Below are 115,343 nucleotides of genomic sequence, written 5' to 3'. Positions count from 1 at the left end.
CAAGGCCACCAGTAATCCTGACAGGTGACCTCGGAACGAACGGAAACTCGGCAATGGATGATTGATAAGAGGGGTTTATTGGTCCTAAAGCTTGCTTGGGCGCAGTAAGTCATCGACATGGGACTGGTTAATAATTTTTCCCAAAGCACTGCCCATAACCACACTCAATGCGACCACGGCGAGGCCGCTACTAATGTCGTTGATAATGAACAAAAATGCCGCGTTGCCCAGTGTGCTGATCAGAGCGGCAACAAGTGCCCCCATGCCTAGCTTCCCAGAAACAAATTGAGACATAACCCGTACCAAACCACCACAACCAGGGATTGCAGCCATCACGGAAGCGCAGACTATTTGATTGGAGCGACATTGATGTGCCAGTACGTGCTCGTCATCGGCGCAGAGAGTTAGCCATTGGTAACCGACTAAGCTCAATACAATATAGAGCACAGCAGCAAAAATGGAGTCTGTTACAGTCGTGACCGTTAGATCCAGTATCGTTGCAATCACAATCAAAGTAGCGAGCGAAAAAGCAAGAAACATTCGCTTGCTAAATAGGGGTGATGGTATTGATTTCGAAGTGTGATGATCTGGTGCGAATTGGACTCTTCGATTCATAACGATGTACCCAGTAACTAAGGACTTTGATATAACTATATACGAATGAGAGTGATTATCAATTGTATTTTTGGGTTTTCTTCCATCCTCCTATAGGTAAATAGTCTAACAGGCAGCAACGAAGCGATGATCATTGTCAAAAAATAGGGTAAAGTAGGCGAAATAAAGAGATGCTCTGTAGGTAGAGCTGTAATTTTAGTGTAATAGGAAGAAACATGATTTTAGTTGTTGGTCACAAAAACCCTGATAGTGACAGTATTTGTAGCGCGCTAGTTGCAACTGAGCTTCTGAAAGCTCGTGGCGAAGAAGCGACACCAATTCGCCAAGGCGAGATCAACCGCGAAACTCAACACATTCTAGAAGTTGCTGGCGCAGATATGCCAGAGCTTCGTACTTCTGTTGCTGGCGAAAAAATTTGGCTAGTAGACTACTCAGATCTAGCTCAAGCACCTGATGACGTAGCTGACGCAGAAATCCTAGGTATTGTCGATCACCACCGTCTAGGCGATGTGATGACAGTAAACCCAATGGAAGCGTGGATCTGGCCTGTTGGTTGTACAAACACTGTACTATTCAACATGTTCAAGATTGAAGGTCACGAAATCACACCACAAATCGCTAAGCTAATGATGTCTGCTATCCTGTCAGACACGGTAGGTTTTGCATCTCCGACTTGTACTCAAAAAGACAAAGACGCGGTTGCTGAGCTAGCAGAGATCGCGGGTGTAACTGACGTAGACGCGTTCATCAAAGCACTGTTAATCGCGAAAACAAACATCGAAGGTCTATCTGCTGCTGAGCTAGTAGAAAAAGATCTTAAAGGTTACCCGTTCAACGGTCGCGACGTAGTTGTTGGCCAAGTTGAGCTAGCGACTCTTGAGCAAGTTGATGGCATGATTGAAGCTCTTGAAGCTGACCTAGAAGCTCGTTGCGAGAAAGACGGCCTAGCATTCGCTGCAGTAATGTTAACTGATATCACAACAGCTCAAACTCGTCTTCTTTACAAAGGTGAGTGGGCTGAGAAGCTAGTTAAGCACGAGCAAGATGGTGTATTGATGATGGAAAATACACTAAGCCGCAAGAAGCAAGGTTGGCCTTGGCTTCAAGGTGAGCTTGCTTAATCAAGCTGCTGACGAATTAAACGCCTGCTTTTTAGCAGGCGTTTTTCTTTGGCATTAAATTGTACCTTATTAGACTATTTCTTTGAATAGAACTATTTGCAGTTCAAAAAGCTCGGCATACACTGTATGAGAGCGAACGCACTGACAAAAGTAGGAAACAACAATGACTACACCACTAGACGAGCAAAAAATCGCAGAAGTTAACAAGTACACAGGTGAACAACGCTTTAAATACTGTGTAAAGGAGATCGTAGCTAATCGTGAAGTATGGATCCTAACTGACGAGCACGGATGTGTGATGTTAAATACTGAAGATGAAGACTGTGTTCCGGTTTGGCCAAACAAAGAGTTCGCAGAGTCATGGGCAACCGGTGAGTGGGCTGAGTGTAAAGCTGAAGCGATCTCATTGAATAAGTGGCACAGTCGTTGGACTATGGGTTTAGAAGACGATGAGCTTGCTGTTGTGGTTTTCCCCAATGAGCAGGAAGAGGGTGTCGTTCTGTTCCCAGATGAGTTTGACTTCGAACTAAAGAAGCAAGCGGCTAAGCGCTAACTCTTCTCTAACGAAACAGTTCATATAAGGGAGCCTGCCTGGCTTCCTTTGTAGCACCTTTCAGCATCCCTTCTTTCTGATATTCCCTCAATAACCGTTTTACAACAGGTTTCACTTCTGAGAGCGTCATCCCTGCTTTTAAATCCGGTTCATAGAGAAGCTTTAATAAAACCACGTCTAGAGGCGCTAGAAGCTCTTCTGGTGTGTGATCATTAAAGATAGAAGGATAGGCATGCTCCGAATCATTGGGCAGCCCTAACGCTTGTGTGATCTCTTCTACGACGCATGCTAACAACTTGCCTCGACTTCTTGCTAGATCGACAGGTATCACGATAGCAGCAGAGACGATATGACCAGTGGTGTCGGTCTTGTAACCCGCCGTACATATTGCATTGTTTAAATACTGGGTTGATTTCAGATTAAGTGCCGATTTTGCGTCTTTAATCCAACGCGATTCACGTGTGTAAATCCAATGCACATTGGCTTGAGATTGTTTACTCACAAATTCGATAGATAAGCCGGTGATTTGCATTAAGTGTTGGACATGCAATTCTGCAAGCTCTTGATGGAGTACTTCATCACCAACGCGATGGTCCAACCAAATTCGTATTGGTTGGTTCCATTTCACCAGTGGGTGGTTGCCGGTCGTGTACTCTTGTTCGAGAGCTACGCTATAGAAAGCACGCTCCACGAAGCTTGGGTCAAGCCAAGTAAAACCGGTCGCTTTGGCATGGCCTGAAAATAGAGCGAGAGAAAGGGAATAAATGTAAAGTGAATACCGTTTCATTTAATCCCTCTTATTTCAAAACAAACCAGTTTCAATGGTTAATGGTGACTCGTGATTTTAATGACTAATAGTTTGGCGCTTTAAAGAAGTGACTCTCTACCAAGCGTTGAGTAATTTGGTGAGAGGGGTTAGCGAGTACCTCAAGGGTTTCACCTGCTTCGACCACATCCCCTTCATGCATCACGATGATCTTATCTGTGATGTGCTTAATGATGCCAATGTGTTGTGAAACGTAGACAAACGATACGCCCATCTCTTCTTGCAGCTCCAGGAACAGATTGATGATTTGAGAGCGCATCGCCATGTCCAAACCATTCAGTGCTTCGTCGGCGACAATGATCGACGGTTGAAGTATTAAGGCGCGAGCCAGACAAACCCTCTGCTTTTGTCCTGCCGCCAGCATCTGAGGGTAGAAGTAAGCATGTTCTGGAAGTAAACCAACTCGAAGCAGCGTGTCTTTCACACGCTTCATACGTGCTTCAGGCGGCATATTCGTGTTTCGCTTAAGTGGTCCTTCGAGAATACGACCAATCTGGATACGAGGGTTTAACGAAGTGTTCGGATCTTGGAAGATCATGCGAATTAACTTACAACGTGTCGAGTAATCTTTGTGTTCAAGCTTTTCACCATTAACCCGAATCTCACCAGAAGTTGGTTCAACCATACCTGCTAACATACGAGCCAGTGTGGACTTACCAGAACCATTTTGCCCAATAAATCCAATAGTTTGCCCCGCCTCTAGAGTGAAGCTCACCGGTTTCACCGCTTGATGAATCTTCTTACGAAAAAGCCCAGAGCGAGTTGTAAAATCTTTGGAAAGCCCACTGACTTCTAATAATGCACTCATGATTTCTTTTTCTTCTCCATGTTCAGCGGGAAGTGACAGTTAAATTTATGATTTTTTACACGTCTGGTGTGAGGTATCTCAACACACTGCCTTTGTGCATACGGGCATCTAGGTCCCAAACGACAGCCAATGGGTAAATGCTGCAAAGGGGGAATCGATCCGGGTAGTGATTGCAGCTTCTCTTTGTGTGGTATCCAATCGTTAAAGTCTGGCATCGCTTTCAGTAGCGCGACGGTATACGGGTGCTTAGGTGCATCCAAGAGTTTAGCGGTGTCGGCAGACTCAACCGATTGGCCGCAATACATAACCGTAATTCGTGTTGCCCATTGAGTAATCGTGGTTAAATCATGGCCAATCAAAATAATGGTGGTGTTGTGCAATTGATTCATGCGACTTAATAGACGCAAAATCTGAGACTGAGTGATTGGGTCCAAGTCATTGGTTGGCTCATCAGCAATCAGTACTTTTGGCTTGGCGGCAATGGCCATTGCGATCATCACTTTTTGACACTCACCATCAGTCAGCTCGTATGAGTAACTATCCATCAGACGTGAGTGGTCTTTGATCCCGACTTTATGAAGTAGGGCAATCGCCTGTTTCTTTCGCCACTTAAAACGTTGCCACCATTTGCCTTCAAAGGCGTGAGATGGAATGGCTTCGATCAGCTGGTGTCCCACTTTTTCCGATGGGTCTAGACAGGTGGAAGGCTCTTGGAAGATCATCGCAATATCACGGGCAATGACTCGGCGGCGCTCTTTGGGTGTCAGTTGAAGCAAATCAATGTTACCCAGACGCATCCGGTCCGCAGAAACTTTCCAGTTTTCTTTACATACACCAACGATCGCTTTGGCTACCAAGCTTTTACCGGAACCAGACTCTCCCACTAAGCCGCGGATTTCCCCTTCGTTAAGGGTAATGCTCATGCGGTCTACGGCTTTCACTAAGCCCTGAGGTGTTTCGATCTCAATGGTCAGATGTCGAATATCAAGTAACGGCATTATTCGATCCCTGCGTTAAGTGCTTGGCGTACGCCTTCGCCGACTAAGTTAATGACGATAACGGTAAACATTATGGCAAGGCCGGGTAGGGTTACTGTCCAAGGCGCTAAGTAGATAAGCTCTACAGAGTCACCTAGGATTGACCCCCATTCCGTACTTGGAGCTTGAGCGCCTAAGCCTAGGAATCCCAGTGCGGTAATATCGAGAATCGCAACAGAGAGTGCTAACGTTATTTCAAGGGCAATGACGGTCAGAATATTAGGTACTATAGAGTTCCAAAGCAGGTAGAAATCGTTAGCACCGTCCAAGCGCGATGCCATAATGTAATCTTTCTCTACCTCTGCGTGCACCGCGATATAAACGGAGCGAATAAAGCGCGGAATCAGCGCAAGACAGATCGCCAGCAAGATGTTGAACTCTCCAAAGCCTAGGAAAGCAACAAAAATAATGGCGAGTAACAGAGATGGGATAGACATGACCGTATCAAGCAGGTGGTTTAAGGTACTTGATAGTAGGCCACGAGTCATACCCGCTAATACGCCGATCAAACAGCCAATGACAGCAGCAATGAAAGTGATCACCACCGCCGCTCCAAAAGTGAGCTGAGAACCAATAATCAGTCGAGACAGGATATCGCGACCTAGATCGTCGGTTCCTAGAAAGTACTCTACTGTACCCGCTGGATCCCATGATGGCGGCGTTAACAAATGACCGGTTTGCTCTTGGGCATCATGAGGAGCTAGCCAAGGGGCAGTAATGGTGACGAAGATAATCAGAACCAAACACCACAAGCCAAACATCGCAAGATTGTTATTGCGGAAGCTACGCCAAAAACGCTCAAATTGAGTCGGGATGTGCTCTTCTTGATAGACGTTACTTGTTAGCATACCACTCTTTCCTTACTAGAGGATTGATCATCGCGCCGATCAGATCCGATAGGATATTCGCTGTTAAAACCAGCGTTGCCACCACGATTACTCCAGCTTGAATTGATACGTAATCTTGGTTAGATAACGCATCAAGCAGCCAGCGACCGATACCCGGCCAGTTAAAAATAGACTCGGTAATAATGGCGAGCGTCAACATACTTGAAAGCTGCACGCCGACTTTGGGAACGATCGGTGGGATCGCATTACGCAGCACATGTTGCGTGACGATCTCACGGGTTGACAGACCTTTAATTCGTGCAGCACGAATGTAGTTTTGTGTCATCACTTCAGCCACTGATGCTCGCATTAGACGAATAACCTGCGTGGTTGGTGCCAAAGCCAGCACCAAACAAGGCAGTGCCATATGCTCAATCACGCTCTGTAGTGCATGTGCTTTGTAGCGACCTTCAGCAAAAAATGCATCAATGATCGCAAAGCCAGTGACGTGTTCAATCTCGTAAAGTAAATCGTAGCGGCCGCCAACCGGGAACATCTCAAAATGCAGAGAGAAGACCATGATCATCAGCAGAGCTACCCAGAATATTGGGGCTGAGTAACCTGCCATCGAGGTGAACGATATCGTGGTATCGATGAACTTACCTTGGCGCATCCCTGCAATGGTTCCAAATGGGATACCGATAAGGAGTGCAAGTACGAATGCAAAGAAACATAACTCTAGCGTTGCTGGGAAGACCACGGCTAATTCGTCATAGATCAGCGTACCATGTTTACTGATACCGAAGTTCAGAGTTGATAACTCACTGATGTAGGTTAACCAACCTGGCCAAAATTCTTGAATTGCCCAAGGTGACGTCTGGTCTAAGCGAAGCAAAGAGAAGCCAACGATAGTCAAAATCGCAAGTGTTATAACGAATAGATTGACGCGCCTTAACGTATACCAAAACATTAGTGGTGCACCTCTCTTGTCACTTGGTCGAAAGGTTGGGCATTAAATGGACTTTGCTTAAAGCCTGTTAAAGACCGATCGTGTACGCGGAATTGCACGCCATGAGCCAGTGGGATCACAGGGAACTCTTCGTTAAGAATATTCTGTGCTTGGTGATATAAATTCACACGGTGTCTCTGTTGATTGATCTCCAGCGCGAGATCAAGAAGAAAATCAAAGTCGGAATTGCACCACATCGACACGTTCAAGCCAGCGCGTTCTGACTGACAAGAGAGCAGTGGACGTAAGAAGTTGTCTGGATCTCCTGTGTGTCCAATCCAGCCCGTAAGCAACAGATCTGTCGAAGCGATGGAAGAGAGTTGAGTACGATCGAAGCGGTCGTCAGTATAGAGCTTTAAGCTAATACCAATATCAGCAAGATTGGCTTGAATAAGCTCCGCAGTCTTTTGCGGGCTTGGGTTGTAGGCTCTAGGTTCCAGAGGTACCCACATAGAGAGCTCTAAACCGGGCTCTACACCTGCATCTTTGAGCAGAGCAACGGCATAGTTACGGTCGTAACGAACTTGAACCTGGTCTTTTTGATAAGCCCAAGAAGTGGGTGGCAATAAGGTATACGCCTTGCTCCCTGTTCCGTAATAAACCGAGTCCAGAATATTCTGGCGGTTGATAGCAAGGTTTAACGCTTTACGTACACGTGCGTCGCGTAGAGCAGGGTGTTCTGTGTTTAGGGCGATGAACGAGACGTTTACAGCAGGTGTTGCTGTAATCTTAAGCTCTTCTTGAGCTTGAATAATTGGAATCTGGCTTGAGATAGGTGAATTGAGTACATCACATTCATCACGGAGTAGCTTCGCGAGTGTCCCCGTACCACGTTGTGACGTATCAAACACCACTTGGTCCATTTTCACTTTGCTTTTCCAGTAGTGCTTGTGTTTTTTTAAACGAACAAGGTCGTTGATTTGAAAGTCATCAAGATAGAATGGACCTGTGCCAACTGGGTGTGAGTCTAAGCGGTTTTTCTCATCCAACTGAATAAGCTGACTGGCGTACTCCTTAGAGTGAATCACTGCATAGCTGGTAGCAATGTTGGTCAAAAAGGAGTTGTCAGGGCGTGTTAACCTAAACCTGACTGTCAAATCGTCTACTGCTTCAATACTGTCAATTAGATTCGAGAAATCGATACCCGCAAACCAAGGGTAAAGGCCGCCGCCAACATAGTGAAAGGGGTGGCTGCTGTCCGTGATGCGTTCGAAGCTAAAAACAACATCTTGTGCGTTTAAAGCACGAGTCGGTGTGAACCAATCGGTAGTCTGGAACTGCACATTTGGGCGCAATTTAAAGGTATATTCAGTACCTGCCTTGTTCACTGTCCATTCGGAGGCGATGTTAGGCTGGGGACGATATGTTTTAGGATCGAGTTGCAGCAGAGTATCGAAGATCTGAGGGCTTAGTGACTCCGCCGTGATGCCACTATCCACCAACTGTGGATTAAAGGTGTTCGGGTTACCTTGGCCGCAATAAACAAAGCCTTTTTGTCGGATCTGATCGTGATCGACGCTCTCTCCACATCCGGCTAAAACGCCAAGTGTGAAGAAACCTAGTGACAGTCTTAATAGTGCTTTCATAAAAAGAAATACTTTTCGAAACGAGGCAAAAGAGAAGCCTCAAGATCCGGATAATTTAACATTTTATTTATTGCGCTCCAAATAATAATCCTGTGCTAGCAGCTATTTATCACTGTTTTGTCCGACTATCGAATATTTCCTCACCATGCCTCTCAATTGGTTGTAGGTAAGACCAAGCAGCTGTGCCGCTTGCTTCTGATTATATTTACTTGTTTTCAAAGCTTGATTGAGGAGGGCGATGTCTTGCTCCTCTTGCCACGCTTTGTAGTCGAGTGGTAGAGAAAAGCTGCGCTCAATAGAAGTATGGTCGCTTGGTGCGGAATTGTCAGTTTCGGCCTGAGTATCACTCCATGCAGGTTCAAACGGATTAAATACAAGAGACTCAATCGGTTCTGGGTTACGGCCATGCTGATAAATAGCTCGTTCAATCACGTTTTTCAGTTCACGAACGTTGCCCGGCCACGGGTAATCGATCAATGACTGCTTTGCTTCAGGTGAGAAGCCGACAAATAGATCCAGCTCGAGCTCACGGCACATCTTAATCGCGTAATATTCGGCAAGAAGTATGATGTCCTCTTTTCGTTCTCGTAGTGGCGGTAGTGTGATCACATCGAACGCTAAGCGATCCAATAGATCTGCTCTAAATTCCCCATTACTTGCCATATCGGGCAGATCGGCATTGGTTGCACAAATTAATCGTACATTGGCGCTAAGTGCTTTTTGACCACCAACACGTTCGTATTGCCCGTATTCGATAACACGAAGTAGTTTTTCTTGAACCGCTAGGGGAGTGGTTGCGAGTTCATCAAGAAACAAAGTACCGCCTTCAGCACGCTCAAATCGACCTTGATGACGCCCCTTTGAGCCAGTAAAGGAGCCTGATTCGTGACCGAAAAGTTCAGAGTCAATCAAGCCTTCACTTAATGTGGAACAGTTCAGTGAAATAAGCGGTTGGTCCCAACGCTTGGAAAGATAATGAAGACGTTGTGCAATCAACTCTTTACCTGTGCCGCGTTCACCAATGATGAGGACTGGTCTTTCAATTGGTGCCAATTGAGAGACTTTATCTAGAACAGTAAGAAAACTTTGGGACTCGCCGATTAAATTTTGCTGCATTAGGTAGCCTTGTCAGTGCGATTGTGTGACGCTGGTGGTGAAAAATACCAACACTTGGTTAATCTCATCATAGCATCTGTTGTTATAATCACCACCTAATATTAAGTTATTGATTTTTAATGAGTATAAAATTGGCACGCAATTTGGATTACTAAGAATAAGTTTATCCGCGAGTGATAACACCATTCGCACAGTATCAATGGTTTAACCATTGGCTAAGTTGATTATTTAAGGAGTTCCTTATGGGTATTTTTTCTCGCTTTGCAGACATCGTAAATTCAAACATCAGCGCATTACTCGATAAGGCTGAAGATCCTGAAAAAATGATTCGTCTTATCATCCAAGAGATGGAAGACACACTGGTAGAAGTTCGCACCAATTCAGCCAAAGCCATTGCTGACAAAAAAGAGCTGGCTCGTAAGGTGGAGTCTATCGAAGACCAAATTGCAGATTGGCAACAAAAAGCAACGCTGGCATTAACCAAACAGCGTGAAGATTTAGCGAGAGCTGCTCTGATTGAGAAGCAAAAGCTAGAAGACATCATCAAGAGTCTTCACACCGAACAAACTCTAGTTGAAGAGACAATTGAAAAGCTAACCAGCGAAATTGGCAAGCTTGAAACCAAGATCGCTGAGACGCGCGCAAAGCAACAAGCGCTAGCGATTCGTAACAATGCTGCCAGCAATCGTCGTGATGTTCAAAAACATCTTCACTCAAGCAAAACAGATGAGGCGATGGCGAAATTTCAGCAAATGTCACGTAAAGTAGACGAACTTGAGGCAGAAGCCGATCTGTATGCTAAAACAGGTAACGCTAAATCCCTTGATCAAGAATTTGCTGAACTGCAAGCTCAAGATGAAATTGAAAAAGAGCTGGCGAAACTGAAGCAGCAAGTCGAAAACCGCGATAAATAACCTAGGAGTTATCTATGTCATCATTTCTAATAGCTGGTCCACTGATTGTCTTTCTGATTTTTGTTGCTCCGCTATGGTTATTTTTGCACTACCGCAGTAAAAAGAAGTCGAGCAACGGTTTGTCTGAGACGGATCTTCAAAGGTTGCACCACCTTTCGCAACAAGCGGAGTCGATGCAAGATCGTGTTAAAACCTTAGAAAAGATCTTAGATGCGGAGTCCCCTAACTGGAGACGAAACTATGAGTAGAGAACTGTATCGCGACCCTATTAACGGCAAGTTATCAGGTGTTTGTGCCGGCCTAGCGAATTACTTTGGCTTAGAAGTATGGTTAGTACGCATTATGGTTATCTCTGCTGCATTACTGGGCGGCAGCTTCTTAGTGATTCTCGCTTATCTGGCTATGACGTTCATGATTGAAAAGCAGCCAAGACGCTATGTCGATGAACTGAAGTCAAAACAGGAGCACACGTTAAAGCAAAAGCCATGGGAGCAAGGTCAAACACCAGAGTTCCTGCTCAACACTTTAGAGAGTGATTTCGAAAAGATAGAACGTGACGTGCGCAATATTGAAGCGTATGTGACATCAGATACTTTCAAAGTGAATCGCGAGTTTAAAAACATGTAGCACGTTAACTTATTAACTTCCTATAACGGCTTGGGTGATTATCGTCCAAGCCGTTATTTTTTTTGAATATTTTCTCAAAATAATTCCGCACATTAACTGGTAAGTTAGATGTGAATAATCTATGTTAATAAAATATTTATAGATATGGATGATCTAAAATGTACAAAGCCTCCCTTGTCCTTATGACAGCGTTAGCAGGGCTGTCTGGGTGTGGTAAGGAGCTTCCTCCTGTCCCCGAGCCTGAATCTCGACCTGCCAAACTCTTCACCGTTTCTGTCGGCAACAACACTTTTAAACGCGACTTTCCAGCCACAACAGAAGCCGGTGATAAAGCTGTCCTCGCATTTCGTGTTCCAGGACTCTTGCAAAATATTGAGGTCACTGCTGGGCAGATGGTCACTAAAGGTGACACGCTCGCTGTTCTTAACCCCGATGAGTATCAACTACTAGAAAAGCAAGCGAGAGCCAACTATCTCTTGGCGGATGTTCAGTTCGAGCGCGCCAAAAAGCTGCGCAAAGACCGTGTTGTTTCAGAGCAAGACTACGATCAAGCCAAAGCTAACCACAATTCGGCAAGAGCGGTATTAGACCAAGCTAAAGCCAACCTACGTTATACCAAGCTCGTTGCTCCTTATGACGGCACCATCTCCATCATTCCTGCAGAGAATCATGAGTATGTGGCTGCCAAAGAGGGCATTATGAACATTCAAACCAACCAAATCATGAAGGTTGTGTTCCTGCTTCCGGATCAGTTAATCACACGCTACTCTGCCGGTTTTGAAACAGAAGCGAATATGGTGTTTGATGCCTTTCCGGACTATTCTTATCCGTTGACATTCCAAGAAGTCGACACCGAAGCGGACCCCAAAACCGGCTCTTACAAAGTAACTATGATAATGGAACGTCCAACGGACATCGGTATCCTGCCGGGCATGTCTGGCAACGTATTCCTCTCATCAAATCGCGGGGCTGCAACTAAGATCCCAACCGCAGCGATGATTACAGAAAACGACGATACCTATGTATGGCGCGTCAACAACGACGGTATTGTTGAGAAAGTTGCGATAGTGACGGATGAAAAGCGCCACATTGTTTCTGGCTTGAATGATGGTGATCGCATCGTGACATCAGGCGTTAATGAGCTGAAACCCGGCGAAAAAGTTCGTGAATGGATTAAAGAGAGAGGGCTCTAATATGAAGAGTATGAAAAGCGCGATTGGGCTCTCTTGTTTAGCTTTACTTGTCGGTTGTGAACGACCGGAAGTGACGTCTGAAATCAATGTCCCTCTGGTTCGAACAATGGAAGTTCAGGTTCTCGATTTCCATGACAAGCTCTACTTCCCTGCGATTGCCAACGCAGCTGAAAAGGCGCACTTAAGCTTCCGCGTAGCGGGTGAAATTAACCGATTAACAGTCAAAGAAGGTGAGCGAGTTAAAGAGGGTGACTTGATTGCTGAACTCGATCCAACTGATTATCAATTGGAGGTTGATAACGCGCAGGCTCGATATACGGTGGTGAATAGCCAGTACAAACGTTCGAGTCCACTGGTTAAGAAAGGTCTATTGGCTAAATCTCAATTTGATGAAATTGCAGCGCAACGTCAAATTGCTTATGCCGAATTGGAGCTGGCAAAACTGCGTCTCTCATTTACTAAATTGCGTGCCCCTGTAGATGGCATCATTTCTCGCGTAAGTGTTGACCAATTCGAGAACATTCAGGTTGGCCAACAAATCGTTAATATCCACAGTGTCGAAGACGTTGAAGTGGTGATTCAGTTGCCTGATCGTATTTATGTGAATCAACCTACGGAGACACTGGTCTCTGATATTCGAGCTTTGGTTCGTGTCCCTAGCGGTAATGAATATGAGTCTCGAATTAAGGAGTTCACCACAGAGCCGGACCCGAACACTGGTACTTTTACCGTGACTCTCGCACTACCAATGCCAAAAGATGATCTGATCCTTGATGGTATGGCTGTGGAGGTGACTTCATATGGTCGCGATATCGGCTTAGAGCTAAAAGCAGGTGTGCTTATCCCTATTGAAGCGGTGTTTAACGCAGACGGTGACCCATTAGACAACAAAGAGTCTTATGTTTGGGTGGTGAATGATGACAAGACAGTGACCAAACAACAGATCGTTTTAGGCAAAGCCAATCAAAAAACTCTACAAGTGATTAAAGGTTTAGAGATTGGTCAAACCATAGTGACAGCAGGTGTGTCGAAGCTAAGAGATGGGATGACAGTGGAAGTATTGTCTCAGGAGGCGAACAATGAGTGAACTGAATAACAAGCCTCAAAGCGATGATGAAGTAACAGGAGTTGCGGCTTACTTCATTCGTAATAAGGTGATCAGTTGGATGCTATCACTTATTTTCTTGATTGGGGGTGTTGCAGCATTCTTTGGCCTTGGTCGATTAGAAGACCCAGCGTTTACTATCAAAGACGCGATGGTTGTTACTTCCTATCCGGGAGCGACACCGCAACAGGTTGAGGAAGAGGTGACATACCCGCTTGAAAAAGCGATACAACAACTTACCTATGTAGATGAAGTTAACTCGATATCCAGTCGAGGACTCTCTCAGGTCACCGTGACCATGAAAAACAACTACGGCCCTGATGACCTTCCACAGATCTGGGATGAATTGCGCCGTAAAGTGAACGACCTCAAAGGGCAGCTTCCTCCGGGGGTGAATGATCCGCAAGTGATCGATGACTTTGGTGATGTGTACGGGATTTTGCTTGCTGTGACAGGTGAGGGATACTCCTATAAAGAACTACTCGATTATATTGACTACCTCCGCCGTGAATTAGAGCTGGTGGATGGAGTGAGTAAGGTCTCGGTTTCAGGTGCGCAGCAAGAGCAAGTATTCATTGAAATCTCGATGAAGAAAATCAGCTCTTTGGGACTCTCTCCAAATACGGTGTTTAACCTTCTTTCGACACAAAATGTGGTGTCGGATGCCGGTGCGGTGCGTATCGGTAGTGAGTATATTCGAATCCATCCTACGGGTGAGTTTAAGAATGTTGAGCAACTTGGAGACTTAATTCTTACTGAGGGCGGCGCACAAGGTCTTATCTACTTGAAAGATGTGGCTGACGTTAAGCGTGGCTATATTGAAGTACCCACCAATATCATCGGCTACAACGGGAAGTTGGCGCTTAACCTAGGTATTTCGTTTGCTCAAGGGGTAAACGTGGTCGCTGTCGGTGAAGCATTTGACCGACGCTTAGCCGAGCTGAAATACCAGCAACCTGTAGGTATTGATATCTCCGAGGTATATAACCAGCCGAAAGAGGTAGACAAGTCGGTTAGTGGCTTTGTGGTCAGTTTAGGGCAAGCTGTCGCTATCGTTATTGTGGTTCTGCTGTTCTTTATGGGTTTACGATCGGGTTTGCTGATTGGTTTGATCCTGCTGCTGACGGTGCTAGGTACGTTCATTTTTATGCAGTACTTCAAAATCGACCTGCAACGTATCTCGTTGGGGGCCCTGGTGATTGCGCTTGGGATGCTGGTGGACAATGCCATCGTGGTGGTTGAGGGCATACTCATAGGCACACAAAAAGGCCGAACGCGTATGCAGGCAGCGACCGATATCGTTACTCAAACTAAGTGGCCTCTGTTAGGTGCAACCGTCATTGCGGTAACAGCCTTTGCACCTATTGGACTTTCAGAAGACTCGACGGGCGAATATTGTGGCACCTTGTTTACGGTACTGCTTATCTCGTTGATGTTGAGTTGGTTCACTGCAATCTCAATCACGCCGTTCTTTGCTGACTTGTTCTTCAAAGGTCAGAAGGTGGATCCGGATAGCGAAGGTAAAGATCCATACAATGGGATGGTTTTTGTCATCTACAAAAAGTTCCTTGAGTTCTGTATGAAGCGCGCATGGCTAACCATGATCGTTCTGGTGATTGGTTTAGGTGCGAGTGTTTACGGCTTCGGTTTCGTGAAACAAGCTTTCTTCCCATCTTCAACCACACCTATGTTCCAAGTCGATGTGTGGATGCCAGAAGGGACAGACATCCGTGCGACAAATACCAAGCTAAAAGTGCTGGAGAACTGGTTATCTGAGCAAGAAGAAGTCGAGCATATTACGACAACCGCAGGTAAGGGTTTGCAACGTTTCATGCTGACCTATGCACCAGAGAAGAGCTACAGTGCTTATGGTGAAATCACAACACGTGTGAAGAGTTATGAAGTGCTCGCGCCTCTAATGAAGCGCTTTAGAGACTATGTTGACGCTAGCTTCCCTGAAATTGACTACAAGTTAAAGCAGATTGAATTGGGTCCAGGCGGTGGTGCGAAAATTGAAGCGCGTATCGTAGGTTCTGATCCAACAGTGCTGCGTTCAATTGCTGCTCAAGTGATTGATATTATGCATGCTGATCCAGGTGCATTCAACGTTCGTCACGATTGGCGCGACCGTACTAAGGTGCTTGAACCTCAATTTAACGAAAGTCAGGCTCGTCGTTACGGTATCACTAAGTCTGATGTGGATGATTTCTTGGCAATGTCGTTTTCTGGTAAAGCGATCGGCGTATATCGTGATGGTACGACACTGATGCCTATCGTGGCACGCTTACCAGAAGATGAGCGTATCGACATCCGAAACATAGAAGGGATGAAGATCTGGAGTCCAGCATTAAGTGAGTTCATTCCGTTGCAACAAGTGACCCGAGGCTACAAGATGCAATGGGAAGACCCACTTATCATTCGTAAAAACCGCAAGCGTATGTTGACGGTGTTTGCTGACCCTGACTTACTGGGTGAAGAGACCGCAGCAACGCTTCAAAAGCGCCTTCAACCCCAGATTGAAGCGATTGAACTTCCACCGGGTTATTCACTCGAGTGGGGTGGTGAGTATGAGTCTTCAGCGGATGCGCAAGCGTCGCTGTTTACTACCATGCCTCTCGGTTACCTGTTTATGTTCTTGATCACCGTGTTCCTATTTAACTCAGTGAAAGAGCCGCTGATTGTTTGGTTGACCGTACCGTTGGCATTGATTGGTGTAACCACTGGCTTACTCGCGCTCAATACACCGTTTGGCTTTATGGCACTGCTTGGCTTCTTGAGTCTGTCGGGGATGCTGCTCAAGAACGGTATTGTACTGCTCGACCAAATCGATATTGAGATGAAGTCGGGTAAGGAACCTTATATCGCAGTAGTGGATGCCGCATTGAGTCGTGTTAGACCTGTGTGTATGGCTGCGATTACGACCATTCTGGGTATGATTCCGCTGCTACCGGACATCTTCTTTAAGCCGATGGCGGTCACCATCATGTTCGGTCTAGGCTTTGCGACAGTATTAACTTTGATTGTGGTTCCTGTGTTGTACCGCATGTTCCACAAAATCAAAGTTGTTTAACATTTTCATTATTAGTTAAAGACTATAGTGCCCCATCAAGGGGCACTATTTTTTGGTCGTGATACCGACCGTGAGGGAGAATTACAATGACGACACAACAAGTCGAACAAACCTGTGCATGGGCATTGAAGCACGAATTGGAAAGGGAGTATCACGATAACGAGTGGGGCATTCCTGTTTATGATGATCAGGTTCTGTTTGAATTTATTACGCTTGAAGGCGCGCAAGCAGGTTTAAGTTGGATCACAATTTTGAAGAAGCGAGAAGGCTATCGAGCGGCATTTAAAGAGTATGACTTACAGGCATTAGCTGCAATGGATGAATCACATGTTGCTGAGATCATTGAGACGTATGATGTGGTCAAACACAAAGGCAAAATTGCGTCAGTATTTAGTAATGCGCGTGCCGCAATAGAGTTACAGAAAGAGTTTGGTTCAATCTCTAACGCACTTTGGCAGTTTGTTGCTCATCAGGTCATCATGAACAACTGGCAAGAGATGTCTCAGGTGCCTGCTTCAACTGAGCAATCAAAAGCGATGAGTAAATTTCTTAAAAAGCGTGGCTTTAAGTTTGTCGGAGAGACGATCTGCTACGCATTTATGCAAGCGGTCGGTATGGTGAACGATCACTTAGTGAATTGTCCAAAAAAGTGATAGAGAAGAAGAAAGGCAGCCGGGTGGCTGCCTTCTAGCGGATGTTGCTTTTGCTTTTACTAACGAGATTGGCTATAGCAACGCGTTGTAGCGTTCAAAACCAGCTTCTAGGTCTGCAATCAAGTCATCGACATCTTCAAGACCAATGTGCAGACGAACAAGTGTCCCTTCAAATTTCGGATTCGCGATTGTGCGCAGGCTATCAAAGCTCTTCGGTTCGTTCGCCAAAATTAAGCTTTCAAAACCACCCCATGAGTAACCCATGCTGAAGTGCTTCATACCATCTAACAATGCAGTCGTTGCTCGTGGGTAGCTTGTTTTAAGTACAAACGAAAACAGGCCATTACCACCAGTGAAATCACGCTTAAAGAACTCATGGCCTGGACAACTTTCTAACGCAGGGTGACGGACATGGTCCACTTCGGGGCGAGTTTGTAGCCACTGAGCGACTTTCAAACTGTTCTCGGCATGTTGACGTAGGCGTACATCCATTGTTCGGATACCACGTAAACCTAAATAGGCATCGTCCGGAGATACACATTGGCCCATTAAGTAGCTTTGCTCACGCAATTGGTCCCAATGCTTTTCATTCGCAACAGCAGTCCCGAGCATCACATCTGAGTGACCGACAATGTATTTGGTTGCAGCTTGAATTGAGATGTCGACACCATAGTCAAATGGTGAAAAGTTAACCCCAGCAGCCCAAGTGTTATCGAGCATAACGATGATATCGTGTTGATGGGCAATACGAGCTAGTGTTGGAATATCCTGAACTTCCATCGTGATGGAACCCGGAGATTCGGTAAATAGGATCTTTGTATTCGGTTGTATAAGATCTTCAATACCTTCGCCTATGGTTGGTTCGTAGTAGGTGGTCTCTATCCCCATCTTTTTCATGATGGTGTCACAAAAGTCACGAGTTGGCTCGTAGCAAGTATCTACCATCAGAATATGGTCGCCCGTTTCTACGAATGAGAGGATGGCATTAGAAATCGCCGCTGTCCCACAAGGATAAAGCGCACAGCCTGCGCCACCTTCTAGGTCGACCATCGCGTCTTGGAAAGCAAAGTGGGTGTTGGTACCTCTACGGCCGTAGAATAGAGTTTTGTTGGCACGGTTTACTGTTGCTTTGTGTTTTTCGGCAACGGTATCAAATACAACAGTTGATGCACGTTGAACGGGTGGGTTAACCACACCGTTAGTCCACTTTTTATCGCGACCTGCTGTGATCAGTTTTGTTGTTTTGCTTTCGGACATACTCTGAATTCCTTATCAATCTACTATCCTTTATTTAAAACACGCCATTGGGTACGAAAGCAAGGGAAGTTAAAGAGTTTTTGTAATTAATACCAATCACAGTAAATAAGTGAGCATAGGTAGCGCAGGAAAAAGGTTTGAGAGCAAGGCAGCTTTTCTACAACAGGGAAGCTTCGATCAGTAGTAGCCCTACAATCAAAAATTCTAACGTAGTTATCAAGCCTTTTAACAAGCTAGAATGAGCAATTATTTACTACGATTGGTATACAGACCCTTTGTTGAATAAGGGTCTAGGAAATGGATAAGAGGGTGGAGTTCAAAACCTAGAGTAATGGATTGAAGAGGTAAAATAGACGCTCAAAGAAGCGTGATTGAAGGCTTCTTTCTTGCCATTTATCGAGGCTGACAGGGTGGGACGTCTCGATATACGATTCTTGAAGGTCGGCAAGTTGACGTGTAAAACTCACATCGTCAACAACAAGCGTTACCTCAAAGTTAAGCCAGAAGCTGCGCATATCGATATTCACCGTGCCGATCAAGCAGAACTCTTCATCAATCACTACCGATTTCGTGTGTAGCAAGCCACCGTAGAATTCATAAATCTTCACACCCGCTTCAAGTAGCTCGGTATAAAAAGCACGAGATGCCCATTTAACCATCACCGAGTCGTTGCTATGCGGGATCACGAGTTCAACATTGACTCCTCGTTGTGCCGTCATTTTAAGGATCTCTAGCAAATCTGCGCTCGGCACGAAATAAGGTGTGGTTATGCGCACTGAGCGATTTGCTTGGTTAATCGCAATGCTCAACACTTGCAGAATGAGATACTCAGGCATACCTGGGCCAGATGGCACAACTTGAACGGGATGTTTGACTTCGGATTCATCGACCTTACATTCTGGAAGGGCGGGCAAAATGCGTTCTCCTGTCTCCACTTCCCAGTCCCAGCCGTGAATAGCAGACAATACGTTCACGGTTGGACCTGTAACCCGCACCATAACATCAATCCATTGTCCGACACCTGCTCCTTGCTTAAAGTGAGCAGGATCGACCATGTTCATTGAACCTGTATAGGCAACAGTTTCATCAATTACGATGATCTTGCGATGCTGTCTTAGATCGAGGCGACGCAGGAACATACGCAACGGACTAACCTCAAGCGCTTGCACAACCTGTACACCAGCATCACGCATCATAGAGCGCCAGTGGCTTTTGAAGAAGCGAGGGGAACCCGCGGAATCGAGGAGTACTTTTACGTCGACACCGCGCTTGGCAGCCCGGATTAACGCGGAAGCAACTGAATCGGTTAGACCACCCGGATGCCAGATATAGAAAACCATTTTGATACTGATTTGGGCGTTTTCGATATCTTCAATGATCGAATGTAAGATTTCATCGGGAGACGATTGCAAAGAGAGCGTATTACCACTCAATGCAGGGATACCCATACGGTTATTACACAATTCATCGATTTTATGGATAGGTGAGCCAACTTCGCCAGGTTGGTGCACTTGGCAGTGATTTAATTGGCGGAACCAGTCACCGAAAGGCGTGAACATACGCTGGGCACGCTCTGCTCTTTTTCTGCCTAAATTGAGTTCACCAAAGAGAAAATAGCAGGCGACGCCCGCAATTGGGACGATATAAATAATAAGCAGCCATGACAAAGACACGCTCACCGACCGTCTTTTAAGTACAACACGAAGTGTGACACCCGCGACCAGTACCCAATAGAGCACAACAGCGGCCAAAGTTAAAAAATGATAGAGCTTTTCCACATCTAATACTCGAAAAAAGAGACACTTAGATAGTAATGCTATTTTGGTGATTTGGGAATTTTACAGAACAAGTATTTACAAAATAGAGTAAAAGCTGTAAATAGATTAAAGTTGTTAAGTTTTAGTTAACTTAAGACGAAAACGATTGTTTTGTATGAAAAGTCGGCATTTAACCATAACATTATACATTGGTAACGAAATATGTACGGTTCGGGCTTCCAATTTTAATCTTAAACTGGTTTACTGGCTATACAACGAGCGTCAATCAAATTTTTTAGGATGTAAACATAGATTTACACCTTCTTTTAATAAGACGCCACCAAAGCAAACACAACATTACACAACATACAAATTTTGGAGTTAAAGTGGCTACGAGTAATACAACCACAACACCTCGTGATACCTGGGGTTCGAAATTAGGATTCGTAATGGCTGCAGCAGGTTCTGCTGTTGGTCTAGGTAATATCTGGAAGTTCCCATATACAGCGGGTGAGAGCGGCGGCGGTGCCTTTGTTGCAATCTACCTATTCTTCGTAATTTTCATCGGTTTCAGTGTGATGCTGACTGAATTTGCTATTGGCCGTCATACGCAAAAATCAGCAGTAGGTGCATTTAAAACGACAGACCGTCGCTGGACGTTCACTGGTGTGATCGGTGTAGTAAGTGGTCTACTTATCATGGGTTTCTACCCTGTAGTAGGCGGCTGGTCTATTGCTTACATCGGTAAGATTGCGGGTGGTCTTCTAGACGCACCTGAAGCAATCGGCGATAGCTTCGGTGGTTTCATCTCTAACCCAGTTCAACCATTGATGTGGATGGGTCTATACCTTCTTCTTAACGTTGTTATCGTTATGAAAGGTATCTCGGGCGGTATCGAGAAAGCGGGTAAGGTTCTAATGCCTCTGCTATTCCTGATCCTTATCGTGGTATCGATCAAAGGTCTGACTCTTCCAGGTTCTATGGCTGGTCTTGAGTTCCTATTCAGTCCTGATTTTTCTAAGGTAGACAGCAACGTAATCCTAGCTGCACTTGGTCAAGCATTCTTCTCACTATCTCTAGGTATGGGTTGTATGTTGACTTACGGTTCTTACCTTAAGAAGAAAGAAAACCTAGTTCAAACTACCGCTATGGTTACAGCAATGGATACAGGTGTTGCTATCCTAGCTGGTGTTGCAATGTTCCCGGCAATGTTCGCATTCGGCATGGAACCAGCAGCAGGTCCTGGTCTAGTATTCGTAGTTGTTCCTCAGCTATTTGCTGAAATGGGCGGCGTAATTGGTCTTCTATTCGCACTTCTGTTCTTCATTGGTCTAAGTGTTGCTGCTCTAACATCTTCTGTTTCTCTACTTGAGGTTGTGGTTTCTTACCTAATCGATGAGAAAGGCATGAAGCGTGTAACAGCGGTTATCTCTGCAAGTGTTGTCATGGCTGCACTATGTATCTTCGCTTCTCTATCTCTAGGTGGCGTTGGTCCAACACTGTTCGACACAGGTGCATTTGATATCTTCGACCTACTAACAGATAAGATCTTCCTAGCGGTTGGCGGTATGTTGGTATGTATCTTCGCTGGTTGGAGACTAAACCGTGCAGACCTAGAGAAAGAAATCACTAACGACGGTGAAGTATCTTTCCCACTATTCGGTCTATGGTACACACTAGTTAAGTTTGTAATCCCAGTAGCAATCGCAATCGTTGCATTCATGGGTATCTCTTCTGGCTTCGACAGCGGTAAGGGTGCAATCATGCTACTAGGTATCGGTATCATTGCAGGTTCAGCGTTGATTTCTAAGAAACTGTAATTAAGACCTTCAATGTTAAGATGAATAGAAAGCGAGAGCCTTAGTGCTCTCGCTTTTTCATTGCTGGTATCTGGTGTTGGACAAGGTATACTTCTAGCTCGATTACGGAGTAAGCCTTTTCATGTTCGACATTCTTGTAAACCACTCAGATTTTTTAATTATCAATAAACACCCTGGTGTCAGCGTTCATAAAGATGATGGCGATACCATGCTTCTTCAAGAAGTCGCGACATCACTGGATATCGAGAAGCTTTATCTGGTTCACCGCCTAGACAAAATGACCTCTGGCATATTGTTGTTAGCAAAAAATGCGGCTGCGGCAAGCGAGTTGTCTCAGTTGTTTGCTAACCGCGAGGTTGAAAAGTACTACCTTGCAATTGGGTCAAAGAAGCCCAAAAAGAAGCAAGGCCTGATCGTGGGTGATATGGAGCGATCTCGACGTTCAAGCTGGAAGTTGATTAACAGTAAAGAAAACCCAGCAGTGACTCAGTTTTTATCAGCAGCAGCTGAACCTGGGGAAAGACTCCTGCTTTGTAAACCATATACAGGGCGCACTCATCAGATTCGTGTGGCGATGAAGTCGATAGGTTCGGCGATCGTTGGCGACCCAATTTACAATTCTTCAAGTCAATCTGATCGCGGTTACCTGCATGCGTTTGCGATCCGATTTACCTATCAATCTCAAGCATATCAATATGTATGTGACCCGAGAACGCACCAATCTCTTGGTCAAAAATGGTCGCAAGAGACGGTATCGACAGGTTTGGATACTTGGCTTGAACCTTGGTCATTGGCGTGGCCAAAGCTAAACATTAAGTGAGAGATATAATGGAAGCATCTGCTTTACCGGTATTTTTTGAACATATCGAACAACAGTTAAACGAAGTACCTAATGAGTTGCGTCGTATTTTTCATGGTCGAGGCAAATTTTGGCCAGGCCTAGAACAGCTAACTTGTGATTGGGTGGATGGTCAACTGCTAGTGAACATTTTCAAACAGGTTGATGAAGAGTTCCTATTAAGTTTGAAAGAGGGGCTTTTTAAACTGACTGAGCAACCAATTTGGCAACAAAAACAGGGCACAAGTGTAGTGCTGCAACACCGTTATGCTGAAGGTAGCCCATCAGAAGTGATTTGGGGCGAACTAGACTCATCACCAGTGGTGGTTGAGCACGGTCTCAAGTATCAGTTGAACATCGGTCGCAACCAGAACTTCGGTCTGTTCTTAGACATGCGTAACGGTCGTCAGTGGGTCCAAGAGAACGCTAAAGACAAGAACGTATTAAACCTGTTTGCTTACACCTGTGGCTTCTCTGTGGCTGCTCTAGCGGGTGGTGCGCGTCAGTGTCTCAACGTAGATATGTCTCGCGGTTCGTTGAGCAAAGGTCGCGACAACCACCGTCTCAATGAACATGATATGCGCTCAGTAAACTTTCTTGGTTACGACATCTTTAAATGTTGGGGAAAAATCAAGAAAGGTGGTCCATACGAATTAGTGATCATTGATCCACCATCTTTCCAAAAAGGCAGTTTTGCACTGACGAAAGACTATAAGAGAATTTTACGTCGTCTGCCTGAGCTTCTTAAAGAGGGCGGAGAAGTGATTGCTTGCGTGAATTCTCCAATGGTTTCACCAAACTTCCTGATTGATACCATGGCGGAAGAAGCACCAAGTGTTAAGTATCTAGAACGTATCCCAAACCCGCCTGAGTTTGTGGATGTTGATGCTGATTCAAGTCTGAAAGTACTTCGCTTCAAATTAGAATCCGCAGAGTAGTTTCTAGAAACGAACAAACCATATTGAAAGCGCCGCATTACTTCATAGTAATGCGGCGCTTTTTTATGGATTCCGTGTTCGTCGCATTGAAGTGCTTTAGGATTTGATGTTTTTAAGCGTCTGAAAGCCGGCGTAGATTCGCATAAATGTGGTGAGCCAACACGCCGCGCCAAACGCATAAGCAATGACGGTAAAGTGTTGCGGCCAAATACAAAACGCAATGAAACAAGCGATGGTTTCTGTTCCTTCAGTCAATCCAGACATGTAGTACAGAGATTTATGCTTATAGACGGGGTTCTCTATTCCTTGCTTGCCCGCCATAACCGCGAAGGCTAAGAAACTGCTGCCTGTACCGATGAAAGAGAAAATCAGAAAGGCGCCTGCAACGGCATTCGCGTCCGGGTTAGCAATCACAAAGCCAAACGGTATCAAGGAGTAGAACAAGAAATCGAGGCTGATATCGAGAAACCCACCGGCATCGGTAATTCCCTGGATACGAGCAAGCGCGCCATCAAGTCCATCACAGATACGATTTAGCACCACAAATAGCAGTGCCAAATCATACTGTTGAAATGAAAGCGACGGGAAGGCTAAACAGCCGATCAAAAAGCCGAAAAACGTAGTTTGATTCGCAGTGACGCCAGCGCGGTTTAGAACTTTAGCGGACTGAGTTAACGGCCAACGAATAACCTTGATGGAGTATTTATCTAGCATTTTCTGTACTCCATGGCCAATTCAGTACTCGTGCTGCTGGTGGAATATCCGCTTTATCGTGGGTCACCATCAATGTAGGTATATTGGCTTTGCTGAGTTGCTCAAATACCCAATCGCGAAATTGAACACGCAATTCAGGGTCGAGTTTGCTGAAGGGTTCGTCCAACAATGCAACTTTAGGCTTGGCGAGTAACATTCTGGTCAAACTGACTCGTGCTCGCTGCCCTCCAGAAATCTGGTCTGGGAATGAGTCGGCAAGTCGTGTCAGTTCGATGTCTTTTAGCGCATCTAACGCTCGCTGTTGGCGCTCTTTTCCTTTAATACTGTTTGGTAGTGCAAAGGCCAGATTTTCCCAAACTTTTAGGTGAGGGAAGAGCAGATCGTCTTGAAACAGGATCCCAACCTCACGTTTATGAGGCGCGATTTTATCAATTCGCTCGTCGTTGACGTGAACTTGCCCTGCGTATTCAAACTCGTTGCTAAGGTGACCAGCGATCACGTCGAGCAAAGTCGACTTGCCACAGCCACTTGGTCCCATCAGAGCCAGCACTTCGCCGGATTTTAAATGAAGATTGAGCGATGAAAATAACTCGCTTCCATCGAGCTTATGGATGGCGAGGTCGTTGAGAGATAGACTCATTAGGTAATAAACCTTTATATGAAAGACGGCGATACTTCATTTGTAAACGGCTGATAAGAATCGCAAAAGAGAAAAAGAATAGTGGCAGTAAGGCTTGCCAAATAGCGTAAATCGCGGTGACCCTGCGGTCGAATCCACTCGTCAAGGCAACTGCTTCTGTGGTGATGGTGCTGATTCTACCTGCACCCAACATTAATGTTGGCAGATATTGAGCAAGGCTGACACTAATGCCCACAGCCCAAGCAAAAACCATCGTTGGTAACAGAATCGGTAATTTAACCGTGAGCCAGCTTCGAAGCGGCGACTTCCCGAGGCTGAGAGCGGCTTTGATCAAGCCAGGTTCAAAACTGCGCCAAGGGCCATCTAATGACAAATAGACGAATGGAAAAGCAAAAAATACATGCGACCAAATCACCCAAAACTCATAAGCGGTACTATTGAGGTAGAGAGTGGTAACCTGTAAACCAAACAGAACAGATAGCTGAGGAATAAGCATCGGAATTGCGATAATGTATCCCGGAACTTGCCAGCGATGCTTAATACGATATTCATGAGCAATGAGGGCAAGTACTAAGGCGATGGTCGCAGAAATAATCGCAATCCAGAGGCTGGTGCTAATGGTACCGGTGATCGCGTCCCACTCGTATTCCCAAAAGCGAGTGCTATAACGGCTTGGTAATAGGTCAGGAAAGCGCCAGCGTTGAGCGACACTCCATATCAACATCAATGGGAACATAGCTGCTGTTAGCAATGCCAAGAAAGAGAACAGGTTACGTCCAGGTAGATCGACACCGCGGCGACCTGATACCTGCCAGCCACGGAAATACTTAAGAATGGCCCATTCGACCAATCGAGCAAACGCTATAAGTAGGCTTGCTAAACCAAATAGAACAATGGCCCCGGCTGCAGCTCTTGGTAATAAACTGAGATCTGGGTCGTTAAACCATTGCCACACTAATACAGCAAAAGTGGGTGGGTTTGTTGGACCGATAATGAGCGCGATATCAACAACAGACAAACTGTAAGCGAGTACCGCCAACATAGGGAAGCGTAATTTGTTGAACCATTGTGGGAAAATACATTTCCACCAAATTTGTGAACGATTGTAGCCTAGCGAAGCACTCACTTTGGTGATTTTAGGAATATCTAATTGCTGCAGAATAGAGATACTCATTAACAATAAGAATGGAATCTCCTTCAACGCCAACATCACGATTAATCCAAGTGCATACGGGTCTTTCACTAGTAATGCCAGCTCAGTATTCGTCGAAGGTTCACCAAAGAAACCTTGCAGGACACGCATACCAAGACCGCTTGGGCTAAACAGAAAGGCGAACCCGATAGCAAAGGCAACATGAGGAATCGCTAGCATCGGAGACAGAGTAAGCTCGATTTTACGCCAGAATGGTTTGTCCCACGTGGCTTGGAGAATACAGAAGGTGAGAAAACAGGCCAGGTAGCTGCTGATCACGGCTGAGCTCAGTGTAAGACCGATAGAGTGGTAGACGCCTTCCCACGCGAAAACTTGCTCGAAACCAACGATTGAAAACTGTTCTAAACCCAGTGGAGGTATATAACTGAGGGATGAAGCAATAACCCCAACTACCCCTGGGATAGTTGGGATGATGCACACCGCTATAACAACAAAATATAGAGCGTGAAGAATCAAACTTAGTTACCGTAGCGCGTTAACCACTCAGATTCGAGTGCGGTTTGCCAGCTTGGGTGCGGCTCATCTACCGACTTGAACTGCTGAGTATTACGCGCGCTTCCTGTTAGGTATTTGCTGCTCAATACAGATGGGTCGCCCCAGATGTTAAGTTCGCCTTTGCGTGATTGTGCTTCTGGGCTTAGTAGGTAGTTGATTGCCACTTGCGCGCCCGCCGATGCGTTGGCATTCCAAGGGATGGCTAAAAAGTGAATGTTAGATAGTGCACCACTTTCGAAGGCAAACGCTTTGGTGGTTTCTGCCAGTGTACCATTGGCTTGAGCAGAGAAAACCGCATTCGGGTTGAAGGTGATCGCTAAGTCCAACTGACCATCATCAAGCAGCTGGATGCTTTCGGATGTACCAGCAGGGAATTGTTTGCCGCCACGCCACGCAACCTTATGGAATTCATCAAGGTATGCCCATAGTGGTTGAGTAATCGTCTGGAAGGTCTTCTGATCAACAGGTTTAGACAGGGCCGGATCGTTATTGGTGAGCTCAATAAGGAGCGACTTCACAAAGCTGGTGCCGTGAAATTCTGGTGGACGAGGGTAGCTTAAGCGATTTGGATACGCTTGTGCGTAGCTCAACATTTCAGAGAAAGAGTGCGGAGGGTTGTTGAGTGTTTCTTGGTCGTGAATAAAGACCAGTTGTCCAACACCCCAAGGCGCTTCTAAGCCCTCAGTCGGTTCTGAGAAATCAACATCGATGGGTAGCGATTTATCGACATACTGCCAGTTAGGTAGTGTTTCAGTAAATGGGCCAAACAGTAGCGCATTGTCCTTCATAGAACGGAAGTTTTCACCGTTAATCCAGACCATATCGACACTACCGCCACTGTTTTTACCAGCGGCTTTTTCTGCGATCAGACGAGTTGTTGTTTCGGCTATGTCAGTGACCTTAACGTGCTTAAGTGTCACGCCGTGATTTTGTTGCAGTTGCTTGCCAGCCCATTGGATATAGCGATTGATCTCTTGGCTGCCGCCCCAAGCATGGAAGTAGACAGTTTGTCCTTCGGCTTCGCGCTCTATTTTGCTCCACTCTTGAGTGTTTGTGCTGTCTGCATAAAGTGTTGCGCTATAGGCCGTTGTGGCCAGTAATCCAATCGTACTAACTAATTTGTTCATAAACTTTTCCATATCTTTGTGAACCGGCGAGGGCTGTGCATTTGGTACTTCCTAAAGTTATTCTATCTGGTTCTGAAATAATTTCTAATTTAATAGTAAATTCAAAGAATTACTTGTTGAATTATGTGACCTTATCTATGACCGTGTTTTTGGCTAAATAATTACAGAACCAATGGAAAATTTTGTAATAAGTTGGAAATACTCTCCAGATACGAAAAAAGGAGCCAAATGGCTCCTTTTGAAAACTTGATTTTCACGTTGTTGAGATGATTAGTTTTTCCAATCATTTAGTGTGTACGTCAGAGTGTGTACATCGTTCTTCAGTATTAATATGTCGTTGGTTAGCGTTACGTCGCTCCACTCTACAAGAGTCGCAGATACAGACTGTTCAATATCCATTGCTGTACCGTGACACATCTTCATTGTCATACCCATCTGTTTGATGCGGAATTGACCATCTTTTAATTCACCCTGACCAAAGAAATTATTACAACCTGCAACGCCATTAGCTGTTAGCTTTTCACCGATCTCAAGGCGAGGTGCTTCGCGATGCACGCTTTTCTCAATGTTTTTGCCGTCGATTTGTGCCAGTTCCCAATTATGGTGCTGTAGGTCGGTAGCTGTTACTTGCGTTGCGTCACTACCTGTTGTCGTGCATGCAGCAAGCATGATTGGTAAAGCGGCTACTGCTAGTAATTTTTTTGAACTAAACTTCATATAATATGGCTCCAAAGGAATAAACGAAGTTACCAAAGTTACGTAACTTGATTGATGAAAAGTATAGTTAACAAAGCACTATATATGTCAGTATACGGTCATAGTTTAGTATGGATTCATTGGGCTCGATGGTTTAGTCATCATAGTAGCAGGCATATAAAGTACTCAGGAGGAGTCGTGGAGCAGTTAGAGTTTTTCCAAGTTCCAAGCCCTTGTGTCGGAGTATGTTCAACCGATGAGAAAGGCTATTGCAATGGTTGTATGCGAAAGCGGGAAGAGCGCTTTAATTGGATGTCTATGACACCATCTCAGCAGTTGCATGTCATTAAATTATGCCGACAAAGATATAGAAGAAAGCGTCTTGCTCAGTTGAATAGTGGCGCTAAACCACAACAGCCATCAGAAGAGTCTGTGAATCCACAACAAGATCTTTTTGGATAATCGCGGTTCACATAGTCTAATTTTAACAAACTATTTACATTGGTCGGCAGGTGTAATACTACTAGGACTACGATGCCAGAAAGGATGATGTTGGTATGAGTAAGAAAGAGAGAAAAATTAAGAAAAAGCCAATAAAGTCGTTAGACAAAGAACGCATAGAAGATAAAGACGACCCAGAAAGAGTCGCACGCGATTGGCACACTATGACTGAAGAAGAGCAAATGGAAGTGTTGTCTCACCTCTCTGATATGCCTTTCCAATAGTGCACGAACAGTAAATTGATACCAAGGTGATAACAGAATACTAAAAAGCCACTAAACAGTGGCTTTTATGCATTGTGGGCTCGAAAGTATTGCTTTTGGGGCAAATCTACTTGGAACCCCAATGATCGCTTACCCATCCACCAATATGCTCATCAAAATGATTACCACTGAATCGGTGGTTACGTTCAACAGAGCTATCACTCTCATCTTTATTGTCTAATAGTGTTTGAATGTAGTTAGCCATCGGGTCATTGGAACGTTGACGGTCGCGTCGGGTTGCCACTTCTTTAATCAGTTGTAATCGGTATGCAGAGCTAGCACGTTTCATTTCAATGACCTCCTGTTTATAGACACTAATAGAAAAATCTAGTTGGTGGTTTTGTGACCGTCAACGCGATTTTGAAGTATTTTTTTTGACCAACGAGGAATCAATCAGTTGAGTGCGATGTTCATAAAAATGTCATCAAAACAGCTTGGAGCCTAGTGTTGAAATAAGACGTTTTATATGAGTAAAGATGACTATTTCGTCAGATTTAGATGTAAAAAAGCCCAGTTCAAAACCGGGCTTTGGATGAAACATCCGTTTTTGTTCAAAACAGGGTGTTGTCGGATGCGACACTGACGATCAATTTGCTTGACGTGAGTTCTTACTTTTAAATTGCTTAATGCTCTTTTTCTTGGCTGTTCGACGATTGGCCTGTTTGTCTTTCGGAGGACGTTTACGTTGTGTGCCTTCGGTTGCTGGCTTGTCGGTCACAGGGAAGCCGTCTAGCGATTGAATTGGTAACGCTCGCTCGGTTAATAGACGTATTGCATTCAAGGTATCCATTTCACTGTGACTCACCAATGAAATGGCATGACCATTGGCGCCAGCACGAGCGGTGCGCCCGACACGATGGACATAGCTTGCGGAATGAGCAGGTAACTCAAAGTTGATGACCAGAGGTAGGTCGTCAATATGAATACCACGAGCCATCACATCGGTTGCAACAAGCGTTTCAATATTCCTTTCTTTAAACGCTTCGAGGAGTTGGCTGCGTTCGTCTTGAGTCTTATTACCGTGCAGTGCTTCAACATTGAGCTTGGCTTTCTTAAGCTTCTTAGTGAGAGCATCTGCGTTATCTTTTGCACCGATGAAAACCAAAGATTGAGTGTTTTGATGCTGCTTCAATAGACTGATAAGAGCTTGAGGTTTACTGCCTTTGTTGACCAAATACAAGGTCTCTTGGATGTTCTCGACCACACTGTTTTTTGGGTGTACGCTCACTTTCAATGGCTTGAACAGCAGGGTTTCAGCTTGTTGCTCTAACTCCGTCGGTAGTGTTGCCGAGAAAAGCAGAGTCTGATGTTTGGCTGGTAAAGATTTCTTGATCGCCTGAATGTCAGGCCAAAATCCCATGTCTAATAGACGGTCGGCTTCATCAAGCACAAATGATTTGCACTGTGAGAGTGATAGTGAGCCATGTTCGATCAGAGACACTAAACGACCAGGTGTCGCTACAATCATCTGCGGTTCCTGACTCAACATATCGCTAATACTCTCTTCGCTCATTCCACCTATAAAGGTTGCAATACGAATGGAGAGTGCACGCGCAAAAGGCTCTATTGAAGAGGCTACTTGGTTGGCGAGTTCACGTGTTGGTACCACTATGAGGCTTTGAACCGCATCGATGCCATGTTCAAGGTTGTGTAGTCCACCCAGACCAAATGCAAGTGTTTTGCCGCTGCCAGTCTGAGCCAATGCCAGTAAATCCCTTTTCTCAATGATCGCTGGGATCGTTTTCGTTTGAATTTCTGTTGGTTGTTGCAGCGTTTGCGGCAGAGCCTCGATAAGCTCAGAACACAGGTTTAATGATTTGAATGTCATGATGTGAACCGGTTGAAAATGGATGAGGAGTCTAACAGCGCGCAATGGTTGAGTGAACCTTTTTAGCTCATTGGAACCGTTTGGAATTTACCGCTCGCAAAATCGGACGTCACGTGTCGATATTTTCGCTAAAGGTCTGACAAGCTTAGCCGATAATTAATTCTAATGATGATTTGTGCTATGTTCATCTTGTGAGTGGATATTGATTTGGGTGCTAAGCTTAAGCTGCACCATGTGTAGGGAGACAGATAAATGAGTGACGGGTCGTTTACCCAAAAACGCCAGTACTATCGCCTAAAATACCCCAAAGGGGCTAGGCCGATCATGCGTATCAAAGATCAGCTCTTTCAAGTGAGTGAAGTATCGGAGAAAGGCGTGCGCGTTATGACACGAAATGTCAGTCACTTTTATCGTGGACTTTCGATGGCGGGCACACTCGACCTACATGATGAAAAACGCGTTGATATATTGGGTGCGGTTTTACGCTTTGATGGGGATGAAGTGATCATTCAACTGTCTCGTGGTCCGAGCTTTAAAGACATGGTGTCTGAACAGAGGCACATCCGCCAACGCTACCCTGCATTTTTCGCAAGTTTAAGAGCGGCGTAGTTGAATAGATTAAAGCAGTTGAGAACATTAAGAAGCCCGAGAGTCAAATAACTCTCGGGCTTCTTGTCTCTATCGGTCTGATAACTCTACAGAGTTGCCTGCATATAGTATGGACGGATTACAGTTTTGGTACTGTTGCCCATACTGCCGCCAGCATATCGTGACCAAATGCAACACTGCGGTCTGGTGACCAGCCGTAAAGCTCATCTGCGTGGCTAATATGATCTTTAAATGGCATTTCAACGGTGTAAGACAGGCACTTGAATTGCTCTGCGACCCAGTTTGAGCCTACAGTTAAGTTTGCTTTACCCGGCTCATCTTTATCGTAACCGATTTCGTCTTGGAATTCTGGTGTGATAGTGAACAGTGCTTGTTTGAAGTGCTCTTCTAAGCCTTGTAAACGCGCATCATAAGAAGGAATACCTTCGCTACCCGCGACAAAGTTGTAAGGGATAGCTTCGTCGCCGTGAATATCCAAGAACATATCAACGCCAGTTTCTAACATGCGTTCACGAACGAGGTAAACCTCTGGGCTGCGCTCCATTGAGGGTGTTTGCCATTCGCGATTTAGGTTTACGCCCAAGCCATTAGTACGTAAGTGACCACGGATACTGCCGTCTGGGTTCATGTTTGGTACTGCGCGAATCACAACGTTGTCGAGTAGGGCACGGCCAACCGTGTCTGTCTCATCAAGCAGGCGCTGCAAGAAGCCCTCAATGAACCATTCTGCCATCGTCTCACCTGGGTGTTGACGACCAATGATCCAGATATTCTTCTTCTCTGGGCTCGGTTCGCCAATAGTCAGTAGGCTAATGTCGTTGTTGTCATTAGTCACACCTAGCGTTTCAAGCTTACAAGCAGGGTGCGTTTGAGCACTGTGAAGTAAATCTTGGTGGCGGTCATAGGAGTAAGGAGCGAAGTAGGCAAAGAACATAGATTCATGCTCAGGAATGATATCGAACTGTAGCGTATCGCCATCAAACGTTGCTGGAATACGGAACCACTCTTCGCGATCGTAAGAAGCAACGACGTCGTACTCTTTCCAACCCTCTGGGTAGGCGGACTTTGCTAAGCCTTGGATTTCAAAATGGTGTGGAACTTGCGCTTCACTCTCTAAACGGAAGTGAAACCACTGTGCGATGTCAGTGTGCTTATCCGCTGGGATAGTCAGTTGGATGTTTTGTGGAGCATCTGCATTAACGACATTAATATTGCCGCTTTCGAAATTACTGAAAATTTTCATTGTAGTTGTTATCTGGTAGTTGAGTTGCACTAAGGTTAGCACACTTCATTTGAAGCAAACTACTCTGAAAACTTCAGCGCCGTTGGCAAGATGTACAACCGCGACAAGCGGAACGTGTATGTTTGTCTAGTTTACTGCGTTGAACCTTACAATAGGCATTTTTGAGTGCTCGTCGTCCTGCAAACCAATCATCCGGCTTGGTCAAAATTAGATAGCCATTAAAACGTTTCACCAACTCTGTTCGGTTCTCTTCGATGAATCGACTGTCAAATCCGATCTCAAAGTACTCAAGCGCCTGCTCAATACGTTCAAAGCTTGCAATTTTCTGCAAAAGTTCAGGGTGGCTCATTGTCTTCCCATACTATTTCATTGGCCGTGAACTTTAGCTCATTTAACGATTTTTTTTATTGATGTAGTCAATGGTCTGCAACGTTATTTAAAAACTCCGCAAACAGATGTGCAGCGAATTCTGCACTTGTGAAGAGGAGAAGTACACAGGACCGGCTCTTGAGCTCACAGCATTTGTTCCACCTAAAAACGGTTAGTTGAAACAACTCAATCTGTTGAATCTACGCTAGCTTCATGATGCTGGCTTTTTTTATATTAAAAACAGCAGGTTAAGTATGTGTTAAATCGTAACAATGTGACGGATTTACAAATTACAAATGAGAAGTTCTCGCATTGTGTTAGCTTTGTCGCGATTTTTATAAATGGAGCATGATTCATAAATTTGGGTGTATATCATCTTGCTGAATTATAAACAATCGTTATTTGGTAAAAGGTAAATAAATGAAAACTAAGCTAATTTTTAGTGCAGTAGCACTGTCAGTATTATCAGGTTGTGCAACGGTTCCAACCGCAGATAAAGCTGAGTCAACTAAATTGAAGCAATTCGCTGAGCCAGCAGAGGGCATGGCGGGTGTATATGTATATCGTGATAACTCGACAGTCGGCGCTGCGTTGAAAAAAGATGTCTACATTAATGGCGATTGCGTTGGTGAGACTGCACCTGGTGTTTTCTTTTACCAGCAAGTTTCAGGGAACCAAGAACATACGATCAGTACTGAATCCGAGTTCTCAGCAAACGACCTAACTTTGTATACAGAAGAAGGTCGTAACTATTTCGTTCAGCAATACATCAAAATGGGTGTGTTCGTTGGCGGTGCAGCTTTAGAACAAGTAGAAGAACAAACTGGTAAAGTTGAAGTTACTAAGACTGATCTTGCTATCCAAGGTACCTGTACTTCTATGTAATCTACATTTGATGTAGCGGTATTTCTATTTAATAACCGCATCTTTTGGACGAATTGAGTCATCATGGCTCAATTCGTTGTATATGCCTTGCTTCTCTAACCCTTATCGATCTTTCTCAACTTCTCTGCTCCCCAAGCTTAACCAAGTGTAACTTTTAACAGCATAGTCAACTCATTATACGTGCTACTGATCACTTGTTTCATATCATCTTGATTTATAAATTCACATTAACTTTTCTCCTGTTACAATTCTCAATGTTAATGTTAATGTTAATGTTAATGATAATAATTTGTATTTATATGTTGTTTGTATGGATTTAGTTAAGGAGAGAATGATGAAGTGGCAGTTTAAGCTCACCCCACTTTCAATTGCAGTGACTGCATTACTTGGTGGAGGAGCTGTTCATGCAGAAGAGGATGAAACGGTTGTCGTGATTGGTCAGCAGGTCGATGACAATGCGGTAGGGCCGGACTTCAGTTATGTTGGCGAGAAAAGTCAAACCGCAACCAAAACGCCACTTGCCCTGCATGAAACCCCTAGAGCAGTTTCTGTGGTGACACGTGAGCAGATGGATGATCGTGCCTCTATCAGTATCTCCGATGCGCTTCAGTATACACCGGGTATTCAGACCAACTATTACGGTGAAGATAATAAACAAGATTGGTTTGTCGTACGTGGCTTCCAACAAGCAGGGACAGGCTTGTATCAAGATGGTACACGACTCTATTCCGCAGGCTTTTACAGTTGGCAAATTGACCCATTTGGTTTGGAGCGTGTAGAAGTACTCCGCGGCCCTGCGTCTGTGCTGTATGGGCAAAATCCTCCAGGCGGCTTGATTAATGTTGTTAGCAAACGTCCACAATTTGATGGGGGGTCAGGTCAAGTAGGTATTGACGTTGGTTCATTTGACCGCACCCAAGTGACTCTCGATGTGAACACCGAGGTGAATGATGATGTTGCTTTCCGCATAGTCGCGCTTGGTAGAAAGAATGGCACTAAGGTCGATGATGTTGAGGCTAAACGCTTTATGGTTGCGCCATCACTAATGTGGAAGGTGAGCGATAAAACAGACATTACGTTCTTAGCAAGTTATCAAGAAGATGATTCCGACCCCTACTTGCAGTTCTTACCGATGGAAGGCACGCTAACAGACAACCCAAATGGCAAAATCTCAGATAGCACCGCGGTAGGTAATCCAGATTGGGAAACCTTTGAACGTGAGCAACTCTCGTTAGGGTATGAATTTAACCATGAGTTTAATTCAGCACTGAGCTTCGGCCAGTCGGCACGTTATAGCCGTATGGATATCAACTTAAAGCAGATTTATTCATTGATGTACGCAGCGGATCATCCGACATTTGGTGCCGCTTTAGATCCTACAGGGTCAAGACAAACGGTTCTTCGTCAGGCATCTACAGAAGAGGGGCATTCAGATGCCTTTAATATCGATAATCGATTGGTGTTTAACTTTAAAACTGGTGATATCGAGCACATCTTACTAACTGGTGTTGATTACCAAATGATCGACATTGACAGCAATGATTACGCTGCTGATCCGATTGTTGCTGATGGCAATGTACTAACTGGGCTAGGTGTTTACGATCCGACCTTCAATGTTTATAACCCAAGCTACACTAACAACATTATCTTGCTTGATCCAAGTTCACCGACTCTATCTCCTGTGTCTGATGCAGACCTGCAAAATTCAGTCACTAAAAATCGCCAACTTGGCTTTTATATTCAAGACCAAATTCGATTCGATGATTTGATTGTCCAAGCAGGGCTTCGCTACGACGATACCTCTAATGAACAGTCCAATAAGACAACAGGTAGTATTCGCAAAGCGGATTACGAGGAATGGACAACCAACTTAGGTGTCGCGTATGTGACGTCGGCAGGGTTCACACCTTACTTTAGTTATGCACAATCTTTTGAGCCTATCATTAAAACCTCTGTTGCTAATCAAGCGGCGAAGCCAGAACGTGGTGAAAGTTACGAAGCGGGTGTGAAATACCTGCCTAAGAATTTTGAGGGCCAGTTCAACGTTGCGGTGTATGAAGCGACGAAGAAAGATGTGGTGGATGTCATCACTGGTAGTAAACAGGTCAACCAGATTGGTGAAATTCGTAACCGAGGTGTGGAATTGGGTGCTGTGGCGAATGTAACCGAGTCACTTACCCTAATTGGTAACTTAGCGTTCTTAGATTCTGAGGTCACCAAAGACCAAGATCAGAATCAAGTGGGTAAAACGCCAGCACAAGTGGCAGACATGATTGGTTCTGCTTGGGCGAAATACCAATTCTTTGATGGTACGTTAGATGGGTTGAGTATCGGTGGTGGTGTTCGATACATTGGCGAAACTTATGGCGATAACCTCGAACAAAATAAGGTTCCGTCTTATACCCTCTACGACGCAACGGTAAGCTACCGATTTGCGGATTACAAACTGCAAGTCGCGGCGAAAAACCTGTTTGATAAAGAGTACGTCGCTACCTGTAACTATTACTGTTACTACGGCGACCGTCGCAACGTTATCGCGAGCTTAACTTACGATTGGTAGTTTGGGCTTAAAATCTAGCAGGTAATAAAGCATGGTGATGATTGGCCACCATGCTTTTTTTATTTCTAAGTGATCCGAATAACTCTTTGAAGCTTATAGATAAAACTAAAAGAAAGGAGAGTTATATGAACAGAATCAATCCTAAGAAGTTACTGCACAGTAAGTGGACTGCTGTGACCCCCGTCAATCGTGAAAAGCACTTCATGATCGCTGAGATGGAATTTGAAGAAGATGTGGTTGTAAGGTGTGTTCTTGAAGCGGTGATGACAAAGCGAGCGCGTGATATCGATTGGCATGACCTTACCAACAATAGTTTGTGGAAAATGGGCTGGAAGTAAACCATTGCCTCAGTCTAGCTTTACACTTATGAGCATTATCTAGGCTGGCTTTGCCAGTACTGAAGCCCTTCTAATACACCTGCAGCATGCGTTGCCTTGCTGGTGTAGACATTGTCCCTTTTTGAAAGGTGAGCGACTTCTGGATAGTGGTTGGCCACCAGTATTGAGTTAACGCCATTGATGGTCAGCATTGAGGTATCGTTAGCGGAATCACCCGCCACACACACTTCATCGATAGTTAAGTCGTGTTGTTTCAAAAGGTGGTGAATAGCAGAAGCTTTGTTGACGTTTTTCGGGGTAACGTCCAAGTACCAATCGTGAGAGTAGGTTAAGTCAACCTGTGCACCATGTGCTACGAGCGCACTCTCAACAAGCTGTCTTTGATGGTCAGTTAATGATCCTTCAAATGTGATTTTATAGTCGCCTTGGTGGTTAGGGTCCAATTTGCCCATGAAGTCGAAGCCCGCTAACGCTTGTTCAACTTTACGTTTATCCCACGTTGCTTTTAGTTTTTGGTGCCAGTGCATATCAGGTTGCTGGATTGGTTGATGATGGTGAATCTGGGTTCCAACGTCGCTGATAATGCTGTGTGGTGTTGGGTAGTTATCCGAGGCTAAGCCAACTTTAATGGAAGGTAACGTACGCCCTGTGGCGATAACAAATCGAATACTAGGCTGATCGCTCAAGTAGTCAAACAATTGATTGACCCCGTCAGATGAACCACCGTCCAAGGTGCCGTCAAAATCACACACTAGCATCTTAATCATTGTTTTCTCTCCGTTAAAATTTGCTTTCCTATTAGCTAAGGTTGGCTTACTAAGTTACGAATAACAAGGTCAGGCTACGTCACTTTAGAGTAAAAAGATCAGTTTGCCCGCGAGTGTCACACTCGGTAGGAGAATTGCTTGCAAGAGTCGCAATAAGCAATGGACAACAGATGTGTTTCAAAGTCTACATGCAAACATACATGCGATTATCGGTATAAAGATGAGTGATATCACACATTGTGATATTTGTAATATAATAATTTATTTGTGTGATGTTTTGCCAGCTTGTCGTACAAATCTTCATCTATATTATCTTCCGTTGTGCAGAGGAAGCTGTGCAACCTATGGAATAAAATAATAAACGTGAAACAAATCATGGAGACTTGTATGATTTTTAAACCTTGCAAACCACTATCTTGTGCTGTCATGTTTGCGCTGTTTTCTGGTTCTGTTGCGGCAGAACAGCTAAATATTCAATCGGCATCGGATTGGGGTGGTTCGCACTCTTCTTATCCTGCGTCGAAGGCAATTGATGGTGACACCAACTGGTCGTCACGCTGGGCTGCGCAAAACGCTCCGGTTAACCTCGTACTCGATCTTGGTTCTGTTCAGAACGTTCAAGACGTCAAGATCGCTTGGGGTAAAGGCGAAGAGCAAACCTACAAATTTGAGATTCGTGCGTTAGCTGATGAAAGCTCTAGTACTTGGGATAAGGTCTACTATGGTGAAAGCGGAGGCAATACATCCGATTTTGAAAGCTACGATGTACAAGACGTTCAAGCGCGTTGGGTTCGAATTAAGGTGTTTTCAAACAGTGCTGAGAGTGTATGGACTAACATTACTGAAGTACAGATTCATGGTAACGAGGGGCAAGATTTTGGGTTAGACCCGAATGCGCCACCTTCGGGCAACTTTGACCTTCTGGATTGGTATGTGAGTATTCCAGTGGATGAAGGCGATGGTTACGCAACGTCAATCAAAGAGAATACTTTGGCTGCGGGCTATGAAGATGAGTTTTTCTACACTGGTAGCGATGGTGGTTTGGTGTTCTATACGCCAGTTGAAGGGGTCACCACATCGAGCGGTACTAAGTATGTGCGAACTGAGCTGCGTGAAATGCTACGTCGCGGTGACACGTCTTACTCTACATCTGGCAAGGATAATAACTGGGCGTTCTCTTCAATTCCTTCAAGCGAGCAAGCAGCCTTTGGCGGTATTGATGGCACTCTGAATGCTACATTGGCAGTTAACCATGTGACAACCACCACCTCAAATACTGAGCAAGTGGGTCGAATCGTGATCGGTCAAATCCACGCGGAGAAAAATGAGCCAATTCGTCTGTACTACCATAAGCTGCCTAATAACGATAAGGGAGCAATCTATTTTGCTCATGAGACGTCGCAGTCTACTGGAGGTGATGAAACTTGGTACAACTTACTGGGTAACATGGTAACGTCTGATGGTGATCTGAATAGTCTAAGTAACCCGAGTGACGGCATCGCCTTGGATGAGACTTTCTCATACTCGATTGTGGTGGAGGGTGACAAACTGATCACAACCATCAGTCAAAATGGAACTGAGCTTGCTGCAAAAGAAGTCGACATGAATAATAGTGGATACGATGACGCCGACAACTACATGTATTTTAAAGCGGGCATCTACCTACAAGATAACACCAGTAATGACAGTGACTATGCCCAAGTGACCTTCTATCAGATCGATAATAGTCATAACTAATCGTCGCTAAAGGAGTGTAACTAAAGGTGATGATGCGTGTCATCACCTTTTATTTTTAATGTTGGTCTGTTGGCCAGGTCGGGCTGTTACTGACTCAACCCCATTTAGCTCGAATGGTTATCCACGGTTCTCGGAAAGGGTCTCTTTGAGCACTCTAAATAACCATTGATTTAATGGAGATTGTTGTTGAGAGCGACGACAACTCATGACGTAATGGATCTCGATGTTCAGTGTTTGAGGCAAATGAATACTTCGACAACCTTCTGGAACGCTGCCGTTAGTTGTGACGCCAAAGTGATCTGTCTGCAGAACGATATCATGGACGTTTTGTGGGTGCGTGACTTCTGCCTTGGGTTTAAATCGAAACCCAACATTACTTAGGCGCTCGATGAGTGGGTATTTATTATCGTTCCAACCTGCGGTCTTGTGCAGAACCACAGGGTAGCCTGTTAGATTGTAAACATCAGTCGCGGGGTGGTCGTTACGAACGAAAAAGACCACAGAGCCGCGCCCAAACTCAGTTTGAGCAATAGACTGCGGAAGAGTTTCATCAAAGTAGTGTGCCGCAACCGCATCTTCACCATCAATGATTCGATTTCTAGCATTGGTATCCCAGGGGAGAAAGGATGCGGTAGCCTTGGGCGCTTCTTTTAATAGCTTCAGGTACAACTTGTCACCCAACTGCTGCCAGAAATGGTTGTTGGCATAGATCTTAACTGAACCCTGATAGGTTTCAGGAGTAAACCCTTCCGGCTTAATCAAACTCATGCTGCTAATGATGCTCTCAAAGTGCTGAATATTCGCTTCAACAAACGAGGTCGGTTCGAACCCTTGCTTAGTCTGAATAAACAGCGGGTCGTCGAGCTGGTTTTTGAGCTTCGAGAGGCTTTTGCTAATAGCGCTCGACGTTTTACCTAGAGTGTCGGCAACCAAGCCAACGTGTCGAAGTTCATACATTTTCTTCAAGACTAAGATGTTTTGAATATCAAGGTTGGTGTTCATGTCCTTCTCCGAATACGCATCCACCTGCTCATATTAATCATAAGTATTAGTCGGAAAGACAAGGGAAGGTCAAAATCTAATTTGGCAATATCATTACACACGGGGTCATGGGTTTCTTATTTGGAAATCTTGGTTTTCCTCGTGACAGCAAAGGCTTAGCGCTAAAGTATTCTTATCGAAACGAAAGGTATCGAAACGTAAGGTATCGAAACGAAAGGCATCGAGATGAGAGTCACAATGGAAACAACCATTGATGTCGATACAACGAACAATAGATAAGAACAATGAGGTGATGTATGAAAAAGCTAATCGCACTAGGCCTAATGGCAATTTCAATGAACACGGCTTTTGCAGCTGACGGTAACTTCACAGGCACTATCGATATGACGCCTGCTTCACACAACCAAGTTCAATCTGAACGCATCGCACCAGAGCCAAAACTGCAAGGTCGCAACGAAGCGTCTGATGGCGGAGTACGTTTTGTATCGCACGCAGATCAACATGAGCCTGTGTTAAATGGTCGTCGTGACTAGTTACTTGATGCGTGATCTGGTTGATTGAAACGTCAATCTGCTTGTCAATTCATCGTTTTACCTAGCAGCCTGCACTGAAAATGTGCGGGCTGTTCTATTTTTAGGTAATTAATTGAATTACAAAGCAGAATTTAAAAATTTTTCCTACACTTAGGTAAGTTTCGTTTGCCTAATATAGGGAGAAAGATGTGTTCAATTGGAGGCTAACTCGACTATCAAACCTCTTGATGCTGTGGATACTGACTTTGTGTATTGCCGTGGCACCTTTAAATGTACTTGCACAAGCACTGCCTGAACTGGATTTCATCGACAGTGAAATGACTAAACTGAGTGCTGAAAATCCCACCAACGAAGTGCTCATTGGTCAATATGAGACTCTGAAAGCACGGTTGGAGAGTTTTGATGAAAAGCGTGACGAGCGCGACGAATATCTCAAAGCCATCACTCAGTTTCCTGTTCAACGTGAACGATTGATCAAAAGTATCAATGATGTTGAATCGTTGGATATCTTCAAAACGGATCGGCTCGTTAAGTTCAGTGATCTTTCTCAATCCATAGCATCGTTACAAGCGGCTCTCGTGGAGTGGCGAACCTCATATCAAACGAAATCTGAACAGGCGAAACAACTTGGGACGGCTCGAACGGAGTTGCCGCGCGATTTGGCTCAGCTAGATAGGCAGATCGAAAAAGCGACTTTAGATAAGAGCGATAATGGAGAGGTGATGGCTCAGTGGCTGGAGTTGAGCAATTTGACCAGTTTAAAGTTGGATCGTGAAGTACTTGCGGCTGAGCTACAAAGTTTAGATGAGCGCACGGAAATTGTTCGTTTAGAACGCCAGCTGCTCGATCGTAAGATCAAACTAGCAACCCCTCTCGTTATTAATCTTCAAGAGCGGCTGACTCAAGTTGAGCAAGCCTCAGTACGTGAGCTTATTGATCAAACTAATAAATTGAGAGTTCAAAGAGACAGCTTAACTCTGCCTGATCAGGAAAGGTTGGATCGATTGACGGCTTTCGCTGCAGAGTTAGAGCAAGTTCTGGTTGAGATAGATCAAGCGAGAGTCACGGTACATGAGATCGATTCGCAGCGGAGAAGCCTAACCAGCGAGCTACGGTTAATTAAAGATAATCTAAATTGGCTACGAGATAGCACCGCTTTTGGCGACTCTATTCGAGCGCAATTGCAACGCTTGCCTACTGTGGACGATAGCAGTGAGATCCCGAATAGTATTGCTCATGCCCATATCAGAAAATATGAGATAGGGCAGACCATAAGTGACTTTGCTGTGACGAGTTCAGTGGTCAAAATTCAGCAAACGACAGAACCTGTTGACGAGTTAGGACAACTGACACAATTAGTCTTAAAACAGCTTACGGATAGTTACGACAAACTGATCGTCGCCCTTAGCAAGCTTCAAACGTCTAAAAGCCAATATGTAATAGAAGTGAATGGCGCGCGCACTTTTTTACAACAGCAGCAACTTTGGAGTCGCAGTAATGTTCCTTTGTGGCAACACCTGACCAGCCTTGATCGTGACGTGTGGTTTGGAGACCAACGTCCGTTTATCGAGAGGCTTAATCAACTCACTAAAGAACAACTGATTAGTATCGGAGCTTTAGTCGCGTTGTATAGTGCAACATTGTTTGTTCTGTATAGCCGTTTCTCCAAACGAGCGGTTGACCGCAGATTGGCGTATCAGAAAATATTTGGGCATCCACTCAAAGATAAATTCCGGTTTACTCTTATCCTGTTTTTAATGGCCGCGCTACGGGCAATAGCTTTGCCGCTGTGGTTTGGAATCACGGCGTATATCGTGCATTGGCTGTGGCCGATTTCGAGCTCAGAAGAGATTAAAACCACGACTGTTGCCGCGATGACCGGGCTGTTTGTGGTTGAGGTGATATTTTCACTGAGTTCTCCTAAAGGTGTGCTCGATCTGCACCTCAGTTGGCCGAGCTACATTTGCGAGTATCTGCACTTGGGAGCTAAGCGTGTCCGCTGGCCATTAACTCTGTTGTTAGTTGCAATTTACATGGCGGAACTGGCTGCTGGTGCAAAAGAGGCGGAGGTTTCTCGCGTTCTGTTCTTGGCACTCATAGCGTCAATGTTGGCGGTATACAGCTCTTTACTCAAGAAACAGCACCTTCCTTCGACATTCCCGTCGCCCTTTAATCAAGGCCTATCTCTGTTCGTGATTCGTGCTGTGGTATTAGGTTCGTTTGTCGGAGTGCTCGCAATGGCGATTGTGGGCTTGTATGTCGCGTCGTGGGTGCTGTTTATCTATCAGCAGTTGACCATTTTCGTGATTTTGGGTGGTTTGTTCGCCTATCAACTTGCTGAGCGTTTCCTTAAACTTGAACATCGCCAACTGACCTATCAGCGATTGTTAGAGCGCCGAGAAGAGTTAATTGCTCAGCAGCAAGAGCAAGCAGACGAACCGCCAGAATTAGCTGAGCTGCGAGAGTCAATACCGGATGTTGAAGAGCAAGCTTTAGGCAGTGAACAAGTCAGTGAACAGTCGATTACCTTGCTTAGAGGGCTGTCATTAATTGGACTCGTGATTGCATTATTAACCTTATGGGCGAGCGCCTTAGAGATGACAAGTCAACTTGACAATGTTGTGGTTTGGCAGGTGAGCGAAGCCACCGATTCTGGTTCAAGGTTAGTAGACATTACCATTCAATCTCTGATTTATGCGGTGATTACGCTATTGGTGACTATGGTTGGGGTCCGCAATTTACCTGGTGTGTTAGAACTGCTTATTTTAAGGCGCTTAAGTCTTGCACCGGGCTCCGGTTACGCCATCACCACACTGCTTAGATATTTGATTTTGGTCGGAGGTGTGCTTACCGTGTTTGCGATGCTAGGCTTCCAATGGTCTCGTTTGCAGTGGTTAGTCGCCGCTTTTGGTGTCGGTTTAGGTTTTGGTTTACAAGAAATTTTTGCCAACTTTATCTCTGGTTTGATCCTTCTGTTCGAGCGGCCAATTCGGATTGGTGATATTGTGACGATCAATGAATTGTCAGGAACAGTCAGTAAGATACAGACCCGTGCAACGACGATCATCGATTGGGATAACAAAGAGATAGTTGTCCCGAATAAAGTGTTCATTACCGAGAAGTTGATCAACTGGTCGTTGACCGATCCAGTCACCCGTGTCGTGATCCCAATTGGAGTCGCGTATGGTACGGATGTCGAAAAAGTGGAATCACTGCTATATCAAATCGCAAGTGACAATCCACTGGTTCTTGAAGAACCATCCCCATATGTGGTGTTCCTTGCCTTTGGTGCCAGCAGTCTAGACTTTGAACTGCGTGTACACATCCCTGCGATTGAACACCGTTTGAGGACGATTCACTTGATTAACAAGAACATTGATAAGCTATTTAAAGAAAACAACATCGAGATTGCTTTCCCTCAAATGGATATTCATGTTCGTGATTGGCCGGAAAAGCCGAATTAATCTAACTGTGTTTTGAAGGTGAAGGTTGCTGGCTCTAATGAGGTGGCAATCTTCTTTATTGTGCATTGCCTATAAAAGGAGATTAATCAGCCCATGTTTGAACCCATTGAGATGGAATTAGACGAACTCAACATTGCGATATACGCGCCAAACAATCAATTCTCTACAGATGTTAATCTCTTGTCGGAATCCGAACTAACAGAACCTGTGTTGAACAGTAAAAAACTGGACGCGTTATTGGTCTCTTCTAATGACCTTAACCAGTCAAAGCATCTGATTGAGCTATGCCAGATCTCAGATACTTTGTTGTTGGTGTTTGATAACCCCTCTAATGATATGAGTGCTGTGTCTCGAGTTATTGAGAACTTAATCGCAAAGCTGCAATCACATGAAATGCCGAATAATCTCGATGTTGTCGACCTACGCAGCTTGTCCGAAAGCAGTGATTTTCTTTTTGCTTTTGATAACCACAGTTCAGCGTGTGACTTTCTCGATGTACAGAACCTAGGAAAAGTAGTTGGTGGCGTTCACCTTGCTCATAGAGTTACCGAGTTATCACAATACGAAAATGCGACCAATCAGCTTCTAGATCGATTTCCTGATACTGCATACCTGTGTGCCAGCATTTACAGTGATGGTGTCGGTGAGTCTACAACGGTAATAGGTATTAAATCAGCACCGTCTAGATAGTGATCAGTTGAGTCTGTTCGCGAGAAAAAATATCGCATATTCAATTCATTAGATTGCTGTAGCCATGTAACTGATGTACAACAAGCCTCTTGATAATAATAAGAGAGTAATTGCATGACCCTAGTAGTTAGACAAGTCAACGTTGAAGATGCGCAAGGCATTACTGAAGTGCTTAATCCGATTATCGAAGAAGGTTTGTATACTATTCTCGATACCACTTTTTCTGTCGAGGAAGAGAAGAGCTTTATCGTAAATTTCCCCAAACAAGGCGTGTTTACGGTTGCGGTAGACATGGGTAGCGATAAAGTTATCGCCTTTCAGAATATTGAACCTTTTGCCTCATACACCAAAGCATTTGATCATGTGGGTATTATTGGAACCTTCGTGGATAGCGAAAGCCGTGGTAAAGGTGTTTCAAAGCAACTATTCCAATCGACTTTCGAAGTGGCGAAGCAAAAAGGCTATGAAAAGCTGTTTGCTTATGTGCGTGCTGACAACGAACGTGCATTAGCCGCATATATACGCCAAGGCTTTGAAGTGGTGGGCACAGCCAAAAAACACGCAAAAGTAGGCGATGTTTACATTGATGAAGTCTTGATAGAGAAGTTCTTGTAAGTCTCGTCATTGCCAAAAAATAGAAGTAAACCATTTCAAGGAAAAGAAGGTTACATGAATCTAGATATTTACCAAGTCGATGCTTTTACCTCGGCACCTTTTAAAGGTAACCCTGCCGGTGTTTGTATTACCGAACAGCCATTAAGTGAAGATTTGATGTTTGCTATCGCCCAAGAAATGGCGGTATCAGAAACGGCATTTCTTACATTACATGATATGAACCTACGTTGGTTTACGCCTGAGATTGAAGTGAAGTTGTGCGGTCACGGCACACTTGCTATGACCCATGTTTTAGTTGAGCGTGGAGATTTGCGTGTAGGAGAACAAGTCACTTTTGACACCTTATCAGGCCTATTGACAGCAGCTGTGCTGGAAGATGGTATAGAGCTGGACTTCCCGCAAACTCAACTTCAGCTCGACTTAGAGATCAATGAACCGTTAGCCGCAGCACTAGGCATTAAAGTTCAAGACATTGAAGCTTATGGCGAGTTTGATTCTAAGGTCTTTATCCGACTCCCAAGTGAAAGGGCAGTGCTCGAACTAACACCTAATTTCGACGCAATGAAGCAACTTCAAGGGCGAGGAGTTGTAGTTACAGCGCTATCAAATGACGAGAACTTAGATTTTATCTCGCGTTACTTTGCTCCTTGGGTTGGGGTAAATGAAGATCCAGTAACCGGTTCAGCCCACTGTGCCTTAGGTCAATTCTGGAGCGAGAAGTTGGGTAAAAATTCATTGAGGGCTTATCAAGCTTCCAAGCGAGGCGGTGATGTTAGCGTAGAAGTGCTATCTAATCATCGCATTAAGCTTAAAGGGAGCGCGAAGACGGTGATCAAAGGCGTAATGAGCGTTTAACTATTATCACGTCAACGCTGTAAATCCTCACTAAAAGTGACGATAAGATGCGAGATCGTGCTCATTTCAGACGCTGGACTAGGCTTTAATCGACGCATTGTTGAAAATCGTACAGAGATTGGCCTTTTCTAATGAGAGGCGCGTTAAAAAGGTGGACTTTACCAAGCGGTTGTACCATCCTGCGTCTCCAATTTCATTCAACCTAAGCAATGAGACGAAGTGTCTGCTGAAAAGTTAATCAGCCTCCCGTATCTCATTAATAGTAAGGAGTTCAACTTGAACCTATTTGTAAGAGATCTTACCGTTATCGATTCTTCATACATCTGTGAACGCAGAGGGGTCGTGGGAGATAGTTGGATTTTAGATGTGATCATGTCTGGCGAGCTCAATGAAATGAGCATGGTGCTAGATTTCGGCAGGGTAAAAAAGCAGATCAAACACCTTGTTGATGAGTATATTGACCATCGCTTGCTGGTGCCAATGAAAAATCCATCCATCATTCACAACGCGACCAAACCGGGCTACTCAACGCTTGACGTAATGCGTGGTGATAAGAGCATTCACCTGCAATGCCCAGATGAAGCGTACTGCTTGATTGATGCTGAAGCGATCACCATCGAAAGTATCACAGCACATGTCTACGATATTCTGCGTGACAATCTACCGAGTAATGTTTCTGGTCTAGAAATCACCCTCCGCCACGAGAAGATTGATGGTGCGTTTTACCACTACACTCACGGCCTTAAGAAACATGACGGCAACTGCCAACGTATTGCTCATGGTCACCGTTCACCTGTTGAAATTCTGGTTGACGGTACAAGAGATGCAGAGCGAGAAAAGGCTTTTGCAAAACGCTGGGAAGATATCTACCTCGGTTCACAAGAAGATGTGACAACGCTAGACGCGCTTAACCTGAGTGAGCATGCACAAGCTGTAACAGATGAAAGCCACTATGCTTTCCGTTACACAGCTCCGCAAGGTGAGTTCGAGCTAGCCATTGCTAAGAGCGAAACTGAAATCTTACTAACGGACACAACGGTTGAGTTACTGGCGGGATATATTGCTGACCAAGTAAAGCCAAGTCTCAACGATGGTCAGTCTCTTCAGATTGTCGCTTACGAAGGTGTAGGCAAAGGCGCAATGGCCTCTCGCTAAACTACTTTAAAAACTTTCGATGCACTGGTAATGCAAACGCAAACCAGTGCATTTTTGTTTTCAGATCCTATTTTATTAGTTGTTTTAATTTACCAGTTACTGAGAATAAGTAGAGTTTACTCTTTATAAAGGTGCTTGAACCAAGTCGGTTCGGATAAAAGCGATAGTGGAAATTGGGTGAAGCGTACAATAGTGCCCACAGAAGAAATAGGAAATTAACTTGTTAGAACCGAAGACGATAGGGCTTTTCTTTGTCACAGCTATTGCCGAGATATTGGGGTGTTACCTACCTTATTTATGGTTAAAAGAAGACAAATCGATATGGCTCTTGGTGCCGGCCGCTATGTCTCTCGCTCTCTTTGCTTGGTTGCTATCTTTACACCCAACGGCTGCAGGCAGAGTTTATGCGGCTTACGGTGGTGTCTATATATTTGTCGCAATTTTATGGTTGTGGGCTGTGGATGGGATTCGTCCGACGTTATGGGATGTTGTCGGCGCATGCGTAGCTATGTTAGGTATGGCGATTATTATGTTCGCGCCAAGAGGTGCTTAGTAAAGTGATGTTGATATGATGGGTTTAGTGAATGTAATCCAACCTAGGTACTAACAACTTGCATGGTCACGCAAAGTTTACTCTTTTAGAAAGCTCGAAGTAGAGAGTAGTAAGTCTGCAATCCACTGTTTTAAATATGTGTTTGTTAGATATCCAGTTATTGAGTTTTGAGTATGACTAAACATCTCAGCCACGGAGCAGGCGATCGTGCCTTGTTTCGTAATTATGAAGTCATTTTAGAATTCGGAATCCGAATTTCATCTGTTGTTATTTTACAAATATTCTTGATAGTGGGCTAACAACGCCATTGGCGCCTCTATCAATGATGTGAGTATAGATTTGCGTTGTCTTCAAATCTGTGTGCCCTAGTTGTTCTTGAACGGTTCTGATATCCGCTCCGCTTTGAAGAAGGTGCGTAGCGAATGAGTGCCTTAAAGTATGACACGAGATATTTTTCTCAATGTTGGCTTTTTGGCCTGCTATCTTAATGTGCTTTTGAAGCGCTGTGGGGTGAATATGGTGCCTACGTAGCTCGCCTGTTTGTAAATCTGGTGACAAACGATTAGAGGGAAAGAGAAATTGCCAATTTAGATTCCTTTCTGCGTTCGGGTATTTTCTTGCGAGAGCTTCGGGAATATATACGCCAGAAAAAACCGGATCATTCATATCTTGATGATAGTAACTTGCGGATTTTTGTTGCTGTTGTTTGATAGCGGGAAATAGCTCTGGTGCTATTGTAACTATGCGGTTTTTGCCTCCTTTCCCTTGCCATACTCGCACTAATTTATATTCATAATCAATATCTTGTATACGTAAGCGCAGACATTCCATTAAACGCAGCCCTGATCCATACATTAGTTGATAAGGTAATTTGTAGTTAGGTGAACAGTGATTGAATAGCCTTCCAGTTTCTTCTGGAGTCATGACTGTTGGCAATTTTCTTGATTTATCTGAACGCCGAAATTGCATATCAAGTTCTACGGGTTTTTGAATAATTTCTTTGTATAAAAAAACTAATGCATTGAGGACCAGACTTTGTGTTTTCCTCGCTGACTTTTTGTTGACAACGAGGTGCGTTAGGAAATCTTCTACATGCCTGGAAGTTAAGTTTTTAGGGTGCTTTTTATCATGATAAAGAATGTATTGGTGAATCCAATAAATGTAAGCCTCCGTTGTGCGAAGGGCATAGTGTCGTCCAAGCATATATTCTTGTATATACGATAAAAATGGTGATTTTTTCATTAAGTTATAACTGGTTATACATACATGTTCTTCAGTTTGGCACATCAATTCATGCTATATAGAAAAATTCTGCATTTTGGGATGTGGGAAGGGGGTTGTAGGTCTTAAGTTACTGTTAGTTTGCATAAAAACGGGGTATCGTTTATGGCATTAAGATACTAGACAGAATAATTCTGTATTTAAGTGCAGAATTATTCTGTCTAATATAGCTGTTAGTTTGCAAGAGGAAAAACGCAGCTATATCGCAAGATCTAGTGGTAAAAGCTCAAAGTTTAAGTTGTCGTATTGGCTTCCAATTTTAGTGTTAACTAGCGTGGTGAAAATCCAAAATTGGCATCGTTTCAACGGTTGGTTTGTTCTTTGGTGCGGCTACTTTGGGTTAACTGAGTTGAATTTGTTTGCTGAAACTCTGCTCGTTGAGTTTGTTGGTACAAAAGCCGCTTTACTCGCTGAAATGACGTTTTCTCTGGTGTGGAAAGTTCACGTGGTTTCAGTGACTTTGTTGAAAGTCCGCATTGTGAGATTGGTTTTCCAAAAACACTTTTTGGTGTTGTGAGCTCGTTTTCTGCGGCGTTGTTTGTTCCAAGTGGTTTCATTGAGTAGCCGCTTTGAGACTACGCATGACCTAAATGCATCAAATCACATAAAGTTTATTGTTTGCAAAGTTTAAAATAACTTAAAATCAACGTCTTGGGTTTGCAAACTAACAAACTGTTTAAGAGTGATTCGCAACGCGTGGCATTTTTACCATGCGTTGGTTTAAGTGATTAAGGTGGTTTGCGGCAGTATCGGTATTGCGTTGCTCACACCTTAACAGGGCGTTGAGGCTGTAGAATTTCTCTTTTTTCAGCCAATACCACCTGACTTTTTGAGCACTTTCCCCGTCTACATTGGCTTAAATACTGTGCAGTGATATTGGCGCTTACGGTGGCTGTCAAAGATATACAGTGAGAAAGGTGCTGTGGTCGCTAATTTGGTGAGATTTAGAGGTGGTTCCCCCTCTAATGGATGTAATTTCGTAACTTTTCTATGTTGTGGAGCATGCTAAACATCGCCCATTGGGCGTTTACTTTTTCTCTTCCTCTTAGCGTGAACCGATTCATCTGTTTATTTACGGTAATGTTGCCGAAAACGGGTTCAACGCATCCCAGTCGCTTACTATATTGCCGCCTGCCTTCGGGACTATCAATCTTGTCTTTCATGGCTTGCATGTGGTCAAAGTCTTTGGTGTTTTTGTAGATAAAGAAGACTTGTCGGCCTTGCTGTTTACCTGGTGGCTTTCTCATGCACTGAGGTTGATGCACACAGTTTCGACAGTCATTGAGATAACCGCAAAATTGGGCACCACGCTCTCCGCTTATTACGGCATTTTTGCTGCTGAGGCGCATCATATTCCCAGCAGGACAACGGCAAGTCATAGCGTCTTGGTCAAACTCAAACATAGAAATGGGATAACAGGTTTTACCAGTTTTAGAACGTTTTTTACGTTTCTTTGCCTGCTCAGTTTGATAGGTCTCACTGCTTTGAAAGAGCGGGTTGCGACTACGGAAAGCGGTATCAGCGATGTAGCAATCGTAGGGTGTGTCAGCTAAAAACTTGAGATTGGCTTTACTGTGAAAACCGCTGTCAGCAGTGAACTTGGTTGTATGCTCGACCGAGTTTGGAAGCTTGTCCAGTTGTGCCTTTAAAGCGAGTACTGCAGGTTTGAGTGTTTGCTGCTCTCCGACGCTGCCCCACACTTGGCTGTGCAAAATGATTTGGTTTTTGTCATCAGTGATGGCGATACCGTTATAGCCTTGAATCGTGCCTTTTGAGGTGGTCATTTTTGCACTGTCGTTATCGGTAATGTTACTTTTTATCGGCTTGTTGTTGGAGCCTAACTTATCTTGAGTGCTTGCTAAAAACTTACCGATTTTATTCGCGCTGTTATCGAGTTTTTGCTTTTGCCTTAGAGCTTGCTCAACAACCTCGTTTGGGAGGGTATCTTGGCTTTGATGGCGTTCGATAATACGTTTACTAGCTCGTTCCAGTTTCTCTTTTTTGCGGCGTAACTCCTCGTGAGTGCCACTCCACTCTTTGCTGGCATTGGATGAAATTTTACATCCATCAATGGCAAACATGTTACGACCGATGAGGCCTTGTTCATCGCATATCATTAGGACTTGAGTGAAGAGTGGTTCAATGGTGTCTTTCATTTTTGCGATGAAGGCAGCAATGGTGGTGAAGTGCGGTCTTACATCGCCAGACAGACACATGAAGGTAACATTGTTGATGCAGGCTCTTTCAATACGTCGACTTGATAGCATGCCAAGAGAATAGGCGTAAAAGATAATCTTGAGCATGATGGAAGGTGGGTATGCAGCTGCCCCGTTTTTGTCGTTGCAATAGTGTTCATCAAAGAGTGATAGATCTAGGTGGTTATCGACGATATGAGATATCGCATACTCGATGGTGCCAGGGATGAGCTGCTCGTCAATGATGACAGGGACAAACATGTTTTGATTGGAGTAATCGGTTTTGAAGTTAGGCATAACTGTGTTTCGTGACGAATAATTAAGATTAGATCACAAGGAGTTAGTGCGTTCAAGTTCATATCATGATGAAATGTCGGTAGGATCAGAATTGAGGACGGGTAAGAGAGAAATCCTACAAGCTCGTTGAGGCTGTAGAATTTCTCTTTTTTCAGCCAATACCACCTGACTTTTTGAGCACTTTCCCCGTCTACAATTGTTGATGCAGGCTCTTTCAATACGTCGACTTGATAACATGCCAAGAGAATAGGCGTAAAAGATAATCTTGAGCATGATGAAATGTCGGTAGGATCAGAATTGAGAACGGGTAAGGTAGAAATCCTACAGGCTCGTTATGCTCTATGCTGAAAATGGAACTTTATGGAGGCTGAAATGAATATCAAAGAGTCTGATTGGAAAGTCTTTTGCGAGATCAAAAACGAAGCTATTCAGTTGTATTGCACAAGGCAACTGACGGAAGTTATTAATACTATTACTGACGAGTCAGAGTTAGCAGGGGAAAGATTTCATTTCATGTGCCAATTTTCCCAAGCATCTGAAAAGCAAATGAAGCTTATCTTTGATGGTCACTCTAGAAGTAAGGCATTTATGCAACTCATGCTTATGTGTGAAGAAAACTTGGTAACACAAGAACAATTTGAACGCCTTTCTGATGAAATCAAACAAGACATTTCGGAGCTAATTGGAAGACGAGCATAGCAAGAGACTATGGCGTCAATAGTTAATTTTTGGCGCTATCCTTATCCCACATAACACCATCTCTTAGTATCGAATTTAAGATCACAACCATCTTTCTCATGCAGGCAACTATCGCTACTTTTTTTGGTTTTCCTGCCGCAAGTAATCGTTCATAAGCCGTCTTAAAAACAGGGTTACATTGGATGGCCGACATCATTGCCATGTATAAAACTGTGCGAACTTGAACACGACCGCCTTGGATCATTTAAGAGCGATTCGCAACGCGTGGCATTTTAACTATGCGTTGCGTTCAGTGTTTAAGGTGGTATGCGGCGGCATTGGTATTGCGTTGCTTAAACCTTAACAGGCTCGTTAGCCGTCATGGAGCTTGCTATACTAAAGTGATAGAATAGTATCACTTTAGTATTCCTTTGGAGTCGCTCCTATGAAAGTAGAACTAGTTACATCACTCAAACGTCAAGCAACTAAGATCCTTGCCGATCTCCATGATACCAAAGAACCAGTGTTAATTACTGAGCATGGTAAGCCATCTGCGTATCTAGTTGATGTTGATGATTACGAATCTATGAAAAATCGTTTAGCTATTCTAGAGGGTATTGCACGAGGTGAGCGTGCGCTAGCTGATGGTAAAGTGGTAAGTCATGATGAAGCCAAGGACAAAATGTCGAAATGGCTGAAGTAATTTGGACTGAACCAGCGTTATCTGACCTCAATGATATCGCTGAATACATCGCACTTGAAAATATCGTAGCTGCAAAGCAGTTAGTACAAACGATCTTTTCCAAAGTCGAACGCCTACAAACTTTCCCAGAGTCAGGTCGTATTCCACCCGAGCTAGAACATTTAAGTTATCGTGAAGTTGTCGTTAATCCATGTCGTGTTTTCTATAAACAAGACGGTGACAAAGTGTTTGTTCTGTTCGTTATGCGTGTCGAGAGAGATTTGCGTAAGTTCTTGTTGGGTAAGCAATAGTCTTTGGTAATGAGTGCTAACAAACTGTTTAGGAGTGATTCGCAACACGTGGCATTTTTAATATGCGTTGATTTTAGTGTTTTAGGTGGTTTGCGGCGGCTTCGGTATTGCGTTGCTCACATATATAGTTCACTACAGATCTGCACCTCAAATGACAATAACTACGTTAATCACGTATAGTTTTGCTATCTGTACGCCACTTGCGTATACTTTGCGCATGAAAAGTGTATTCGTCGAATCAACCATATTTGAAAAGTACCGTAGTGAATACCTCAGTGATGAAGAGTTTAGATTTTTCCAAGCTGAGTTAATGTCTAACCCGAAACAGGGGGACGTAATTCAAGGTACAGGTGGTTTGCGAAAGGTTCGAGTTGCAAGTAAAGGTAAAGGCAAGCGTGGTGGCTCTCGCGTTATCTATTACTTCCTCGATGAAAAGCGTCGTTTCTACTTGCTGACGATTTACGGCAAGAATGAAATGTCGGACTTAACCGCAGACCAAAAGAAACAACTAAAGGCTTTTATGGAGGCGTGGCGTAATGAGCAATCGTGATTTATTTGCAGAGTTAAGTTCAGCACTTGTTGAGGCTAAAGAGCATTCAGAGGGCAAGCTTACCCTTAAAACTTATCAAGTTAACGACATCAGTGAGTTAAATATCTCACCTGATGAAATCGTGAGCATTCGAGAGCAGTTTAATATGTCTCGTGGCGTTTTTGCTCGTTTGTTGCATACTTCATCTCGTACACTAGAGAACTGGGAACAAGGGCGTAGCGCACCAAATGGGCAAGCTGTAACCCTTTTAAAACTGGTTCAGCGTCATCCAGAAACTCTGTCGCATATCGCTGAGCTATAACAAACTGCTCAAGACAGATTCGCAACGCGTGGCATTTTCGGTTTGCAGTGTGTTTGTTTTAGTTACGCTTGAGCAAGGGTGTGGAATTGGTTGAAGGGCAAGGCTCTGGGAGCTGGTCTTGTTAGATGAAGGCAATAGGGCTTTTGTACCCTTTAAAAACGGTGAAACCCCGATGTTGGTAGCATCGGGGTTTCGAATTTTTAGATTTATCGATTGGTAAGGTCGATTTATCTTTTATGCAAAAGGTTGGATTTATCCAACTAATTCCTTGGTAGGGAATTAGATGCGGATGAAGTCCATGTGCTCAACTTTTGGCTTGTAAGCGTGACGTTGAACGTCTTGTGGCTTAACCTTAACTTCTGCGCCGTCGATCACTAGAGTGATTGCTTCGTAGAATTCAGGCTTATCCATTTGGTTGATCACGTCGTCGTGTACTAGCGCGATAGAAACTGGCGCTGCTTCACCACCGTAAACAACTGCTGGGAATTGACCAGCGTGACGTAGGCGGCGGCTCGCACCTTTACCTAGTTCAGTACGTACTACTGCTTCGAATTTCATAGTTTTACTCTCAAATTAGTAAAAATTAAGTTCACACCTCAATGCGACCTTGAGTGTGTGGTAATGCTCAACATAAACAAGTTCATGTTTGAGCGAGCGCGGATACTAACACTCAATTCATGATTGAGCAAGCAAGATCCCCACTTGGAAATAAAATAAACGAGCAAATTGGTGCGTTTGTAGAGAAAACCACCGGAAGTGCTCGTTTTTGCTATTTTATCTGTTTTCAGCACTGTCACCAAATCCATTTTAACCTTCATCAAATCATCACGTTAATGAACGGAATATGAATGCCAAACTAAGGGTTGGTTAAGGCGTACCTAGTTAATCTTATTGCTACTTAAACAGCAGAACGTAATAGGTGGATTTATGGAACCGATCAGCATTGTCGTTATCACGTTAAACGAAGAGAAGCGCATTGGGCGTCTAATGGAAGAACTGAGTGTTCAGACGCATCAAGAATTTGAAGTTATCGTAGTGGATTCAAATAGCGACGACAAAACCAGAGAGGTCGCTCAAGCGTATGAGAGTGCGTTACCTTCCCTTACTATTCATCATATGCAAGAGCGAGGTGTGAGTTTAGGTCGTAATACTGGCGCTTCGCTAGCTAAGTACAACCGCATTCTTTTCTTAGATGCCGATGTGGCACTGCCAAGAAACTTCTTAGCTAAAGCTTTGTACGAACTCGATGAGCGTAAGCTTGAAGTGTCAGGCGTTTACATGAGCTCGAAAGGTTTACCTTTAGTACATAAGTTTGGATACGGCTTGTTTAACGTTGGATTGTTTACAACTCAATTCTTCTTCCCAACTGCAGTAGGTGCGTGCATTTTCTCGACTAAACGCGCACATCAAGAAATCGGTGGTTTTGATGAAGAGATTGTACTGTGCGAAGACTGTGACTACGTGAAGAGAGCAAGCAAAACATGGCGTTTCCGTTTCCTCAATATGACATTTGGTTTTGACCCAAGACGTTTAGACCAAGATGGCGTTGTTGAAACTGGCATGACTTACCTTAAGGCGAACGTGCGTCGATTCTTCAAAGGCGAAATGCGCAACAACGAAATGAACTACCAGTTCGGTCACTACAGAGAGCAATAATCAGAAAGGTATCGCTATGTTTGAGGGACTAGGACTGTTTTTAGGCGCATTAGGTGATGCGCTGATCGGCTCCAACCTTTTTGTACCGGGTGAGCCGTTTTTCATTGCTGCAGGGTATCAAGCTTATTCTGGTGTATGGTCGGCCTTGGTATGGGTGATGTTGGGTGGCTTTATCGGTGATCAACTTAGCTACTTTATTGGTTCGAAGTGGGGTTTTCAGGCACAGAGAAAGTTGATGGCTTATCGACCTAAAACAAGGCGATTGATAGCGCGTTGTCGATACCTTATCGCCAAAAAGGGAACCTACATAATTCTGTTTGCACGCTTGCTTGGCCCCGTTGCTTGGGTTGTGCCGGTTATCGCTGGATCGCACCGGGTCTCTTGGCATAAGTTTTCACTGCTGGCGACCATTGGTCTGATACTGGGTGGTGGTCAGTTTATCTTTTGGGGAGCACTACTGGCTCATGGCCTAGAGCATTTCCCGATGTTGCAAGGGGTTCAAACCTTGATCTCAGAGCATCAGAGCTTGTTGATTGGTCTGTTTTTAGTAGGTGTGTTTGCCATTCTTGCTCGTCGACTTAGGTGGCGAAAAGTGATGCTTAAATCGAGCGATCAGCTATGACAACGGATTAAAGCTAACGCCATACTCAGGCATTGTGACGATTTTGCATAACATTGATCCGAATGTTGATGCAGAGCGTGACAACTTAGAACTGCAAGTGAGACAAAACCTTCCTCAGTTATCGATAGAACAACAGCCCTTAGCGAGAGCCGAGGTTCTAAACGATGACCATGATTACTTTACCGATGGCAATATCTTGGTGATAGGAGGGTAAGGGAATTAAGAAAAGCGATTACATGAAAAGAGGTATTGAGTTGTGTACCTCTTTTCATTTTAACTTTGAGACAACTGCAGAATAAGCGTAGCTTTTAAACCGCCCATCGAGCTTTTTTCTAAATTGAGTTGCCCGCGATAGCTATGGGCCATCTCGTTTACGATATTGAGTCCTAAACCTGTCCCCGGCGTTGTTTCGTCTAGGCGCACGCCACGTTTAACCGCTTGGCTCATTTTCTCTTCCGGGATACCCGGTCCATCATCCTCAATAATCAGCTCAATTCGACCATCACTTATCTCGTTGGAGTGAACTCTGATAATGTTGGCAGCCCATTTATAGCTATTTTCTAGTAGGTTACCGATCATTTCATCAAGATCGGTTTTCTCGACGGCGACCTCAATCTCTGAATCCAGCTCGTTGATCATAGTGATTTCATTGGCCGCATAAACTTTATCAAACGCCATTGAAATCGCTTCGACGCGTTCACAAGGCGAGGACTTCACCGATAGGATGTTCATCGCACCCGCCATACGAGCGCGACCTAAATGATATTCAATCTGGCTCTGGATTTGGTCAATCGGTTGCTGCAGTAGGTGTTGGTTCTCTTCAGGCAGTGAGTTCACTTCATTTTTAAGTACTGACAGTGGCGTTTTTAAGGCGTGGGATAGGTTACCAGCATGGTGTCGAGCACGCTCTAACAACTCTTGATAATGAAAAAGTAAGGCGTTCAAGTCAGAGACTAGTGGGGAAACTTCTTTGGGATAGCTATCGCTGAGACCTTGCTGCTCCCCTTTACGTAGCATCGCCAGTTCGCGCTGCATTTTGTTGAGAGGAAGGAGTGACCAACTCACTTGGATACCAATCAAAAGCAGAACGCCAACAAACAACAATCCTAAAATAATCCAAACCTGACCAGTTAAATCATGGAGAGTCGATTCAAGCGGATCTTCATCGATACCTATGGTTATGGTGACAGGGTCACTTAGTTCTGGTAGGTAGATCAGTTGCTCGATATAAATCAGCTGCTCTTTGTCTGGGCCTTTAATTGATGTATGGATAGGGGATCGCTTGATATCCATATCTTTATCCCACAGTGAACGTGAACGAATCACTTGTCCTTGGCTTTCTGCTCGCCAATAAACACCACTGTATGGTTGATTAAATCTTGGATCAGACAGTCGCTCTAACATCATCAGCATGCCCGAGTCGTTGGTTTCGATATTGGCAGTGAGTTCGTCCATAGTTAAGCTTAGCTGCTGTTTTTGATCATCAACCAAATAGTCATTAACCAGCTTTGGAATACCAATACCAGCGGCAAGAATCATGGCGCCTAACCAAAAAGCCGCAGCAAGGAGCAAGCGGCTTTTTAAACTGATATTTTTGAAGGTTTTTTTATTTAGATTCATCACTATTTTGGTTCACTTTTGTCTAGGGTCAAAGTGAACCACTCACAGAGAGAAGAGGGATCAGTCAGCGTTAAGCTGATAGCCTAAACCACGCACGGTCTTAATGATTTTAGGTGCGATTTTTTTGCGAATACGGCCAATGAATACCTCTACCGTATTAGAATCACGGTCGAAGTCTTGCTTGTAAATGTGCTCAACCAATTCTGTACGCGAGATAACCTTGTCTTTATTATGCATGAAGTAAGCAACCACTTTGTATTCAAGCGCGGTTAAGCTTACTGCTTGCCCTTGCCAAAGCACTTTCGAGCTACGCGTGTCTAGGCTTAAATCACCGATTTGTTGGATTGGTGATGCCGAACCGGATGCTCGGCGTAGTTGGGCACGAATACGGGCGATCAATTCAACCATTTCAAAAGGTTTGGTGAGGTAGTCATCGGCACCTGCATTCAAGCCTTCTACACGCTGAGTTAAGGTGTCACGTGCACTTAGAATGATCACTGGTGTGTTGATATTCTCGTCTCGAATGCCTTTCAATACCGTTAACCCGTCGAGTTTTGGCAAGCCGAGGTCTAGAACAATCGCATCCCACTCTTCTGACGTTGCGCGATAAAGTGCATCAATACCATCTTGTGACAGTTCAGGCACCCAATCGGCTCCTTCGAGAGTTTCAATAATCTGTTCGCCTAAACGCGGTTCATCTTCAACGACGAGAATTTTCATGATTGGCTCTTCTTGCTTGTTGTTATTCGTTATTGTGTGTTGTTGTTCGTTATTCGCAGCGGGCAATATTGCTATTGCAGCGATTTATCATCGTTATTGTGGTGACTTATTCGCTGTCGGTTTTAATCGCTTCTTTAAAGTTTCGACCTTTGATCATCAACATCTCTAACGTTTCAGCGTTGTATTCGACCTTAATGATGTTGTTCTTGTAGTTGATTTTTAGTTCGTAGACCCAGATGTCGTCGTCCTCTTCGAGTTCAACTTTAATGATGCGACCATGTAGATCATTTTCTACCGCAGCGTACATCTCGGAAAATGGACGAATGTAGCCTTCTTGAACGGCTTCATAAACTTCGTCTTGATCTTCTTCAAACTCGATGCGGGTGCCTTCCTTATGCACATCTTGAACGAGGTCGTGCCCGTTAGGCTGTGATCCCGCCCATGCAGAGCCGGAACTCACTAAACCAAAGCTTAAAGACAGCAAAGAAATCATTGCTTTACTAAACATAGCGAATCCTAGGTAACCTTGATAGTAAGTAGTATAAAAAAGTGAAGATGAACAGAAAGTGAACCGTACCCATATTGAGACTTTAGCAGCCTTTGTTGTGAGGTTGATGACACAAGAACGGTAAACTAGGACTAACGCTCCTGGAGTTCATCATCAAATATCTTGTCACGCATCTTCCAGAAACGACCGACCTTACGTGCAATAACAAACTGTGGTGGTCTGAATCGATGTTGGTGAGCGACCACTTTGGTTGGAGACGCTTCCTCAAAAGGGCGATGCCTATCAGCTAAGTGCGGACGAACGAATTGGTCTTTGAAAGTTTGCTTTTGCTTCTTGGTTGTTAACGACCAAAACTCATGAACTTGTGCTTGGTTTTCACCGCGATACGTTACTTTAAGCTGAGATTTACCTTTGTCGTCTTTGAAGACGTTGAGATCCATCTCTAGGCACTCAAACACCAATGCATCTTTAAGGTTCAGTGCATCTTTTAGTTTTTTGTCTGGGTCAACTAAGGTTGCGTCGCACTCATGGCAAATTCGTGCTGCGATGTCATTGTCGGCACCACATTCTCCGCAATACTTGGCTCGGAATCGGTAACCACAATGCTCACGCTCGCCAGTCTCTTCATCGGTGAAGTAGCCTTGGCATTTACGACCAAAGTGTTCTAGCAAGAAACCATTACTATCGAGCTTGCCCCAGAAGTTGTTATTGAAGCCGCAAGCTGGGCAAGGAATGGTGATGATTTCGCTGTCAGAGTCTGGCTTCGGATCGCCGACTTCTGGTTGGTAGAGATCGTAGCTGTTACCTGCGTAGTCCAATACCAGACACTCTTCTTTGCCCGGAGACAGACGAAGACCACGACCAACGATTTGCTGGTAAAGACTGATTGACTCAGTAGGACGCAGAATTGCAATCAAGTCCACGTGCGGGGCATCAAAGCCGGTGGTCAGTACTGAAACGTTTACGAGGTACTTGGTTTTGCGCTGCTTAAAGTCGTTGATGATCTGATCGCGCTCTAAGGTTGGAGTATCGCCAATTACAATGGCCGCTTCACCTTCTGGCAGTAAACCAAGAATCTCTTGAGCGTGGCGCACAGTGGCGGCAAACACCATAATGCCTTGTTTGTCTTTCGCTAGATGAATGATCTGCTCAACGATTTGTGGCGTTGCGCGTTTTGATTGTTCGATCACCATATCTAGCTCGGCCTCTTTGTAGCGGCCTGTGTTGGCGGGCTTTAACTGTGAGAAGTCGTAACTTAGTACCGGTGCATCAATCATGCGGGCAGGGGTTAAGAAGCTTTCGTCGAGAAGATAACGAATAGGTAATTCAAAGATACAGTCGCGGAAGAACCTTGGCTCTTCAGATCGCACTTGGCCGCGAGTATGGTATTGGTAAATCCAACCCATACCCAAGCGATAGGGTGTTGCTGTTAGGCCAAGTACTTTAATGCCAGGGTTGTTTTCACGCAGGTGAGCAATCACTTTCTGATAGCTACTATTTTTCTCGTCAGGTACTCGGTGGCACTCATCAATAACCAAGAGTGAGAACTGATTGGAAAAGGCATCAAGGTTGCGTACTACTGACTGTACCGAGGCAAACACCACTTGCTGGTCGGTCTCTTTTCGACCTAGCCCTGCCGAGAAAATTGACCCTTTCAAGCCATAGCCTTCGTACTTCTCGTGGTTTTGTTCAACCAGTTCTTTTACGTGTGCCATCACAAGAACTCGCCCTTTTGCTAGGCGTGCTAACTCAGCAATCACCAAGCTTTTACCTGCGCCAGTAGGGAGCACCAGAACTGCTGGAGTCTGGTGTTTGCGAAAGTAATGGATGACAGATTTTACGGAGTCGGCTTGATATGGGCGGAGTGTATACATACTGCGTCTTGTAAAGTAGTAAAAATAGTGTGAAATCGCTCAACTAATTGAGCAAAGGTGACTATAATACCTGACTTAGATTAGTTGAGGTATTCATGCGTTTAGATAAATTTCTATGTGACTCATTAGGCGTCACTCGAAAAGAAGCAACACAGATTTTAAAATCAAAAACAGTGACAGTGAACGATGTCATGCAGAAAAGCGGTGCCACCAAGGTTACCGAAGAGTGCGTTGTTGAATGGCAAGGCAATGAACTGCGTGTTCAAGGTCCACGTTACATCATGGTTTACAAGCCTGAAGGTTTTGTTTGCTCGCATGAAGATAGCTCTAATCGCACGGTTTTTGACCTGCTTGATGAGATCAAGATGGACAAGCTTCACTTTGCTGGTCGCCTAGATGTGGATACCACGGGCCTAGTGCTTGTGACCGATGATGGTCAATGGTCTCACCGTATTACTTCACCGAAACACAAGTGTGAAAAAATGTATCGCGTTTGGCTGGTGGACCCAGTTGAGGACGATTACGTAGAGAAGTTCAAAGAGGGTATTCAGCTGAAAAGTGAAGATGGCCTTACTCTTCCTGCACATCTTGAAGTACGTGCGGAGCGTGAAGTGCTTCTTACTATCCATGAAGGCAAGTACCACCAAGTTAAGCGTATGTTTGCTGCACTAGGCAACAAAGTAGAAGCGTTACACCGCGAACGTATTGGTGAAATTGAGATGGATGAATCTTTGGAGCTAGGTGAGTACCGTTACCTGACTCAAGAAGAGATCGACTCTATCTGGAAGTAATCTTCCTCTCTGTTTTACGCCGACCAAGGATAGCGTCGGCGATTCATTTTGACTGGTACTAGGAAAGTCTCAGCCAATATTTTGTTTGCGTGCAAGCGCAACTCTTAGTATTTCGTCGGAGATTTATGCAAACCCATACTACCCCTAGTTCCCAACCCGAAACGCCTCAGCTAGGTTTAATGCTGTTTTTGATTCTCGGTGCAATTGGTGCTTTGACGCCACTTGCCATCGACATGTATTTGCCTGCGATGCCAACTATCGCCAAAGACCTTGGTGTGACCGCTGGTGAAGTTCAAATCACGCTTACAGCTTACACCGCTGGTTTTGCGCTAGGACAGCTGCTTCATGGCCCATTAGCAGACAGCTATGGTCGTAAACCGGTTCTGTTGATTGGTGTGGTTCTGTTTGCAATAGCGTCTATGGTCAGCGCAACCACGCATGGCATTGAAGCATTGACTTATGTTCGTACCGCTCAGGGTTTTGCGGGCGCAGCGGCAGCCGTAATCATTCAAGCTGTCGTGCGAGACATGTTTGATCGCGAAGATTTTGCAAGAACCATGTCGTTCGTTACTTTGGTGATGACAGTTGCGCCGCTGGTGGCACCAATGATTGGTGGTTACTTGGCATTGTGGTTTGGCTGGCGCTCGATTTTTTGGGTATTGGCGATCTTCGCCATAATCGTGATTCTGGCAGTATCATTCAAGATCCCTGAAACCTTGCCGGTAGAGAAGCGTCAACCGTTGCGTTTTAAAACGACGATGCGTAACTACTTCCGTCTGTGCAAAAACAAAACGGCAATGGGACTTATCTTCTCGGGTGCGTTTTCATTCTCGGGTATGTTCGCGTTCTTAACGGCTGGGTCGTTTGTTTACATTGATATTTACGGTGTACGTCCAGATTTGTTCGGTTACCTGTTTGGCTTAAACATTGTAGCCATGATTCTGATGACCAGCATTAATGGTCGTTTGGTGAAAAAGGTAGGCTCTCATACTATGTTGAGAGTGGGACTGGCGATTCAATTACTTGCGGGTATTGGTCTATTTATTGGCTGGAGTTTAGACCTTGGTCTTTGGGGTATTGTGCCATTTGTGATGCTATTTATTGGCACACTATCAACGATCGGCAGTAATACAATGGGCTTGCTGCTCAGCGGTTACCCAAACATGGCTGGCACAGCTTCGTCTCTGGCGGGGACATTACGTTTTGGTACGGGCTCTGTAGTGGGTGCAATTGTTGCGATGCTACCGAGTGATAGCGCTGGCTCGATGGTCATAGTGATGGCTGTGTGTGCCGTACTTTCAGCGCTACTTTATTGGACATTAGGAAAGAAGGCATAATGTCAAAATACTACATTGAAATTCAAAAGCTGGTTAACACAGCACTCGATGAGTTAACAGCTCTACACAAATCTGGCAAAGCGGTAGATGCGCCGATTGCCAATAACCTTTACTTGGTGCGCTGGGTAACTAAGGCGATAAAATCGCAAGCTTATGACCGCTGTGTCGCTGCCGATCTGATTCGCTGGCAGAAACAGGGTCGCTCTAAAGGCAATAACTCGGATCTGACGTTCACCTTCCGCCGTATTTCTGCGTTTTACGCAAAGTTCTTCCCACAAGGTGAAGAACCAAAGCCGCTTAAAGACAGTGACGTTGAAGCCTTCATGGATAAGATGTACGACATGGGTTGGAGCGTCTCGAGCGAAGACGAACTGACCACTGGCGGAAAAATTCAGTTTTTCACCGATGGCGAGCACTCATTTGCACTTTGTGGCAAACAGTGTGACGACTCATTCGATGGTGAGTTGATGGCGAAGCCGATGAACTGGTTTGTCCGTGGTAACCACGCTGAGTTTGTTCAAGCTGCAATGGAGTCTGGCTTTATGCTTCATAAAGTGACTGACTATAAATCCGCAGTGAAATATCACGGTGAATACATTGTTTACCCAGCGAACCAAGGTAATCAGCTGGCTGAGATCCCAATTAGCTTTATTGCTGAGTAGCAGATACGGGATACGAGATTAGAAAGAGCGGGACTATCCGCTCTTAAATCTTTTCTCATCCCGCTACCCGAATCTCTCATCTGCTCTTAATCCTTTCTTATCTCGCCACTCGTATCCCGCACCTGCTCTTTCGCCTGCCTTTCTATCGTTTTCACCATACCTTTAAATATGAAAAGGTGCGCTGGCATCATGGCAAACCAATACAGCAGCCCTAAGAAGCCTTTTGGATGCCACCAAGCGGTAATATTGAGCTCGCTTTGATTGCTTGTTTGGTCTTTGTCTACAAGGTCGGAAACTGTTATCTCGAGGCGACCAAGGCCGGGCCCTTTCATGCCAAACAGTAGAGAAAGGAACTGGTTCTCTTCACAACGAATCACTTTCCATGAATCGATATGATCGCCGACTTTGAGTGTTGGGCCTTCCGGTTCTTGCCTTTTGGGTACGCCACCCCCGAAGAAAAGATCCAGCCATTCACGAGTGCGCCATAGAGCATTAGCAAAAAAGTAGCCTTGTTTTGGGCTACCTATCTGTTGAGCCACCTGCCAGAGTTCTTCTTTGGAAACGGTAGATTGGATGGTCGCTCCAGTCTGTTTAGGGTAGTAACCGTAACCTGCTTGCCAGCGTTTAAAAGCCGTTTTGTCGAAGCCCCAAACGTTACTCTTAACGAATTCACCTTCTGCTCGAATGGCTTGCTCGACCATGGTTTGGAATGAAATCAGGCGTTGTGGGTAGCGCTCCTGAATTGCAGTGGAGTTAGCAATAAAGTCATGCTTTAAGCCCGCAAGGAGGGCGCGTCCTATATTCGAAGGTACAGACGTCACGACACCAAGCCAGTATGAGGCAATAGTTGGAGTTAACAGCGATGTTGCCCATAACCTAAGCGGTCTATCTGCGGTTTTAGCGATGTGAGCAAATTGATTGCGGTAACTGACAATATCTGGGCCGCCCACTTCAAAGGTTTGGTGAGCCTCTGGATTTTCCTCGGCAAGCTTTAACAAATAATAGTTAAGGTTCTTTAGGGCGATTGGGTTGGCTTTAGAATCGACCCACTTTGGCGCGATCATGATTGGCAGGTTATAAACAAAATCTCGCATGATCTCAAAAGCTGCAGATCCCGGGCCGATGATCACGCCCGCTTGTAACTCAGTGATAGGAACCGGGCCAGATCTTAATAGATCGCCAGTTTTCTTCCGTGCCTGAAGGTGATCCGAATCGGCCGTTTGTGGTTGCAGTGAGCTTAGGTAGATCACATGTTGATTGCGAGGGCCAAGCGCATTGACAAAGTTTCTTGCCAACGTGAGCTCGTAATCAATAAAGTCATGTCCCTCTGCCATACCGTGTACGAGGAAGAAAATAAGGTCAAACTGAGGCACTAACTCTTTTGTTGCGTCGGCATCAGCAAGATCTAAGTACTCTAGTGAGAGGTTTGGATGGGGCTCGGTTCGCGCTTGCAAATAGTCAATATGACGAGCGGCTGCCGTTACCTGATAGCCTTGATTGAGGAGTTGAGGTAATAGCTGAGAGCCTACATAACCAGAAGCGCCTAACACCAGTACTTTCTTCATAAAGACTCCATTCGTTGATATGAAGTAGGGACGTCACTAACTGTTAATTTACCAGTGTCATATGCAAAAAAGCCAATATTATCTTGCTATTCGCTCCATCAATCATCTGTTTTCTTTACCAAAAACAGGGTAGATAGCGCTTATACATCGTTCGCTTTCTCAAGCATTTCAGCGTGCGATCTGTATAAGCAATTGAACAAGCGGGGTGAAATCAATTGGCAAAAAGGAATTGATATTAATCTAGTTTTTAGATTGTAAGGTTTTTAATATTCAAACTTTCTGTAAACAGGTATTCATTTGTTTATGTCGTTTTTAATAACAGTTTCAGTAGCTTATATTTTGTCTGTATGTGCTTGTTTTTCATTCATTGTTTGTATCGATTGTGTTTTAATAGTTGTTCCCTAGGTTTCATAACAGTCTTTTCTTATCGTTTCTGACCCTCGGCTTGTCGCTGCGGGCGAGAACACGCCGCTGTTATACTATTTCGATGTTCCCTGTTTTCTTCATTTTGTTCTATTAAGGTGACCTTATGCTTCTTGCTTCAATAATGCGTCATACCAAAGGTGATTTCGTTCGCCAACTGATTGCAATTGCGTTGCCAATTACGCTGCAAAGCATCATGTTTTCAAGTAGAGGTTTGGTTGACGTCTTGATGTTGGGGCAGTTAGGAGAAGCTGATATTGCCGCTGTAGGTGTGGCAAGTCGTGCCATGTTCGTGACTACGATTATGTTGGTTGGGGTTACGACAGGTGGTGCTCTGTTGACGGCTCAGTATTGGGGGGCAGGCGATAAACAAGGTGTTCGAGAGAGTACCGCGCTGACTTGGCTTGTTTCTATGCTGTTCGCAGCTTTGACGGTGGTGTTCTTTGTTTCGTTCCCAGCGCAAGTTATGGGTGTTACTACTGATTCACAAGAAGTGATCGGCTTGGGTATCGAATACATTGTGATTACCGCGTTCAGCATGTTTGCTGTTGCTTGTGTGAGCAGTATGGCAGTAGGGCTTCGCGCGATGCACCGACCGGGGCTGAGCACCTTTTTTAGTGGTATAGGGATCCTCTCGAATATCTTCCTTAACTGGGTTCTTATATTTGGGAATCTCGGTATGCCAGCGATGGGTATCAAAGGCGCAGCGATTGCGACTGTGTTGAGCGGTGCCATTGAGGTGATTACACTGTATGGATACCTTTACTGGAAACAGCATTTATTAGCATTTAAACGTGCTGACGTCGTAGCTGCCGCAACGTTAGATAAAGTGGTACGTTTTCTTAAGCTCTCTTTACCGACCACGTTCAATTTCTTGGCGTGGGCAGGTGGCTTATTTGCTTATCACGCCATCATGGGGCAATCAGGTGTTCAGGGCTTGGCTGCGCTCTCGGTGATGACACCGGTTGAATCTATCTCTTTGGCACTTTTAATTGGTATGTCTAATGCTGCGGCGGTGCTGGTGGGTAACCAGTTAGGGGCTAAAAACAATGAAGCGGTTTACTACCAAGCATTGGGCATCAGCATCATTGCGTTTTTCACCAGTATTGTGGTCGCGTTGGTGCTCTATTTTGTTCAAGCGCCAATCTTAGATTCCTTCAGCGCACTGACTCCTGAAACGCGTGAACTATCTGAAAAATTCATCTTAATTTTGAGCTTGGGCATTGTGGTTCGCTCCATCCCAATGACGGTGATTGTTGGTGTATTACGAGCGGGTGGTGATGTGAAATTCTGCCTTTACCAAGATCTGATTGCTCAATGGATGATTAGTATCCCTTTAGCGGCTATCGCAGCTGTCTATTTGGGGGTCGAACCTGAATGGATCTATTTGATGTTCCTAACAGAAGAGGTGATCAAATGGGGTGGGTCGCTCTATCGCATGAAGAGTAAGAAATGGATAAAAAATCTTATAGGAAGTTGAAGTCAGGCGTAAGATTTGTGTGACTTTATACTTAGCATGTGATCTATCTTTCAAATTACTTCCTACAACCTTAGATTTAGTGTAGATTCTCATTCCAAATTCTAACTAATGTGAGCTGTTTAATGTTAAAGCTATCAGACCTATGTAAGGGCTATGTCGACGGGGGAGAGTTCCATCCCGTTTTACAAGGTGCTGAATTAACGTTAAATCAAGGGGACCAGCTTGCATTAATGGGAGAAAGTGGCTCAGGTAAGAGTACACTGCTTAACCTCATTGCCGGGCTCGACCTTGCTGACTCTGGGGAAATTCTATTCCCTAACTTTGATATGCATGTGGCGAAGGAGCGCGATCGCACTGCTTACCGCCGCAATAACATCGGACATATCTTCCAACAGTTCAATCTGCTGCCTACGTTGAACATCGCCGACAACATTCGTTTTTGCCGTCAACTGAAGGGGTTACCTGAAGACAAAGGCTTATGGCGTCAAATTTTGTCTGCGCTCGATCTTATGCCTTTATTGGGACGCTACCCTGAAGAGGTGTCTGGTGGTCAGCAGCAGCGTGCTGCGATTGCTCGTGCTCTTTACATGGAACCTAAGATCCTGCTTGCCGATGAGCCTACCGGAAGTCTAGACGAGCGCAACGCAGAAGCGGTAATGCGCTTGCTGACGTCTTTGGCGCGTGAGCTTGAGTGCACGCTATTGTTGGTAACGCACAGCGAAAAGGTAGCCCAGCATATGGATGGTTGCATCCGTCTACAAGGGGGGCAGCTTCATGTTATGGCCCGTAGTTAAAGCGCTACTCGGTCACTATCGACGCTACCCACTTCAAATCATTCTTGTTTGGCTCGGTCTAACACTGGGCGTCTCTCTTTTGGTTGGTGTTACTGCCATCAATCAACATGCTAAGCAGAGCTATGCTCATGGCGAAAAGCTATTTTCCAATCCGCTTCCTTACCGTATTCGCCCTAAACACAGTGCTAATAAGATACCTCAAGGTTTCTACATTCAACTGCGCCGTGAAGGTTTTCAGCAGTGCGCCCCTTTTGATAATCATCGCGTAACTGACGAGAACGGCTCCAACTTTATGTTGATAGGTCTTGACCCTGTCTCGATGCTTCAATTGCAACCGGGTGTTGCGCTCCAAGATCTCACGACACTCAACCTGATGAAACCGCCATACCCAATTTTGGTGAGTGATGATCTGGCGAAGCATATGGAGTGGCATGACGGAGACTATATTCAACTTGCGGACGGCTCTAAACTTGGCCCTCTCGCTGTCGATCAGAATAAGATGATTAACGGCACGCGTTTGATTGCAGACATTTCTCTTCTAAGAATGTTGAAGCGCAGCTCTGGTCTATCCGTTATCGCCTGTTCAGATATGTCGGAAGCGAAGTTTGAGCGTCTTAAGAGCATGTTGCCCAATGGATTGACGATCTCTCGTAGCTCTAAAGCAGAGTTGGAGTCGCTGACCAGTGCATTTCATTTGAACTTAACGGCAATGGGAATGCTTTCCTTTGTCGTCGGCCTATTCATCTTCTACCAAGCCATGTCGCTCTCTTTTATACAGAGACAGCCTTTGGTTGGTGGCCTTAGACAAACAGGTGTATCGGGTTGGCAGTTAACCAAAGCACTCTGTTTTGAGTTATTTGCATTAGTTGTTATCAGTTGGATCTGCGGCAACGTCTTTGGCGTGATGTTGGCAAACCAATTGTTGCCAGCCGTATCTTCAAGTCTCGGTGACCTTTATGACGCTAATGTCGGCTTGAGTATCGACTGGAGCTGGAAAGCCAGTGTCTACAGTTTTGTTATGGCATTAATTGGTGCATTTCTAGCGTGTGCTTGGCCGCTTATTCGTCTGCTTAAGTCGCAGCCAATTCGACTCTCATCGCGTTTGTCGCTGATGCGTTTTGCGGGTACAGAGTTTACATGGCAAGCCTTGATTGGTTGTGGTTTCTGTGTTGCTGCTGTGGCGGTATACCAAGCGCCTCAGACACAAGAGTCTGGCTTTGCCATCATTGCATTGATGCTGGTGAGTGTAGCCCTGTTTACGCCTTTCTTGATGTGGAAACTGTTTAATAACTTTTCATACACTCTGCGTTGGGTTCGTGCACGTTGGTTTTTCGCGGATGCCGCTGCAAGTATGAGTTACCGCGGTGTTGCTACTATGGCGTTTATGTTAGCGATGACGGCAAACATTGGCGTTGAGACTATGGTGGGTAGCTTCCGAGATACAACAGATAAATGGTTGTCTCAGCGCCTTGCTGCTGATTTGTATATCTATCCAACGAACAACTCCGCAGCACGTATGAGTAACTGGCTATCTGGTCAACCCGAAGTTGATTCAGTGTGGTGGCGCTGGGAAAAAGATATTCCTTCTCCAGTAGGCAGTATCCAAGTTGTGAGTACTGGTCCTTCTGAAGGGGAGTTAGAGGCGTTAACCATTAAACTGGGTATCCCGAATTACTGGTATCACCTACATCACTCCAAGGGCGTCCTTATTAGTGAGTCTATGTCGCTTAAGCTAGGTATTCGTCCTGGTGACTATATCGATATGTACGATAGCCTCGGCTCTGGATGGCAAGTTGTTGGTGTGTATTACGACTATGGAAATCCCTATCATCAAGTCATGATGTCTCACCGCAATTGGCTATACGGCTTTGCGGGACGGGGCAACGTTGGGCTAGGCGTTATACTCAAAGAAGACGTAAACCCAACCGGTCTGCGTAGCAGGTTAGAATCAGTATTTAGGTTGAGCTCCGAGCGTATCTTTGACAACAACAATATTCATAGCCAAGCAATGCGTGTCTTCGATCGTACTTTTGCGATTGCTGATACCTTGGGCAACATTACTTTGGTTATTGCTGTGTTTGGTATCTTTTTCGCGACCGTTGCGGGTGAGGTATCAAGACAGCGTCATATATCACTGCAGCGTTGCCTAGGCGTTTCAGCGAAAGAACTGATCTTCACAGGTGGTTTGCAGTTGTTCGTCTTTGGTCTGATCTCGTCATTGATAGCGATACCTCTTGGTTTGGCTTTGGCAAATCTGATTGTTGATATCGTGATTAAACAGTCTTTTGGTTGGTCTTTGGAGTTACAAGTCATACCTTGGGACTACTTTATAACCTTTGTATGGTCGATGGCTGCACTGATGATTGCAGGAGCCTTGCCAGTGTTGCGTATGATAGGTAATACACCGATGAAATCACTTAGGGATGCGCTGTAAATGGGGCGAAGAAAAGGCGTGAAAAAGATGAAAAACAAAGTCCTCTCTTCAGCTCTACTGATCGGCTTCTTTGGTTTGTTTGTCGGTATTTGGTCTTATTACTCTTATTTCGCGGATGTGGGCGAAGAGGGCATCAATGAAGTCAATTCTGTATTGGTGAGCGAGCAATTTAAGGTGTTTGAGCCGGTATTGCCTGACCGTACGGTGTCATTGCCAAAAGATTTCCAATTCCACCCTGAGTTCCAACATGAGTGGTGGCATTACTTTGCGACTTTAGAAGATGATAATGGTAAAGATTATTCCGTCCAATGGAGCTTCTTTAGAATCGCGACCGATGAGCGCGAAGCGCGTGGTTGGCAAAGTCCACAAATCTATATTTCTAATGTGGTGGTGACCTCTGCGACTAAAGTGTGGAAAGAGCAAAGACTCGCACGCGGCGGTATTGGTCAAGCAGGAATGACAAACCGTCCATTCCGTCTCTGGATTGACAACTGGAACTGGCGTGCGCTTGGTGTGACCCCGTTTCCTGGGCGTTTAAGCATTGAGACCGATACCTTTGGTTTGGAGCTTGATTCAGTGACTAAGGGACCTTACGTGCTCAATGGCGAAAAAGGGTATCAAAAGAAACATGATATGCTGCCTGTTGCTTCCTATAACTTTAGTGCGCCGTTCTTGGCTCTGAATGGAACACTCGTACTTGATGGTGAAAACATTGAAGTATCGGGTAACGCTTGGCTGCATAAAGAGTGGGGCAGCGGTCTGCTTGGCGAAGGTCAGCAAGGTTGGGACTGGTTTGTTTTTAATCTCGATGATGGTTCTGCTTTGAGTGTCAGCCGCTATCGCAGTAATAAACAGGTGCCGTATGTGTTTGGTACGTTGGCAACAAGTTCAGGGAAGGTCTATCAGCTGACTGATGCTGATATCGATATTAAACCATTACCCAATAGCACCTTGCTCAATGGTCGTCGAATGCCGCTTCAATGGATCATCAACGTGCCCAAATATGAGATCAATCTCACAACTCGGATTCAACGTCGCGATATGTGGTTGCCGTTTGTTATTCCTTATTGGGAAGGGCCGATTAAGGCAAGTGGAAGCCATGAATCGTCTGGTTTTATGCAACTGACAGGGTATTGATTTTTATATAAGGCTATCATTTGATAGCCTTTTTTATGCACTCTAGGTCACTTTATGGAGAGTTCGTCTAGCTTACACTTATAATTTTGGTCATCTATACTTAAATTAGTGTGAACAACAATATTATGGAATATACGACGTATTGTTTAGTATTTGTAGGAAAAACCGAAGTTAAACATCCAAAGAAGTGATTATGTATCGTCGAAAGTTGGCTTTACACTCGTGTCTATTCTTTGTTATTCGTTTATTTAAATAATAAATATAAGGGCGAAATCATGAACGACGTCATCCGTGACTTCTTTAAAATGGAATCTGCTGGCGGCATCATCTTGGTAATTGCTGCGGCAGTTGCAATGTTCGTAGCGAACTCTCCTCTGAACGAAATGTATCAGGGTATGCTGCACACATACGTATTTGGTATGTCCGTGTCTCACTGGATTAACGACGGCCTGATGGCAGTCTTTTTCCTACTTATCGGCCTTGAGGTAAAGCGTGAGCTTTTGGAAGGTGCATTAAAATCTAAAGAGACGGCAATCTTCCCAGCTATCGCTGCGGTAGGTGGTATGCTAGCTCCTGCACTAATTTATGTGCTATTCAACTCAAGTAACCCTGAAGCGCTTCAAGGTTGGGCTATCCCAGCAGCAACCGATATCGCATTCGCGTTGGGTATCATGGCTCTTCTTGGTAACCGTGTGCCGGTAAGCTTGAAAGTCTTCCTGCTTGCACTAGCAATCATCGACGACCTAGGTGTTGTTGTTATCATTGCTCTGTTCTACTCAGGTGACCTATCTACGCTTGCACTGACAGTCGGCTTTATCGCGACTGGTGTGTTGTTCATGCTAAACAACAAGCATGTAACTAAGCTAAGTGTTTACCTGATTGTTGGTGCAATTTTGTGGTTTGCAGTATTGAAATCTGGTGTTCACGCAACACTAGCTGGTGTGGTTATCGGTTTTGCGATTCCACTGAAAGGCAACAAGGGTGAACATTCACCATTGAAGCACCTAGAGCATGCTCTACATCCTTACGTAGCTTTTGCAATCTTACCTATTTTTGCATTCGCAAACGCAGGTATCTCGCTGGAAGGCATCTCAATTTCAAACCTAACAGGCATGCTACCGCTTGGTATCGCTTTAGGTCTATTGATTGGTAAGCCACTGGGTATTTTCCTATTCAGCTGGGGTGCAGTGAAAACAGGCGTAGCTAAGCTTCCTGAAGGTGTTAACTTCATGAACATCTTCGCAGTGTCTGTGCTGTGTGGTATCGGCTTTACGATGTCTATCTTCATCTCTTCATTGGCATTTGGCTCAACGAACGCAGATTTTGATACGCTGGCTAGATTAGGTATCTTGATGGGTTCAACGACCGCGGCAATTCTAGGTTACGTGCTATTGAGTGTCTCGCTACCTAAGACAAAGCATCAAGAAGTTAAGCTGTAATCATTACAAACATGTTTGAAAGAGTTGACTGGTTAGGACAGTAGCTACCAACACTTTAAAACTATAATGACAAAGAAACGAAAAGCCGTGATGATTGTTCATCACGGCTTTGCTATTTAAGCTCTCTTTCTACTTACTCTTTTTCTAATCAGCTGCGTTGCTTGGACTTGCTTTAAGATGAACTCAGTGTGTTTCTCTATTGTTCGATCAGCGTCAATCTAAGATCTATTTTTCGAGTGTGGTGAAGATGGTCCACTCTTCAACAATCTCTTCATTCAAACCTACAACCGTAGCTGTTACGCGTCGATTAAGAGCATGAGACGTTGCATCGTCACCAGCACTTTCGAGTTTTGTGTCACCGTAACCCACAATGCGCACTCGTTCAGGTTCAACCCCGTTCGCGATCAGTCGATCTTCAACCGCGTGTGCTCTCTGCTTCGATAAGGCAAGGTTATGTGCCGCAGAACCGACTTTGCTTGCGTAACCCTGAACTTCAATGGAAGCCGATTTGTAGGTCTCTAAAAAGAGGGCCATCTGGCGAATCTGTTCTGAAAATACAGGATTAATGTCATAAGAGTTATTGGCAAATAGGATTCGCAGTTGCTTAACCTCTTGTGCACGCACTTTCTCACCACAACCTTCGTTGTCTACCAGAGCCCCTCTAGGTGTCGAAGGGCACTCATCTCGAGCGTTAATTACACCATCTAGATCATCGTCTTGAAGGTCGGCGATCTGTACCGCGACAGGCGTTTCATCGTAAGGCTCTTCTTCATAAGCCATGAGTGGCTGGCAAACAAGACAAGCGGGTAAAATGAGATACAAAGATTTCATAATTAATACTCCATTCCTCTTGTCCACTCTTCAGGAACGTCAACCAACAGAGCGTCGAGTAAGGTTCCCGTTGCGTTTAATACACGGTACTTAGCGTATTGTTCAGCGTAGTGTGCGTCCAGGTAATCTTTACGAGCTTCGAATAACTCGTTTTCTGTATTGAGCACATCAAGTAAGGTTCGCTGGCCAATTCGATACTGCTTTTGATACGCAATGACGGTTTCAGCGGCAGAGTCTACGTGATCGGATAGAAAGTTCTTTTGTTGAAGTGTCAAATCTAGAGCACTCCATGACAAACGAAGTCCCTCTTCCACTTGTCTATAGGCAGTATCACGCAGATCTTTGGCTTTGTTTAATTGATAGGCTGCACTTTCACTCTCAGCAGAGTCGCTACCACCATTGTACAAGTTGTACCTCATACGAAGCATGGCAAGCGTTTCTTCGCTTGAGCCTTCATCACCGCCAGCGTCGTCTCGCCATGTTTGGGAAGCTTCTATTGAGAAAGTAGGGTAATTAACGCCTTTTGACTGCTTGTATTGAAAATGAGCCGCATCGACATCAGCCGCCGAAATTTGGATAACTGGATGGTTATCAAAAGCAAAATCTAGGGCGTCAGGCAGCGATAGTGGGATCTTTGATACATCAGCTCGAGGGTATACCAAACCTAAAGGTTCTTGACCGACAATCCTTCTAAACTGAGTGTGTGTATCAATCAGGTTGTTTTGTGCCGCCAATAGGTTACCGTGCGCTTTTGCGATACGTGCTTCTACTTGAGAAACGTCTGCCGTTGAACCAATACCAGACTCAGCCCTACGCTTGATGTCTTTGTATATTTTCTTGTGAACTGAGAGATTGCTTTCCGACAACGCTAAAATCTCCGTCGCTTTGACAGCGTCGAGATAAATTTGTGTAACCTCTAGTGCTTTATCTTCCGCATCTGAGAGAAGTTGTAAACGAACGGATTCAGCTTCTGCAGCAGTGCGGTCTATGTTGTTGAGTGTGGCAGAGCCATCCCAAATCAGCTGAGTTAATGAAATCGTTGCCTCTTTTCGCGTTAGATCGGTATCCGGGCCGTTATTTGGTGCTGGATTGATCCCCTCATATCCAATGCCAGCATCTAAATCGATGCTAGGAAGATACGCTCCTCCTGCTGCATCGTTCTGGCTTCGTACACTCGAAAACTCATTAAAGATGCTTTTCAACTCTGGATTTGTAGCAAGCGTTATAGCGACTGCTTGTTCTAGCGTTTGTGCCCCAAGAGGAGTTGCAACAATCATGCAACTCAACAAAGATAATTTGAACAATTTCAAAGTAGTTCTCCTTCTACTTTTGACTGTCTCTTTATGGTGACAAGTTCAGGTGTTGAGAAAAAACCGACCTTGTATTCGAAGCTTAGAACATTTACTTGGAATATGAGAAGTTTAGGGAAAAAAAATAACGTTAATGTGGGTGCAGTACAGAGATCTTGGTCGCAGCCCTCAAGACGGCGTATTGCACCTTGTTGATGAACACAAATCCTCGTTCTTTATTGTTAATTATCTCAATAGTTTGCTGGGGTAGTTTGGGGTGGAGTTTGAAAAGAAGTGGAGAGAGGTGAAGAATGCGTTCAAACGGCCAAAAGTCATCAAGATAAAAAAAGCCCAAACCAACACGGTTTGGGCGGATACAAGTTTAGGAGTTAATAAAGGAAATTGCAGTGAATAACAAGAGAGTGAAACAAGTCTGACGGCCAGAAAGACTTCCAAATGCGCTTCTTGTTACCTTTTTTATGACCTGCCAATTTCCAATCAGTTCCAAGAAAAATTGTTCTTTTTTTCTTATTTTCTAAAACTCAGACAATTCAGGGTGTTATCAAGCTATTTGTCAAACTGGTACGACCAATGAGTGAAAATGTGATGTTGCTTACTTGTTAAATAAATGTTCTGTGGGTATATTTCAAACAGTTGTTTAATACGAGTGATTGAAATGGCACCAAGAAGTTCGACCAAAGAGAAGATACTGGATGTAGCAGAGGGATTGTTTGCTGAGCACGGCTTTAACGACACTTCGTTACGTACCATAACGAGCAAAGCAAATGTGAATCTAGCTTCGGTAAATTACCACTTCGGCGATAAAAAGACTTTGGTTCGTGCAGTGATTAATCGGTACTTAGAAGCGTTCATGCCTGCACTTCAAGATGCACTAGTGAACCTTAATTTGAACGAAACGTATACGATGAGTGATGTGTTTGAATCTTTGAGATCGCCACTACGCTCGCTCAACGATGTGAGACCAGACGGCACCAGTCGTTTCATGCTGTTAATTGGACGTGGCTATACGGATGTTCAAGGACACCTGCGTTGGTTTATTACCACTCGTTATAGTGACGTTTTGGGACTATTTACCAGTTCGATAATGAAGGCAAACCCAGACCTCACTCAAGAACAGTTATTCTGGCGACTACACTTCACCCTCGGGACATGTGTATTCACTATGGCGTCAAGCCAAGCACTGATGGAAATATCAGAAAATGATTATGGAAGAGAGGTTGATGCGAAAGCTGTTGTCGATATCTTGATTCCTTATTTAGCGGCAGGCATGTCAGCTAAAGAGTAAGAACAATAACAAGCATAAATTCACACCAAAAATAGTGAACAAAAGGATCTGAACTATGAGCTCTCTAAGACAAAAATGGGTAAGCGACCCAGCCTTTAAACTCTTCAAAAAAGTCCTGCCGCCGCTTTCTAGCACTGAGAAAGAAGCGATGGAAGCCGGTAGTGTTTGGTGGGATGGAGAGCTTTTTTCTGGTAAGCCAGACTTCCAAAAGCTGCACCAGTATCCAAAACCTGAGCTAACAGCAGAAGAGAAGTCGTTCATGGACAACGAGCTAGAAACTCTTCTCGAGATGCTTGATGACCATAAAATCGTTAAAGAAGACCGTGACCTTCCGAAAGAAGTGTGGGATTTCTTACGAAAAGAGCGTTTCTTCTCACTGATCATCTCGAAAGAGTATGGTGGTCGAAACTTCTCGTCGCTTGCGAACTCAACAATCGTAACCAAGATCGCTACTCGCAGTATCAGTGCTGCCGTATCGGTCATGGTTCCAAACTCTCTTGGTCCGGGTGAGCTACTGTCTCATTATGGTACCCAAGATCAAAAAGATTACTGGCTTCCTCGTCTAGCTGACGGTACAGACATCCCATGTTTCGCTCTAACAGGTCCTGAAGCGGGTTCTGATGCGGGTGGCATCCCAGATGTTGGTACTGTGTGTATGGGCATGCACGAAGGCAAAGAGACGCTAGGTATTCGTCTTAACTGGAACAAGCGTTATATCACTCTAGCGCCGGTTGCTACTGTACTGGGTCTTGCATTCAAACTGCACGATCCAGACAAGCTTCTAGGCGACAAAGAAGATATCGGTATCACATGTGCACTTATCCCAGCTGATCACGAAGGCGTGGTGATTGGTGAGCGTCATGACCCACTCGGTCTTGCGTTTATGAATGGTCCCACACGTGGTCACGATGTGTTTATCCCTATGGAGTGGTTAATCGGTGGTGCGGACTACGCAGGTAAAGGCTGGCGTATGCTGGTGGAATGTCTGTCTGCGGGCCGTGGTATCTCACTGCCGGCTCTAGGCACAGCAATGGGCCACCTGACAGCACGTACAACCGGTGCATACGCGTACGTTCGTAAGCAGTTCGGTATGTCGATTGGTAAGTTTGAAGGTGTCGCTGAGAGCCTAGGTCGTATTGGTGGCTTAACTTACTTACTTGAAGCAACTCGTACATTAACAACCACGTCGCTCGATTTGAAAGAGAAACCGGGGATTGTTACTGCGATAGCCAAGTACCACATGACGGAAATGGCACGTACCATTTTGAACGACTCAATGGACATCCACTCTGGTCGTGCGATTCAAGACGGTCCGATGAACTATCTGGCTGCACCGTACCTTGGTATTCCAGTTGCGATTACGGTGGAAGGTGCAAACATTCTGACACGCAACCTGATGATCTTCGGTCAAGGTGCAACGCGTTGTCACCCTTATGTACTGCGTGAGATGGAGGCAGCGGCTAACCCTGATGAGAAGCAAGGCGCAAAAGAGTTTGATGAACTGCTGTTCAAACACATCTCTCATGCAACTAAGAACACGTTTGGTGCCTTTGGTGCTGCACTAACAGGCTCTAAGTTCATTAAAGCAGATATGAGTGGCCCGACGAAACCATACTATCAAGACCTTACTCGTCTAAGTCGTGCTCTTGCAGTGAGTGCTGACTTTGCAATGCTAACGCTAGGTGGTGAACTGAAACGTAAAGAGCTGATTTCTGCTCGTCTGGGTGATGGTCTAAGTTACCTATACATGGCATCGGCAGCGCTTAAGAAGTACGAAGATGAAGGTCGTCAGCAAGCGGACCTAGATTACTTGCACTACGCAGTACAGCACTGTTTCCACCACGCGGCTAAGTCACTACAGGAAGCTTACCGTAACTTCCCTAACAAGGTAGTGGGTAAGGTGTTGAAAGGGCTAATCTTCCCAGTGGGCAACCACTTCGAGAAGCCTAGCGATACGCTAACAGTGAAACTTGCTGAAAGTCTAATGACTCCAGGAGCACACCGTGAGCGTCTAACGCACCTTTGCTACATTGGGCAAGACGAAGATGATAGCGTTGGTTTGATGGAAAACGCATTCATTGCGATGTACGATATCAAACCACTCGAGCGTAAGATCTTCAAAGCAGTGAAAGAAGGCAAGGTAGCACGCAAAGGTCTGTTGTCTGACCGACTAGAGCAAGCATTGGCTGCTGAAGTGTTAACACAAGCTGAAGTAGATCAAATCTTAGAGGCGGACCAATTGCGCTACGCCGCAATTCAAGTTGACCACTTTAGCCACGACTATAGTGAAACTTTGACGCGAAAAGAGCTGAAACCTAAGCTAAATAGCGTTGCTTGATAGAAATCTCATCAAAAGGCACCTTTCGAGGTGCCTTTTTTGTATTTGTACGGCACACCATCAGAACTTTGCTAGAATTTTGAACAAATGTCTGCAAATACACCCTGAGTGCTCCAACCACTTGCATTTTAGCCACATTTTTGAAGAAATTAGATGCCATTTGTAGACGAAACTTTTATCCTAACAGGGATTTTTTAAGGAAGTTGAATATGATCATCAAACCTCGAATTCGCGGATTCATCTGTACTACAACACACCCAGTTGGTTGTGAAGCTAACGTAAAAGAACAAATCGCTTACACCAAAGCTCAAGGCCCAATTGCAAATGCACCAAAACGTGTACTTGTTGTGGGTTCTTCAAGTGGCTATGGCTTGTCTTCTCGTATCGCAGCTGCATTTGGTGGCGGCGCTTCAACTATCGGTGTTTTCTTCGAAAAAGCTGGTACTGAGAAAAAGCCGGGCACAGCTGGCTACTACAACTCAGCAGCATTCGACAAGCTAGCAAAAGAAGAAGGCCTATACTCGAAAAGCCTAAATGGTGATGCTTTCTCTAACGAAGCTAAGCAAAAGACAATCGACCTAATCAAACAAGACCTAGGTCAAGTTGATATGGTGGTTTACTCTCTGGCTTCTCCAGTACGTAAAATGCCTGAGACTGGCGAAGTTGTTCGTTCTTCTCTTAAGCCTATCGGTGAGACGTACACTTCAACAGCAGTTGATACAAACAAAGATACGATCATTGAAGCAAGCGTAGAGCCTGCGACAGAAGAAGAGATCAAAGACACAGTAACCGTAATGGGCGGTGAAGACTGGGAACTTTGGATCAACGCGCTTTCTGAAGCTGGTGTTCTTGCTGACGGCTGTAAAACAGTTGCGTACAGCTACATCGGTACTGAGCTAACGTGGCCAATCTACTGGGATGGCGCGCTAGGTAAAGCTAAGATGGACCTAGACCGTGCTGCAGCGGCTCTTAACGAGAAACTAGGTCAAACTGGCGGTACTGCTAACGTTGCTGTTCTTAAGTCTGTTGTGACACAAGCAAGCTCTGCAATTCCAGTAATGCCACTGTACATCGCAATGGTATTCAAGAAAATGCGTGAAGAAGGCGTACATGAAGGCTGTATGGAACAGATCTTCCGTATGTTTAGCCAACGTCTATACAAAGAAGACGGCAGCGCAGCAGAAGTGGATGAGAAGAACCGTCTACGTTTAGATGACTGGGAACTTCGTGAAGATATCCAAGAACACTGCCGCAACCTATGGCCACAAATCACGACTGAAAACCTAAAAGAACTGACTGACTACGTAGAGTACAAAGAAGAGTTCTTGAAACTATTCGGTTTCGGTGTTGAAGGCGTAGATTACGATGCTGACGTTAACCCGGCGGTTGAGTTTGATGTAGAAGACATCTAATCTGCTTCACTAGGTTTAAATACTAAAAGGCGCTCATTGAGCGTCTTTTTTGATCTAAGAGCGGATGCGAGATACGAAAAGATTTAAGAGCTGGTTCGCTCGTCATGGGTAAAATAATATTTGAGCAAAAAAAATGCACTAACTCTTGCGAATTAGTGCATTGGAAAAGTCTGAACGAACCTAGTCGTTAGCTAATAATAATGATGAAAGTGCCGGCTAAGGTCATCAATATGTTGGCTATCGCGTATGTACCCGCATAGCCCAGAGCAGGGATTGTTGAGCGAGCGTGGTCATTTACGATGTCCATTGCGGGAGCACAGGTTCTTGCACCAATGATCGCCCCAAATAGCAGTGCGCGGTTCATTTTAAGAATATAAGCGCCAACTAAGTACGCGAATATGACCGGAAGCACACTTACAATCAATGCAATACCTATCACCTGTGGGCCGACTTGAGTCAAATGCTCGAATATCTTACCACCAGCGCTTAAGCCTATGCCGACCATAAAGAACATCAAACCAAGGTCTTTGACCATGTTAAGAGCACCCTGAGGCACGTAACCAAAGGTAGGGTGGTTTGCTCGTAAGAAGCCTAGCATAATGCCTGAAAGCAGTAGGCCAACCGCATTACCAAGGCCAAACGAAACTTGGCCGAATGTCATGGTAATGAGACCGAATAGAATCCCCAGAATGAAGAAGCTACAGAAAGCCATTAAGTCTGCCATTTGACTATGAATCGAGATGAAACCGATTTTCTCAGCTAGGCCGTGAACACGGCTCTTCTCGCCACTGACCTGCAGAACGTCACCTTTAGCTAACACTATGTTCAGATCCATCGGCATTTCGATTTGAGCACGCACAACGCGGTTCAAGAAACAGCCATATTCTGACAAATTAAGGTCTGATAGGCGTTTACCCGCAATGCTGTCACTTTTTACGACGATCTCTTCTTCCACGATACGCAGGTCAAGAAGATTACGGTCGAACACCTCTTTGCCGTTTCTAAAGCTAGGGTCAAGACGAGCATGGCTGTCTGGGAAGCCCACTAGTGCGATTTCATCGCCTTCTTGCAAAATCGCGTCACCATCTGGGTGGGCAAGAATGCCGTTACGACGGATTCGTTCAATGTAACAACCTGTTTGGCGGTAGATGCCTAGCTCACGCAGGTTCTTACCGTCTGTCCAGTCAATGAGCTCTTGTCCAACACGGTAAGCACGAATGATCGGTAGGTAAACTTTACGTTGTCCAGACGCACCGAGACCACGCTCTTGCGCTATCTGCTCTGCAGAGTCATGTAGATTGACTTTTTGCAGCTTTGGAATCATGCGAGCGAACATGATCATACTGATCAAGCCGACTAAGTATGCCATTGCATAGCCAACCGAGAGATTTTCAATAACTAGGCTAATATCCATGTTTCGGGGTACTTCTGCGAGCCCTGAATTGAGGGCATCTTGGGCACCTACCAAAATCGGTGTGGCCGTGAGTGCACCAGCCATCATACCCGCAGATAGGCCAAATCCTAACCCTAGGTATTCACTACAGAAGTAGGTGAGGGCGATAGCGGTAGAGAGCACAACTAAGCTCAAAATGAGGTAGTGTTTACCATCTCTAAAGAAGATTCCGAAGAAGTTCGGCCCCGCCTCAATACCTACACAGTAGATAAACAGCATGAAGCCAATGGTCAGTGCTTCTGCGTTGAATGAGAAGCCGAGGTGACCCATTATTAATGAGGTGATTAAGACACCAATAGAGTTACCTAGTTGAAGGTTTCCAAAGCGGATTTTACCAATGGCAAGACCAATCGCTAATACGACAAAGATGAGAAGAATAGGGTTTTGCTCAAGCAACAGTACAACGTCGATATTCACAGCAGCGGCTCAGTATAAGGCGTGAAACATAAGATAGTGTAGAGATGTGAATTGTATCTAATTTTAGATAAATTATAAGCGCTAATTTGCAGTTTTACTTGATTTTAACGTGATTCATTTTTGTTCTACGCATTAAAAAAGCTCACGTGAAGCACGTGAGCTTTAAAATAAGGCTTTGTTTATGATTTTATGAGCTTTTGCGACAGGTTTAGCTTATTAAAATCAATGCGGTCGATTAATCGAAAAGACCTAGGTTCGCTTTTGCGTATGCTTCGAAGTCATCACAGCCACCGATGTGCTCTTGGTCTACGAAGATTTGAGGAACCGTTTCAACTGGCTTACCTACTGTTTTCTCTAGGTCTGCTTTGCTGATGCCTTCTGCGTGAATGTCAACATAGCGGTAGTTGAAGTCATCACGCTTAGCTTTAAGAGTCTCAGCGTGCTCTTTAGCACGAACACAGAATGGACAAGCAGGGCGACCAAAGATTACTACAAACATTTCATTTCTCCTAAATACGGGATGAAGCTCGTTAACCCAAATATGTTAACTATTCTTAAAGGGATACGACTCAAAATTCTTAAAACTAACTATGCCTTAATGCTATGGGGAAATAAAGATGGAATCGCCTGTTAATGCGATAGGTTGTACCTATCAGCTTAAATAGTATTCATTCACACCAGCGCTTCGCTCGAAAGCCCTCGCTAGACGCAAGGAGATAGGGTACAGAATGTGAATCAGCGCTAATAATCTGACACTAAGCCGTTATTAATGCGACAAGTTGCACCGCGTCAAGAAAATTAGATTCAGTTACGGGCATCTTGTAGTTAGATAAATCACATGGCATTTAAATAAACAGTTAACCGCATTTTAGCAAACCGCAACAACAAAGAGTTCGTAGTATTGTTTGGTCATAGGCGCAGGAGGCACCATGTTTCAATTTATGACATCTACAAAGATCATCTTTGGTGAAGGAGCACTGGCGTCTTCACTGTCTCAGTTTAATCAGTATGGTTACAGTGTGTTATTGGTAACTGGGAGTCATCTAGAAAGAACCACAATTGTTACCGAATATCTCGACGCACAAAATATGCGCTATCAGCATATCGCAGTATCTGGGGAGCCAAATATAACCATGGTTGAAGAGGCTGCCACTTCGGCACGCCGATTTAAGCCCGATATGGTGATTGCGATGGGTGGTGGTAGTGCCATTGATATGGGGAAAGCGTTGGCGGCGATTCTGCCGAATCAGGGGAATGTGTACGACTACGTAGAAGTCGTGGGGCGTAATGTGCCTTTGAAGACGAAGCCGTTACCTTTCATTGCGATTCCAACCACGGCAAGCACCGGTGCTGAAGTCACCAAAAATGCGGTACTTAAGTCTGGGCAAGATAAGGTTAAAATCAGTTTACGCAGCCCTGATATGCTTGCAGACGTGGCTATTATCGACCCAACGCTTACCTATGGTACGAGCCTGTATCTGTCCGGCAGAGGAGCAATGGACGCGTTCACTCATTTAATGGAAGCTTATGTCTGTGGAGAGCCGAATCCGTTAACGGATATGATTTGTGAAGAAGGGCTAAGAAAGCTCAGTGCTTCTGTGGTGAAAGCGTGTGTTGAAGATAACCCTCAAGCACGTTCTGATCTGGCATTTGCATCGATGCTAGGTGGTATGGCAATTACCAACGCAAAACTTGGTGCGGCTCATGGCTTAGCGTCGGCATTAGGCGGAAAGATACATGCGCCACATAGTATTATTACTGGTCGTTTAGCGCCTTTGGTCATGCTAGAGAATATCGAGGTCGCAAGAGAGCAGGGTCGTGACGATATCTTGGCTCGCTATCAACATATCGCTGCAATCGTAACAGGCGACGAGAACGCAATTGAGGAGCAGTCAGTCAGTTGGCTTTCAGAGCTACTCGACACACTTGAAATACCAAGTCTTATTCAATTTGGGGTCTGTAAAACACCGTTTGAAGATGTTGCTGAGGATGCGATGAAGTCGGTGGCGATCAAGGGTAACCCACTGCCACTTAATAAGGCGCGGCTGGTGCATATCTTAGAGAAGGTGTGTCGTGACTGCAGTTGTGATTCTTCGCAGCTTCAGCAGACAGGTTTCCCTGAAAACGGAGCGGAATCGAGTTTTACGATTATTAACTCCTACGCTTCACAAAACAGCATCGTCGAAAAGGGCAACAGCTGGACGATATAAGAGAACAATCAGTTTGAGTAAACAAAAACGGAGCCGTGCGGCTCCGTTTTTTTACTTGTCTACATTCAGTTTAGAACTGAGAGTATTTCTCGTAGCGTGAATCACGCAGTGACTCTTTAACGCGTTTTAGATTTTCGCGGAAACCAGTGCCACGACGCAGCGTGAAGCCAGTAGCCAGAACATCAATAACCGTCATTTGTACTACGCGACTTGCCATTGGCATATAAACGTCAGTATCTTCAGGCACATCCAATGAAATAGACAGTGAGCTTGCCTTATCCAATGGAGAATCTTTAGCTGTGATGGCAATCACCGTTGCACCATTTTCACGAGCTAAGTTCGCAATTTCAACTTGGCTCTTAGTACGGCCTGTGTGTGAAATCAGAACGATAACATCGTTGTCACTACAGTTAATGCAGCTCATGCGTTGCATCACGATGTCTTCAAAACAGGTGATTGGGATGTTGAAACGGATGAACTTGTTTTGAGCATCTCTAGCCACAGACGAAGACGCACCCAAACCAAAGAATGAAATACGCTTAGCTTGCGTTAGCAGGTCAACCGCGCGGTTGACTTGCATTGAATCTAGGCTATTTTTCGCCACATCCAGACACGCCATTGTCGATTCAAAAATCTTATGCGTGTAAGCATCTGGTCCATCATCTTCTTCAACGTTACGGTTCACATAAGGTGTTCCGTTTGCCAAACTCTGAGCTAGGTGCAATTTGAAGTCAGGGAAGCCTTTCGTATCTAAACGACGGCAGAAGCGGTTAACAGTAGGCTCACTCACATCGGCCATTTTTGCCAATGTAGCGATACTAGAATGAATAGCAGTTTGAGGGGAAGCCATAATGACTTCAGCGACTTTACGCTCAGACTTACTGAAATTTTCCAGGTTTTTTTGTATTTTTTCTAATGTATTCATAGTGTTCACGAGGGTATAGAGAACAACTTGCTAGTTAATATCTGCTTACCCGGGGAGTGGCTGAAACAAATAGCAGGCAGAGTTATCAATCAATAACAAGTTACAATGACAATGCTCTTTAGTACTGCCGTTTCAAATAGATATATATTTAACTAGCACCATAGGATAAGTATAAACCTAACACACTATTTACTAATACAAAAACACGGGATGAATGCTTCAGAATATGACAAACCTCAACAAAATTTTAGAAAACTACAAAACTGGAAGAGGATTTGAGTAAAAAAAGTGCAAATAGGCGTTGAAATGACGTGTTAGTTACATCAAAAAGAAATAAATTTTCAATCTGATGCAACTAAATTTGAATAACTATGACTGAATCTTACTGACTAGTGTTGCGATCTTACCCATTAAGTTCGGAGCTAGCTTAGCGATTTCGCGCTGCTCCTCTAACACAGAGGTTAAGATCTCAGTACCCGTTAGCGGGTTAGCCAGCACTACACGGAACACGATGATGTGTTGGTGTGACCAAGCTTCAGGGTTAAGGCGCGTACGAGATACGAAAGACTTACCTGTTTCACGCTGCTTCTTCTGAATGAATTTCGTTAATTCGTTGAGCAGTTCGTTAAGTTCTGTGCGGTCAGCGTCATTCGCTTTTTCGAGCGCTAGTTTAACGCTTTCAGGCACATAACGGTAAGTCAGAAGGCACAATTCAGGTTCAGAAACGAGCTCGAAGTCACTTTGTTGTTTAATAAGGTCTGCAAAATAGCGTGCTTTATTAATGCTTTGGTCGATCAATAGTTCGTAACCAGGACGACTAATGATGTGCATAGCTGCGTATACAAGCATTGCCATTCCAGAGCGAGACCCCTCTAATGTATGACTTCCTAGATCCTTTGAGCCTTTACGTAGGATGTACTGAGCATGGTGTTCAATGGCTGTCATAGCGTCAGGCTTTTTGAACAGCACCATACCCGCACCCATAGGGATGTAGAGCTGTTTATGCGCATCAATCGTTACTGAATCTGCCAGTTCAATACCATCTAACAGATGACGATGATTGTTCGACATAAGTGTTGCACCACCCCAAGCAGCATCTACATGGAAGTGACACGCTTCTTCGGCACAAATTTCAGCCATTCTCTTCAGTGGGTCAATGTTGCCGGTTTCGGTTGTACCCGCAACACCGATTACTGCGAACGGTTTGATGTTTTTGCTTTTGAGTTCGGTGATCTTACGTCTCAGGTCTTCAGTACAGATCTTGTTGTCGTTGTTTGTTTTTACAGAAACAAGACCTTCTTGACCGATACCCAGTACGTCCGCTGCTTTTTTCAGGGAGTAGTGGCCGCGCTCAGAAACCAAAATCGCTAGGCCTTCATAGCCGTAGTGCTTCATCGCCTTGAACAGGCCTTCTTTCTCAACGCCCTTAAACTCGCCTTGTGCCTTAAGTGCATTGTTACGTGCAACCCAAAGAGCGGTGATATTGGCTATTGTGCCGCCAGAGCAGAAAGCGCCTAGTGAATGGTTAGCACTGTGCATCCAACGAGAGTAGAAAGCATCATCTTGCTGATAGATAAGACGGTGCAGCATTCCCAATACTTGACGCTCAAGTGGTGTAAATGCTTTCGAGGTTTCGATTTTTACCAAGTTCTGGTTAAGCGCAATCATGATCTTTGACAGCGGCATCAAAAAGTACGGCAGAGCCGAGGTCATATGACCAATAAAACTTGGCGCAGATGTATGAACTGAGTGAGAAACGAGTGAGTCGAGTAGGTGCTCGGTATGTTCAGAAACAAACTCAGGCTGCTCCGGGATAGAAGCATTGGAAAAATCCTTCTCAATCTCTCGAAGCGGCTTCTCTTCAGCCACGATATGCTCTCGTAGAAATTGATTCAGGTTTTGTGACAGTTTGTCTTCGATTTGTGTAAGTGTTGAGTCTGGACCTTCCGGTACTGTGAAGATACGCAGTAGGCTATCAAAGCTTACATCTGCTGTTTTTTGTTCCGTAACCATAGCAAGCGAGTTATTTTTCTAATATTGACGCGAGCGGGACAATCTAAACGAAAACGGGCACAAAGTCCCGTCTTAATTATGAAATCCCACTTCCCATAAACGTAACTTTTTAGAAGGAGTCACGTTTATGCCGCTATTTACACTGAGTATTTTCTACTTTAGCGATAGATTGGTTGTAACGCTGCAGGGCTGTATCGATCTGTTTCGGGTGGCTTAACAGCTCTGCAAATGCAGAACGCAGCTCGTAGTTTTGAGCGTGTGGCTTAGATTGACGATCATCAAAGGTTGTTTTTGCGATTTTGCCTAGCTCATCGTCACGCTGTGATAGCGCTTTGATGTCATGCTGTTCCAGCTTTAGCCAACCTTCAACAGATTGCTCGGTAGCGACTTTGCTTGAATCGTTAACTAGGTAGTAGCGAACAGCTGCTCGGTTTAACTCGAAGTGGTGCTTACGGCCTTCAAGGAACCACTGGCTTACTTCTTCAAGCTCTGGGTATTGAGCTGCAGTTAGGTCTGCAAGATCGGCATACCAATTTAGAGAGGCGTCGATGTACGCATCGTATTTTTCAGCAAGACATTGTTGGTTTCCAGTTAGGCTCTCTGCTGCAAAAGAGAAAGTAGAAGTTGATGCTAGCAGTAGTGCGACACAAAGGCGTTTCATAGTGGTTCCTTTTTGGGTTTATTCTTTTTAGAACTGATTTTTATGTAGAACTATGTCTTCACAGATTACCGTGATTAGTATTTGTTGAGCAACGACACTTAGTGTCTTTTTATTTCGGTAACTGTTTCAGGATCTTGGGCAATCTTAAAGTCTCGAGTACAAAGACACCGACGCATTCTAATGGAAAATAGGGGCCATTCCTGCGATCTAGTTAGCAAGAGATACAAAGAATAGCATCAATACCGGCACTAAGAGACTCAAAATGAAACCGCTGACAATCGCAATAGGCACACAACGCACACCACCGGTTGTCTGTATAACAGGAAGGGTGAAATCCATCGCTGTCGCGCCCGCGTACCCAATTGAAGTACAAGGGTAACTTCGTATCAACATCGGAATCACGACCAGAGCGACCAATTCACGTAGTAACTCCAGCATAAAAGAGGCGCCGCCATAAACGGGACCAAAAGCGTCACCCATCAAAATCCCTGCTAAAGAATACCAACCGAAGCCGGATGACATTGCGAGAGCCCGAAATAACGGGATATCTAACAGGTAGGCTGCCATCACGCCGCCCAACATAGAGGAGATGATAATGGTGGCAGCGATCACCATGCCGTGCTTATTTAATAGGATTTGGCGTAGTGTTAGACCACTGTTTCGAAGTTGAATACCAATAAAGAACAGCAATGCGAACAGAATCCACTCGCTCGCGGTGTCTACCCAGGTCAAACCGATTGGTAGTAGTAGACCTGCGATAAGACCCGTGCCCACAACAAGGATCAACTTGGCCGATTCCAGCGCCATAGAAGAGAGTGGCAGTTTCTTCTGACTACTGTCTGTTTGAAGTGGAAGGGCCTTATCAATTAAAGGTAACGCCAGTAGATTGCACGCGCTTAGGCAGACGAAGAATGTTGCAGTGTAGAGCAAGATCGTTTGTAGGTTGCTGCCTAGGTTATCTAGCGCAGCAAGGCTCAACCCCATTAACCCCAGAATGACGTATATTAGAGAAGACGTTGCACGGTTGATCGTTTCTAGCGTCTTTTCATTTGAAATAGAAAATAGGTAACCCACTACAAGTGGGGCAAAAATGAAGATCATCCCTGTAAACATGATTCCCTCGATGCTGACTTAGCGGTCTATCACCTTATAAACCGCTGGCACTGATAACGTCGTTAAGCTGTCCGTGGAACTCATTGTCATTTAAGTTGCTGAGTTGATAGAGAACTTCAGCTCCAGTAACGTTAAGTTCGACTTCGTGAGAGTCGATGTTTTCATCATTGTTTCTAAACATCAAGAGATGATTAGCAATTCGTGCAATATCGAGGTAAGAAACATCTTTCTCACTGTTTATTGAGGACTTATTTGAAGATACATCAATAAAATCACGGTCGAACCCCCACTGCTTTAATACCAATTGACTGGTTGCAGAGCACTGGGTTTGGAATATTTGCAGGGCGATGTCTTGGTCGAGGTAATTACCTTTCTCTAAATAGTAGTGATATTCGCTGACCAGACAGAATAGACCGATGTCAGCAAGTAAGCCGACCAATAGGGCTTTTTCTTGCTCTAGGTAGCTGTATTCTTGTGGTTCATACTCTTTGAATTGATTGGTGACCAATACCATAGTTGCACCAAGCTCTTTTGAAATCGATGCGCTCTGTCTTAGTAGCTGATTGCAATCTTGGCTGAGGTTGATGCTGTGTTTCAGTTGCTCAATCGCTTGAGCCGTCACAATGTCACGAACCCGCAAAATACCAAGACGAGAAACAGCAGTCATGATATCGACACAAGTAATGTTGCGGCGGTTGAACACCACGGAATTGGCAACACGAATCACAATGGCGGTTAAACCGGGATCCTCGAGCAAGCATTTTGCTACATCAGCAATTCCTGTCGATTCGAGAGTACAAAGTTTCTGAATTTTCAAAACCACATCTGGGATGGGAGGTAAGTTGATTTTACCAGAGGAAATAGAACTGCTAACCAATTGTGCGAACTCGGTTTCAAGTCCTTTGAGTAGAAGTGCTTTGTTCTCAGGAAGCCAATAAAAGGATAAATGATTCATATAAAGAGGATAAATGACAATATCTACTCATTTTACAAGCCGCAGTGATGCCGTGCAATAGAACAAAAACAGAAATCAGTTTTAGCTAAAAACAACTAAACCTGAACCGGGGTAACACTAGGCGTCAAAATAAAAGCGCCAAATAATGGCGTAGTGTGATATGAATCATGAATTTTTTTGATGTTCAATGAATTGCTGTGAGCTAAGTCCAGACTTAATTTTTGTTTCGAAGTATGATTTATTTTAAAGGTGGAAAACAAACCATAATATTCACCTATATTTAGAACATTTTATTTTCGCATACAAAAAGCTGCTTATCTGGTGATCGTACTAATCGGGGTAATAAGATTAAGGATCAATGGATATGACTGAGACAGCATTTATTAACTACGTAAGTAAGTTTGGTGAGCACCAAAAACGTTCAATGTTTGGAGGTACAGGCCTCTTCCAGAGCGATGCGATGTTTGCATTGATCAGCGAAGGTTGTTTATTTATTCGCGGTGGTGAGTCATTAGATGAAAAATTGACGGCTCTAGACTGTGAAAAATATCGCCATGTCAAAAAGCAAACGACAGCCACTGTAAATTACTACGATATTACCGATCTGTTTACCTGCGAGCACCCTGATCTGGATAGCATTATTCGAACTTCTATCGATAATTCAGTTCAGCAACGCAGTTTCAAAAAATCAACGGCCAGTCGCCGTTTACGCGACCTACCTAACATGCAACTCACGTTAGAGCGTATGGTTAAGAAAGCGGGTGTTGAAGATGTCTCTATGTTCATGCAGTTAGGTGCACCTGAAGTTTTCAATAAGGTCCGTGAAACTTACGGTAATGATGTTGACTTAAAGCTACTTTGGAAGTTTGCTGGTGCCATTGATGGTATTCACTGGAAACTGCTTCAAGAGCCTCGCAAACAACAGCTATTAAAGAGCTGCCACTAGAATCCTCCTATATGTTCCAGATTATTCAATATAAATAAAAACCGAGGATATAATCCTCGGTTTTTGTTTATCTATTTAATCGCTTACTTAGCTCACTTTAACTGAAGCCAAAAAACGTCTTAGAACTTGAAGCGAGTCGTGAACATAACCTGTTCGCCGTAGAAGTCGTTGATTCGCGCTTCAGCACCAATGGAGAATAGCTCTGTAGAGTGGAAACGAGCGTAAACAGAACCAATCCAATCGTCGTTGTCATCGATAGATACGTAACCCGCTTTACCACCAACCTCAAGTTGTGGGCCTAACCATTGACGAATACCTAGGTTGATCTCCATACCTAGATCTGTAGAGCTAGAGTCTTCTGGCTGTACGATACGCATTAGCATTTCACCCGTAAGGTCTGCCCAGTTGTTGATTGGAGAGTGGAAGCCAAGACCAACACCAGAGTCGAAATCGCCTTCGAACTCAGAATCGATGCGTGCTACAGCGTGAGCATTTGGGTGGATTGACTTACTGAACGCACCACCGAAAGTAACTGGGCTTGCGCCGATACGAGCTTCAAAGTAATCGTAGCTGAAGTTGCTCATTACTTGTGGTTGGTCATCGGCTGCAAATGCTTGGCTAGATGCCAGAAGCATAGCGGTAGTCAGTAGAATTTTACGCATAACGACAGTAAACCTTTATTAATGTTAATTCCCTATGTTTGCACCCAGTGGCACAAACAATAAATATCGAGACATTCTAGTCTAACTTGTAGAAAAGTAATCCTTTTAAATGCCAATCATTTGTCATTTAGCTAAAAAATAAGCAAATTGAGTGCCATTGTGCAACTTTGATTGTTCAATTTGCTATCTACTCACCAAAACTGGTGCGCTTATTTGCCATAGTTGTAAGAATTCTTTCTGTATCGAGGATCGACGTCCACTGCAACAGATTGTCGTCTTCTTGAATAACATAATCGGTGAGTTGTTGAATAATGGTGGCTCTGAGTTCGTCTCCACGCCAAGGTTTCGAGATATAGAAGTCAAGGGCAGCGTTGTTAATTGCAGTCACGGTGTCTTCTAAACCCGCTTGCCCAGTCAAAAGAAGCTTACGAGTGGGTTGAGTTGAAGACTGCTGGTTCAATTCAATCAGGAAATCGATGCCGGTTTTGTCTGGCATGATATGATCGCAGAGTATCAGCGCCAATTTTATGCCGTCTTGCTGCATATCTTTGATCACCTCTTTTGCCTCGTAAACCGACTCTGCGCCTTCAATCGCAAAATCGTCTTCAAATGGTGCAAGGTCTTGAAGGACGCTATTGAGCACTTCTGGCTCGTCATCAACACATAGAATTAGGTACTTATTCATTTGAGGCTCCTTGTGAATCGAGAGGCAGCCATACCTGCATCGAGGTATAGCAGTCTGGCTCTGAGTCAACAGTAATGAATCCGCTGTGCGCAGTCACAATTTGTTGAGAAATAGAGAGTCCAATTCCTAGACCGAAGTTTCCCTCCTTCTTAGTCGTGAAATTGGGGTTAAAAATGGCTTCAAGATTGGCAGAGTCGATACCATGCCCGTTGTCTTTTATCTCGACAACCCAATAAGTTTGTTGATTGCGTTGCTTCTGAGAGGTTGTGATCTCAATCGTACCGCGCTCGGGCAGGGCATCTAAAGCATTAGACAAGAGATTGGTCCAGACCTGCTGCAACGCCAATGGTTGGCAAAGCAGTCGAGGTAGGCTGCTATCGTAGTGTTTTTCGACGTTATGAACTTTCAACCTATTTTCAAAAATCACTAAGGTATCTTCGAGCCCTTCGTGAAGGTCAGCATGTAACTTGGCTTCGTCGTCTTGCCTTGCATAACCTTTAAGGCTTTTGACCATATCCGCAATTCGTTTACTGCAAACCTGGATTGAGCGAATAGAATTTCCGACCAAATGGTAGTGTTCTAGATCGTTAAGTAGCTCTTTGGCAGCAACCGGACAGTGCTTCAGTGTCTCAATCACCTGTGGCTGATCGGTTAGGTTCAGTTTTACCGCTTTCTTCGCCATTGCCCGGTCACTAATTGTTGAGGTGAGAGCTTTGACTAAGTCCCTCTCTCGAGCTGTCGAAAGTGGTTTAGATTGTTTCGCCGTGGCGAGCACTTGAGTGGTCAATGGTGAATTCGGTAGGGTTGAATTTAATAGAATCGAGTCAAGATTATCAGCAAGCGTTTCGATGCTGCGCAGTATCGCCGCAATCGGGTTGTTCAACTCATGAGCAACACCTGCGACGAGTTGTCCAAGCATCGCCATCTTCTCTTTTTCAATCAGTTGCTGGTGGGCAGATTCGAGTGATTCTAATGTCTCTTGCAGGCGAAGCTTAGTGGTAATGCTGCGTTGCAGGCGGCGGTTAAAATGGCGCAGTAGTAGATTGGTGAACAGTGGTAATAGGGCGCTGTTTGAATGCATCACTTGCGAGAAAACATCTCGATCTAGCTTAATAACATGAGTTGGCGTTAGCGTAATTGCCGTAGAAAAAGAGGGCTCACCAGTCACAAACGACATGCCACCAACAATGTTCCCTTTGGTGTGTCTCACCACTTCACGTTGCTGACCTAGCTCATCCTTTTTATATAGAGCCACTTCTCCATCAGTAATAAACCATAGGAAGCGGTTGTCTTCTCCCTCTTTGGTCAACAAGTGATCGGGAGAGTAGATGCGAATTGCTTTGGTTTTATCATCTTGGGAGAAGAAGTCTTGTAGTGCGTTGATCACTTTTTCTGCCAGAGCTGTATCGGAAAGCTGATGAAAGTCGTGAATAAAGCCAGACTGGAATGAACGTATTTTCTGTTCGATATGAGCGCGTAAGATTCGCTGCTGGTCCAGTACTTGGCTATAAGTGAGTAAGTCGTCAGCCGCATATTTGATGATAAAAGAGGTGAGCTCTTTTTGAGCAGATTTGAACAGCACTTGATCGGTAACAGGTTTGGTCAAGCAGTGATTTAAACGTCCTTCATTAACCGCGGTTAAGATAATTTGAATATCTGACGATGCGCTAACCAAAATCGTGCGCGCCGTATTAGTATGTGGCAACTGCTCGAGTTCGATAAGGAATTGCACACCATCGAATTGAGCGTGATGGTGGGTAATCACCAATGCGACGGTTTGGTGGTTGTCGTGAATGTCCTGCAGAGCCTGATGCGCTTCGTCGAGATTTTCGGCAGCATAAATATCAAACGTCGCTGAAAATGGTGCGAGCTCACTGCGAATCCGCTCAATACTAATTGGATTATTATCTAAACAAATAACAGCGTATTGGTTCACGTGTTTCCCTCTATAGCTTCCCTACACCTAGAGTATCAATATGTGTCAGTAAAGGATGAGAGCTAGTTGGTAATTTGCTGAGCTGATTGAAGTATTCTGCAATAGACTGATTTAACGCAATGTTTCCTGAATGCTATTGTTAGGTTAGACTGAGTATTACAAACGATCGTAATTAAAGAGAACACATGGAACAGCTTAGAAAAATCGGTGCCATTGGTGGCGCTATTTCATTAGCACTCTGTTGGCCACTTGCCGTTGGTCAGATTGGGCAGAATGCGATTACAGATGGTATCGCAACATTAAACAGTTCTAGCATTCAGGCTGAAATTGTTGATTATGACCGCGGTTACCTATCATCCAATGTAAAAACACGCATTACGATTATCGATGAGAGCTTAAAAGAGCAGTTAGCCATTGATGGATTGCCAACCGAGTATGTTGTTAACAGTGACGTTAGTCATGGTTTGATTAGCCTTGATGCGTTGTCGACTCTGGAAGATCAACCGAATCTACCACTGACTCTAACTACGAACACTGAACTGAATGGCAACACCAGCTTTAATCTCGAGCTGAGCCAGCTGAACCATCAGGGTAGCGCTGAGAAGCAAACTTCAGTGTCTATTACTAAGTCGACAGTATCTGGTCATGCAACCGTACTGGGACAGATTGACTACAAACTTGATATTCCGTCTATTCAGATTGATTTTCCATCTGGTGAAGAGATGACGCTATCAAACCTGCAAGGTGTAGGCGAAGGTAAGCAGGCGAAAGGCTACTGGTTGGGTACTCAGAACTTTACTATTGGGTCGTTTGCCTTAACCGATATGCAAATGAAACCTTATGTGTCAATTCAAAACTCTCAGTACGACTTTGAATCGCATCTTGATGAAGCAACGAAACGCCTGCGCAGCAATCTGAAACTGAACATTGCATCGATTCAAACCAGCGATGGTGAGGTGAACAACCTTAATGTTGATTTTGAGATGGATAAGCTAGACAGCCAATCTTTTGAGAAAGTGTTTGAGATCTATCAATCGAACCCAGTACTCACTCAGGAAGATATTGCGCAGATCATTCCTTACATTGATACCCTGTTCGCAAAAGGTTTCGATCTTTCGATGAAGAATATCTCGTTGGATTTAGGCGAGGGTGAGTTTCATTCTAAGTGGCTAGTCAGTGTTCCAGAAGGTACAGAAAACATCAGTAGCGATCCAAGCCTTATTATTCCAGCCCTGAAGGGGGATATTAGTTCAAGCTTCTCTAATGAACTAGTACAAGAGTACCCGTTTATTCAAGAGGGCATTGATGAGTTGATCGTAATGGAGATGATTGAGCAAACAGAAACAGGTTACGAAATTCACGCTGCACTAGAAAATGGAAATTTAGTCTTTGAAAACGGACAAGAAATTCCATTAATTGCGTTATTAATGCCAGCTTTAATGCAGTAAATTGAAGCACAATCATCGTGAACACGTCTATTAGCTAGCTAAAGCTCGGGTTTTTAATCGATACACAACAAAAGAGGTCTGTAGACCTCTTTTGTTGCTTTTTATGTTGGGTAAAACGTGGTATTACTTGCATAGTTATATCGATTTACAGTTATTTGATCTAACGTGACATCGAGCCACAGTTATTATGAGCAGGAGCATCACCCCCCATGGAAAACACTTTAGATAACGTTTTTAATTTCAGTGCAGGTCCAGCAGCATTACCAAAGCCAGTAATGAAGCAAGCGCAAGCGGATTTTATTGACTGGAATGGCCTAGGCACATCCGTGATGGAAATTAGCCATCGCAGCAAAGAATTTATTCAAGTCGCGGATGAGTCGGAGCAAGACTTACGTGATCTTCTGAACATCCCAGACAACTACAAAGTTCTATTTTGTCAGGGCGGTGCGCGCGCTCAATTTGCAGCAGTTCCACTAAACCTACTGGGTGACAAAACTAAAGCGACTTACGTTGATGCGGGTTACTGGGCTGAGAGTGCAGTAAAAGAGGCGAGCAAATACGCAGAGATTGACGTGTTCAACGCTAAGACAACTGTCGATGGCAAAGCAGCCGTTGTTGCAGCAAGTGAGTGGAAAATCGATCCAGAAGCGGCTTACGTTCACTTCTGCCCGAATGAGACTATCGATGGTATCGAAATCAACGAACTGCCTGTAACGGACAAGCCAATTGTTGCGGACATGTCTTCAAATATTCTTTCTCGTAAAATTGACGTATCAAAATACGGTGTGATTTACGCGGGTGCGCAGAAGAACATTGGCCCAGCGGGTATCTGCATTGTGATTGTTCGTGACGACCTTCTAGATCTGGCAAACTCAGTGTTACCAAGCATCTTGAACTACAAGGTACTGGCTGAGAAAGATTCTATGTTCAATACTCCACCGACGTTTGCTTGGTACTTGTCTGGCCTAGTATTTAAGTGGTTGAAATCAGAAGGTGGTGTAGAAGCAGTTGAGCAAGTGAACCAAGAGAAAGCTCAGCTTCTTTACAACGCAATTGATGAATCAGACTTCTATCGTAACGACGTTCACCCAGTAAACCGTTCTCGTATGAACGTACCTTTCCAATTGGCTAAGCCAGAGCTTGACGGTAAGTTCTTGGAGCTTGCTGATAAAGCGGGTCTTAAGTCGCTAAAAGGTCACCGAGCAGTAGGTGGGATGCGTGCGTCTCTCTACAATGCGATGACGCTTGAGGGTGTGCAAGCATTGGTGAACTTTATGAAAGAGTTCGAACAAGAAAACGCATAGCGTCAAACAAACGAAGCTTATCATTAAGGGTGTCAAAGTATGACACCCTTTTTAGTTTGGCTTTCTTGATGGTTGATGGATTGACTAAAACCGATTAGTGAATCACAACCAGAACTCTTTCAGCGGTCTACTTGCATCGTAATGGTGTGCAATCTGTGCTTGGAGTAGCTCTGCTGTCGCAATGGCATCCGTTAACGCATGGTGTGGTGTGTAGTCAGGTAAGTGATAGCGACGACGGCTTTGCCCTAATCTGACTGAGCCGGGCTTCTTGCCTTTTAACTTGTTCCAAAAGCCGCCAGCGAGCTTATGCTGCACTTGTGACTCAATTTCCAATGTATCTAATACTGGAAACTCAATGCCTTCATTAAGGCGTGAGCGTAGCGCATTATCTAAGAAGTTACGTTCTATGCGTCTATAGTGGACAACCGGGATATGTCCAGCCATCGCTTTTAAGACTTCATCGAGTACTTCGTTTAAATCTGGAGCATCCAGGATGTCGTTGTGAGTGATGCCATGAATCACCACAGACTCTTCTTCCAGTTTTTGTCTGGGTCTTAGCGTCCAATGACGCGCTTGTTTTAGATAGATACGGTTAAGTGTAAACGGGACTAAGCCGATGGTAATAATTCCATCTTTAGATGGATTGAGGCCAGTGGTCTCAAAGTCCAATGCTAAGAAGGTCACTTCAGATATGGGAGTGTCAGCCGCAGGTAACGGTTTACTGTAGTACTCTTTGAGGCGCTCATCTTTAACACGCTCGAGCTTCTGGGCAAATTTGAAATGCCAATCTACAGCGGGTGACTTAAATATTCTCGTCATCGTCTCTACTTAAATTTGTTGTTGGCTTGGTAACGGAACTTGAGGAAGTTCTGCGCGTTACTGAGAATCTGAAATGCATCTTTTAAGTTGCGACGTTCAAAGTCCGACAGATTCTCGGGCTCAATGTTGTTATCCGGCTCGATGTTGTTGTCAACGTCCAGAGCTTGATGTCGAATACGAACCATAGAGATAAACTCCATCGCATCTTTTAGATCTTGAGCTCGACCTTTAGGTAAGATGCCCGCGTCAATGATGTCGTCGAGGCGCTCAAAGGAGTTCTTAGAGCGTGATGCGACCGCAAGTGAGTGCACACGGATCAAGTCGGCCAGTGGCGCAGTACCGCGTCGTTTCAAATTGATAGAGTTATTATGACGGCCATCTTTTTCCATCACGAAGTCTTTAAAAAAACCAAGTGGTGGGGTGCGGTTGAGTGCATTACGAGCTAAACATGCCAAGAATCGGTTGTTCTTGCGCGAGCGGCGTACAATGAAGCTATTGAGTTGTTCAGCCCATTTTAGGCGGCCATAGACACCGTCAAGGTCGAAGAATATTGAGGCGTTTAGCAGCGCTTTCGGGTTCGGGTTATCAATCCAATCTGCGAAGCACTCTTCCCACTCAGTGCGTGTCATTCGCCAAGTTGGATTGGTCGCCATGATGTCGCCTGTACAGTAGCTATAGCCACACTGATCTAAGCCATCGCAAATGAACTTAGAGAAGGCTTCAAAGTAAGCACCATGTTTGGCTTCATCGTATGAGTCATCAAGAATAATGGCGTTATCTTGGTCGGTCACAAGGAGTTGTTCATCGCGCCCCATAGACCCTAAAGCAAGGAAGCAATATGGAATTGGCGCGTTGCCTAGCGTCTCCTCAGCAAGCTCAATAATACGTTGCTTAAAGCTTCGGCCAATCACTGACATTGCGCTGCCCACCATATGAGCATTCGCATCTTCGTTCACAAGGCGTACAAAGCTATCTTTAACTTGCTCTGACAATACTTTGAGATCTTCAATGCTTTGTTGCTGGAAGATACTGCTTACCAATAAGAGAGAGTTTTGCGATTCGTAGCGAACAATGTCTGTTGCTTCGATAATGCCTATTGGTTTTTTATCTTTGAGTACAGGTAGGTGATGAACGTTGTAGCGCAGCATCGTCAACATAGCTTCGTAGACATAGGCGTTGTGGTCGAGAGAGATTACCTCAGGAGTCATCACGCTTGAGACCTCATCTGATGGATCAAGCCCTTCAGCAAGAACACGAGTACACAAATCTCGGTCAGTGATGATACCGATTACAGGCGTTGAATCATCTTCATCATCTTCTACGATGTCTGAGTCAATAATCAGCAACGAAGAGACGTTGTCTTCCGCCATCATAGTCGCCGCTTGTTGAATGGTGCGCGTTTTTTCGATCATCGGTGCATCGCTAGTCAGTAGCGTCTTCACTTTTGAAGTAGTGAGATCGTTAGCGTCGCTGTTGTTTGAGATGGCTTGACGTAAACGCGCGTTATCTTCTACTTCAACAAAATCGGCAAATGAGTCGTAATTGTCATAAAGTTCTTGAAAGATGGATTCTGGGATGCAGTAAAGAAGGGTATCTTCGATCGCTTTAACTGGGAAACGTACCTTGTTATTAGTCAGTAGGCCCATCTGACCAAATAGATCACCTTGGTCTAAACGGTTATAGAGTTCTCCTTTTCGTCTGTAGACTTCGACCTCACCACTGCGAACCACATATAAGTCGTGGATTTGGTCGCCGAAGTGAATAATCGGTGTGTCTTGACGATAATAGGAAATTTCCACGCTACTCGTGACTTTGGCGAGTATCTCTTCCGGTAATTCGCTAAAGGGAGGGTATTGTGCGAGGAAGTTTTGAATCTCTAATAACTCAGCATCCATAGTGTTCATCCGTAAGTTAATATGAATTCATGGTACATCATTTGATAATAATTTGCCGCGACAAATCATTCTGTGAGGTAAAACCTTTTTAAAGTCTGATGGATAGACTAACCTTTGATAAAAATAAGACAGTGTTAAGGAAGGGTTAAATGTCGATGTGGAAGCTGGGCTTAGTCTCTGTATGTGCTGCTTTCTCTTTCGAGGGTATGGCCCAAGATAATGAGTCAAAAGATCTCGATTTTAATTATGTTACCGCCTCGGTTTATTCCGGCAGTCTCAACGCAGATGCTGGCGGCAACAACAACGCCTCTGTGTTTGGGCTGGGTGTCAGTTATGAGTTGACGGATAAGTGGTTGCTTGTTGGCGACTATACCGCGCGCTTTATTCATCCCGATGAGAGTACGACTCGAATTGATACTCTGATGGGTGGCGCCGGTTACCGTTTTAACATCCGCAAAGATCTCGATATCGTGGCATCCTATCTATTGGGTGTGACCAAGGGTGAAATTGAGCGCAATTCAGATAACCAGACGCTCGAATCTGATACCGAGTTTATCCACGGTGGTAAGCTCGATTTAAACTATGGTTTTGCAAAGCGATGGGTTGCTAATGGTAGTATTCAAGCAAATCGAAGTGAGCTGTTTGATGAAGAGATTTATCACTTAGGTTTACGCTATAAGATCACGTCTAAGTTCTCTATTGAGGGGGCGTATCAGCACCGAAACGGTGATAGTGATAACGGTGGTGAACGAACTAACGAGCTAGGTTTGGCGTTTAGATTAGAGTACTAACGCTTTTGATAAGTTTCTAAAATAGCAGTTAACGTAGTTAAAAGCGTCGAAATGATAAAAAGCCAGCATATACGCTGGCTTTTTCGGTGTTTGAAAGGGTGAAAGCTTACAGTACTGCAGCGATGCCTTTACATAGCGGTAGCATGTTTGATTTAGTCATACCTGCAACACTGATACGACCAGAGCCGACAATGTAGATAGCAAACTCTTCTTTCAGACGAGTCACTTGCTCTTTAGTGAGACCAGAGAAAGAGAACATGCCGTTTTGACGCTCGATGAACGTGAAGTCAGCATCGACACCTTGCTCTTTCAGAGTTGCAACGAACAGTTCACGCATCTCTTGGATACGGTCACGCATTTCAGCGACTTCTGCTTCCCATTCGGCACGCAGTTCAGCATCGCCTAGGATGTGAGTAACAACGGCACTACCGTGCGCTGGTGGGTTAGAGTAGATAGAACGGATGATGCTCTTAACTTGAGAGAATGCCGTGTTTGCAACGTCTGCAGATTCAGCTACTAGCGTGAATGCACCTACACGCTCGTTGTATAGACCAAAGTTCTTAGAGAATGAGCTCGCGACTAGGATCTCTTTGTTGTACTTAGCGAAAGTACGAAGGCCAGCCGCATCTTCTTCAACGCCTTTTGCAAAACCTTGGTAAGCAAAGTCGAATAGTGGAAGAAGCTTCTTCTCAGCAACTAGCTTAGCCAATACTTCCCACTCTTCCGCTGTTGGATCGATACCCGTTGGGTTGTGACAGCAGCCGTGTAAAAGAACGATATCGCCTTCAGATGCTTTCTCTAGGTCAGCAACCATACCTGCGAAGTCTTTGTCTTTAGTCTCAGCGTTGTAGTAGCTGTATTGAGCTGTTTCAATACCTGCAGCAGAGAATACGCCATTGTGGTTTGCCCAAGTTGGGTTGCTGATCCAGATCTTTACATCGCCAAGTTGACGTTTAATAAATTCACCAGCAACACGTAGAGCACCTGTACCACCCGGAGCTTGTGCTGTTTTAGCTCGTTGAGCTGTGACGATTTCAGCGTCTGCGCCGAATAGCAGCTTCTGTACTGCTAGGCCGTATTCCGCTGTACCTTCAATTGTTAGGTAAGATTTCGTTTTCTCGTTTTCTAGAAGAGCCGCTTCCGCTTTTTTAACGGTAGCTAGAACTGGCGTTTGGCCATCTTCGTTTTTGTAAATACCAACACCAAGGTTGATTTTTTCTGCACGAGCGTCTTTTTTAAACTCTTCAGTCAGGCCAAGAATAGGGTCTGCTGGTGCTGCGAGTACTTTTTCAAACATAATCTTCATCCATGTCAATTGAGAGGGGATAGTATCTAGTGGTATTTATACCTTTATGAAAATTTGAAGACAATATGAATTGAGAAGAAACAGGAAAAAAAATCTATTTCGATGGGAATTATCAGTAAAGTACGAATATATCTAATAAAACACCCTACGGATAAACCAGTAGGGTGTAAGAAATTAGTGTGTTTTACATCAGCTAAACAGCTTGTAAAGTCAAGTTTTCTCGCTCTAACTCGCTGACATCATGCTTACCATCTTTATGCGTTGCGGCAATCTCAACAAATAGATGTTCTACCGCCAAGAAAGCTTCAACAACTTCAGGGTCAAAGTGCTGACCTTTACCTTCAAGAATGATGTCTTTGGCCTTATCGTGACTGAAAGCAGGCTTGTATACACGTTTTGATATCAAGGCATCATAGACGTCAGCCAATGCCATTAGGCGGCCAGAAAGCGGAATGTCTTCGCCCGCTAGTTGATTTGGGTAACCTTGACCGTTCCACTTTTCATGGTGAGTCAGTGATATTTCTTTGGCGACTCTCAGGAATGAGCTGCTGCCTAGCTGACTTTCAGCAATAGACAACGCCTCTGCACCAATCTGTGGGTGTTTTTTCATGATATCGAACTCTTCATCGGTTAATTTACCTGGCTTGAGCAGCACGTTGTCAGGTACGCCGACCTTCCCAACATCATGAAGCGGTGCAGATTTGTAGAGCAGTTCAATGTATTCAGGTGTCAGTAATGTCGAGTGTTTAGGCGATAGGCTCATTTGTTCTGCCAGCGCTTTTACGTACTCTTGTGTGCGTAGAATATGTGCGCCTGTTTCATTGTCACGAGATTCGGCGAGTGCAGACAAGCTGACAATTGCGACATCACGGGTGGTTTTAACTTCTTGTTGGACGGATTGCAGACTATCGAGCATATTGTTGGTCAATGATGCCATCGAGCCAAGTTCATCATGGTTAAAGACAGGGAGTCGAGACTGAATGTTGCCTTTTGTTACTTCAACCAGCGCAGATTCGTGACTAAGGAGAACCTTCTTAATCAGCTTGCTCCACATTGTCATGATCGCCACGGCGTAACCACCTAGAACTAAGGATAAGTAGGCAAACTCTTTCATGATGCTGATTTTACCTGTGCCGTCTAAAATGCGCTCCGGATTGTGTTCGAGCCAAAAGACATCTTTTATCGCAACCATACTTAGCATCAGGGTTAACGAGGTTAGGAGCACCATCACCAAGCCTATCAGCTGCTTCACCAAAGATTGACGCACACCAGTAAGTTGTAGGTTGCTGACACCTCGATTTTGATAGGTATTCATCTGCTTTAGTTTTGAGTCCAGCTCTAAAATGCTGCCGGTAAAGAATCCAAATAGCGCCAACCCGAACAAAACCTTCAGGTTACTATCAAGCGTAAATTCATAACTTAGGTTGTAATAGGTCGCGAGTGGGAGACTCATTGCGAAGAATAGGCTGGTATCTAGCTTGATGTATTGCCCCTGTTGGTAAACAGACCAACGAGGAGCAATGATAAAACGAATAACAAACAGAATAGCGAAGATTGTGCTGACGTGAGTGATCGTTTCAATAGCGGTTAATGTCTCTAACATCGGACACACTCGACTGCCATATGTGCCAAAAAGAACACCGGCGAGAACGTAGAGCTTGGCGGTTAGATTGTTATTGTGATGTGACGAATCCATCAATTAATCCTTGTTATTATCCTAGTCTGCTTCCAATGACTTATTAGTAGAACGAGACAGGCTAAAAAATATTTCTTCTAAATGTATTTTGATAATTCTATCGGTGGGGAAGAGCAATTGATATAACAAGGTAAGCGGTTTTATAGAATTGTTAAGTGTAGCGTTTGTCTGGGCGCTGTTTCTATTAGAAGGGCTAGGTTCACTGACCTTGTCTTGCTCTCAGTACTTGAGGTCTGTGAACCATTAGCGACTATTTCTTAAGGTGGATCTCTGCTTCAACCGAACCTGTTTCTATTTCCGGGTGTGATGCTAGCTTGTCTGCGGCCCATTGGTTAATGTGCTTTAGGATTGCTGATACTGCGTGTTTCTTAGTGGCCGGTTGATCATCGACGAGATCGAGATTCTCTTTTGGGTGCGAACCAGTTGCATCTTCAGCAATATGCAGCCAATCAGGATGCCAATAGTAAGGTTGCCCACTTGGTGTTGTCCAGCTATGGACACCGTTTGATTCACCTTTGTACTCTAAGTTTTCTGCTTCTATCTTTTTCATGATGGTCTCGCATTTTTATTGTGAACATCTGTTTAAGTTTAGAGCGAGATGAATTTCTCGCTATGCATCAAAGTTAGCAGAGCAAGTCATGAGTTCTGTGAAGTTTTTCACACAATTATACAAATGACGTTTAATCAGTAGGATAGCTACAATCTAAACCCATGTTAATGCTAGAGTATTGGGTTTATGGATTCTTTAGGTAGTACAACTTATGGCACGTTACGAAGAGCTTGCAAAGGACATTCGCAATCAGATAGCCAATAATACTTGGCGATCTGGCGAGAAGATCCCGTCAGTTCGCATGAGTTGCCGTAACTATAAGGTCAGCAACAGCACGGTTCTTCAGGCGTACCAACTGCTAGAGAGTGAAGGCTGGATCATTGCCAAGCCTCAATCTGGTTACTTTGTCGCACCTAAAATTGAGAGCTTGGTCTCCTCACCTAAGGTCTCAGAGACAAAACGTGCGATCAACGACAGGTTGTTCGATTTTTTGACCTCTAGCTCTGCCGAAGGCGTGGTGCCCTTCGGTTCTGCGTTTCCAGATCCAGACCTGTTCCCACTTCCTGTTCTGACAAGGAACCTCGCTAGCGCTGGACGTAAGATGACGGGGGCGAGCGTCATTAATAACCTTCCACCCGGGAGCGAGTCTTTAAGACGTCAAATCGCCCAGCGGTATCTCCAGCAAGGGATTGTCGTTAGTCATCAAGATATCGTGATCACGTCTGGCGCGATGGAGGCTTTAAACCTTAGCCTGCAAACCGTGACCAAACCTGGTGATACAGTGGTGATAGAAGCACCAGCCTTTTATGGCGCACTACAAGCAGTGGAGAGACTTGGCTTAAATGCAGTTGAGGTTGAGGTTTGCCCCAGGGATGGATTGAATATCCCTGCGTTCAAAAAAGCGTTGATTGACCATGATGTCAAAGCGTGTTGGTTGATGACGACATTCCAAAACCCAACCGGTACCTGCCTGTCAGATGAGCGCAAACAAGAAGTGGTAGCCATTGCTCGTGAACATCACGCCTTGATTATTGAAGATGATGTTTATGCTGACCTCTACTACGATAGAGACAAACCTAAACCGTTGAAAGCATACGACACTAATGACTCTGTGCTATTGTGCGGTTCGTATTCTAAGAGCCTGTGTCCCGGTTATCGAGTGGGGTGGGTAGTTAATGCTCGTTACCATAACCAGATCCAAAAACAGCAACTTCTATCAACGCTATCGAGTAGCGCTCCGGTACAGCTGGGTGTGGCACACTTTTTAACCCATGAAAGTTACGACAATCATCTGCGTAAGCTGCGCAAGCACCTGCAGGCAAGAAAACAAGAGTTTATCAATGCAGTATTTGAATACTTCCCTAAATCTATAGAAGTAGAAGAGCCGAACGGGGGCTACTTTATATGGATTCGTTTCCCGAGTTCATTTGACAGCCATAAGCTATATAAGCAAGCGATGAGGGAGGGGATTAGTATCGCTTCGGGTGATTTGTTCAGTGAGAGTGATATGGTCTCTCATGCGATTCGACTTAACTTTTCTCATGAACTCACTCAAGAACGCCGCTCTGCGTTGAAAACAGTGGGCCAGCTTGCTCACCAACTGTTGCGCCAGTCATAAACGTCAGTATTAAAAAACTGTACGCCTTGAATCAAGCATAACTGTACGCCTTTCAATAAGATAATCTGTGTTTGAATAACGGTAGACCAAATCTTGGAGAAACCGTTATGTTGAAATCACCTGCTGGAAATGAGATCAAACTTATCTTCGTGGCTATTGTCTGTGCGGCACTGTTGATTTTCGGCCATGTGCTGTTGGCAAAAGCTTTCGCTGATATGGCGTGGACTGAATACACCACAGCTGCTATACCATTTGTTCTGTTTGGTATCTGTGCATTAGCTATCCGCTACGCAGAAAAACAAGATCAAAGCTAAAATGCTAAATGCTAAATTGGTTCTGCGCCTTACTTGTTTATTCGACACAAAAAAACCTCCGCAATTGCGGAGGTTTTTGTTTCTTTCTTTTAATTCAAGCGTAGAGCGGAATTAGAAGTTCGCAGAGCGAGGAGTACGTGGGAATGGGATAACGTCACGTACGTTGCCCATGCCTGTTACGTAAGATACTAGACGCTCAAAACCTAGGCCGAAACCAGCGTGTGGCACTGTTCCGTATTTACGTAGGTCGCGGTACCAGCTCATGTGTTCTGGGTCGATACCTACTTCACGCATACGCTCGTCTAGGATGTCTAGACGCTCTTCACGCTGAGAACCACCGATGATTTCACCGATGCCAGGTGCTAGTACGTCCATTGCCGCTACTGTCTTACCGTCATCGTTCGCACGCATGTAGAATGCTTTGATGTCTTTCGGGTAGTTCTTAACGATTACTGGTGCCTTGAAGTGCTCTTCAGCTAGGTAACGCTCGTGCTCAGAAGACATGTCGATACCCCATTCAACAGGGAATTCGAACTCACGACCTGAATCTAGAAGAATCTGGATTGCGTCGGTGTAGTCAACTTGTGCGAAGTCAGAAGAAACAAACTGCTCTAGGCGAGTGATTGCTTCTTTGTCGATGCGTTGAGCGAAGAACTCAAGGTCATCACGACACTCTTCAAGTACTGCTTTGAATACGAACTTAAGCATGTCTTCAGACAGCTTAGCCACGTCTTCTAGGTCAGCGAATGCAACTTCAGGCTCAACCATCCAGAATTCAGCTAGGTGGCGGCTTGTGTTTGAGTTTTCAGCACGGAACGTAGGACCGAACGTGTAAACCTTGCTTAGTGCACAAGCGTAAGCTTCTGCGTTTAGTTGGCCAGATACCGTTAGGAATGTCTCTTTACCGAAGAAATCTTCGTTGTAATCAACATCGCCTTTCTCTGTGCGAGGTAGGTTTTCCATGTCTAGTGTAGAAACGCGGAACATCTCACCAGCACCTTCTGCATCAGAAGCTGTGATCAGTGGAGCAGATACCCAGAAGAAACCCTGCTCGTGGTAGAAGCGGTGGATTGCTTGAGATAGGCAGTTACGAACACGCGCAACCGCACCGATTACGTTAGTACGTGGACGTAGGTGTGCTACTTCACGTAGGTACTCGATAGAGTGACGAGTTTTCGCCATTGGGTAAGTTTCTGCGTCTTCAACCCAACCTACAACTTTAACGTCAGTTGCAGCAAGTTCGAAGTCTTGGCCTTTCGCAGGAGACTCAACAATCTTACCTGTTACTTCAACAGAGCAGCCTGTAGTCAGCTTTAGCACTTCGTTTTCGTAATTATTAAGATTATTAGGGACCACGGCCTGAATCGGGTCGAAACAAGAGCCGTCATAAATGGCAAGGAAAGAGATTCCAGCTTTGGAATCACGACGTGAACGGATCCAGCCGCGAACAGTTACTTCACTGTCTACCGCTAGCTTGCCGCCAAGTACGTCTTTTACAGGCGCGTAAGTCATGTTGGTTTCATTCTCCATTGAGGGACAAATTCAACCCAATGCTAATTCACGATAGTTTTAATTTTCTGATACTTGAACAAAAAACAGTCGAAACATTGAGTTGTATAAACTTTTTAAATCAATGGAACATATTACCTGTCACACAGAGAGCTTCAACCTTTATTGTTAGTTGAAGAAAGAAATATTTCCTATATGGACTTATTTTTGTTTAAAGGCCGACTTTTTACTCCAAAAGTCGACCTTGGTGCGATAGGAGGGAGGGTAATTAGCGTTCTTGTCGCTTGTTAGAAAGGGTAAATTGGTTGATTAAGCTCTCTAGGTGATCAGACAGTTCTTCAAGGTCGTTACTGATGTCACGAGTACTTGCTGCCGATTGCGATGTGTTGTTGGCATGAGAGGTAATCGCTTCAATTTTGTTCTGCACATCTTTGGTAGCATGAGTGGTGGATTGAGTCTGATGTTGGATATCTTGAGCATACGCCAATACTTGTTTCATCTCTTCAACAACACCGTTCATCTCTTCGGCTAGCGCGTCGATATCGGTCGAGCTTTGGTAAGCCTGAGCACACACATGATCCGCAGATTGTAGAGATTGTTCGCTACCTTGTTTGAACTGGTTGATGATTGATTCAATATTGTCAGTGGCTTCGGCTGTGCGAGAGGCTAGGTGGCGAACCTCATCGGCAACCACTGCAAATCCACGACCCTGTTCCCCAGCTCGTGCTGCCTCAATCGCTGCGTTGAGCGCCAACAGATTTGTTTGCTCGGCAATCCCATGAATCACAGTCAAGATCGAAGACACTTCACCTGTTTGCTGATTGAGTGAGGAGATCTTATCTTTTACTTCTTCGATACTGGTGACCAGGTTCTTAATCTCGTTGCTAGCATTGTGAGCTTGATTTGCACTCTGAAACGCCACTTCAGCAGTATGATTAATGAGGTTAGAAGCGGTAACCGTTGCCTGCTCTGCACTCACTTGTTGCGCTTGAATACCTTCAATATTGCTCTGTACTTCGGCTGTTTCGCCTTGTTGATCGCTGGCTGCAGTCTCTGTAATGTGAGCTACGCTTGTCAATTGATTTGCAGACGCATTCAGTTTATGTGAGGTGTCTTGTACTTGACCTAAACTGTTCGAGACGGTCTTCATGAAAGAGTTGATCGCTGCTGATAGCGAGCCAATTTCGTCATCACGCTCAACCGGTAGTCGCTCAGAAAGGTTTTTATCGTCACTGACTCGAGTCATAAAGCGAGCGGTTTGTTGAAGAGGGCGGACAATGATCTTGCGAATTAATGTCATGGTGAGACCGAAACCGACAAACGAAATCACCGCCATAATGACTATTGCGGTAATGGTTTGGGTGTGAATCAGTTCGTTAACATGGCTCAAGTTATACTCTAAGCGAATAGCGCCCAATACTTCGCCTTCCGGTGCCATATGACAAGATACGCAATTCGTACCACGGTAATTCTCACTCGATTTCATTGGCAGGGCGATAACCAGACCTTTCCCCCAGTCCGCACTGAAAGGTTCAATGACCGTTTCGCCTGCCAGTGCGCGCTTATCAATGTCGTCTTTCGGCAGTTGATCTGCACTACCAGGGCCATAAAGTTTGCTCACAGTGTCTGCTCTAAGTACGCGAACATCTTCGATGCCTTCTTGCGCCAGTGCTTTATGACGTAGCGTCTCTTTTTGCGACATGGTGCCTGTCAACATCATCATATTGAGGCTGTCGAAATAGTTGCTGGCTTTATCGTGCAGTTGCTCGCTCAAAACTGAGTTCACAAGTTGCTTTTGTTGGGTGTATTGAAAGTATGTAGAGATAGCGAGGAGTAGGGAGAAAACTACGGCCAGTGCTACCAGTATTTTAAACGTTATTGTTGAGCGCATACTGAACACATATTTTTATAATTTATAATGACGAGCATACTGTAGCGGTAAAGTTATGCGGTACCTACCATAAAGGGGTAATTGTGTGACCATACTCCGATTGTGGTTATGTTTCTGTGATGTAGCAGCTTTGTGATGGAAAATTGGCGTAAAAACGTCATAAAAACAGCGCACTTAGCGTCATGTTTTGATCTTCTTTCAACTAATTGGTTTTTTAATTGATGAGTTTGTCGATATAGGTGTGTGCGAGATTAGAAATGAAAACAACATGTAATTTTTAGTTAATTACTTTGTATCAATGTAATTAACTGGATCATATCAATGGCTTAATTAGAATAAATGTGATGTTTTTTAGTCCTGATTGTCCAAATTACATACAGATGAGTAAAAAGTAGCAGAAAATAAGGTTGTGCCGTTGTTTTTCAGGTGTCTTTCGTTAAGATGAATCTACCTCAATACGTGAGGAGGGCAGTAAAGGATGGCTGCTTCAATAACACGGAATGTGACTCATTTGGACACATAGATGAAATTCAAAATTACATCACCAATCATCGAACCGACAGAAGGTTCACCACATCAGCTACCGAACTCTTCGGTTGCCTCTCTTTCTCTACAATCTCGCTTTTATCACAGCTCGCTTTCTACTGCCTTTTCGCGATTTAACTCCGCTTATCGCTCCTATCGATATTCGTTTTAAAGCTTAACTTCTTTCGAATTCTCTTTGCATCTTGATTGATGACAGAGAACTACATCTATTAAAAATTAAATAAATAAGTTAAAGACATGAATATTAAAATGATGGGGAGCTCCCTAATTATCGCTGGTACCGCTTTGGGTGCTGGTATGCTTGCAATTCCAATGGTTCTTGCCCAATTTGGATTACTATACGGTTCACTTTTAATGGTACTGATCTGCTTCGGTACTACTTATGCGGCGCTTCTGCTCCTTGAAGCGACAATCAAGGCAGGTGGCGGCCTTGGCTTGAACTCAATCGCGCGCAAAACTCTAGGTAGACAAGGTCAGCTGATTACTAATGGTCTGCTTTACGCTTTGCTGATCTGCTTATTGATGGCATATATCCTAGGTGCTGGCGATCTTCTGAGCCAACTACTGGCAAGCCTTGGCATTAATGTTAGTGCCACGACAGGCCAGATAGCGTTCACCTTGATTGCTGGTGCAGTGGTTGCGTGTGGTACAGGTGTGATTGATAAGCTTAACCGAGCGCTATTCTTTGTGATGCTGGCAAGCCTTGTGATTACGATGACTTTCCTTGCTCCAGGTATGACTCAAGAAAATCTGACGCAAGTTACGAGTCATGACCACGTAGCATTGATTAAAACCAGTGCGATCTTGTTTACTAGTTTTGGTTTTATGGTGGTGATTCCTACGCTGGTTTCATACAACCAAGAAGCGACCGACAAGCAACTGCGCAACATGGTGATTGTCGGTTCTTTAATTCCACTTGTGTGCTACCTATGTTGGTTATTTGCGGTCGTGGGTAACCTAAGCGAAGAGCAATTTAGAAGCTTCCATAACGTGTCAGACTTGATGGCCGCGTTTGAGACTAAGTCACCTTGGATTGGTAATATCCTGTCGACCTTCACTGGCTTGGCACTATTGACCTCTTTCTTTGGGGTCGCGATGGCTCTGTTCAACCAAAACCGAGACATGTTTAATCAGAACACAGCGGTCACTTACGTAATCAGCTTTATTCTGCCTCTAGCTGGTTCACTGTTAGCAGCAGACAAGTTTCTACAGGTACTGAACTACGCAGGTATTATCTTGGTATTTCTAGCGGTGTTTATCCCGCTTGTGATGGTGCACAAGCAGCGTTTCATGAAAGTGGCTGAAGATAGATACTCAGCGGAAGGTGGTAGCGTGATGATGTTATTTTCTCTACTGTTTGGTTGCTTCTTGATTGTATCTCAAGTGATTTGATCAGACGCTGGCTATAAGCATTAAAATAGTAGATACAAAAAAGGAACGCCTCGGCGTTCCTTTTCTTCATAAGCAAATTAAAGGCGACTGTTAATCAGCAGACCACTTTGATTGCTAGACCACCTTGAGAAGTCTCACGGTATTTCGCGTTCATGTCTTTACCAGTCTCTAGCATTGTTTCGATAACTTTATCTAGAGATACAGTAGGAGCAGAAGAACGACGCAGTGCCATACGAGTCGAGTTGATCGCTTTCACTGCAGCAATACCGTTACGCTCGATACATGGTACTTGTACTTGGCCAGCAACTGGGTCACATGTTAGGCCTAGGTTGTGCTCCATTGCGATCTCTGCAGCCATACATACTTGCTCTGGGCTACCGCCCATAAGTTCAGCAAGACCAGCTGCCGCCATCGAACATGCCACACCAACTTCGCCCTGACAGCCAACCTCTGCACCAGAGATAGACGCGTTACGCTTGTAAAGACCACCGATAGCGCCAGAAGCCGCGAAGTAACGGATGTAGTCTTTCTCAGTCACAGTTTGGATGAACTTATCGTAGTAAGCCAGAACTGCAGGGATGATGCCACATGCACCGTTAGTCGGTGCTGTAACAACACGACCACCAGCTGCGTTCTCTTCGTTTACAGCGAAAGCGAACATGTTTACCCAGTCAACGACTGACATTGGATCGTTCGTCGTTTTTTCTGAAGTCATCAGTTGTTGGCGAAGCGCAGCTGCACGACGAGGCACACGTAGTGGACCAGGTAGAATGCCTTCTGTATTCATACCGCGATCCATACATTCACGCATCGTTTTCCAGATGTTCGCAAAGTAAGTACGAGACTCTTCATCAGAGTGAAGGGCAGCCTGGTTCTTCATCACAAGGGTGCTGATAGACAGACCGCTCTCTTTACATTGGTTCACTAGCTCTTCAGCCGTTGTGAATTCGTAAGGCGCTTTAATTGGGTTCTCTTCTTCCTTGCCGAAGTTCTCTTCGTCAACGATGAAGCCACCACCAATAGAATAATAAGTTTTTGAGTACGCTTTTTCGTCATCGATCCACGCGTGGATGCTCATGCCGTTTTCATGTAGCTCAAGGTTAGTAGTATGGAAGTTCATACCACCATCTTTCGGGAACGATACTGTGTGACAGTGCATGCCAACAGGAAGGCGCTCAGTTTCTTCTACGCGAGCAATAAAGCCCGGAATAGAATCGATGTCTACTTTCTCAGGGGTATTGCCAGCAAGACCCATGATGATAGCGATATCTGTGTGGTGACCTTTCCCTGTCAGTGATAGTGAACCATATACGTCAACGGTGATTTTAGTGATGTCGCGCAATTTTCCCATTGAGCGTAGGTCATCAATAAACTCTTTACCCGCTTTCATTGGTCCAACTGTGTGTGAGCTCGATGGACCAACACCGATTTTATAGATATCAAAAACACTAATCATAGTGATTACCTCAAAAGAGAACCTCCCAAGGGGAGTAGGGAGGTTCATTTATTATCATTATATTTTGGTTTTAATGCTCAGCTTGCTTAATGAGTATTGTTTCACTCATGCGCTTTAGTGTAACGATGCTGAGATTAAAGAGCGCCGTAGATTACAGAACTAATAGCCGCTAGACCACATAAAGCTGTAAAGATTTGTACAGGTGCTGAAGTTTTGTACTTCGCCATTGCTGGAACTTTGTTCATCGCAAATACAGGCATTAGGAACAGGATAGCTGCAATCATTGGAGCACCCATTGTTTCAATCATACCTAAGATGCTTGGGTTAACCACAGCAACAATCCAAGTCGTTACAACGATGAACGCTAGAGAGATTTTTTCAATCTTGCTTACTTGAGTGTTAGAGCGAGATTTGATTAGACCTACAAGACCTTCGTGTGCACCTAGGAAGTGACCGAAGTAGCTAGAAGTGATTGCTGCAAACGCCACTAGAGGACCCATGTAAGAGATAAGTGGAGACTCGTGAACGTTAGCTAGGTAAGAAAGTACAGAGATGTTTTGCGCTTGCGCTGTTGCTAGTTGCTCTGGAGATAGAGAAAGTACAACAGAGAATACGAAGAACATGACAAAACCCATCAGCATCATTGCCGCGCCACCAGTGATAGCGTCAGTTTTCTTAACTGCGTTTTCACCGTGTACACGACGTTGCTCTTTAGAGAACTGAGAAATGATTGGGCTGTGGTTGAAAGAGAACACAATGATTGGAATTGCAAGCCAGATGATAGAAGGCATTGCAGACCATTCTGGGTTTACGTCCATCATAGATGTGTTCCAGTCAGGAACTAAGTAGAAAGACAGTGCTAGTAGGATGAATACTAGTGGGTAAACCATCGCTGAAGTTGCTTTCAGCATGAGTTCTTTGCCGAATACAACACCAGCAGTCATAGCTAGGATAAGTGCACCAGAAAGAAGAGGACGTGGAATAGATTCCATACCCATTTGGTTTACAAGGAAAGAGTCCACAGTGTTTGTGATACCAACACCGTAAATTAGAACGATTGGGTAGATAGCGAAAAAGTAAGCGAAAGTAATAAGGTTCGCGCCAGTCTTACCAAAGTGTTCTTCTACTGTATCAGTGATATCTGCTTCAGGATTTTTTGCAGACAGTACAAAACGTGCTAGAGATTTGTGTGCAAACCAAGTCATTGGTGCTGCGATTAGAGCTAAGATAACTAATGGCCAAAAACCACCCGCACCAGCTTTGATTGGAAGGAATAGTACACCAGCACCAACTGCAGTACCGAACAGCGAAAGACACCAAGTAAAATCTTTATAAGTAAACTTGCTCGAATTCTTTACGGCATTTGCCGAAGAAATTGTTGTATTCATGTTAAATTACTCATTTTTTGGGAACAGGAAATAAGTTGGGGCTAATTTTGCAGAATTTTCTTCGGCAAAAAATAGATCTAAATCATGTAATGAAACGGCTTGTTATATGATAGGCGAAAAACGATTTTATGATCACGAATTTGGCGTGCCACAGATGATTTTTGTTTATGTTTGGTATTAGTTTTTCTTATGTAGAGGGTGGGCTGTTCTAGAATTATACAAAGTAACCGTTTGCGTAAAATAAGTATTAATAAATCTGTTCCATGTAATTTTGAGCGTTTGTTAACAAAAAATAACTGAACCCTCCATTTTATGTAATTTGTTTCACTACGTGTCGCTGCATAGATTGTACAATTTGTGCTGTTACACCCCAGATCAGCTGGTCTTTA

General features: G+C 44.5%; 103 protein-coding genes and 2 pseudogenes (1 of these 105 running past the window's edge). 53 read left to right on the top strand and 52 right to left on the bottom strand.

The window, feature by feature from the left end; all coding sequences use genetic code 11:
* Positions 1-84: 84 nt before the first annotated feature.
* Entirely contained in the window at positions 85-540 is a 456-nt protein-coding gene (locus tag AC6I7V_RS08250) for a putative manganese transporter (RefSeq protein ID WP_498010656.1), read from the bottom strand.
* Positions 541-830: 290 nt separating this feature from the next.
* Between AC6I7V_RS08250 and AC6I7V_RS08245 the strand changes: the two genes are divergently transcribed.
* Both AC6I7V_RS08245 and AC6I7V_RS08240 read left to right on the top strand, forming a co-directional pair.
* Positions 831-1,736 (top strand): manganese-dependent inorganic pyrophosphatase, encoded by a 906-nt coding sequence (locus AC6I7V_RS08245; protein ID WP_255230461.1) that lies wholly within the window; start codon positions 831-833, stop codon positions 1,734-1,736.
* A 163-nt stretch (positions 1,737-1,899) separates the two neighbouring features.
* Complete coding sequence (locus tag AC6I7V_RS08240; protein ID WP_032552123.1) at positions 1,900-2,289, top strand: DUF2750 domain-containing protein; 390 nt, start codon at positions 1,900-1,902, stop codon at positions 2,287-2,289.
* A 7-nt stretch (positions 2,290-2,296) separates the two neighbouring features.
* On the opposite strand, the gene AC6I7V_RS08235 is transcribed toward AC6I7V_RS08240, so the two are convergent.
* From AC6I7V_RS08235 to pspF, 7 genes are all read right to left on the bottom strand, one after another.
* Positions 2,297-3,076 carry a DUF2927 domain-containing protein gene (locus AC6I7V_RS08235; RefSeq protein ID WP_498010655.1) on the bottom strand — a complete coding sequence of 260 codons (780 nt, stop codon included), beginning with the start codon at positions 3,074-3,076 and terminating at the stop codon, positions 2,297-2,299.
* Between the two features lie 64 nt (positions 3,077-3,140).
* Complete coding sequence (locus tag AC6I7V_RS08230) at positions 3,141-3,923, bottom strand: peptide ABC transporter ATP-binding protein (protein WP_255230463.1); 783 nt, start codon at positions 3,921-3,923, stop codon at positions 3,141-3,143.
* Positions 3,920-4,921: a peptide ABC transporter ATP-binding protein gene (locus AC6I7V_RS08225; protein WP_261881760.1), complete on the bottom strand. Its 1,002-nt coding sequence runs from the start codon at positions 4,919-4,921 to the stop codon at positions 3,920-3,922. The genes AC6I7V_RS08230 and AC6I7V_RS08225 overlap by 4 nt, the downstream gene beginning before the upstream one ends.
* Positions 4,921-5,808, bottom strand: coding sequence for an ABC transporter permease subunit (locus AC6I7V_RS08220; protein ID WP_261881759.1), 888 nt, complete (start codon positions 5,806-5,808; stop codon positions 4,921-4,923). Before AC6I7V_RS08220 ends, AC6I7V_RS08225 begins: the two co-directional genes overlap by 1 nt.
* The gene (locus tag AC6I7V_RS08215) at positions 5,795-6,757 is read right to left on the bottom strand and encodes an ABC transporter permease (RefSeq protein WP_498010654.1); all 963 of its coding nucleotides are present in this window, start codon (positions 6,755-6,757) and stop codon (positions 5,795-5,797) included. Before AC6I7V_RS08215 ends, AC6I7V_RS08220 begins: the two co-directional genes overlap by 14 nt.
* Positions 6,757-8,382: an ABC transporter substrate-binding protein SapA gene (sapA, locus tag AC6I7V_RS08210; protein ID WP_498010653.1), complete on the bottom strand. Its 1,626-nt coding sequence runs from the start codon at positions 8,380-8,382 to the stop codon at positions 6,757-6,759. Before sapA ends, AC6I7V_RS08215 begins: the two co-directional genes overlap by 1 nt.
* 102 nt (positions 8,383-8,484) lie before the next feature.
* On the bottom strand, positions 8,485-9,498 hold the full coding sequence (gene pspF / locus AC6I7V_RS08205) for a phage shock protein operon transcriptional activator (protein WP_255230468.1): 1,014 nt from the start codon (positions 9,496-9,498) through the stop codon (positions 8,485-8,487).
* A 242-nt stretch (positions 9,499-9,740) separates the two neighbouring features.
* Between pspF and pspA the strand changes: the two genes are divergently transcribed.
* The 7 genes from pspA (at position 9,741) to AC6I7V_RS08170 (ending at position 17,060) form a co-directional block, all read left to right on the top strand.
* Positions 9,741-10,412, top strand: coding sequence for a phage shock protein PspA (gene pspA / locus AC6I7V_RS08200; RefSeq protein WP_032552131.1), 672 nt, complete (start codon positions 9,741-9,743; stop codon positions 10,410-10,412).
* A 14-nt stretch (positions 10,413-10,426) separates the two neighbouring features.
* Positions 10,427-10,660 (top strand): envelope stress response membrane protein PspB, encoded by a 234-nt coding sequence (gene pspB, locus AC6I7V_RS08195; protein WP_032552132.1) that lies wholly within the window; start codon positions 10,427-10,429, stop codon positions 10,658-10,660.
* Positions 10,653-11,039: an envelope stress response membrane protein PspC gene (gene pspC / locus AC6I7V_RS08190; protein WP_150868906.1), complete on the top strand. Its 387-nt coding sequence runs from the start codon at positions 10,653-10,655 to the stop codon at positions 11,037-11,039. Before pspB ends, pspC begins: the two co-directional genes overlap by 8 nt.
* 158 nt (positions 11,040-11,197) lie before the next feature.
* Complete coding sequence (locus AC6I7V_RS08185) at positions 11,198-12,232, top strand: efflux RND transporter periplasmic adaptor subunit (RefSeq protein WP_255230470.1); 1,035 nt, start codon at positions 11,198-11,200, stop codon at positions 12,230-12,232.
* A gap of 1 nt (position 12,233) precedes the next feature.
* Positions 12,234-13,319, top strand: coding sequence for an efflux RND transporter periplasmic adaptor subunit (locus tag AC6I7V_RS08180; RefSeq protein WP_498010652.1), 1,086 nt, complete (start codon positions 12,234-12,236; stop codon positions 13,317-13,319).
* Complete coding sequence (locus AC6I7V_RS08175; RefSeq protein WP_498010651.1) at positions 13,312-16,407, top strand: efflux RND transporter permease subunit; 3,096 nt, start codon at positions 13,312-13,314, stop codon at positions 16,405-16,407. The genes AC6I7V_RS08180 and AC6I7V_RS08175 overlap by 8 nt, the downstream gene beginning before the upstream one ends.
* 86 nt (positions 16,408-16,493) lie before the next feature.
* Positions 16,494-17,060, top strand: coding sequence for a DNA-3-methyladenine glycosylase I (locus AC6I7V_RS08170; RefSeq protein ID WP_498010650.1), 567 nt, complete (start codon positions 16,494-16,496; stop codon positions 17,058-17,060).
* Between the two features lie 72 nt (positions 17,061-17,132).
* Here the strand turns inward: AC6I7V_RS08170 and AC6I7V_RS08165 are convergent, their stop codons facing one another.
* Entirely contained in the window at positions 17,133-18,317 is a 1,185-nt protein-coding gene (locus AC6I7V_RS08165; RefSeq protein WP_498010649.1) for a cystathionine beta-lyase, read from the bottom strand.
* Positions 18,318-18,640: 323 nt separating this feature from the next.
* Positions 18,641-20,095, bottom strand: a complete 1,455-nt coding sequence (cls, locus tag AC6I7V_RS08160) for a cardiolipin synthase (RefSeq protein ID WP_498010648.1) — start codon at positions 20,093-20,095, stop codon at positions 18,641-18,643.
* Between the two features lie 365 nt (positions 20,096-20,460).
* Between cls and AC6I7V_RS08155 the strand changes: the two genes are divergently transcribed.
* The 3 genes from AC6I7V_RS08155 to AC6I7V_RS08145 all read left to right on the top strand — a co-directional run bounded on the left by AC6I7V_RS08155 (position 20,461) and on the right by AC6I7V_RS08145 (position 23,670).
* Positions 20,461-21,894 (top strand): sodium-dependent transporter, encoded by a 1,434-nt coding sequence (locus tag AC6I7V_RS08155; protein WP_255230477.1) that lies wholly within the window; start codon positions 20,461-20,463, stop codon positions 21,892-21,894.
* A 121-nt stretch (positions 21,895-22,015) separates the two neighbouring features.
* Entirely contained in the window at positions 22,016-22,714 is a 699-nt protein-coding gene (locus AC6I7V_RS08150) for a TIGR01621 family pseudouridine synthase (RefSeq protein WP_255230478.1), read from the top strand.
* A gap of 8 nt (positions 22,715-22,722) precedes the next feature.
* The gene (locus AC6I7V_RS08145; RefSeq protein WP_261881748.1) at positions 22,723-23,670 is read left to right on the top strand and encodes a class I SAM-dependent methyltransferase; all 948 of its coding nucleotides are present in this window, start codon (positions 22,723-22,725) and stop codon (positions 23,668-23,670) included.
* 96 nt (positions 23,671-23,766) lie between these two features.
* On the opposite strand, the gene AC6I7V_RS08140 is transcribed toward AC6I7V_RS08145, so the two are convergent.
* From AC6I7V_RS08140 to AC6I7V_RS08120, 5 genes are all read right to left on the bottom strand, one after another.
* Positions 23,767-24,384: a CDP-alcohol phosphatidyltransferase family protein gene (locus AC6I7V_RS08140; protein ID WP_498010647.1), complete on the bottom strand. Its 618-nt coding sequence runs from the start codon at positions 24,382-24,384 to the stop codon at positions 23,767-23,769.
* Positions 24,374-25,024 carry an ATP-binding cassette domain-containing protein gene (locus tag AC6I7V_RS08135; protein ID WP_498010646.1) on the bottom strand — a complete coding sequence of 217 codons (651 nt, stop codon included), beginning with the start codon at positions 25,022-25,024 and terminating at the stop codon, positions 24,374-24,376. The genes AC6I7V_RS08140 and AC6I7V_RS08135 overlap by 11 nt, the downstream gene beginning before the upstream one ends.
* Positions 24,990-26,690 carry an ABC transporter permease gene (locus AC6I7V_RS08130; protein ID WP_498011669.1) on the bottom strand — a complete coding sequence of 567 codons (1,701 nt, stop codon included), beginning with the start codon at positions 26,688-26,690 and terminating at the stop codon, positions 24,990-24,992. Before AC6I7V_RS08130 ends, AC6I7V_RS08135 begins: the two co-directional genes overlap by 35 nt.
* 5 nt (positions 26,691-26,695) lie before the next feature.
* Positions 26,696-27,859, bottom strand: a complete 1,164-nt coding sequence (locus AC6I7V_RS08125) for an ABC transporter substrate-binding protein (protein ID WP_498010645.1) — start codon at positions 27,857-27,859, stop codon at positions 26,696-26,698.
* 270 nt (positions 27,860-28,129) lie between these two features.
* Positions 28,130-28,576, bottom strand: a complete 447-nt coding sequence (locus AC6I7V_RS08120) for an META domain-containing protein (RefSeq protein WP_255230484.1) — start codon at positions 28,574-28,576, stop codon at positions 28,130-28,132.
* Between the two features lie 177 nt (positions 28,577-28,753).
* Between AC6I7V_RS08120 and AC6I7V_RS08115 the strand changes: the two genes are divergently transcribed.
* Together AC6I7V_RS08115 and AC6I7V_RS08110 are read left to right on the top strand one after the other, a co-directional pair.
* Positions 28,754-29,017, top strand: coding sequence for a DUF1289 domain-containing protein (locus tag AC6I7V_RS08115; RefSeq protein WP_255230485.1), 264 nt, complete (start codon positions 28,754-28,756; stop codon positions 29,015-29,017).
* 95 nt (positions 29,018-29,112) lie between these two features.
* Positions 29,113-29,280, top strand: coding sequence for a hypothetical protein (locus AC6I7V_RS08110; RefSeq protein WP_255230486.1), 168 nt, complete (start codon positions 29,113-29,115; stop codon positions 29,278-29,280).
* Positions 29,281-29,386: 106 nt separating this feature from the next.
* On the opposite strand, the gene AC6I7V_RS08105 is transcribed toward AC6I7V_RS08110, so the two are convergent.
* Positions 29,387-29,608, bottom strand: a complete 222-nt coding sequence (locus AC6I7V_RS08105) for a hypothetical protein (RefSeq protein ID WP_032552151.1) — start codon at positions 29,606-29,608, stop codon at positions 29,387-29,389.
* A gap of 297 nt (positions 29,609-29,905) precedes the next feature.
* Positions 29,906-31,147 carry a DEAD/DEAH box helicase gene (locus tag AC6I7V_RS08100; protein ID WP_498010644.1) on the bottom strand — a complete coding sequence of 414 codons (1,242 nt, stop codon included), beginning with the start codon at positions 31,145-31,147 and terminating at the stop codon, positions 29,906-29,908.
* A 252-nt stretch (positions 31,148-31,399) separates the two neighbouring features.
* Between AC6I7V_RS08100 and AC6I7V_RS08095 the strand changes: the two genes are divergently transcribed.
* On the top strand, positions 31,400-31,756 hold the full coding sequence (locus AC6I7V_RS08095) for a PilZ domain-containing protein (protein WP_498010643.1): 357 nt from the start codon (positions 31,400-31,402) through the stop codon (positions 31,754-31,756).
* A 118-nt stretch (positions 31,757-31,874) separates the two neighbouring features.
* Here the strand turns inward: AC6I7V_RS08095 and AC6I7V_RS08090 are convergent, their stop codons facing one another.
* Both AC6I7V_RS08090 and nifW read right to left on the bottom strand, forming a co-directional pair.
* The gene (locus AC6I7V_RS08090) at positions 31,875-32,999 is read right to left on the bottom strand and encodes a M14 family metallopeptidase (protein WP_498010642.1); all 1,125 of its coding nucleotides are present in this window, start codon (positions 32,997-32,999) and stop codon (positions 31,875-31,877) included.
* Between the two features lie 73 nt (positions 33,000-33,072).
* Positions 33,073-33,348 (bottom strand): nitrogenase-stabilizing/protective NifW family protein, encoded by a 276-nt coding sequence (nifW, locus tag AC6I7V_RS08085; RefSeq protein ID WP_255230490.1) that lies wholly within the window; start codon positions 33,346-33,348, stop codon positions 33,073-33,075.
* 440 nt (positions 33,349-33,788) lie between these two features.
* On the opposite strand from nifW, the gene AC6I7V_RS08080 reads away from it, so the two are divergent.
* The 3 genes from AC6I7V_RS08080 (at position 33,789) to AC6I7V_RS08070 (ending at position 37,151) form a co-directional block, all read left to right on the top strand.
* On the top strand, positions 33,789-34,253 hold the full coding sequence (locus AC6I7V_RS08080) for a DUF2846 domain-containing protein (RefSeq protein ID WP_150868889.1): 465 nt from the start codon (positions 33,789-33,791) through the stop codon (positions 34,251-34,253).
* A 334-nt stretch (positions 34,254-34,587) separates the two neighbouring features.
* The gene (locus tag AC6I7V_RS08075; protein ID WP_498010641.1) at positions 34,588-36,813 is read left to right on the top strand and encodes a TonB-dependent siderophore receptor; all 2,226 of its coding nucleotides are present in this window, start codon (positions 34,588-34,590) and stop codon (positions 36,811-36,813) included.
* Between the two features lie 125 nt (positions 36,814-36,938).
* The gene (locus tag AC6I7V_RS08070; RefSeq protein ID WP_498010640.1) at positions 36,939-37,151 is read left to right on the top strand and encodes a TIGR02450 family Trp-rich protein; all 213 of its coding nucleotides are present in this window, start codon (positions 36,939-36,941) and stop codon (positions 37,149-37,151) included.
* Between the two features lie 35 nt (positions 37,152-37,186).
* On the opposite strand, the gene AC6I7V_RS08065 is transcribed toward AC6I7V_RS08070, so the two are convergent.
* Complete coding sequence (locus tag AC6I7V_RS08065; RefSeq protein ID WP_498010639.1) at positions 37,187-37,918, bottom strand: HAD-IIB family hydrolase; 732 nt, start codon at positions 37,916-37,918, stop codon at positions 37,187-37,189.
* A 387-nt stretch (positions 37,919-38,305) separates the two neighbouring features.
* Between AC6I7V_RS08065 and AC6I7V_RS08060 the strand changes: the two genes are divergently transcribed.
* Positions 38,306-39,655 carry a polysaccharide lyase family 7 protein gene (locus tag AC6I7V_RS08060; protein ID WP_255230494.1) on the top strand — a complete coding sequence of 450 codons (1,350 nt, stop codon included), beginning with the start codon at positions 38,306-38,308 and terminating at the stop codon, positions 39,653-39,655.
* 117 nt (positions 39,656-39,772) lie between these two features.
* On the opposite strand, the gene AC6I7V_RS08055 is transcribed toward AC6I7V_RS08060, so the two are convergent.
* The gene (locus tag AC6I7V_RS08055) at positions 39,773-40,657 is read right to left on the bottom strand and encodes a LysR family transcriptional regulator (protein ID WP_498010638.1); all 885 of its coding nucleotides are present in this window, start codon (positions 40,655-40,657) and stop codon (positions 39,773-39,775) included.
* 296 nt (positions 40,658-40,953) lie between these two features.
* Between AC6I7V_RS08055 and AC6I7V_RS08050 the strand changes: the two genes are divergently transcribed.
* The 7 genes from AC6I7V_RS08050 (at position 40,954) to AC6I7V_RS08020 (ending at position 48,522) form a co-directional block, all read left to right on the top strand.
* Positions 40,954-41,190, top strand: coding sequence for a VPA0252 family protein (locus tag AC6I7V_RS08050; protein ID WP_498010637.1), 237 nt, complete (start codon positions 40,954-40,956; stop codon positions 41,188-41,190).
* A gap of 188 nt (positions 41,191-41,378) precedes the next feature.
* The gene (locus AC6I7V_RS08045) at positions 41,379-44,654 is read left to right on the top strand and encodes a mechanosensitive ion channel domain-containing protein (protein ID WP_498010636.1); all 3,276 of its coding nucleotides are present in this window, start codon (positions 41,379-41,381) and stop codon (positions 44,652-44,654) included.
* Positions 44,655-44,747: 93 nt separating this feature from the next.
* Positions 44,748-45,344: a hypothetical protein gene (locus AC6I7V_RS08040; RefSeq protein WP_498010635.1), complete on the top strand. Its 597-nt coding sequence runs from the start codon at positions 44,748-44,750 to the stop codon at positions 45,342-45,344.
* A gap of 114 nt (positions 45,345-45,458) precedes the next feature.
* Positions 45,459-45,959 carry a GNAT family N-acetyltransferase gene (locus tag AC6I7V_RS08035; RefSeq protein WP_498010634.1) on the top strand — a complete coding sequence of 167 codons (501 nt, stop codon included), beginning with the start codon at positions 45,459-45,461 and terminating at the stop codon, positions 45,957-45,959.
* Positions 45,960-46,013: 54 nt separating this feature from the next.
* Positions 46,014-46,814, top strand: coding sequence for a PhzF family phenazine biosynthesis protein (locus AC6I7V_RS08030; RefSeq protein WP_498010633.1), 801 nt, complete (start codon positions 46,014-46,016; stop codon positions 46,812-46,814).
* Between the two features lie 276 nt (positions 46,815-47,090).
* Entirely contained in the window at positions 47,091-47,969 is an 879-nt protein-coding gene (locus AC6I7V_RS08025) for a 6-pyruvoyl trahydropterin synthase family protein (protein ID WP_498010632.1), read from the top strand.
* A gap of 220 nt (positions 47,970-48,189) precedes the next feature.
* Positions 48,190-48,522: a YnfA family protein gene (locus AC6I7V_RS08020; protein ID WP_498010631.1), complete on the top strand. Its 333-nt coding sequence runs from the start codon at positions 48,190-48,192 to the stop codon at positions 48,520-48,522.
* 267 nt (positions 48,523-48,789) lie between these two features.
* Here the strand turns inward: AC6I7V_RS08020 and AC6I7V_RS08015 are convergent, their stop codons facing one another.
* A complete protein-coding gene (locus tag AC6I7V_RS08015; RefSeq protein WP_498010630.1) occupies positions 48,790-49,764 on the bottom strand; it encodes an integron integrase in 975 nt (324 codons plus the stop codon).
* A 1,001-nt stretch (positions 49,765-50,765) separates the two neighbouring features.
* On the bottom strand, positions 50,766-52,295 hold the full coding sequence (locus AC6I7V_RS08010; RefSeq protein ID WP_140150449.1) for an IS1182 family transposase: 1,530 nt from the start codon (positions 52,293-52,295) through the stop codon (positions 50,766-50,768).
* A gap of 372 nt (positions 52,296-52,667) precedes the next feature.
* Here AC6I7V_RS08010 and AC6I7V_RS08005 point away from each other — a divergent pair, with 372 nt between their 5' ends.
* The gene (locus tag AC6I7V_RS08005) at positions 52,668-52,994 is read left to right on the top strand and encodes a hypothetical protein (RefSeq protein WP_498010629.1); all 327 of its coding nucleotides are present in this window, start codon (positions 52,668-52,670) and stop codon (positions 52,992-52,994) included.
* 22 nt (positions 52,995-53,016) lie between these two features.
* Here the strand turns inward: AC6I7V_RS08005 and AC6I7V_RS08000 are convergent.
* Positions 53,017-53,235 (bottom strand): annotated as a pseudogene (locus tag AC6I7V_RS08000) (IS110 family transposase); the annotation flags it as partial.
* Between the two features lie 183 nt (positions 53,236-53,418).
* Here AC6I7V_RS08000 and AC6I7V_RS07995 point away from each other — a divergent pair.
* The 4 genes from AC6I7V_RS07995 (at position 53,419) to AC6I7V_RS07980 (ending at position 54,817) form a co-directional block, all read left to right on the top strand.
* Complete coding sequence (locus AC6I7V_RS07995; RefSeq protein WP_255230507.1) at positions 53,419-53,676, top strand: type II toxin-antitoxin system Phd/YefM family antitoxin; 258 nt, start codon at positions 53,419-53,421, stop codon at positions 53,674-53,676.
* A complete protein-coding gene (locus AC6I7V_RS07990) occupies positions 53,664-53,966 on the top strand; it encodes a type II toxin-antitoxin system RelE/ParE family toxin (RefSeq protein ID WP_255230509.1) in 303 nt (100 codons plus the stop codon). The genes AC6I7V_RS07995 and AC6I7V_RS07990 overlap by 13 nt, the downstream gene beginning before the upstream one ends.
* A 217-nt stretch (positions 53,967-54,183) precedes the next feature.
* Entirely contained in the window at positions 54,184-54,516 is a 333-nt protein-coding gene (locus AC6I7V_RS07985) for a type II toxin-antitoxin system RelE/ParE family toxin (RefSeq protein WP_498010628.1), read from the top strand.
* Positions 54,503-54,817 carry a helix-turn-helix domain-containing protein gene (locus AC6I7V_RS07980; RefSeq protein ID WP_255230510.1) on the top strand — a complete coding sequence of 105 codons (315 nt, stop codon included), beginning with the start codon at positions 54,503-54,505 and terminating at the stop codon, positions 54,815-54,817. The genes AC6I7V_RS07985 and AC6I7V_RS07980 overlap by 14 nt, the downstream gene beginning before the upstream one ends.
* Before the next feature lie 279 nt (positions 54,818-55,096).
* Here the strand turns inward: AC6I7V_RS07980 and rplY are convergent, their stop codons facing one another.
* Positions 55,097-55,375: a 50S ribosomal protein L25 gene (gene rplY / locus AC6I7V_RS07975; RefSeq protein ID WP_255230512.1), complete on the bottom strand. Its 279-nt coding sequence runs from the start codon at positions 55,373-55,375 to the stop codon at positions 55,097-55,099.
* 369 nt (positions 55,376-55,744) lie between these two features.
* Between rplY and AC6I7V_RS07970 the strand changes: the two genes are divergently transcribed.
* Positions 55,745-56,473: a glycosyltransferase family 2 protein gene (locus AC6I7V_RS07970; protein ID WP_498010627.1), complete on the top strand. Its 729-nt coding sequence runs from the start codon at positions 55,745-55,747 to the stop codon at positions 56,471-56,473.
* Between the two features lie 16 nt (positions 56,474-56,489).
* Positions 56,490-57,309: pseudogene (locus AC6I7V_RS07965) on the top strand (VTT domain-containing protein).
* 59 nt (positions 57,310-57,368) lie between these two features.
* Here the strand turns inward: AC6I7V_RS07965 and AC6I7V_RS07960 are convergent.
* The 4 genes from AC6I7V_RS07960 to radD form a co-directional block, all read right to left on the bottom strand.
* Positions 57,369-58,715 (bottom strand): ATP-binding protein, encoded by a 1,347-nt coding sequence (locus AC6I7V_RS07960; RefSeq protein ID WP_498010626.1) that lies wholly within the window; start codon positions 58,713-58,715, stop codon positions 57,369-57,371.
* Positions 58,716-58,775: 60 nt separating this feature from the next.
* Positions 58,776-59,435: a response regulator transcription factor gene (locus tag AC6I7V_RS07955; RefSeq protein WP_032552202.1), complete on the bottom strand. Its 660-nt coding sequence runs from the start codon at positions 59,433-59,435 to the stop codon at positions 58,776-58,778.
* A 106-nt stretch (positions 59,436-59,541) separates the two neighbouring features.
* Positions 59,542-59,943 (bottom strand): PepSY domain-containing protein, encoded by a 402-nt coding sequence (locus AC6I7V_RS07950; RefSeq protein WP_255230517.1) that lies wholly within the window; start codon positions 59,941-59,943, stop codon positions 59,542-59,544.
* Between the two features lie 131 nt (positions 59,944-60,074).
* Positions 60,075-61,817, bottom strand: coding sequence for a DNA repair helicase RadD (radD, locus tag AC6I7V_RS07945; protein WP_498010625.1), 1,743 nt, complete (start codon positions 61,815-61,817; stop codon positions 60,075-60,077).
* 95 nt (positions 61,818-61,912) lie between these two features.
* Here radD and rsuA point away from each other — a divergent pair, with 95 nt between their 5' ends.
* The 3 genes from rsuA to AC6I7V_RS07930 all read left to right on the top strand — a co-directional run bounded on the left by rsuA (position 61,913) and on the right by AC6I7V_RS07930 (position 64,607).
* Positions 61,913-62,608 carry a 16S rRNA pseudouridine(516) synthase RsuA gene (rsuA, locus tag AC6I7V_RS07940; protein ID WP_032552205.1) on the top strand — a complete coding sequence of 232 codons (696 nt, stop codon included), beginning with the start codon at positions 61,913-61,915 and terminating at the stop codon, positions 62,606-62,608.
* 125 nt (positions 62,609-62,733) lie between these two features.
* A complete protein-coding gene (locus AC6I7V_RS07935) occupies positions 62,734-63,945 on the top strand; it encodes a Bcr/CflA family multidrug efflux MFS transporter (RefSeq protein ID WP_498010624.1) in 1,212 nt (403 codons plus the stop codon).
* A complete protein-coding gene (locus AC6I7V_RS07930) occupies positions 63,945-64,607 on the top strand; it encodes a DUF2913 family protein (protein ID WP_255230523.1) in 663 nt (220 codons plus the stop codon). The genes AC6I7V_RS07935 and AC6I7V_RS07930 overlap by 1 nt, the downstream gene beginning before the upstream one ends.
* Before the next feature lie 86 nt (positions 64,608-64,693).
* Here the strand turns inward: AC6I7V_RS07930 and AC6I7V_RS07925 are convergent, their stop codons facing one another.
* Positions 64,694-66,172: a DUF2867 domain-containing protein gene (locus AC6I7V_RS07925; protein ID WP_498010623.1), complete on the bottom strand. Its 1,479-nt coding sequence runs from the start codon at positions 66,170-66,172 to the stop codon at positions 64,694-64,696.
* A gap of 529 nt (positions 66,173-66,701) precedes the next feature.
* On the opposite strand from AC6I7V_RS07925, the gene AC6I7V_RS07920 reads away from it, so the two are divergent.
* The 5 genes from AC6I7V_RS07920 (at position 66,702) to nhaA (ending at position 73,879) form a co-directional block, all read left to right on the top strand.
* Positions 66,702-68,075: an MATE family efflux transporter gene (locus tag AC6I7V_RS07920; protein ID WP_261881712.1), complete on the top strand. Its 1,374-nt coding sequence runs from the start codon at positions 66,702-66,704 to the stop codon at positions 68,073-68,075.
* Positions 68,076-68,197: 122 nt separating this feature from the next.
* Entirely contained in the window at positions 68,198-68,869 is a 672-nt protein-coding gene (locus AC6I7V_RS07915; RefSeq protein ID WP_255230528.1) for an ABC transporter ATP-binding protein, read from the top strand.
* Positions 68,850-71,303 carry an ABC transporter permease gene (locus tag AC6I7V_RS07910; protein ID WP_498010622.1) on the top strand — a complete coding sequence of 818 codons (2,454 nt, stop codon included), beginning with the start codon at positions 68,850-68,852 and terminating at the stop codon, positions 71,301-71,303. Before AC6I7V_RS07915 ends, AC6I7V_RS07910 begins: the two co-directional genes overlap by 20 nt.
* Complete coding sequence (locus tag AC6I7V_RS07905; protein WP_498010621.1) at positions 71,304-72,440, top strand: lipocalin-like domain-containing protein; 1,137 nt, start codon at positions 71,304-71,306, stop codon at positions 72,438-72,440. It begins immediately after the preceding gene.
* 275 nt (positions 72,441-72,715) lie between these two features.
* Complete coding sequence (nhaA, locus tag AC6I7V_RS07900; RefSeq protein ID WP_498010620.1) at positions 72,716-73,879, top strand: Na+/H+ antiporter NhaA; 1,164 nt, start codon at positions 72,716-72,718, stop codon at positions 73,877-73,879.
* 225 nt (positions 73,880-74,104) lie between these two features.
* On the opposite strand, the gene AC6I7V_RS07895 is transcribed toward nhaA, so the two are convergent.
* Both AC6I7V_RS07895 and AC6I7V_RS07890 read right to left on the bottom strand, forming a co-directional pair.
* Complete coding sequence (locus tag AC6I7V_RS07895) at positions 74,105-74,713, bottom strand: OmpA family protein (RefSeq protein WP_420856604.1); 609 nt, start codon at positions 74,711-74,713, stop codon at positions 74,105-74,107.
* The gene (locus AC6I7V_RS07890; protein ID WP_498010619.1) at positions 74,713-76,020 is read right to left on the bottom strand and encodes a TolC family outer membrane protein; all 1,308 of its coding nucleotides are present in this window, start codon (positions 76,018-76,020) and stop codon (positions 74,713-74,715) included. The genes AC6I7V_RS07895 and AC6I7V_RS07890 overlap by 1 nt, the downstream gene beginning before the upstream one ends.
* A gap of 655 nt (positions 76,021-76,675) precedes the next feature.
* Here AC6I7V_RS07890 and psrA point away from each other — a divergent pair.
* The 3 genes from psrA to fabV all read left to right on the top strand — a co-directional run bounded on the left by psrA (position 76,676) and on the right by fabV (position 81,055).
* A complete protein-coding gene (psrA, locus tag AC6I7V_RS07885) occupies positions 76,676-77,305 on the top strand; it encodes a TetR family transcriptional repressor PsrA (RefSeq protein WP_255230535.1) in 630 nt (209 codons plus the stop codon).
* Between the two features lie 55 nt (positions 77,306-77,360).
* Entirely contained in the window at positions 77,361-79,643 is a 2,283-nt protein-coding gene (locus AC6I7V_RS07880; RefSeq protein ID WP_498010618.1) for an acyl-CoA dehydrogenase, read from the top strand.
* 209 nt (positions 79,644-79,852) lie between these two features.
* Complete coding sequence (fabV, locus tag AC6I7V_RS07875; protein ID WP_255230537.1) at positions 79,853-81,055, top strand: enoyl-ACP reductase FabV; 1,203 nt, start codon at positions 79,853-79,855, stop codon at positions 81,053-81,055.
* Between the two features lie 187 nt (positions 81,056-81,242).
* Here fabV and AC6I7V_RS07870 read toward each other — a convergent pair whose 3' ends face one another.
* Positions 81,243-82,925, bottom strand: coding sequence for an aspartate:alanine antiporter (locus AC6I7V_RS07870; protein WP_255230538.1), 1,683 nt, complete (start codon positions 82,923-82,925; stop codon positions 81,243-81,245).
* A 235-nt stretch (positions 82,926-83,160) separates the two neighbouring features.
* The gene (locus tag AC6I7V_RS07865) at positions 83,161-83,424 is read right to left on the bottom strand and encodes a GrxA family glutaredoxin (protein ID WP_032548707.1); all 264 of its coding nucleotides are present in this window, start codon (positions 83,422-83,424) and stop codon (positions 83,161-83,163) included.
* Positions 83,425-83,854: 430 nt separating this feature from the next.
* Between AC6I7V_RS07865 and AC6I7V_RS07860 the strand changes: the two genes are divergently transcribed.
* Positions 83,855-85,135 (top strand): iron-containing alcohol dehydrogenase, encoded by a 1,281-nt coding sequence (locus tag AC6I7V_RS07860; RefSeq protein ID WP_498010617.1) that lies wholly within the window; start codon positions 83,855-83,857, stop codon positions 85,133-85,135.
* Positions 85,136-85,205: 70 nt separating this feature from the next.
* Here AC6I7V_RS07860 and AC6I7V_RS07855 read toward each other — a convergent pair whose 3' ends face one another.
* The 5 genes from AC6I7V_RS07855 to AC6I7V_RS07835 all read right to left on the bottom strand — a co-directional run bounded on the left by AC6I7V_RS07855 (position 85,206) and on the right by AC6I7V_RS07835 (position 90,802).
* On the bottom strand, positions 85,206-86,060 hold the full coding sequence (locus AC6I7V_RS07855) for a MurR/RpiR family transcriptional regulator (RefSeq protein ID WP_032548710.1): 855 nt from the start codon (positions 86,058-86,060) through the stop codon (positions 85,206-85,208).
* Between the two features lie 369 nt (positions 86,061-86,429).
* Positions 86,430-88,073: a pyridoxal-dependent aspartate 1-decarboxylase PanP gene (gene panP / locus AC6I7V_RS07850; protein ID WP_498010616.1), complete on the bottom strand. Its 1,644-nt coding sequence runs from the start codon at positions 88,071-88,073 to the stop codon at positions 86,430-86,432.
* 133 nt (positions 88,074-88,206) lie between these two features.
* Positions 88,207-88,734, bottom strand: a complete 528-nt coding sequence (locus tag AC6I7V_RS07845) for a hypothetical protein (protein ID WP_255230541.1) — start codon at positions 88,732-88,734, stop codon at positions 88,207-88,209.
* Between the two features lie 207 nt (positions 88,735-88,941).
* Positions 88,942-89,847 carry a LysO family transporter gene (locus tag AC6I7V_RS07840; protein WP_498010615.1) on the bottom strand — a complete coding sequence of 302 codons (906 nt, stop codon included), beginning with the start codon at positions 89,845-89,847 and terminating at the stop codon, positions 88,942-88,944.
* Between the two features lie 34 nt (positions 89,848-89,881).
* Positions 89,882-90,802 (bottom strand): HDOD domain-containing protein, encoded by a 921-nt coding sequence (locus AC6I7V_RS07835; protein WP_255230543.1) that lies wholly within the window; start codon positions 90,800-90,802, stop codon positions 89,882-89,884.
* Positions 90,803-91,166: 364 nt separating this feature from the next.
* Here AC6I7V_RS07835 and AC6I7V_RS07830 point away from each other — a divergent pair, with 364 nt between their 5' ends.
* A complete protein-coding gene (locus AC6I7V_RS07830) occupies positions 91,167-91,748 on the top strand; it encodes a TfoX/Sxy family DNA transformation protein (protein WP_255230544.1) in 582 nt (193 codons plus the stop codon).
* Between the two features lie 119 nt (positions 91,749-91,867).
* Here AC6I7V_RS07830 and AC6I7V_RS07825 read toward each other — a convergent pair whose 3' ends face one another.
* The 3 genes from AC6I7V_RS07825 to AC6I7V_RS07815 form a co-directional block, all read right to left on the bottom strand.
* A complete protein-coding gene (locus AC6I7V_RS07825; RefSeq protein ID WP_255230545.1) occupies positions 91,868-92,410 on the bottom strand; it encodes a hypothetical protein in 543 nt (180 codons plus the stop codon).
* 187 nt (positions 92,411-92,597) lie between these two features.
* Entirely contained in the window at positions 92,598-93,095 is a 498-nt protein-coding gene (locus AC6I7V_RS07820) for a response regulator (protein ID WP_498010614.1), read from the bottom strand.
* On the bottom strand, positions 93,088-95,031 hold the full coding sequence (locus AC6I7V_RS07815; RefSeq protein ID WP_498010613.1) for an ATP-binding protein: 1,944 nt from the start codon (positions 95,029-95,031) through the stop codon (positions 93,088-93,090). The genes AC6I7V_RS07820 and AC6I7V_RS07815 overlap by 8 nt, the downstream gene beginning before the upstream one ends.
* Positions 95,032-95,216: 185 nt before the next feature.
* Here AC6I7V_RS07815 and AC6I7V_RS07810 point away from each other — a divergent pair, with 185 nt between their 5' ends.
* Together AC6I7V_RS07810 and serC are read left to right on the top strand one after the other, a co-directional pair.
* Positions 95,217-96,479 (top strand): DUF945 family protein, encoded by a 1,263-nt coding sequence (locus AC6I7V_RS07810; RefSeq protein WP_498010612.1) that lies wholly within the window; start codon positions 95,217-95,219, stop codon positions 96,477-96,479.
* A 209-nt stretch (positions 96,480-96,688) separates the two neighbouring features.
* Positions 96,689-97,783 carry a 3-phosphoserine/phosphohydroxythreonine transaminase gene (gene serC, locus AC6I7V_RS07805; RefSeq protein ID WP_498010611.1) on the top strand — a complete coding sequence of 365 codons (1,095 nt, stop codon included), beginning with the start codon at positions 96,689-96,691 and terminating at the stop codon, positions 97,781-97,783.
* 102 nt (positions 97,784-97,885) lie between these two features.
* On the opposite strand, the gene AC6I7V_RS07800 is transcribed toward serC, so the two are convergent.
* Positions 97,886-98,602, bottom strand: coding sequence for a 3'-5' exonuclease (locus AC6I7V_RS07800; RefSeq protein ID WP_255230551.1), 717 nt, complete (start codon positions 98,600-98,602; stop codon positions 97,886-97,888).
* Between the two features lie 5 nt (positions 98,603-98,607).
* Positions 98,608-100,497 carry a DUF294 nucleotidyltransferase-like domain-containing protein gene (locus AC6I7V_RS07795; RefSeq protein WP_255230552.1) on the bottom strand — a complete coding sequence of 630 codons (1,890 nt, stop codon included), beginning with the start codon at positions 100,495-100,497 and terminating at the stop codon, positions 98,608-98,610.
* A 206-nt stretch (positions 100,498-100,703) separates the two neighbouring features.
* On the opposite strand from AC6I7V_RS07795, the gene AC6I7V_RS07790 reads away from it, so the two are divergent.
* Complete coding sequence (locus AC6I7V_RS07790) at positions 100,704-101,288, top strand: outer membrane beta-barrel protein (protein ID WP_498011668.1); 585 nt, start codon at positions 100,704-100,706, stop codon at positions 101,286-101,288.
* Positions 101,289-101,394: 106 nt separating this feature from the next.
* Here the strand turns inward: AC6I7V_RS07790 and AC6I7V_RS07785 are convergent, their stop codons facing one another.
* The 3 genes from AC6I7V_RS07785 to AC6I7V_RS07775 all read right to left on the bottom strand — a co-directional run bounded on the left by AC6I7V_RS07785 (position 101,395) and on the right by AC6I7V_RS07775 (position 104,840).
* Positions 101,395-102,585 carry an amino acid aminotransferase gene (locus AC6I7V_RS07785; protein WP_032548727.1) on the bottom strand — a complete coding sequence of 397 codons (1,191 nt, stop codon included), beginning with the start codon at positions 102,583-102,585 and terminating at the stop codon, positions 101,395-101,397.
* Positions 102,586-102,787: 202 nt separating this feature from the next.
* Positions 102,788-104,290: an HD-GYP domain-containing protein gene (locus AC6I7V_RS07780; protein WP_498010610.1), complete on the bottom strand. Its 1,503-nt coding sequence runs from the start codon at positions 104,288-104,290 to the stop codon at positions 102,788-102,790.
* Between the two features lie 250 nt (positions 104,291-104,540).
* Positions 104,541-104,840 carry a hypothetical protein gene (locus tag AC6I7V_RS07775; protein ID WP_498010609.1) on the bottom strand — a complete coding sequence of 100 codons (300 nt, stop codon included), beginning with the start codon at positions 104,838-104,840 and terminating at the stop codon, positions 104,541-104,543.
* A 211-nt stretch (positions 104,841-105,051) separates the two neighbouring features.
* Between AC6I7V_RS07775 and AC6I7V_RS07770 the strand changes: the two genes are divergently transcribed.
* Both AC6I7V_RS07770 and AC6I7V_RS07765 read left to right on the top strand, forming a co-directional pair.
* Entirely contained in the window at positions 105,052-106,458 is a 1,407-nt protein-coding gene (locus tag AC6I7V_RS07770) for an aminotransferase-like domain-containing protein (protein WP_498010608.1), read from the top strand.
* Between the two features lie 107 nt (positions 106,459-106,565).
* Positions 106,566-106,772: a hypothetical protein gene (locus tag AC6I7V_RS07765; protein ID WP_255230557.1), complete on the top strand. Its 207-nt coding sequence runs from the start codon at positions 106,566-106,568 to the stop codon at positions 106,770-106,772.
* A 111-nt stretch (positions 106,773-106,883) separates the two neighbouring features.
* Here the strand turns inward: AC6I7V_RS07765 and asnS are convergent, their stop codons facing one another.
* The gene (gene asnS / locus AC6I7V_RS07760; protein ID WP_150868825.1) at positions 106,884-108,284 is read right to left on the bottom strand and encodes an asparagine--tRNA ligase; all 1,401 of its coding nucleotides are present in this window, start codon (positions 108,282-108,284) and stop codon (positions 106,884-106,886) included.
* Positions 108,285-108,549: 265 nt separating this feature from the next.
* The gene (locus AC6I7V_RS07755; RefSeq protein WP_498010607.1) at positions 108,550-110,172 is read right to left on the bottom strand and encodes a methyl-accepting chemotaxis protein; all 1,623 of its coding nucleotides are present in this window, start codon (positions 110,170-110,172) and stop codon (positions 108,550-108,552) included.
* Positions 110,173-110,695: 523 nt separating this feature from the next.
* Here AC6I7V_RS07755 and AC6I7V_RS07750 point away from each other — a divergent pair.
* Both AC6I7V_RS07750 and AC6I7V_RS07745 read left to right on the top strand, forming a co-directional pair.
* Complete coding sequence (locus AC6I7V_RS07750; RefSeq protein ID WP_255230559.1) at positions 110,696-110,869, top strand: hypothetical protein; 174 nt, start codon at positions 110,696-110,698, stop codon at positions 110,867-110,869.
* Between the two features lie 98 nt (positions 110,870-110,967).
* Positions 110,968-112,110 (top strand): amino acid permease, encoded by a 1,143-nt coding sequence (locus tag AC6I7V_RS07745; protein ID WP_372065815.1) that lies wholly within the window; start codon positions 110,968-110,970, stop codon positions 112,108-112,110.
* A gap of 94 nt (positions 112,111-112,204) precedes the next feature.
* On the opposite strand, the gene AC6I7V_RS07740 is transcribed toward AC6I7V_RS07745, so the two are convergent.
* From AC6I7V_RS07740 to AC6I7V_RS07730, 3 genes are all read right to left on the bottom strand, one after another.
* Positions 112,205-113,566: an L-serine ammonia-lyase gene (locus AC6I7V_RS07740; protein ID WP_255230561.1), complete on the bottom strand. Its 1,362-nt coding sequence runs from the start codon at positions 113,564-113,566 to the stop codon at positions 112,205-112,207.
* A gap of 134 nt (positions 113,567-113,700) precedes the next feature.
* Entirely contained in the window at positions 113,701-114,954 is a 1,254-nt protein-coding gene (locus tag AC6I7V_RS07735; protein WP_261881691.1) for an aromatic amino acid transport family protein, read from the bottom strand.
* Positions 114,955-115,264: 310 nt separating this feature from the next.
* Positions 115,265-115,343 carry the end of a CoA pyrophosphatase gene (locus tag AC6I7V_RS07730; RefSeq protein WP_498010606.1) on the bottom strand. The gene runs 521 nt beyond the window's last position, so 79 of the gene's 600 nt are visible here — the last part of the coding sequence; the start codon falls outside the window, past its right edge; it ends in the stop codon at positions 115,265-115,267.

Source organism: Vibrio sp. KUL70 (genome assembly GCF_059725515.1).
This window is presented reverse-complemented; position numbering and strand designations above follow the sequence as displayed.

Excerpts from the sequence above, each read along its gene's own strand:
- AC6I7V_RS08175 (WP_498010651.1), top strand. The coding sequence starts at position 13,312 with ATGAGTGAACTGAATAACAAGCCTCAAAGCGATGATGAAGTAACAGGA.
- AC6I7V_RS07770 (WP_498010608.1), top strand. The coding sequence starts at position 105,052 with ATGGCACGTTACGAAGAGCTTGCAAAGGACATTCGCAATCAGATAGCC.
- AC6I7V_RS07915 (WP_255230528.1), top strand. The coding sequence starts at position 68,198 with ATGTTAAAGCTATCAGACCTATGTAAGGGCTATGTCGACGGGGGAGAG.
- AC6I7V_RS07810 (WP_498010612.1), top strand. The coding sequence starts at position 95,217 with ATGGAACAGCTTAGAAAAATCGGTGCCATTGGTGGCGCTATTTCATTA.
- AC6I7V_RS07790 (WP_498011668.1), top strand. The coding sequence starts at position 100,704 with ATGGCCCAAGATAATGAGTCAAAAGATCTCGATTTTAATTATGTTACC.
- AC6I7V_RS07780 (WP_498010610.1), bottom strand. The coding sequence starts at position 104,290 with ATGGATTCGTCACATCACAATAACAATCTAACCGCCAAGCTCTACGTT.
- AC6I7V_RS07830 (WP_255230544.1), top strand. The coding sequence starts at position 91,167 with ATGACTGAGACAGCATTTATTAACTACGTAAGTAAGTTTGGTGAGCAC.
- AC6I7V_RS07905 (WP_498010621.1), top strand. The coding sequence starts at position 71,304 with ATGGGGCGAAGAAAAGGCGTGAAAAAGATGAAAAACAAAGTCCTCTCT.
- AC6I7V_RS08040 (WP_498010635.1), top strand. The coding sequence starts at position 44,748 with ATGTTTGAACCCATTGAGATGGAATTAGACGAACTCAACATTGCGATA.
- AC6I7V_RS07845 (WP_255230541.1), bottom strand. The coding sequence starts at position 88,734 with ATGAAACGCCTTTGTGTCGCACTACTGCTAGCATCAACTTCTACTTTC.
- AC6I7V_RS08215 (WP_498010654.1), bottom strand. The coding sequence starts at position 6,757 with ATGTTTTGGTATACGTTAAGGCGCGTCAATCTATTCGTTATAACACTT.
- nhaA (WP_498010620.1), top strand. The coding sequence starts at position 72,716 with ATGAACGACGTCATCCGTGACTTCTTTAAAATGGAATCTGCTGGCGGC.
- psrA (WP_255230535.1), top strand. The coding sequence starts at position 76,676 with ATGGCACCAAGAAGTTCGACCAAAGAGAAGATACTGGATGTAGCAGAG.
- AC6I7V_RS08050 (WP_498010637.1), top strand. The coding sequence starts at position 40,954 with ATGAAAAAGCTAATCGCACTAGGCCTAATGGCAATTTCAATGAACACG.
- AC6I7V_RS08035 (WP_498010634.1), top strand. The coding sequence starts at position 45,459 with ATGACCCTAGTAGTTAGACAAGTCAACGTTGAAGATGCGCAAGGCATT.
- AC6I7V_RS07935 (WP_498010624.1), top strand. The coding sequence starts at position 62,734 with ATGCAAACCCATACTACCCCTAGTTCCCAACCCGAAACGCCTCAGCTA.
- panP (WP_498010616.1), bottom strand. The coding sequence starts at position 88,073 with ATGGTTACGGAACAAAAAACAGCAGATGTAAGCTTTGATAGCCTACTG.
- AC6I7V_RS08095 (WP_498010643.1), top strand. The coding sequence starts at position 31,400 with ATGAGTGACGGGTCGTTTACCCAAAAACGCCAGTACTATCGCCTAAAA.
- AC6I7V_RS08055 (WP_498010638.1), bottom strand. The coding sequence starts at position 40,657 with ATGAACACCAACCTTGATATTCAAAACATCTTAGTCTTGAAGAAAATG.
- AC6I7V_RS07765 (WP_255230557.1), top strand. The coding sequence starts at position 106,566 with ATGTTGAAATCACCTGCTGGAAATGAGATCAAACTTATCTTCGTGGCT.
- radD (WP_498010625.1), bottom strand. The coding sequence starts at position 61,817 with ATGTATACACTCCGCCCATATCAAGCCGACTCCGTAAAATCTGTCATC.
- AC6I7V_RS07950 (WP_255230517.1), bottom strand. The coding sequence starts at position 59,943 with ATGTTTAGTAAAGCAATGATTTCTTTGCTGTCTTTAAGCTTTGGTTTA.
- AC6I7V_RS07880 (WP_498010618.1), top strand. The coding sequence starts at position 77,361 with ATGAGCTCTCTAAGACAAAAATGGGTAAGCGACCCAGCCTTTAAACTC.
- AC6I7V_RS07865 (WP_032548707.1), bottom strand. The coding sequence starts at position 83,424 with ATGTTTGTAGTAATCTTTGGTCGCCCTGCTTGTCCATTCTGTGTTCGT.
- AC6I7V_RS07825 (WP_255230545.1), bottom strand. The coding sequence starts at position 92,410 with ATGCGTAAAATTCTACTGACTACCGCTATGCTTCTGGCATCTAGCCAA.
- sapA (WP_498010653.1), bottom strand. The coding sequence starts at position 8,382 with ATGAAAGCACTATTAAGACTGTCACTAGGTTTCTTCACACTTGGCGTT.
- fabV (WP_255230537.1), top strand. The coding sequence starts at position 79,853 with ATGATCATCAAACCTCGAATTCGCGGATTCATCTGTACTACAACACAC.
- AC6I7V_RS07775 (WP_498010609.1), bottom strand. The coding sequence starts at position 104,840 with ATGAAAAAGATAGAAGCAGAAAACTTAGAGTACAAAGGTGAATCAAAC.
- AC6I7V_RS07930 (WP_255230523.1), top strand. The coding sequence starts at position 63,945 with ATGTCAAAATACTACATTGAAATTCAAAAGCTGGTTAACACAGCACTC.
- AC6I7V_RS07980 (WP_255230510.1), top strand. The coding sequence starts at position 54,503 with ATGAGCAATCGTGATTTATTTGCAGAGTTAAGTTCAGCACTTGTTGAG.
- AC6I7V_RS08060 (WP_255230494.1), top strand. The coding sequence starts at position 38,306 with ATGATTTTTAAACCTTGCAAACCACTATCTTGTGCTGTCATGTTTGCG.
- AC6I7V_RS07750 (WP_255230559.1), top strand. The coding sequence starts at position 110,696 with ATGAAATTCAAAATTACATCACCAATCATCGAACCGACAGAAGGTTCA.
- AC6I7V_RS07860 (WP_498010617.1), top strand. The coding sequence starts at position 83,855 with ATGTTTCAATTTATGACATCTACAAAGATCATCTTTGGTGAAGGAGCA.
- AC6I7V_RS08150 (WP_255230478.1), top strand. The coding sequence starts at position 22,016 with ATGTTCGACATTCTTGTAAACCACTCAGATTTTTTAATTATCAATAAA.
- asnS (WP_150868825.1), bottom strand. The coding sequence starts at position 108,284 with ATGACTTACGCGCCTGTAAAAGACGTACTTGGCGGCAAGCTAGCGGTA.
- AC6I7V_RS08075 (WP_498010641.1), top strand. The coding sequence starts at position 34,588 with ATGAAGTGGCAGTTTAAGCTCACCCCACTTTCAATTGCAGTGACTGCA.
- AC6I7V_RS07985 (WP_498010628.1), top strand. The coding sequence starts at position 54,184 with ATGAAAAGTGTATTCGTCGAATCAACCATATTTGAAAAGTACCGTAGT.
- AC6I7V_RS07820 (WP_498010614.1), bottom strand. The coding sequence starts at position 93,095 with ATGAATAAGTACCTAATTCTATGTGTTGATGACGAGCCAGAAGTGCTC.
- AC6I7V_RS08080 (WP_150868889.1), top strand. The coding sequence starts at position 33,789 with ATGAAAACTAAGCTAATTTTTAGTGCAGTAGCACTGTCAGTATTATCA.
- AC6I7V_RS08125 (WP_498010645.1), bottom strand. The coding sequence starts at position 27,859 with ATGAACAAATTAGTTAGTACGATTGGATTACTGGCCACAACGGCCTAT.
- AC6I7V_RS08225 (WP_261881760.1), bottom strand. The coding sequence starts at position 4,921 with ATGCCGTTACTTGATATTCGACATCTGACCATTGAGATCGAAACACCT.
- pspB (WP_032552132.1), top strand. The coding sequence starts at position 10,427 with ATGTCATCATTTCTAATAGCTGGTCCACTGATTGTCTTTCTGATTTTT.
- AC6I7V_RS07795 (WP_255230552.1), bottom strand. The coding sequence starts at position 100,497 with ATGGATGCTGAGTTATTAGAGATTCAAAACTTCCTCGCACAATACCCT.
- AC6I7V_RS08165 (WP_498010649.1), bottom strand. The coding sequence starts at position 18,317 with ATGTCCGAAAGCAAAACAACAAAACTGATCACAGCAGGTCGCGATAAA.
- AC6I7V_RS08180 (WP_498010652.1), top strand. The coding sequence starts at position 12,234 with ATGAAGAGTATGAAAAGCGCGATTGGGCTCTCTTGTTTAGCTTTACTT.
- AC6I7V_RS08250 (WP_498010656.1), bottom strand. The coding sequence starts at position 540 with ATGTTTCTTGCTTTTTCGCTCGCTACTTTGATTGTGATTGCAACGATA.
- nifW (WP_255230490.1), bottom strand. The coding sequence starts at position 33,348 with ATGAGCCACCCTGAACTTTTGCAGAAAATTGCAAGCTTTGAACGTATT.
- AC6I7V_RS07785 (WP_032548727.1), bottom strand. The coding sequence starts at position 102,585 with ATGTTTGAAAAAGTACTCGCAGCACCAGCAGACCCTATTCTTGGCCTG.
- AC6I7V_RS08230 (WP_255230463.1), bottom strand. The coding sequence starts at position 3,923 with ATGAGTGCATTATTAGAAGTCAGTGGGCTTTCCAAAGATTTTACAACT.
- rsuA (WP_032552205.1), top strand. The coding sequence starts at position 61,913 with ATGCGTTTAGATAAATTTCTATGTGACTCATTAGGCGTCACTCGAAAA.
- AC6I7V_RS08140 (WP_498010647.1), bottom strand. The coding sequence starts at position 24,384 with ATGCTAGATAAATACTCCATCAAGGTTATTCGTTGGCCGTTAACTCAG.
- AC6I7V_RS08120 (WP_255230484.1), bottom strand. The coding sequence starts at position 28,576 with ATGAAGTTTAGTTCAAAAAAATTACTAGCAGTAGCCGCTTTACCAATC.
- AC6I7V_RS07925 (WP_498010623.1), bottom strand. The coding sequence starts at position 66,172 with ATGAAGAAAGTACTGGTGTTAGGCGCTTCTGGTTATGTAGGCTCTCAG.
- pspF (WP_255230468.1), bottom strand. The coding sequence starts at position 9,498 with ATGCAGCAAAATTTAATCGGCGAGTCCCAAAGTTTTCTTACTGTTCTA.
- AC6I7V_RS07755 (WP_498010607.1), bottom strand. The coding sequence starts at position 110,172 with ATGCGCTCAACAATAACGTTTAAAATACTGGTAGCACTGGCCGTAGTT.
- pspA (WP_032552131.1), top strand. The coding sequence starts at position 9,741 with ATGGGTATTTTTTCTCGCTTTGCAGACATCGTAAATTCAAACATCAGC.
- AC6I7V_RS08220 (WP_261881759.1), bottom strand. The coding sequence starts at position 5,808 with ATGCTAACAAGTAACGTCTATCAAGAAGAGCACATCCCGACTCAATTT.
- AC6I7V_RS08105 (WP_032552151.1), bottom strand. The coding sequence starts at position 29,608 with ATGAAACGTGCTAGCTCTGCATACCGATTACAACTGATTAAAGAAGTG.
- AC6I7V_RS07970 (WP_498010627.1), top strand. The coding sequence starts at position 55,745 with ATGGAACCGATCAGCATTGTCGTTATCACGTTAAACGAAGAGAAGCGC.
- AC6I7V_RS07800 (WP_255230551.1), bottom strand. The coding sequence starts at position 98,602 with ATGACGAGAATATTTAAGTCACCCGCTGTAGATTGGCATTTCAAATTT.
- AC6I7V_RS07840 (WP_498010615.1), bottom strand. The coding sequence starts at position 89,847 with ATGTTTACAGGGATGATCTTCATTTTTGCCCCACTTGTAGTGGGTTAC.
- AC6I7V_RS07855 (WP_032548710.1), bottom strand. The coding sequence starts at position 86,060 with ATGAATACATTAGAAAAAATACAAAAAAACCTGGAAAATTTCAGTAAG.
- AC6I7V_RS07835 (WP_255230543.1), bottom strand. The coding sequence starts at position 90,802 with ATGAATCATTTATCCTTTTATTGGCTTCCTGAGAACAAAGCACTTCTA.
- AC6I7V_RS08110 (WP_255230486.1), top strand. The coding sequence starts at position 29,113 with ATGAGTAAGAAAGAGAGAAAAATTAAGAAAAAGCCAATAAAGTCGTTA.
- AC6I7V_RS08100 (WP_498010644.1), bottom strand. The coding sequence starts at position 31,147 with ATGACATTCAAATCATTAAACCTGTGTTCTGAGCTTATCGAGGCTCTG.
- AC6I7V_RS08145 (WP_261881748.1), top strand. The coding sequence starts at position 22,723 with ATGGAAGCATCTGCTTTACCGGTATTTTTTGAACATATCGAACAACAG.
- AC6I7V_RS08135 (WP_498010646.1), bottom strand. The coding sequence starts at position 25,024 with ATGAGTCTATCTCTCAACGACCTCGCCATCCATAAGCTCGATGGAAGC.
- AC6I7V_RS08235 (WP_498010655.1), bottom strand. The coding sequence starts at position 3,076 with ATGAAACGGTATTCACTTTACATTTATTCCCTTTCTCTCGCTCTATTT.
- AC6I7V_RS08065 (WP_498010639.1), bottom strand. The coding sequence starts at position 37,918 with ATGATTAAGATGCTAGTGTGTGATTTTGACGGCACCTTGGACGGTGGT.
- AC6I7V_RS08090 (WP_498010642.1), bottom strand. The coding sequence starts at position 32,999 with ATGAAAATTTTCAGTAATTTCGAAAGCGGCAATATTAATGTCGTTAAT.
- AC6I7V_RS07960 (WP_498010626.1), bottom strand. The coding sequence starts at position 58,715 with ATGAATCTAAATAAAAAAACCTTCAAAAATATCAGTTTAAAAAGCCGC.
- serC (WP_498010611.1), top strand. The coding sequence starts at position 96,689 with ATGGAAAACACTTTAGATAACGTTTTTAATTTCAGTGCAGGTCCAGCA.
- AC6I7V_RS07745 (WP_372065815.1), top strand. The coding sequence starts at position 110,968 with ATGATGGGGAGCTCCCTAATTATCGCTGGTACCGCTTTGGGTGCTGGT.
- AC6I7V_RS08005 (WP_498010629.1), top strand. The coding sequence starts at position 52,668 with ATGAATATCAAAGAGTCTGATTGGAAAGTCTTTTGCGAGATCAAAAAC.
- AC6I7V_RS08070 (WP_498010640.1), top strand. The coding sequence starts at position 36,939 with ATGAACAGAATCAATCCTAAGAAGTTACTGCACAGTAAGTGGACTGCT.
- AC6I7V_RS08170 (WP_498010650.1), top strand. The coding sequence starts at position 16,494 with ATGACGACACAACAAGTCGAACAAACCTGTGCATGGGCATTGAAGCAC.
- AC6I7V_RS08240 (WP_032552123.1), top strand. The coding sequence starts at position 1,900 with ATGACTACACCACTAGACGAGCAAAAAATCGCAGAAGTTAACAAGTAC.
- AC6I7V_RS07920 (WP_261881712.1), top strand. The coding sequence starts at position 66,702 with ATGCTTCTTGCTTCAATAATGCGTCATACCAAAGGTGATTTCGTTCGC.
- pspC (WP_150868906.1), top strand. The coding sequence starts at position 10,653 with ATGAGTAGAGAACTGTATCGCGACCCTATTAACGGCAAGTTATCAGGT.
- AC6I7V_RS07735 (WP_261881691.1), bottom strand. The coding sequence starts at position 114,954 with ATGAATACAACAATTTCTTCGGCAAATGCCGTAAAGAATTCGAGCAAG.
- AC6I7V_RS08015 (WP_498010630.1), bottom strand. The coding sequence starts at position 49,764 with ATGAAAAAATCACCATTTTTATCGTATATACAAGAATATATGCTTGGA.
- AC6I7V_RS07740 (WP_255230561.1), bottom strand. The coding sequence starts at position 113,566 with ATGATTAGTGTTTTTGATATCTATAAAATCGGTGTTGGTCCATCGAGC.
- AC6I7V_RS08010 (WP_140150449.1), bottom strand. The coding sequence starts at position 52,295 with ATGCCTAACTTCAAAACCGATTACTCCAATCAAAACATGTTTGTCCCT.
- AC6I7V_RS07990 (WP_255230509.1), top strand. The coding sequence starts at position 53,664 with ATGGCTGAAGTAATTTGGACTGAACCAGCGTTATCTGACCTCAATGAT.
- AC6I7V_RS07955 (WP_032552202.1), bottom strand. The coding sequence starts at position 59,435 with ATGAAAATTCTCGTCGTTGAAGATGAACCGCGTTTAGGCGAACAGATT.
- AC6I7V_RS07995 (WP_255230507.1), top strand. The coding sequence starts at position 53,419 with ATGAAAGTAGAACTAGTTACATCACTCAAACGTCAAGCAACTAAGATC.
- AC6I7V_RS08185 (WP_255230470.1), top strand. The coding sequence starts at position 11,198 with ATGTACAAAGCCTCCCTTGTCCTTATGACAGCGTTAGCAGGGCTGTCT.
- rplY (WP_255230512.1), bottom strand. The coding sequence starts at position 55,375 with ATGAAATTCGAAGCAGTAGTACGTACTGAACTAGGTAAAGGTGCGAGC.
- AC6I7V_RS08245 (WP_255230461.1), top strand. The coding sequence starts at position 831 with ATGATTTTAGTTGTTGGTCACAAAAACCCTGATAGTGACAGTATTTGT.
- AC6I7V_RS07910 (WP_498010622.1), top strand. The coding sequence starts at position 68,850 with ATGTTATGGCCCGTAGTTAAAGCGCTACTCGGTCACTATCGACGCTAC.
- AC6I7V_RS08030 (WP_498010633.1), top strand. The coding sequence starts at position 46,014 with ATGAATCTAGATATTTACCAAGTCGATGCTTTTACCTCGGCACCTTTT.